103 protein-coding genes, 1 tRNA gene and 1 riboswitch (2 of these 105 only partly in view) are annotated in these 111,056 nt (G+C 71.0%); of the genes, 42 read left to right on the top strand and 62 right to left on the bottom strand.

The features are described from left to right. Together P1K89_RS05240 and P1K89_RS05235 are read right to left on the bottom strand one after the other, a co-directional pair. Positions 1-427 carry the 5' portion of a hypothetical protein gene (locus P1K89_RS05240; protein WP_284615313.1) on the bottom strand. Its footprint begins 320 nt before the window's first position, so 427 of the gene's 747 nt are visible here — the first part of the coding sequence; its start codon is at positions 425-427; its stop codon lies beyond the left edge, outside the window. Positions 428-507: 80 nt separating this feature from the next. Beyond that, complete coding sequence (locus tag P1K89_RS05235; RefSeq protein WP_284615312.1) at positions 508-1,305, bottom strand: gamma-glutamylcyclotransferase family protein; 798 nt, start codon at positions 1,303-1,305, stop codon at positions 508-510. Between the two features lie 91 nt (positions 1,306-1,396). On the opposite strand from P1K89_RS05235, the gene P1K89_RS05230 reads away from it, so the two are divergent. Together P1K89_RS05230 and P1K89_RS05225 are read left to right on the top strand one after the other, a co-directional pair. Beyond that, the gene (locus tag P1K89_RS05230; RefSeq protein WP_284615311.1) at positions 1,397-3,850 is read left to right on the top strand and encodes an alkaline phosphatase family protein; all 2,454 of its coding nucleotides are present in this window, start codon (positions 1,397-1,399) and stop codon (positions 3,848-3,850) included. A gap of 16 nt (positions 3,851-3,866) precedes the next feature. Beyond that, the gene (locus P1K89_RS05225; RefSeq protein WP_284615310.1) at positions 3,867-5,237 is read left to right on the top strand and encodes a hypothetical protein; all 1,371 of its coding nucleotides are present in this window, start codon (positions 3,867-3,869) and stop codon (positions 5,235-5,237) included. A gap of 24 nt (positions 5,238-5,261) precedes the next feature. Here the strand turns inward: P1K89_RS05225 and P1K89_RS05220 are convergent, their stop codons facing one another. The 3 genes from P1K89_RS05220 to P1K89_RS05210 form a co-directional block, all read right to left on the bottom strand. Then, a complete protein-coding gene (locus tag P1K89_RS05220; protein ID WP_284615309.1) occupies positions 5,262-6,215 on the bottom strand; it encodes an OmpA family protein in 954 nt (317 codons plus the stop codon). Between the two features lie 53 nt (positions 6,216-6,268). Then, the gene (locus tag P1K89_RS05215) at positions 6,269-6,649 is read right to left on the bottom strand and encodes a DUF4398 domain-containing protein (RefSeq protein WP_284615308.1); all 381 of its coding nucleotides are present in this window, start codon (positions 6,647-6,649) and stop codon (positions 6,269-6,271) included. A gap of 135 nt (positions 6,650-6,784) precedes the next feature. Continuing rightward, positions 6,785-7,711, bottom strand: a complete 927-nt coding sequence (locus tag P1K89_RS05210) for a sensor histidine kinase (RefSeq protein ID WP_284615307.1) — start codon at positions 7,709-7,711, stop codon at positions 6,785-6,787. 143 nt (positions 7,712-7,854) lie between these two features. On the opposite strand from P1K89_RS05210, the gene P1K89_RS05205 reads away from it, so the two are divergent. Further along, positions 7,855-8,664 carry a beta/gamma crystallin-related protein gene (locus P1K89_RS05205; RefSeq protein ID WP_284615306.1) on the top strand — a complete coding sequence of 270 codons (810 nt, stop codon included), beginning with the start codon at positions 7,855-7,857 and terminating at the stop codon, positions 8,662-8,664. Between the two features lie 190 nt (positions 8,665-8,854). Next, positions 8,855-9,142, top strand: coding sequence for a DUF1488 family protein (locus P1K89_RS05200; protein ID WP_284615305.1), 288 nt, complete (start codon positions 8,855-8,857; stop codon positions 9,140-9,142). On the opposite strand, the gene P1K89_RS05195 is transcribed toward P1K89_RS05200, so the two are convergent. From P1K89_RS05195 to P1K89_RS05175, 5 genes are all read right to left on the bottom strand, one after another. Further along, positions 9,123-9,569 (bottom strand): (2Fe-2S)-binding protein, encoded by a 447-nt coding sequence (locus P1K89_RS05195; protein WP_284615304.1) that lies wholly within the window; start codon positions 9,567-9,569, stop codon positions 9,123-9,125. The two genes, P1K89_RS05200 and P1K89_RS05195, sit on opposite strands and share 20 nt — an antisense overlap. A 21-nt stretch (positions 9,570-9,590) precedes the next feature. Further along, complete coding sequence (locus P1K89_RS05190) at positions 9,591-11,867, bottom strand: xanthine dehydrogenase family protein molybdopterin-binding subunit (RefSeq protein ID WP_284615303.1); 2,277 nt, start codon at positions 11,865-11,867, stop codon at positions 9,591-9,593. Then, on the bottom strand, positions 11,864-12,331 hold the full coding sequence (locus P1K89_RS05185) for a MerR family transcriptional regulator (RefSeq protein WP_284615302.1): 468 nt from the start codon (positions 12,329-12,331) through the stop codon (positions 11,864-11,866). The genes P1K89_RS05190 and P1K89_RS05185 overlap by 4 nt, the downstream gene beginning before the upstream one ends. 84 nt (positions 12,332-12,415) lie before the next feature. Continuing rightward, positions 12,416-13,564: an NAD(P)/FAD-dependent oxidoreductase gene (locus P1K89_RS05180; protein ID WP_284615301.1), complete on the bottom strand. Its 1,149-nt coding sequence runs from the start codon at positions 13,562-13,564 to the stop codon at positions 12,416-12,418. Next, entirely contained in the window at positions 13,561-15,048 is a 1,488-nt protein-coding gene (locus tag P1K89_RS05175; protein WP_284615300.1) for an amidase, read from the bottom strand. Before P1K89_RS05175 ends, P1K89_RS05180 begins: the two co-directional genes overlap by 4 nt. A gap of 92 nt (positions 15,049-15,140) precedes the next feature. Here P1K89_RS05175 and P1K89_RS05170 point away from each other — a divergent pair, with 92 nt between their 5' ends. Then, positions 15,141-15,485, top strand: coding sequence for an H-NS histone family protein (locus P1K89_RS05170; protein ID WP_284615299.1), 345 nt, complete (start codon positions 15,141-15,143; stop codon positions 15,483-15,485). A gap of 6 nt (positions 15,486-15,491) precedes the next feature. Here the strand turns inward: P1K89_RS05170 and P1K89_RS05165 are convergent, their stop codons facing one another. After that, complete coding sequence (locus P1K89_RS05165) at positions 15,492-15,995, bottom strand: retropepsin-like aspartic protease family protein (protein WP_284615298.1); 504 nt, start codon at positions 15,993-15,995, stop codon at positions 15,492-15,494. 82 nt (positions 15,996-16,077) lie between these two features. On the opposite strand from P1K89_RS05165, the gene P1K89_RS05160 reads away from it, so the two are divergent. Further along, positions 16,078-16,938, top strand: coding sequence for an aldo/keto reductase (locus P1K89_RS05160; RefSeq protein WP_284615297.1), 861 nt, complete (start codon positions 16,078-16,080; stop codon positions 16,936-16,938). A gap of 64 nt (positions 16,939-17,002) precedes the next feature. Further along, positions 17,003-17,818 (top strand): arylamine N-acetyltransferase family protein, encoded by an 816-nt coding sequence (locus tag P1K89_RS05155; protein ID WP_284615296.1) that lies wholly within the window; start codon positions 17,003-17,005, stop codon positions 17,816-17,818. A 41-nt stretch (positions 17,819-17,859) separates the two neighbouring features. On the opposite strand, the gene P1K89_RS05150 is transcribed toward P1K89_RS05155, so the two are convergent. Continuing rightward, complete coding sequence (locus P1K89_RS05150; RefSeq protein WP_284615295.1) at positions 17,860-22,677, bottom strand: NAD-glutamate dehydrogenase; 4,818 nt, start codon at positions 22,675-22,677, stop codon at positions 17,860-17,862. 102 nt (positions 22,678-22,779) lie between these two features. Between P1K89_RS05150 and P1K89_RS05145 the strand changes: the two genes are divergently transcribed. Continuing rightward, entirely contained in the window at positions 22,780-23,304 is a 525-nt protein-coding gene (locus P1K89_RS05145) for a Crp/Fnr family transcriptional regulator (protein ID WP_284615294.1), read from the top strand. Here P1K89_RS05145 and P1K89_RS05140 read toward each other — a convergent pair. Then, positions 23,273-23,722: a hypothetical protein gene (locus P1K89_RS05140; protein WP_284615293.1), complete on the bottom strand. Its 450-nt coding sequence runs from the start codon at positions 23,720-23,722 to the stop codon at positions 23,273-23,275. The two genes, P1K89_RS05145 and P1K89_RS05140, sit on opposite strands and share 32 nt — an antisense overlap. Before the next feature lie 116 nt (positions 23,723-23,838). On the opposite strand from P1K89_RS05140, the gene P1K89_RS05135 reads away from it, so the two are divergent. Then, a complete protein-coding gene (locus tag P1K89_RS05135; RefSeq protein WP_284615292.1) occupies positions 23,839-25,176 on the top strand; it encodes a patatin-like phospholipase family protein in 1,338 nt (445 codons plus the stop codon). A gap of 8 nt (positions 25,177-25,184) precedes the next feature. On the opposite strand, the gene P1K89_RS05130 is transcribed toward P1K89_RS05135, so the two are convergent. The 8 genes from P1K89_RS05130 to P1K89_RS05095 form a co-directional block, all read right to left on the bottom strand. Further along, the gene (locus tag P1K89_RS05130; RefSeq protein ID WP_284615291.1) at positions 25,185-28,514 is read right to left on the bottom strand and encodes an AAA family ATPase; all 3,330 of its coding nucleotides are present in this window, start codon (positions 28,512-28,514) and stop codon (positions 25,185-25,187) included. Between the two features lie 52 nt (positions 28,515-28,566). After that, complete coding sequence (nudC, locus tag P1K89_RS05125) at positions 28,567-29,385, bottom strand: NAD(+) diphosphatase (protein ID WP_284615290.1); 819 nt, start codon at positions 29,383-29,385, stop codon at positions 28,567-28,569. Between the two features lie 14 nt (positions 29,386-29,399). Continuing rightward, complete coding sequence (gene fumC, locus P1K89_RS05120) at positions 29,400-30,794, bottom strand: class II fumarate hydratase (RefSeq protein ID WP_284615289.1); 1,395 nt, start codon at positions 30,792-30,794, stop codon at positions 29,400-29,402. Positions 30,795-30,818: 24 nt separating this feature from the next. After that, entirely contained in the window at positions 30,819-31,520 is a 702-nt protein-coding gene (locus P1K89_RS05115) for a hypothetical protein (RefSeq protein ID WP_284615288.1), read from the bottom strand. A gap of 37 nt (positions 31,521-31,557) precedes the next feature. Beyond that, entirely contained in the window at positions 31,558-32,187 is a 630-nt protein-coding gene (locus P1K89_RS05110) for a hypothetical protein (RefSeq protein ID WP_284615286.1), read from the bottom strand. Positions 32,188-32,330: 143 nt separating this feature from the next. Then, positions 32,331-32,879, bottom strand: coding sequence for a carboxymuconolactone decarboxylase family protein (locus P1K89_RS05105; protein ID WP_284615285.1), 549 nt, complete (start codon positions 32,877-32,879; stop codon positions 32,331-32,333). A 124-nt stretch (positions 32,880-33,003) separates the two neighbouring features. Continuing rightward, positions 33,004-33,912, bottom strand: a complete 909-nt coding sequence (locus P1K89_RS05100) for a TolB-like translocation protein (protein WP_284615284.1) — start codon at positions 33,910-33,912, stop codon at positions 33,004-33,006. Continuing rightward, entirely contained in the window at positions 33,909-34,379 is a 471-nt protein-coding gene (locus P1K89_RS05095; RefSeq protein WP_284615283.1) for a RidA family protein, read from the bottom strand. The genes P1K89_RS05100 and P1K89_RS05095 overlap by 4 nt, the downstream gene beginning before the upstream one ends. Before the next feature lie 110 nt (positions 34,380-34,489). On the opposite strand from P1K89_RS05095, the gene P1K89_RS05090 reads away from it, so the two are divergent. Further along, positions 34,490-34,912, top strand: coding sequence for an Lrp/AsnC family transcriptional regulator (locus P1K89_RS05090; RefSeq protein WP_284615282.1), 423 nt, complete (start codon positions 34,490-34,492; stop codon positions 34,910-34,912). A gap of 20 nt (positions 34,913-34,932) precedes the next feature. Here P1K89_RS05090 and rocF read toward each other — a convergent pair whose 3' ends face one another. The 3 genes from rocF to P1K89_RS05075 all read right to left on the bottom strand — a co-directional run bounded on the left by rocF (position 34,933) and on the right by P1K89_RS05075 (position 37,712). Beyond that, entirely contained in the window at positions 34,933-35,847 is a 915-nt protein-coding gene (gene rocF, locus P1K89_RS05085; protein ID WP_284615281.1) for an arginase, read from the bottom strand. Between the two features lie 107 nt (positions 35,848-35,954). After that, on the bottom strand, positions 35,955-37,202 hold the full coding sequence (locus tag P1K89_RS05080; protein WP_284615280.1) for a cytochrome c biogenesis protein/redoxin: 1,248 nt from the start codon (positions 37,200-37,202) through the stop codon (positions 35,955-35,957). 15 nt (positions 37,203-37,217) lie between these two features. Then, positions 37,218-37,712 carry a DUF2147 domain-containing protein gene (locus P1K89_RS05075; protein ID WP_284615279.1) on the bottom strand — a complete coding sequence of 165 codons (495 nt, stop codon included), beginning with the start codon at positions 37,710-37,712 and terminating at the stop codon, positions 37,218-37,220. A 171-nt stretch (positions 37,713-37,883) separates the two neighbouring features. Here P1K89_RS05075 and P1K89_RS05070 point away from each other — a divergent pair, with 171 nt between their 5' ends. Next, positions 37,884-38,624 carry a response regulator gene (locus P1K89_RS05070; RefSeq protein WP_284615278.1) on the top strand — a complete coding sequence of 247 codons (741 nt, stop codon included), beginning with the start codon at positions 37,884-37,886 and terminating at the stop codon, positions 38,622-38,624. After that, entirely contained in the window at positions 38,624-39,619 is a 996-nt protein-coding gene (locus P1K89_RS05065; protein WP_284615277.1) for an ATP-binding protein, read from the top strand. The genes P1K89_RS05070 and P1K89_RS05065 overlap by 1 nt, the downstream gene beginning before the upstream one ends. Here P1K89_RS05065 and P1K89_RS05060 read toward each other — a convergent pair. Further along, entirely contained in the window at positions 39,601-40,485 is an 885-nt protein-coding gene (locus P1K89_RS05060; protein WP_284616312.1) for an LOG family protein, read from the bottom strand. The genes P1K89_RS05065 and P1K89_RS05060 overlap by 19 nt on opposite strands. 178 nt (positions 40,486-40,663) lie before the next feature. Here P1K89_RS05060 and P1K89_RS05055 point away from each other — a divergent pair, with 178 nt between their 5' ends. Beyond that, positions 40,664-41,344 (top strand): HAD family hydrolase, encoded by a 681-nt coding sequence (locus P1K89_RS05055; protein WP_284616311.1) that lies wholly within the window; start codon positions 40,664-40,666, stop codon positions 41,342-41,344. On the opposite strand, the gene P1K89_RS05050 is transcribed toward P1K89_RS05055, so the two are convergent. After that, entirely contained in the window at positions 41,329-42,102 is a 774-nt protein-coding gene (locus tag P1K89_RS05050) for a HesA/MoeB/ThiF family protein (RefSeq protein ID WP_284615276.1), read from the bottom strand. The genes P1K89_RS05055 and P1K89_RS05050 overlap by 16 nt on opposite strands. 173 nt (positions 42,103-42,275) lie before the next feature. Here P1K89_RS05050 and ctlX point away from each other — a divergent pair, with 173 nt between their 5' ends. The 6 genes from ctlX to P1K89_RS05020 all read left to right on the top strand — a co-directional run bounded on the left by ctlX (position 42,276) and on the right by P1K89_RS05020 (position 50,034). Beyond that, the gene (gene ctlX / locus P1K89_RS05045; RefSeq protein WP_284615275.1) at positions 42,276-43,205 is read left to right on the top strand and encodes a citrulline utilization hydrolase CtlX; all 930 of its coding nucleotides are present in this window, start codon (positions 42,276-42,278) and stop codon (positions 43,203-43,205) included. 86 nt (positions 43,206-43,291) lie between these two features. Beyond that, positions 43,292-44,428 (top strand): hypothetical protein, encoded by a 1,137-nt coding sequence (locus P1K89_RS05040; protein ID WP_284615274.1) that lies wholly within the window; start codon positions 43,292-43,294, stop codon positions 44,426-44,428. Further along, positions 44,425-46,101 (top strand): vWA domain-containing protein, encoded by a 1,677-nt coding sequence (locus P1K89_RS05035; RefSeq protein ID WP_284615273.1) that lies wholly within the window; start codon positions 44,425-44,427, stop codon positions 46,099-46,101. The genes P1K89_RS05040 and P1K89_RS05035 overlap by 4 nt, the downstream gene beginning before the upstream one ends. A 45-nt stretch (positions 46,102-46,146) precedes the next feature. After that, positions 46,147-46,842 (top strand): hypothetical protein, encoded by a 696-nt coding sequence (locus tag P1K89_RS05030; protein ID WP_284615272.1) that lies wholly within the window; start codon positions 46,147-46,149, stop codon positions 46,840-46,842. Continuing rightward, positions 46,839-48,062 carry a toxic anion resistance protein gene (locus P1K89_RS05025; protein WP_284615271.1) on the top strand — a complete coding sequence of 408 codons (1,224 nt, stop codon included), beginning with the start codon at positions 46,839-46,841 and terminating at the stop codon, positions 48,060-48,062. The genes P1K89_RS05030 and P1K89_RS05025 overlap by 4 nt, the downstream gene beginning before the upstream one ends. Before the next feature lie 37 nt (positions 48,063-48,099). Continuing rightward, entirely contained in the window at positions 48,100-50,034 is a 1,935-nt protein-coding gene (locus tag P1K89_RS05020) for a hypothetical protein (RefSeq protein WP_284615270.1), read from the top strand. 185 nt (positions 50,035-50,219) lie between these two features. Here P1K89_RS05020 and P1K89_RS05015 read toward each other — a convergent pair whose 3' ends face one another. From P1K89_RS05015 to P1K89_RS05005, 3 genes are all read right to left on the bottom strand, one after another. Continuing rightward, complete coding sequence (locus P1K89_RS05015) at positions 50,220-52,490, bottom strand: TonB-dependent receptor (RefSeq protein WP_284615269.1); 2,271 nt, start codon at positions 52,488-52,490, stop codon at positions 50,220-50,222. Between the two features lie 166 nt (positions 52,491-52,656). Further along, on the bottom strand, positions 52,657-53,634 hold the full coding sequence (locus P1K89_RS05010) for a GMP reductase (RefSeq protein WP_284615268.1): 978 nt from the start codon (positions 53,632-53,634) through the stop codon (positions 52,657-52,659). 240 nt (positions 53,635-53,874) lie between these two features. Beyond that, positions 53,875-54,546: a hypothetical protein gene (locus P1K89_RS05005; protein ID WP_284615267.1), complete on the bottom strand. Its 672-nt coding sequence runs from the start codon at positions 54,544-54,546 to the stop codon at positions 53,875-53,877. On the opposite strand from P1K89_RS05005, the gene P1K89_RS05000 reads away from it, so the two are divergent. Beyond that, complete coding sequence (locus tag P1K89_RS05000) at positions 54,541-56,970, top strand: UvrD-helicase domain-containing protein (protein ID WP_439897951.1); 2,430 nt, start codon at positions 54,541-54,543, stop codon at positions 56,968-56,970. The two genes, P1K89_RS05005 and P1K89_RS05000, sit on opposite strands and share 6 nt — an antisense overlap. A 34-nt stretch (positions 56,971-57,004) precedes the next feature. Here the strand turns inward: P1K89_RS05000 and P1K89_RS04995 are convergent, their stop codons facing one another. Both P1K89_RS04995 and P1K89_RS04990 read right to left on the bottom strand, forming a co-directional pair. Next, positions 57,005-57,820, bottom strand: a complete 816-nt coding sequence (locus P1K89_RS04995) for a BPSS1780 family membrane protein (protein ID WP_284615265.1) — start codon at positions 57,818-57,820, stop codon at positions 57,005-57,007. A gap of 33 nt (positions 57,821-57,853) precedes the next feature. Beyond that, positions 57,854-58,822, bottom strand: a complete 969-nt coding sequence (locus P1K89_RS04990) for a homoserine kinase (protein ID WP_284615264.1) — start codon at positions 58,820-58,822, stop codon at positions 57,854-57,856. A 174-nt stretch (positions 58,823-58,996) separates the two neighbouring features. Between P1K89_RS04990 and polA the strand changes: the two genes are divergently transcribed. Next, positions 58,997-61,801, top strand: a complete 2,805-nt coding sequence (polA, locus tag P1K89_RS04985; protein ID WP_284615263.1) for a DNA polymerase I — start codon at positions 58,997-58,999, stop codon at positions 61,799-61,801. 16 nt (positions 61,802-61,817) lie between these two features. On the opposite strand, the gene P1K89_RS04980 is transcribed toward polA, so the two are convergent. Beyond that, positions 61,818-62,174: an EF-hand domain-containing protein gene (locus P1K89_RS04980; protein ID WP_284615262.1), complete on the bottom strand. Its 357-nt coding sequence runs from the start codon at positions 62,172-62,174 to the stop codon at positions 61,818-61,820. After that, positions 62,171-63,760 carry a S10 family serine carboxypeptidase-like protein gene (locus P1K89_RS04975; protein ID WP_284615261.1) on the bottom strand — a complete coding sequence of 530 codons (1,590 nt, stop codon included), beginning with the start codon at positions 63,758-63,760 and terminating at the stop codon, positions 62,171-62,173. The genes P1K89_RS04980 and P1K89_RS04975 overlap by 4 nt, the downstream gene beginning before the upstream one ends. A 179-nt stretch (positions 63,761-63,939) precedes the next feature. Between P1K89_RS04975 and sixA the strand changes: the two genes are divergently transcribed. Next, the gene (gene sixA / locus P1K89_RS04970; protein WP_284615260.1) at positions 63,940-64,413 is read left to right on the top strand and encodes a phosphohistidine phosphatase SixA; all 474 of its coding nucleotides are present in this window, start codon (positions 63,940-63,942) and stop codon (positions 64,411-64,413) included. Between the two features lie 12 nt (positions 64,414-64,425). Here sixA and ppx read toward each other — a convergent pair whose 3' ends face one another. Beyond that, a complete protein-coding gene (gene ppx / locus P1K89_RS04965) occupies positions 64,426-65,943 on the bottom strand; it encodes an exopolyphosphatase (RefSeq protein ID WP_284615259.1) in 1,518 nt (505 codons plus the stop codon). Between the two features lie 87 nt (positions 65,944-66,030). Between ppx and P1K89_RS04960 the strand changes: the two genes are divergently transcribed. The 3 genes from P1K89_RS04960 to P1K89_RS04950 are packed head-to-tail and all read left to right on the top strand — an operon-like array spanning position 66,031 to position 68,897. Continuing rightward, positions 66,031-66,906 (top strand): dienelactone hydrolase family protein, encoded by an 876-nt coding sequence (locus tag P1K89_RS04960; protein WP_284615258.1) that lies wholly within the window; start codon positions 66,031-66,033, stop codon positions 66,904-66,906. Positions 66,907-66,920: 14 nt separating this feature from the next. Beyond that, positions 66,921-67,697, top strand: a complete 777-nt coding sequence (locus P1K89_RS04955; protein WP_284615257.1) for a ZIP family metal transporter — start codon at positions 66,921-66,923, stop codon at positions 67,695-67,697. A gap of 45 nt (positions 67,698-67,742) precedes the next feature. Further along, a complete protein-coding gene (locus P1K89_RS04950; protein ID WP_284615256.1) occupies positions 67,743-68,897 on the top strand; it encodes an HD-GYP domain-containing protein in 1,155 nt (384 codons plus the stop codon). Here the strand turns inward: P1K89_RS04950 and P1K89_RS04945 are convergent. Then, a complete protein-coding gene (locus P1K89_RS04945) occupies positions 68,890-69,324 on the bottom strand; it encodes a universal stress protein (RefSeq protein ID WP_284615255.1) in 435 nt (144 codons plus the stop codon). The genes P1K89_RS04950 and P1K89_RS04945 overlap by 8 nt on opposite strands. Positions 69,325-69,464: 140 nt before the next feature. Then, positions 69,465-70,352, bottom strand: a complete 888-nt coding sequence (locus tag P1K89_RS04940; protein WP_284615254.1) for a DMT family transporter — start codon at positions 70,350-70,352, stop codon at positions 69,465-69,467. A 117-nt stretch (positions 70,353-70,469) separates the two neighbouring features. Here P1K89_RS04940 and P1K89_RS04935 point away from each other — a divergent pair. Continuing rightward, positions 70,470-70,546: transfer RNA gene (locus P1K89_RS04935), tRNA-Asp, on the top strand. A 293-nt stretch (positions 70,547-70,839) separates the two neighbouring features. Continuing rightward, complete coding sequence (locus P1K89_RS04930) at positions 70,840-71,058, top strand: hypothetical protein (RefSeq protein WP_284615253.1); 219 nt, start codon at positions 70,840-70,842, stop codon at positions 71,056-71,058. Between the two features lie 19 nt (positions 71,059-71,077). Here P1K89_RS04930 and P1K89_RS04925 read toward each other — a convergent pair whose 3' ends face one another. From P1K89_RS04925 to P1K89_RS04885, 9 genes are all read right to left on the bottom strand, one after another. Further along, positions 71,078-72,541, bottom strand: a complete 1,464-nt coding sequence (locus P1K89_RS04925; protein WP_284615252.1) for a prepilin-type N-terminal cleavage/methylation domain-containing protein — start codon at positions 72,539-72,541, stop codon at positions 71,078-71,080. Next, positions 72,538-73,902: a PilX N-terminal domain-containing pilus assembly protein gene (locus P1K89_RS04920; RefSeq protein WP_284615251.1), complete on the bottom strand. Its 1,365-nt coding sequence runs from the start codon at positions 73,900-73,902 to the stop codon at positions 72,538-72,540. Before P1K89_RS04920 ends, P1K89_RS04925 begins: the two co-directional genes overlap by 4 nt. Continuing rightward, positions 73,899-74,618 (bottom strand): PilW family protein, encoded by a 720-nt coding sequence (locus P1K89_RS04915; protein ID WP_284615250.1) that lies wholly within the window; start codon positions 74,616-74,618, stop codon positions 73,899-73,901. The genes P1K89_RS04920 and P1K89_RS04915 overlap by 4 nt, the downstream gene beginning before the upstream one ends. Beyond that, entirely contained in the window at positions 74,612-75,184 is a 573-nt protein-coding gene (locus P1K89_RS04910; RefSeq protein WP_284615249.1) for a GspH/FimT family pseudopilin, read from the bottom strand. Before P1K89_RS04910 ends, P1K89_RS04915 begins: the two co-directional genes overlap by 7 nt. Then, a complete protein-coding gene (locus tag P1K89_RS04905) occupies positions 75,169-75,648 on the bottom strand; it encodes a type IV pilin protein (RefSeq protein WP_284615248.1) in 480 nt (159 codons plus the stop codon). Before P1K89_RS04905 ends, P1K89_RS04910 begins: the two co-directional genes overlap by 16 nt. Positions 75,649-75,742: 94 nt before the next feature. Continuing rightward, positions 75,743-76,306: a GspH/FimT family pseudopilin gene (locus P1K89_RS04900; RefSeq protein WP_284615247.1), complete on the bottom strand. Its 564-nt coding sequence runs from the start codon at positions 76,304-76,306 to the stop codon at positions 75,743-75,745. Positions 76,307-76,409: 103 nt separating this feature from the next. Beyond that, entirely contained in the window at positions 76,410-76,853 is a 444-nt protein-coding gene (gene nrdR / locus P1K89_RS04895) for a transcriptional regulator NrdR (protein ID WP_284615246.1), read from the bottom strand. A gap of 39 nt (positions 76,854-76,892) precedes the next feature. Next, the gene (glyA, locus tag P1K89_RS04890; RefSeq protein WP_284615245.1) at positions 76,893-78,140 is read right to left on the bottom strand and encodes a serine hydroxymethyltransferase; all 1,248 of its coding nucleotides are present in this window, start codon (positions 78,138-78,140) and stop codon (positions 76,893-76,895) included. Positions 78,141-78,202: 62 nt separating this feature from the next. Beyond that, positions 78,203-78,322: riboswitch (ZMP/ZTP riboswitch) on the bottom strand. A 44-nt stretch (positions 78,323-78,366) separates the two neighbouring features. Then, entirely contained in the window at positions 78,367-79,236 is an 870-nt protein-coding gene (locus P1K89_RS04885; RefSeq protein WP_284615244.1) for a lytic transglycosylase domain-containing protein, read from the bottom strand. Between the two features lie 253 nt (positions 79,237-79,489). Here P1K89_RS04885 and P1K89_RS04880 point away from each other — a divergent pair, with 253 nt between their 5' ends. Then, entirely contained in the window at positions 79,490-81,058 is a 1,569-nt protein-coding gene (locus tag P1K89_RS04880) for a UbiD family decarboxylase domain-containing protein (protein WP_284615243.1), read from the top strand. 255 nt (positions 81,059-81,313) lie between these two features. On the opposite strand, the gene P1K89_RS04875 is transcribed toward P1K89_RS04880, so the two are convergent. Then, complete coding sequence (locus P1K89_RS04875) at positions 81,314-82,120, bottom strand: YdcF family protein (protein WP_284615242.1); 807 nt, start codon at positions 82,118-82,120, stop codon at positions 81,314-81,316. Positions 82,121-82,230: 110 nt separating this feature from the next. Between P1K89_RS04875 and msrA the strand changes: the two genes are divergently transcribed. Together msrA and P1K89_RS04865 are read left to right on the top strand one after the other, a co-directional pair. Further along, complete coding sequence (gene msrA / locus P1K89_RS04870) at positions 82,231-82,761, top strand: peptide-methionine (S)-S-oxide reductase MsrA (RefSeq protein WP_284615241.1); 531 nt, start codon at positions 82,231-82,233, stop codon at positions 82,759-82,761. Between the two features lie 90 nt (positions 82,762-82,851). After that, positions 82,852-85,509 carry an ATP-binding protein gene (locus P1K89_RS04865; RefSeq protein ID WP_284615240.1) on the top strand — a complete coding sequence of 886 codons (2,658 nt, stop codon included), beginning with the start codon at positions 82,852-82,854 and terminating at the stop codon, positions 85,507-85,509. A 21-nt stretch (positions 85,510-85,530) separates the two neighbouring features. Here P1K89_RS04865 and pdxH read toward each other — a convergent pair whose 3' ends face one another. Further along, the gene (gene pdxH / locus P1K89_RS04860; protein WP_284615239.1) at positions 85,531-86,169 is read right to left on the bottom strand and encodes a pyridoxamine 5'-phosphate oxidase; all 639 of its coding nucleotides are present in this window, start codon (positions 86,167-86,169) and stop codon (positions 85,531-85,533) included. Between the two features lie 124 nt (positions 86,170-86,293). Between pdxH and P1K89_RS04855 the strand changes: the two genes are divergently transcribed. After that, positions 86,294-86,914: a nucleotidyltransferase family protein gene (locus tag P1K89_RS04855; protein WP_284615238.1), complete on the top strand. Its 621-nt coding sequence runs from the start codon at positions 86,294-86,296 to the stop codon at positions 86,912-86,914. Positions 86,915-86,921: 7 nt separating this feature from the next. Here the strand turns inward: P1K89_RS04855 and P1K89_RS04850 are convergent, their stop codons facing one another. Continuing rightward, complete coding sequence (locus tag P1K89_RS04850) at positions 86,922-87,512, bottom strand: gamma-glutamylcyclotransferase (protein ID WP_284615237.1); 591 nt, start codon at positions 87,510-87,512, stop codon at positions 86,922-86,924. Between the two features lie 101 nt (positions 87,513-87,613). On the opposite strand from P1K89_RS04850, the gene edd reads away from it, so the two are divergent. Together edd and eda are read left to right on the top strand one after the other, a co-directional pair. Then, positions 87,614-89,449 (top strand): phosphogluconate dehydratase, encoded by a 1,836-nt coding sequence (gene edd, locus P1K89_RS04845; protein WP_284615236.1) that lies wholly within the window; start codon positions 87,614-87,616, stop codon positions 89,447-89,449. A gap of 8 nt (positions 89,450-89,457) precedes the next feature. Further along, positions 89,458-90,084, top strand: coding sequence for a bifunctional 4-hydroxy-2-oxoglutarate aldolase/2-dehydro-3-deoxy-phosphogluconate aldolase (eda, locus tag P1K89_RS04840; protein WP_284615235.1), 627 nt, complete (start codon positions 89,458-89,460; stop codon positions 90,082-90,084). Positions 90,085-90,121: 37 nt separating this feature from the next. On the opposite strand, the gene P1K89_RS04835 is transcribed toward eda, so the two are convergent. Then, positions 90,122-90,676, bottom strand: a complete 555-nt coding sequence (locus tag P1K89_RS04835; protein WP_284615234.1) for a PaaI family thioesterase — start codon at positions 90,674-90,676, stop codon at positions 90,122-90,124. 54 nt (positions 90,677-90,730) lie between these two features. Between P1K89_RS04835 and P1K89_RS04830 the strand changes: the two genes are divergently transcribed. Next, entirely contained in the window at positions 90,731-91,207 is a 477-nt protein-coding gene (locus P1K89_RS04830) for a MarR family winged helix-turn-helix transcriptional regulator (RefSeq protein WP_284615233.1), read from the top strand. Between the two features lie 63 nt (positions 91,208-91,270). Here the strand turns inward: P1K89_RS04830 and P1K89_RS04825 are convergent, their stop codons facing one another. From P1K89_RS04825 to P1K89_RS04795, 7 genes are all read right to left on the bottom strand, one after another. Beyond that, positions 91,271-92,224: an MBL fold metallo-hydrolase gene (locus P1K89_RS04825; protein ID WP_284615232.1), complete on the bottom strand. Its 954-nt coding sequence runs from the start codon at positions 92,222-92,224 to the stop codon at positions 91,271-91,273. A gap of 34 nt (positions 92,225-92,258) precedes the next feature. After that, on the bottom strand, positions 92,259-93,470 hold the full coding sequence (locus P1K89_RS04820; RefSeq protein WP_284615231.1) for a hypothetical protein: 1,212 nt from the start codon (positions 93,468-93,470) through the stop codon (positions 92,259-92,261). A 37-nt stretch (positions 93,471-93,507) separates the two neighbouring features. Next, positions 93,508-93,930 (bottom strand): ExbD/TolR family protein, encoded by a 423-nt coding sequence (locus tag P1K89_RS04815; RefSeq protein ID WP_284615230.1) that lies wholly within the window; start codon positions 93,928-93,930, stop codon positions 93,508-93,510. 12 nt (positions 93,931-93,942) lie between these two features. Further along, positions 93,943-94,374: an ExbD/TolR family protein gene (locus P1K89_RS04810; protein ID WP_284615229.1), complete on the bottom strand. Its 432-nt coding sequence runs from the start codon at positions 94,372-94,374 to the stop codon at positions 93,943-93,945. Positions 94,375-94,552: 178 nt separating this feature from the next. Next, on the bottom strand, positions 94,553-95,386 hold the full coding sequence (locus P1K89_RS04805; RefSeq protein ID WP_284615228.1) for a MotA/TolQ/ExbB proton channel family protein: 834 nt from the start codon (positions 95,384-95,386) through the stop codon (positions 94,553-94,555). Between the two features lie 99 nt (positions 95,387-95,485). Beyond that, entirely contained in the window at positions 95,486-96,160 is a 675-nt protein-coding gene (locus P1K89_RS04800) for an energy transducer TonB (RefSeq protein WP_284615227.1), read from the bottom strand. A 326-nt stretch (positions 96,161-96,486) separates the two neighbouring features. Further along, positions 96,487-98,037: a class I adenylate-forming enzyme family protein gene (locus P1K89_RS04795; RefSeq protein WP_284615226.1), complete on the bottom strand. Its 1,551-nt coding sequence runs from the start codon at positions 98,035-98,037 to the stop codon at positions 96,487-96,489. A 123-nt stretch (positions 98,038-98,160) separates the two neighbouring features. Between P1K89_RS04795 and apbC the strand changes: the two genes are divergently transcribed. After that, positions 98,161-99,255, top strand: a complete 1,095-nt coding sequence (apbC, locus tag P1K89_RS04790) for an iron-sulfur cluster carrier protein ApbC (protein WP_284615225.1) — start codon at positions 98,161-98,163, stop codon at positions 99,253-99,255. Between the two features lie 37 nt (positions 99,256-99,292). Here the strand turns inward: apbC and P1K89_RS04785 are convergent, their stop codons facing one another. Next, positions 99,293-100,324 (bottom strand): recombination-associated protein RdgC, encoded by a 1,032-nt coding sequence (locus P1K89_RS04785; protein WP_284615224.1) that lies wholly within the window; start codon positions 100,322-100,324, stop codon positions 99,293-99,295. A gap of 184 nt (positions 100,325-100,508) precedes the next feature. On the opposite strand from P1K89_RS04785, the gene P1K89_RS04780 reads away from it, so the two are divergent. Together P1K89_RS04780 and P1K89_RS04775 are read left to right on the top strand one after the other, a co-directional pair. Continuing rightward, complete coding sequence (locus tag P1K89_RS04780; protein WP_284615223.1) at positions 100,509-100,709, top strand: hypothetical protein; 201 nt, start codon at positions 100,509-100,511, stop codon at positions 100,707-100,709. Positions 100,710-100,839: 130 nt separating this feature from the next. Further along, positions 100,840-101,280 (top strand): response regulator transcription factor, encoded by a 441-nt coding sequence (locus tag P1K89_RS04775; RefSeq protein WP_284615222.1) that lies wholly within the window; start codon positions 100,840-100,842, stop codon positions 101,278-101,280. A 35-nt stretch (positions 101,281-101,315) separates the two neighbouring features. Here the strand turns inward: P1K89_RS04775 and P1K89_RS04770 are convergent, their stop codons facing one another. Beyond that, a complete protein-coding gene (locus tag P1K89_RS04770) occupies positions 101,316-101,948 on the bottom strand; it encodes a response regulator (protein ID WP_284615221.1) in 633 nt (210 codons plus the stop codon). A gap of 56 nt (positions 101,949-102,004) precedes the next feature. On the opposite strand from P1K89_RS04770, the gene P1K89_RS04765 reads away from it, so the two are divergent. Continuing rightward, positions 102,005-103,423, top strand: a complete 1,419-nt coding sequence (locus tag P1K89_RS04765; protein ID WP_284615219.1) for a CHASE3 domain-containing protein — start codon at positions 102,005-102,007, stop codon at positions 103,421-103,423. Between the two features lies 1 nt (position 103,424). Here P1K89_RS04765 and P1K89_RS04760 read toward each other — a convergent pair whose 3' ends face one another. The 4 genes from P1K89_RS04760 to P1K89_RS04745 all read right to left on the bottom strand — a co-directional run bounded on the left by P1K89_RS04760 (position 103,425) and on the right by P1K89_RS04745 (position 106,942). Further along, complete coding sequence (locus P1K89_RS04760; protein ID WP_284615218.1) at positions 103,425-104,054, bottom strand: ATP-binding cassette domain-containing protein; 630 nt, start codon at positions 104,052-104,054, stop codon at positions 103,425-103,427. Between the two features lie 18 nt (positions 104,055-104,072). Further along, on the bottom strand, positions 104,073-104,783 hold the full coding sequence (locus P1K89_RS04755; protein WP_284615217.1) for an ABC transporter ATP-binding protein: 711 nt from the start codon (positions 104,781-104,783) through the stop codon (positions 104,073-104,075). Next, complete coding sequence (locus tag P1K89_RS04750; RefSeq protein WP_284615216.1) at positions 104,780-105,529, bottom strand: ABC transporter ATP-binding protein; 750 nt, start codon at positions 105,527-105,529, stop codon at positions 104,780-104,782. Before P1K89_RS04750 ends, P1K89_RS04755 begins: the two co-directional genes overlap by 4 nt. A gap of 438 nt (positions 105,530-105,967) precedes the next feature. Then, positions 105,968-106,942 (bottom strand): branched-chain amino acid ABC transporter permease, encoded by a 975-nt coding sequence (locus tag P1K89_RS04745; protein ID WP_284615215.1) that lies wholly within the window; start codon positions 106,940-106,942, stop codon positions 105,968-105,970. Between the two features lie 164 nt (positions 106,943-107,106). On the opposite strand from P1K89_RS04745, the gene P1K89_RS04740 reads away from it, so the two are divergent. The 4 genes in view from P1K89_RS04740 to P1K89_RS04725 are tightly spaced (at most 17 nt apart) and all read left to right on the top strand, a layout consistent with a single transcriptional unit that may run on beyond the window. Next, entirely contained in the window at positions 107,107-107,982 is an 876-nt protein-coding gene (locus P1K89_RS04740; protein WP_284615214.1) for a MurR/RpiR family transcriptional regulator, read from the top strand. Continuing rightward, positions 107,979-109,895 carry a bifunctional 5-dehydro-2-deoxygluconokinase/5-dehydro-2-deoxyphosphogluconate aldolase gene (locus tag P1K89_RS04735; RefSeq protein WP_284615213.1) on the top strand — a complete coding sequence of 639 codons (1,917 nt, stop codon included), beginning with the start codon at positions 107,979-107,981 and terminating at the stop codon, positions 109,893-109,895. The genes P1K89_RS04740 and P1K89_RS04735 overlap by 4 nt, the downstream gene beginning before the upstream one ends. After that, the gene (locus P1K89_RS04730) at positions 109,892-110,806 is read left to right on the top strand and encodes an NAD(P)-dependent oxidoreductase (protein WP_284615212.1); all 915 of its coding nucleotides are present in this window, start codon (positions 109,892-109,894) and stop codon (positions 110,804-110,806) included. Before P1K89_RS04735 ends, P1K89_RS04730 begins: the two co-directional genes overlap by 4 nt. 17 nt (positions 110,807-110,823) lie before the next feature. Further along, positions 110,824-111,056: the 5' portion of an ABC transporter substrate-binding protein gene (locus P1K89_RS04725; protein ID WP_284615211.1), read on the top strand. It continues 1,081 nt past the right edge of the window; only the first 233 of its 1,314 coding nucleotides appear in the window; it begins with the start codon at positions 110,824-110,826; the stop codon falls past the right edge of the window.

Here is a 111,056-nt window from a genome sequence, read left to right as displayed (position 1 = left end):
GGAACAGGAACACCGAGGCATCGGGCAGCGGCGCGGCGCCGTCGTCGACCAGCGGCCGGTCGGCCTCGATGCCGGGGGCGGGAGGCACGCCGGCCGTCGCCCAGTAGGTGGCCTTCGGATGGCGGTGCTTGTAGAACGCATCGTCCTGGCCGTGCAGCGCCCCGAGGCGCACGATGTTCGTCACGGTGCCCAGCGCGTCGAGCGCGGCGAGCCCCGCGTCGTCGAGCCGCACGGTGTTGACGAGCGTCAATTCGCGGCCGCTCGAGATCACCGTCATGTTGCGGCTGAAGTGCCAGTGCGCGCCCATCAGCACCGTCTTCATCGTGCCGGTCACCAGGTGCACGCCGGGGAAGACCGGCTGCAGCTCACCGTGGGGCAGCGCGGGCGCGAAATCGGGCGTGGCGGACGTGGTGGACATGGCGGACATGGAACCCTCCTCGCTCGACCGGTCGAGCAAGCCGAGGTTACGCCGCGCGCCGCAGCGCGGCAATGCGATTGCGGCGCAGGTCACACAGGGCTTGACCGCTCGCGCCGGAAGCGGCCGACGTAGCGGTACTCCGCGGCATAGCCGTGCAGATAGTCGTCCAGGTACTGGCGCTGCGCGGGGCTCGGCGCGTCGAGCACGTCCAGGTCCTCGATGCCGCTGGCGCCGTCGAGCCGGCGCAAGTGGTGCAGCGTCATGTCGCGGCCGCCGTAGTGCGGCCACAACAGACGGTGCTGCCAGCGCGCGTCGGCCATGTCGAAGACCGCGTCGTCCAGCGCGGTCCAGGTCGGCTGGCCCGCCAGCGCCGCCGCGTCGATCAGCGGCCATTCGCCCGGCGGATGCACGAAGCGCGGCGCCGGCGTCCGCGCGAGCACTGGCTGCGCCGCGAGGCGCTGCACATAGTCGGCATCGAGCCCGGCGGCCTGCGCGCCCTGCAGCAGGATGTTCAGGTAGCGCCGCGTCGGCAGGCAGGTCTCGTCGACGAAGGCCGGCGTGCCGACGTAGGCCAGCGCGCGCCGCGGGCCATCGGCGGTGAGCACGTCGAGCTCGATGCGGTCGTAGCCCTGCGGGTAGGCCTCGGCGATGTCCAGCAGCGCCAGCGAGTCGCGCGGGCAGCGGTGCAGCACGCCGCAGACGCGATCTGCCGCCGCACCCGGCACGATGTTGCCGACGCCGCCTTCGTGCGCGAAGAAGTGCCGCACGTTGAAGCGCAGGCGCCAGCCGGCCAGTTGCGCCGGGCAGGACGCGAGCGGCTGCACGCCCTTGGCGAGCAGCGAACGCGCGTCCATGTTCGAGCCGTAGCCGAAGTAGAGGAAGTCCATCGCGGGCGCACCGAAGCGAGTGCATTTATTCTCCTCGCGCTTGTGCCGTCCCGCGAGTAGCATCGCGCCGGGCTGTACGAGGAGGTGCTTCATGGCGACCGTTCCCGTCTCGCGTCACGAGTTCGTGCTGAGCCGACGGACCGACAGCGACGAGTACGCCGTGTGGCGCTTCGATCCCGATGCGCCCGAGCTGCTCACCGCACTCGGCAGCACACCGGCCGGCAGCGGCCCGCGCCCGAGCTTCGACCGCACGCACCAGATCGTGCAGATCGGCGCCTACCTGCTCGAATGGGGGCCGCAGACGCTGAAGGCGTATCAGCCGTGCTTCCCGTTCCGGCTGCTGCGCTTCGATGCCAGCGCGGCCGATCCGTTGAACCTGCCGTCGGCCAGCGTGCAGAAGGGCCTGTGGACCAAGACCAAGTTCTGGGCCTACCGCCCGGATTTCGGCAACCCGCAGGGTGCGCACGAGGGCTTCGATTCCGGCGAGCAGCTGATGCTGCTGCCGCTGGGTGGCTTCGTGCTCAACGTGATACCCACCGAAGGACGCGGCACCTACCAGCTGTGGAACTTCGATCCCGGCTCGCAGCAGCCGCGCCAGGGCCGGCCGCCCTCGTGCGGCGGCCTCGATCCGCTGCCGGCGCCGTACACGCCGCAGGGCAGCTTCGACCAGATCGAGTTCGGCCACGAGCTGCTGCCGATGAACAATTACGTGCTCGACCGCGAGCGCGCGAGCGGGCAATGGGCGCTCTACAGCTTCGATCCGCAGGGCCAGCCGCCGCTGGCCCTGCCGGCGGTGCAGTCGGGGCGCTGGACCGACGGCGACGCCGGCATCGACGCCACCCACGAGCTGGTGCCCATCGGCGACCTGGTGCTCGACTGGACCCCCGCCGACCGGCGCTACCGCCTGTGGCGCTTCGACCCGCACGACCCGGCGGTGCTTGTCGGCGCGAAGAACGGCCCGAAGGGCGTGCCGCTGCGCAGCGGCACGCTGCCCGCGGGCTTCGACGCGCAGACCACGCTGCTGGGCATCCAGCCGCCTATCCCGGTGGACACGGCGCGCGCGGCCCAGCCCGGCACGGTGGACTTCATGCGCAGCCGCATCAAGCATGTCGTCTACCTGATGCTGGAGAACCGCTCGTTCGACCACCTGCTCGGCTGGCTGCACGCGAAGGGCGATGCCGGCCTGCGCTTCATCGGCGACGACCGGCCCTTCGACGGCGCGTCGACGGCGATGTTCAACGTCGACCCGAGCACCAACGACCGCGCGGTGCACCTGAAGCAATTCCTCGACGGCCAGCCGTTCGACGGCGAGCGCACCAGCGACTTCCTGCCGCAGGACCCGTACCACGACAAGAGCGACGTGCTGCGGCAGTGCTTCTTCACCAACCGGCAGGGCTACTCGCAGCGTGCGAAGCCGGACATGGGCGGCTTCGTCTGGAACAACGGCGTCGACCAGGTGATGTGGACCTACACGCCCGAGCAGCTGAGCGTCATCAACGGGCTGGCGAAGAGCTTCGCGGTCAGCGACGAGTGGTTCTGCTCGATGCCCGGCGCCACCGACCCGAACCGCGCGTTCGCGTTCAGCGGCTCGGCGATGATGAAGCTGAACAACTGGCAGAACGGCAACGACTACCTCTACTGGCCGGACTACCCGCACCGCCAGTCGATCTGGAAGGTGCTGTGGAGCCAGGGCATCGGCGACTGGAAGATCTACCACTCGGTGGAGTGGATGAACTTCGTGCACACCTACCACCTGTACCTGCAGGGGCAGATCCCCACCGTCGACAAGACGCCGTCGAACTGGATCTCGACCATCGACCAGTTCAAGGCCGATGCGCGCACCGGCAACCTGCCGGCCTTCAGCTTCCTCGAGCCGGCATGGATCGCGCCGGTGGGCACCACCAGCTACCACCCGGGCGCGGACCTCGTGCCCGGCGAGCAGGCGCTCAACGAGATCTACGAAGCGCTGCGCGGCGGCCCGCACTGGGAACAGACCCTCTTCGTGATCACCTTCGACGAGCACGGCGGCATCTACGACCATGTGCCACCGCCGTATGCGCGCAACCCGTGGCCGAACGACGTCAACGACGGCTTCGCCTACGACATGATGGGCGTGCGCGTGCCGGCGATCGTGGTTTCGCCGTGGATCGACGAGAAGACCGTGTTCCGCTCCGGGCAGCCGACCCCGTTCGACCACACGTCGATCCTCGCGACGCTGCTGCAGTGGTTCGGCGTACCGCGCGCGCGCTGGGCGCTGGGCGACCGCACGGACGAGGCGCCCGGCTTCGAGGCGGTGCTGTCGCGCAAGACGGCGCGCACCGATGCGCCGGTGAGCTTCCCGGTTCCGCACGATGCCAGCTTCGCGGCCCAGGCCACGCCGCCGCGCATCAGCGACCTGCAGAAGCTGATGCTGCCGCGCATCGTCGCCGCGCTGCGGCCGTCGGCCGACGCGCAGGAGGCCACGCGCATCGCCGACGAGCTGCTGGCCACCAGCGGCGATGCCACCGAGCTGCACGACGCGCTGCAGCGGCTGGCCCGGTCCTGATCCGAAGGGAGACGCCATGAAGAGCTTGCTGTGCCGCGGGTTGGCGGCGATCGCGGCCTGGCTGCCGCTGGTACTGCCCGCGCATGCCGCGCCGGCAGCGCCAAAGGCGGACGCGTCCTCGGTGAGTTATCAGCTCGGCACGCTGGACACCGTGCGCAGCCTGTACCCCGATGCCTCGTGGCTGCCGGCGCCGTACCAGCCCTACTACAAGGACCTCGCGGAGACGATCCGCAAGTACACGCTGCAGTCGCTGCAGCGCGACGGCGTCGAGAATCCGACGGTCGACGTGCAGGTCCAGGGCACCGGCGCAGCGGCGAAGGTCAGCGTGACGATCCGCCCGCGCAACGCGGTGACGCAGCGCTACGCGACGGTGCATCCGGCCTTCCTGGCGCGCGGCCAGGCGGCACGCACCGGGGTCGCGGCCTGCGAGAAGGACAAGGCGTGCTGGAAGGACGACTCGGCGACCCGGCCGCATCCGCACGGCGGACCGCAGCCGTGGGCGCTGTACCTGCCTTTCGGCATGGCGATGGCCAAGGCGCAGGGCGTGATGTTCATGGACTACCCGCCGGCGGTCTCGCTGCAGCAGGCCGACTACCTGAGCAACTTCACGATGTGCCGCTGGAACCAGGTGATGGGTGCGGCCGGCAGCCCCAATCCGCTGGAGAACGCGGTGATCATCGACGCGCGGCCGATCGCCGCGCCGGGGGCGGGCGAGGACGCGCTGATGCCCAATCCCGCGACCTGGTTCAACAGCAAGACCGGCGCGGAGTACCTGACGCCGATGCTGCAGCTGCGCACCGCGCGCGCCGGCACGAAGGCGGCGACCACCTTGCCGGTCACCGTGTTCGGCGCGACGCCGCGCGCCGCCTGGGGCGAGCTGGTCGGCCAGAAGAACCTGCATGTCGGCAGCGTCGGCAGCACCGCGCTCGGCGGGCAGAAGGCGAAGACACCGTGGCTGGCCACCAACCATCCCGACGTCACGACCTACAACTGCTGCCCGGGCGACGGCAGTGCGTCGTGCAAGGGCAGCACCCGGCTGGTGGAGAGCGCGCAGACCGACTTCATCGCCGCCTGCTGGACGCTGGCGATGAGCGGCGCGAAGCCACCGGCGCCGGATGCCGCCCACCAGCAGTGCACCGCCGCGTGGAAGGACCAGCCGACACCGGCGAACAAGCAGGCGCTGTGCGTGCAGGCGAAGTTCGACAACCAGAACAAGGCCGCGCGCTGCAGCACCTACGAGGAGGCCTGGAACTACTGCGCCGCGCACGGCGGCAACCCGTGCGCGACGCTGGACTGCCAGGTCGATGCCAAGGCCGAGCCGAACCCGCCACTGCCCCCGCCGGACAAGCGCCCGTGGGGCTCGGCGAAGGCCTGCGCGATGTTCTAGCAGCCTGCGCGATGTTCTCGCCGGCTAGCGGCGCGCGCGCACCGGCTGGTCGTTCTCGGCGATGTAGATCTCGACGCGGCGGTTCATCGCCCGGTTGCTGTCGGTGAGGTTGTCGGCGACCGGATAGGCCTCGCCATAACCGACGGTGGTCACGCGCTGGCCGGACACGCCCATCGCGCCGAGCATCGTATTGACGGCGTCGGCGCGCCGGCGCGACAGCGCTTCGTTGCTCGCGGCCGAGCCGATGTTGTCGGTGTGGCCCTCGATCAGGATCACGCGGCCCGGGTAGACCTGCAGGAACTCGGCCAGCTTGCGCAGCGAGACGCTGGCGGCCGGCTTGACCGTGGCCTGGTTGGTTTCGAACAGCACGTCCCCCAAGGTCACCAGCAGGCCGCGTTCGGTCTGCGTGGCCTGCAGGGCGTTCAGGCGCTGCTGCAGCTCGGCGGTCTGCTGCTGCGCGTCGGCGGCCTGGGCCTGGGCCGTCGCGCTGCGCTGGTCGGCGCTGTCGGCGCGCTGCGCGGAGATGTCGGCCCGCTGCGCGGAGAGGGCGGCCTGCTCGCGCGCCATCCCGGCCTGGGCCTGCGCGACGCCGGTCTGCGCGCGGGCGCGCTGTGCCTCGGCGGTGCGCATGTCGGCGCGCATGCGTTCACGCTCGACCTGGGTGCCGGCGATCGCCGCCTCGTTGCCCTTGGCCTGCGCCGCGGCCATCGCGGTGCGTGCCTGCTGACCCGCAATGTACGCGGCACTGTCGATGGCGCTCGACGAGCGGTCCTCGGCGAACAGCGTGTTCGCGCGCTGCAGCGCATCGACGGCCTTCTTCAGTTCGAGCGGCGCGAGCGAGGCGACCGCGGGATCGGCTTCGGCCTGTCGCAGCGCGGAACGCGCTTCGACCAGCGCCGGGGGCGGCATCGGGGTGCTGGCGCAGGCGCCGAGCAGCAGGCTGCCCAGCAGCGCGCCGGTGGTGAGGGTGTGGTTCATGCTTCGGTTCTCCGGGATTCGGGGGGCGGCCACGGGGCCGCGGAAGGTGGTGTTCACTTGCGGCCGGCTTCGTCGCGCAGCTGGCGCAGCCCGTCGCGCACTTCGGCCAGCGCGCGCTGCGAGCGCAGCGCCCGCGCCTGGGCCTCGGCCAGCGTGGCGTCGGCCTCGGCCTGCTCGGCCAGCTCGCGTGCCAGCACGTGGTCGCCGGCGGTGCGGGCGGCGTCGGCGCGTGCGATCTTGCTGCGCGCCGCGGCCAGCAGCAGCGGCGCGTCGGCGGCGGCGGACGAGTTCGCGCGTTCGACGGCGGCCTGGCCGACGGCCAGTTGTTCGTTCGGCGGCGGCGTGCTGGCACAGGCCGACAGCAGCAGCACGGCCCCCGCGGCGGTCAGGGCGATGAGGGACAGCGGTCGGTGGTTCGGGGCGGTGCGGGGCATGGAGGCTCCCTCTCGGGTTCGCACCGCGGACGGGTTGGCGGGCGAAGGCCCGGTTCGCTGAGGTGGTGGATCACTCTGGGTGGACGCGCCTCGGCGGTCCATCGGACAAGCCGACGACCGGCTGTGGGACAGGCACTACACCGCCGCGGCGCCCCCGGCCGGGGCCAGCGTCGACGGCGGCAGGGTCACCAGGATCAACGCGCCGTGCCCCGGCGAGGACTCGATGGCCAACGTGCCGCCTTCGGCCGCGACGCGATAGCGCATGCCGACCAGGCCATAGGCGGCGCGCGTGGCGGTGTGCGTGTCGAAGCCGATGCCGTCGTCGCGCACCGAGGCCAGGACGGCGCCCTCGTGCAGCGCCAGGCTGATCCACACGTTGCGGGCTTGCGCGTACTTGCTGATGTTGGTCAGGGCCTCCTGCACCAGCCGGTAGACCACCAGCTCGGCATTCGGCCGCAGGCGCAGCGGCTCGATCGTGCGGTGCACGTCGATGCCCGAGGCGTCGGCGAACTCGCGGCACAGGATCTCCAGCGTCGTCGGCAGCCCCAGCATCGTCAGCGCCGAGGGGCGCAGGTTCTCGATGATGCGGGCCTTCATCGCGGCGATGCTGTTGAGCGTTTCGACCAGGTGGGCGAGGCGCTCCTGGGCCTCGGGCGCGGCGCCGCCCAGCCGCGACTTGATGCGGGCTGCATCGAGCCGCGCCGAGGTGAGCAGCGAGCCGAGCTCGTCGTGCAGCTCGCGCGCCAGGCGGTTGCGCTCGTCCTCGCGCGCCGTCTGCAGGTGGTGCGTCAGGTCGGTCAGCTGCGCGGTGCGCTGCAGCACCTCGAGCTGCAGCCGGTCGTTCGCCGACGCCATCTGCTGCTGCGCCTCGTGCTCCCGCCGCGTGAGCGCGGCGGTCTGCCGCAGGAACAGCACCAGCGCGATCAGGCTGGCCGCGCTCAGCGCCGCCAGGCTGTACGAGCCCCCGCCGGCGAACTGGAACAGCAGCAGCACCGCCGCCGCGACCGCCACGGGCACGGTGACCGGGCGGCGCTGCAGCACCGTCAGCAGGCTCGAGACCATGGCAGTCCTAGGACAACGACTACGCCGGCTCGCGCCGACCTCCGATGGCCGCGCCCGGCCGGGCTTTCCAGACTCGGACAGTCCCACGAACACCGCGGTTGCCGATCGGCTTCGGTGCACTTCACAGCCCACCGGAGAACACCATGAAGGTCCGCTCGACAATCGTCCTGGCGCTGGTCGCCCTGACGGCCACCGCGCAGGTCGCGGCGCAGGTCACGTTCTATGAGAGCGAGGGCTACGAAGGCCGCTCGTTCACCACGCAGGAGCAGGTGCGCAACTTCGAGCGCCGCTTCAACGACCGCGCGTCCTCGGCGGTGGTCACCAGCAACCGCTGGGAGGTCTGCGAGGACGCCGACTTCGGCGGCCGCTGCGTGGTGCTGCGCCGGGGCAACTACCCGTCGCTGGCCGCGATGGGGCTGGACGACCGCATCTCCTCGGTGCGCGCGGTGCGCATGCAGCAGCGCGTCGACGACGAGCGCTACGCGCCCTCGCCGCGCATCGATCGCGACTTCCGCCGGCGCGGCGGCGAACGGCTGTACCAGGCCGACGTGATCTCGGTGCGCGCGGTGATGGGCCCGCCGGAGACCCGCTGCTGGGCCGAACGCGAACAGCTGCCCGAGCAAAGCCGCAGCAACGTGCCGGCGGCGATCGCCGGCGCGGTGATCGGCGGCATCCTCGGCCACCAGGTCGGCGGCGGCAGCGGCAAGCAGATCGCCACGGTCGGCGGCGCCGTCGCCGGCGGTGCGATCGGAGCCCGCGTCGGCCGCGACGACAACGGCCGGCCCGGCTCGTTCCGCGACTTCCAGCGCTGCGACGACGCGGCGGTCAGCCAGCAGCCCGACCACTGGGAGGTGACCTACCGCTTCCGGGGCCAGGAGCACCGCGTGCAGATGACCGCCCCGCCGCAGGGGTCGACCGTCACCGTCAACCGGGACGGCGAGCCGCGGGCCTGAGCGCCGCGCAGCGGCGGTCTGCGCCGGGGGGAGGGTGGCGAAGGCAGGCATTGGGGGAGCGGGGCGCAGCAGGGGTGGATGATCCCGCCTTGTCCTCCAGTACCGCCGACTTGTCCGTGCGCGAGCGCACGGACGCCGCCGGGCCTGCCGGTCACCATCGAACCTCCACCAGAACGACTCGAGCCAGCCCATGTCCCCGGATCCCATCTACGACCAGCCCTCCGGCACGGTGCGCTTCTGGGTCGAGATCGACGGCGTGGCGATCGGCGCCAGCATCGGCAGGCAGACGCTGCACTACCGCTACCGGCCGACCCACAGCGACGACGATCCGATTGCGACCTACACGGCCCATGCCGCCGAGATCGAGGCCGCGGTGCGGCGCCGCGTGGCCAACGGTGCGCGCCACCCGGTGATGCTGCGCGACCACGACATGCAGCCGCCCGAGCCGCCCCAGCCGATCAGCCCGCCGCCTGCTTGATGGCCGCTCTGATCCGGGGATAGGTGCCGCAGCGGCACAGGTTGCCGCTCATCGCCTGCGCGATCTGCGCGTCGTCGGGCTTCGGCGTCGACTTCAGCAGCGCACACGCGCTCATCAGCTGGCCGCTCTGGCAGTAGCCGCACTGCACGACGTCGAGCTCGGTCCAGGCGCGGCGCAGCGCGGCGATCTCCGGGCCCTGCACGCCCTCGATCGTGGTCACCGCCTTGCCGGCGCAGGCCGCCAGCGGCGTCGAGCAGCTGCGGATCGGCACCCCGTCGAGGTGCACGGTGCAGGCGCCGCACAGCGCCATGCCGCAGCCGAACTTGGTGCCGGTGAGCTGCAGCTCGCCGCGCAGCACCCACAGCAGCGGAGTGTCGCCTTCCGCCTTCGCGGTGACGGGTTGGCCGTTGATGGTCAGCGATGTCATGTCTTTAAGCCGTTAGGGTGTTCAGGCGAGCTTCAGCGGCAGGCTGCGCAGCCGCTGCCCGGTCAGCGCGAACAGCGCGTTGGCCACCGCCGGCGCCACCGGCGGCGTGCCGGGCTCGCCAACGCCTTCGGGGTGCGCGGTGCTGGCGATGATGTCGGTCTCGATCACCGGGCATTCGTCGTAGCGCAGCATCGGCTGCTGGTGGAAGTTGGTCTGCTGCACCTGGCCCTTGTCGAGCGTGATCTCGCCGTGCAGCGCGGCCGACAGGCCGAAGACGATCGCGCTCTCCAGCTGCTGACGGATGCCGTTCGGGTTGACCGGGAAGCCGCAGTCGATCACCGCGACGATGCGGTGCACGCGGATCGCCTTGTCGGTGCCGACGGATACCTCGGCCACCTGCGCCACCACCGAGCCGAAGGATTCGTGCAGCGCCAGGCCGCGCGCGCGCCTCGTGCCGTCCGGCAAGGCCTCGAGCGGCGTGCCCCAGCCCGCCAAGGTCGCGGCGCGTTCGAGCACCGCGCGGTGCCGCGGGTGCCGCTGCAGCAGCGCGACGCGGAAGGCCAGCGGGTCCTGCTTGGCGGCCGCGGCCATCTCGTCGACGAAGCTCTCCTTGAAGAATGCGTTGTGCGAATGGCCCACCGAACGCCACATGCCCACCGGCATCGGCAGCTCGACGATGGCGTGCGCGATTCGCGCGGCCGGCCATTCGTAGGGCTGGTCGAAGGCGCCCTCGGCGGTGGTCTTGTCCGGCCCCGCGCCGGGCAGGCCGAACTGACGCTCGACCACCTGGTGCACGATCGACGGCGCGGCCGATCGTGCACTGAGGCCGACGAGGCGGCCCTGCGCATCGAAGCCGGCGCGGTAGCGCGCGACCGCCGGCGGCCGGTAGAAGTCGTGCGTCATGTCCTCTTCGCGCGACCAGAATGTCTGCACCGGCTGGTCGGGCAAGGCGCGCGCGATCGCCGCTGCCTGGGCGATGAAGTCGACCTCCAGCCGGCGGCCGAAGCCGCCGCCGAGCAGCGGGATCTCGAGCCGGATGCGCTCGGCCGGGATCTGCAACGCCTCGGCCGCCGCGGCGAGCGCGAAGTCCGGCACCTGCGTCGGCGCCCACACCGTCGCGCTGCCGTCGTTGCGCAGCAGCACGGTGCAGTTCTGCGGTTCCATCGTCGAGTGCGCGAGCGGTGGTGCGCGGTATTCGGCCTCGATGGTCCTGGCGGCCGACTGCAGCGCGGCAGCGGCGTCACCCTGGCTGAAGTACACGCTGCCGCTCGCTTCGGACGTCAGCGCGTCGGCCAGCTGCTGCATCATCGCCGCGCTCGACAGCGACGCCGCGGGGCCCGCGTCCCATTGCACGTCGAGCGCCTTCACGGCCTGCATCGCATGCCAGGGCGAATCGGCGATCACCGCGACACCGCCGGTGCCGCCGCGTTGGCCCGGCACGCGCAGCGCGTGTTTGAAGCCGGGCAGCTGGCGCGCCGCGTCGTCCTTGAAGCCGATGGCGCTGCCGCCGAGCGTCGGGCACATGCGCACGCTGGCGTACAGCAGGCCCGGCGGCCGCTGGTCGATGCCGAAGCGTGCGCTGCCGTCGAGCTTGGCGGCGTTCTCCAGCCGCCGCTGCGGCCTGCCGATCAGCGTGAAGCGCGCCGGGTCCTTCAGCGCCGGCGCGCCCGGCAGCGGCTGCTGCGCCGCCCGCTCGGCAAAGGCGCCGAAGCGCGACGAGCGGCCGCTGCCGCCATGGCGGAGGACGCCGGCGCGCACGTCGATCTCGGCCGCGGGCACGCCCCAGGCCGCCGCGGCGGCGCCCACCAGCATCCCGCGGGCCGACGCACCGGCCTCGCGCATCGGCCCCCACAGGTCCTTCACGCTCGACGAGCCGCCGGTGACCATCACGCCGATCTCGCGCATCGACTTCGCGGTCAGCCAACCGGCGAGCCGCTTGATCCGGCCCTGGTCATCGGGATGGAAGGGCAGCGCGTCGACGACGGTGGCGAGGTTGTTGTAGATCGCATCGACCGGCGCCATCTCGATGCCCACGGTGGCCCAGTCGGCGTCGAGCTCCTCGGCCACCAGCATCGCCAGCGCGGTGTGGATGCCCTGGCCCATCTCGCTCTTGGCCATCATCACCGTCACGCGGTCGTCGCGGCCGATCTTGAGCCAGCCGTTCAGGGCCGGGCGGTCGGGCGTGGTCGGCAGCGGCGTCGACGTGAGCAGCCGCTGGCGCACCGGCAGCAGCGACCAGCCGATCGCCAGCGCGCCAGCGGCGCCCAGCGTGCCCAGCAGGACGTGGCGGCGCTTCATGCGGCGGCCTGTGCCGGTGCGGTCGCCGCCGGGGCGGCGGTGCCCGCGGCGAGGAAGTCGATCAGGAAGCGGCACTCGGGATCGGTGATGCGGTCCATGCGGCCCTCGGCCGCATCGACGAGCACGGCGCGCAGCAGTTGCAGCCGCGCGAGCCGGGCATCGACCTGCGCGAGCTGCGTGCGCGCCATCGACTGCAGCGACACGGCGTCGATCGGACCCCCGTCGTGCACCGCGAGCACCAGCGCGATCTCGCGCAGCGTCAGGCCCAGGTCCTTCAGCAGCCGGATCGCCTGCAGGCGATCGACCGTGTCCGGCGGGTAGTGGCGGTAGCCGCTGTCGCTGCGCCGCGGCGGCGGCAGCAGGCCTTCTTCTTCGTACAGGCGCAGCAGGCCACGCGTCACGCCGGCGGCGGTGCACAGGCGCGCGGTGGTCAGCGCAGCGGGAACGGGCAGGGGGTCGGACATCGGCCGGCGCAGGAATTGGGAAGCTGTCCGCAGGATAAAGCCGGCACCTTGGTGCCGGGTCAAGTGCGGGTTTGCCCCGACGGCTCAGCCGAAGCGGCGCGGCGACAGGCGGTCCGGCTCGACGCGCTGCGCCTGCAGTGGCGGCGGCAGCGGCACGCCGCGCCACAGGGCCGCGGCCAGCGCGCCGGCGGCCCACGCGGTCTGGATGCCGACGCCGCCCTGGCCGGCGAGCCAGAAGAAGCCGTCGACGATGCCGTCCCAGCCGATGACCAGCTCGCCGTCCGGCGCGAAGGTGCGCAGGCCGGCCCAGCTGCGCTGCGGACGCCGGATCCGCAGCGTCGTGTCCTGCTCGATGCGGTGGATGCCGGTGGCGATGTCCAGCTCCTCGGGCTGCACGTCGTGCGGCGGCACCGGGTCGACGTTGGCCGGGCTGCCGAGCAGTCGGCCGGCATCGGGCTTGAAGTACCAGCTGTCGTCGACGCGGTCGACCGTCGGCCAGCGCCGCACGTCGAGGCCCTCTGGCGCGGCGAAGGCGAATGCGCTGCGGCGCTTGGGCTGCAGCCCGAGCGGCCGGGCGCCGGCGAGCTGCGCTACCGGGTCGGCCCAGGCGCCGGCGGCGTTCACAAGCGTGCGCGCGGTGACGTGCCTGCCATCCTGCAAAGTGAGCGTCCAATGCCCGCCGGCGCGCTCGGCCTGCACCAGCCCCGCATCGCAGCGCAGCGTCGCGCCCGGGCCGCTCGGCGGATGGCGCGCCCCGCGCAGGAAGCCCTGGTGCAGCGCGTGCACGTCGATGTCCATCGCGTCGGCTTCCCACAGACCGCCGAGCAGGCCCTCGGGCCGCAGCACCGGGCACAGCGCGAGCGCGACGGCGGCGTCGATGCGCTCGATCACGCTGCCGGTGGCGCGCAAGCCGGCCTCGACCTCGTCGAGGCGCGCTTCGTCGCCGGCCCAGCCGACGTAGAGTGCGCCGCGCGGCGCCAGCAGCGGCCCCTCGGCGAAGCCGGGCCGTGGCGCGGTGTAGAAGGCGCGGCTCGCGCGCGTCAGCGCCCGGCCCTGCGGCGGGCCGTAGCTCTCCATGAACATCGCCGCGCTGCGGCCGGTGGTGTGGTAGCCGGGCTGCGATTCCCGTTCGAGCAGCAGCACGCGGGCATGCGGCGCGAGGTGCCAGGCCAGCGACGCGCCGGCGATGCCGGCGCCGACGATGGCCACGTCGAAGGAGTCGGGAGACGTCATGTCGGCGGGTCGGTGACGATGGACTTCAGCGCCGGCTGCGGCGTGCGCAGCGCGGCGACATCGGGGCGCGGGCGCGCCAGCGTGGGGTCGTCGGCGAACAGCGCCTCCAGCGCGCGGGCGGCGGCCAGCAGCGGCGCATCGCCGTGCAGCCGGCCGATCAGCTGCAGGCCGAAGGGCAGGCCGCTTTGGTCGCGGCCGCAGGGCAGCGCGAGCGCCGGGTGCGCGGTCAAGGTGATCACATAGGTCAGCGCCAGCCAGTGGTAGTAGTTGCGCATCGGCCGGCCCTGCACTTGCTCGGCGTACCAGGTCGACCAGGGGAAGGGCGACACCGGCGTCACCGGCGCGAGGATCAGGTGGTGGCGCTGCAGCAGCGCGGCGAGCGCGCGCGCGAGCCGTGCCTGCTCGGCGCCGGCGGCGGCGCCGTCGGCCAGCGTGAACTGCGCGGCGAGCGCCATGTTGGCGCGTACATTGGGCGATAGGGTCTGCGGCCGCTCGCGCCACGCGTCGAGGTGGTTCGCCAGGTAGCTCTCGGCGCGCAGCACGTCGAAGGCGCGGTCGGCGTCGCCGTACGGGAAGTCCACCGGCTCGAGCCGGCCGACCCGGTTGGCCAGCGCATCGATGCGGTCGCGGAAGCTGCGGCGGATGTCCTCGTCCACCGCGCAGCCGCCGAAGTCCTCGGTGTAGCCGATCGACAGGCGCGACAGGTCCGGCATCGGCTGCGGCTCGAAGCGCGGCCCGTGCGACCACGGGTCGCGCGCATCGGCGCCGCTGATCGCCTGCAGCATCAGCTCGAGGTCGCCGACCGAGCGCGCCATCGGCCCGGTGATCGACAGCGGGCTGAAGGCCACCGCGCGGGTCTCGTTCGGCACCAGCCCGGGCGACGGCCGGAAGCCGACGACGCCGCACAGCGCCGCCGGGATGCGCAGCGAGCCGCCGAGGTCCGAGCCGGTGGCCAGCGGCAGGTAGTCCAGCGCCAGCGCGACCGCCGAGCCGCCGGACGAGCCGCCGGCATTGAGCCTCGGGTCGAAGGGATTGCCGGTGGCGCCCCAGACGGCGTTGCGCGTGTTCGCGCCGGCGCCGCCGTCCGGCGTATTGGTCTTCGCCAGCACGATCGCGCCGGCCGCCTTCAGGCGCTCGACGATCAGCGCGTCGGCCGCCGGCACATGGTTGCGGAACGCGATGTTGCCGTAGGTGGTGCGCAGGCCGGCGGTGTCCTCGAGGTCCTTGATGCCGACGGGCAGGCCGTGCAGCGGGCCCAGCGGCTCGTTGCGCATCAGCGCGGCCTCGGCGGCACGGGCGGCCTCGCGGGCGCGCTGGAAGTCGGTGGCGCACAGCGCGTTGACCGCCGGCTCGAAGGCCTCGATGCGCGCGATGCAGGCCTCGAGCAGCTCGACCGGCGACAGCTGCCGCGTGCCGATCAGCCGGCGCTGGGTGATGGCCGGCAGCGCTGCCGGCGACGACGAATCTTCGAACGGGGTGCCCATGGGCCGATCTTGCATCAGCGACAGGCGCCGGAATACGGGCGGCGGGCGGCTCGCTTATGCTCCCGGCCTGTCCTCACCCACCGGAGCCCCAGTTGGCATCGTCATCACTGGCTGATATCCGAAAGCGCATCGAGTCGCTGCAACGCGAAGCGGAGGCGCTGAAGGCCAGGGAGAAATCGAGCGTCGTAGAACGCATCAAGCAGGCGATCGCGCTGTACGCGATCAGTGCCGAGGAGCTCGGCTTCGGCCGCAGCCTACGCGGCAAGCCGGGCCCCCAGGCCCGGGTCGGCGCCACGGCCGCGCCGAAGAAGAAGGCCAAGGGGCGCCGCGGCTTCAGCGACGGCGCCGGCAACCATTGGTCGGGCCGCGGCCCGCGGCCCGGCTGGTTCAAGGCGGCGCTGGCGGCCGGCCGCAGCGTCGACGAGCTGCGCGCCTGACGGCGTTCAGGAGCGCGGCGCGCCCGGCGCGCCGCCCTCGATGCGCAGCACGCCGTCGCGCTGCTGCCAGCGCAACTGGCCGAGCACGTTCATGCCCAGCAGCGGCTGCATGCCGAGCCCGGGCAGCGCGGTGATGCGCAGGCGCTCGGCCAGCACGCCGCCCTGGAGCTTCACGTCGGCCCGCACTTCCTGCCCGCGCGCCGGGCCGTTGGCGGTCATCGACGTGACCTCGCGTTCCACCGGCAGCCCGAGCTCGGCGGCCAGCGCGGTCGAGATCGCCGTGCCGGTGGCGCCTGTGTCGATCAGGAAGACGACGCGCCGGCCGTTGATCTCGCCCGGCCAGTGGTAGTGGCCGTCGTCGGCGCGGCGGATCTCGATCACGCCGTCGTTGGCGGTGAAGCGGCTGGCGCGCGCCTCGCGCTGCCAGGCCTGCACGCCGAGGAAGACGGCCAGGCCGACCAGCATCCAGATGGTCGCGACCTTCAGCGTCGAGGGGAGTTCGTGCTGCATCGGCCGACAGTGTCGCCCAGGCCGGCGCGCGCTGCCGTCCGCATGCCAAACTGCCCTGTCAGCAGCTGCAGCGGAGGCCGCGATGAAGACCCTCGAACTGCCCGGTGGTGCCCGGATGCCCGCCTTCGGGCTCGGCACCTGGCGCTACGGGGAATCGGCGGGCCGCCGGCGCGCCGAGATCGCCGCGATCCGCGACGCGATCGCGCTCGGCTACCGGCTCTTCGACACCGCCGAGATGTACGGCGAAGGCGGTGCCGAGACGGTGCTCGGGCAGGCCATCGCCGATGCGCTGCGCGCGGGCGACGTCAGCCGCGACCAGCTCTTCGTCGTCAGCAAGGTCTATCCGCACAACGCCAGCCGTCGCGGCGTGCCGGCGGCCTGCGCGCGCAGCCTGCAGCGGCTGCAGCTCGAGCGCATCGACCTGTACCTGCTGCACTGGCGCGGGTCGCATCCGCTGGCCGAGACCGCCGAGGCGATGCAGGCGCTGGTGGCCGAGGGACACCTGCTGCACTGGGGCGTCAGCAACCTCGACGTCGACGACCTCGAGGAGCTGGCCGCCGTGACCGGGCCGTCCGGCGCGCCGTGCGCGGTCAACCAGGTCTACTACTCGCTGAGCGAACGCGGCCCCGAGGCGGCGCTGCTGCCGTGGCAGCGCGCGCGGGGCCTGCCGCTGATGGCCTACAGCCCGATCGACGAAGGCGCGCTCGCGCGCGCCGATGCGCTGGCCGCGCTCGGCGCGCCGCTCGGGCTGTCGGCCGCGCAGCTGGCCCTGGCCTGGGTGCAGGCGCAGCCGGGCGTCGTCGGCATCCCGAAGGCGGTGAACCGCCAGCACCTGCAGGACAACCTCGCCGCCGCCGGCACGACGCTGCCGGCCGACGTGCTGGCGGCGCTCGACCGCCACTTTCCGCCGCCGAAACAGAAACGCCCGCTCGCGATGCGCTGAACCGGCCCCCTCCATCCCCACTTCGTGGGGGGACGGCGCCGGTCGCGATGCGATGATGGTGGCCATGTCCGACTTGTCCCTCGACCACTACCTGCACCGCATCGGCTACGCCGGCGAACGCAGCAACACCCTGGCCGTGCTCGCCGCCGTGCAACGCGCGCACGCCCAGGCCATTCCCTTCGAGAACCTCGATCCCTGGCTCGGCCGGCCGCTGGCGCTCGACGTGCCGTCGCTCGAACGCAAGCTGGTGCACCAGCGCCGCGGCGGCTTCTGCTTCGAGCACAACCTGCTGCTTGCCGCCGCGCTGCGCGCGTTGGGCTTCACCGTGCTGGAGCTCGCCGCACGGGTGCGCTGGAACGCGCCCGACGACACGCCGCGGCCGCGCACCCACATGCTGCTGCTGGTGACCATCGGCGTCACCCGCTACCTGGCCGATGTCGGCTTCGGCGGCCACACGCTGACCGCGCCGCTGCGGCTCGACCGCCGCTCGCCGCAGACCACGCCGCACGGCCCGGCGCGCCTGAACCACGCCGATGGCCTGTACACGGCCCAGGTCGAAGTGCATGGCGAATGGCGCGACCTCTACCGCTTCGACCAGCAGCCGCAGCTGCGCGTCGACTACGAGATGGCCTGCTTCTACCTGTGCCAGCACCCGCAGTCGATGTTTCGCAGCACGCTGGTCGCCGCCCGCGCGCTGCCCGACGGGCGGCTGGCGCTGCGCGACCGGCAACTCACCTTCTACGGGCTCGACGGCCGCGTCGAGTCGCAGGAACTGGACAGCGCCGACGCGCTGCGCGAGGTGCTCGCGAAGCGCTTCGGCGTGCAGCTCGAGGGCGTGGAGGGCCTGGACGAGGCGCTCGCGCAGCGCCTCTTCGCGTGACGCGGGTCCTGGCCCGGCGCCCCGTCCGCCGGGCCGCCTGATCAGCCCAGCGCCCGCAGCTCCCGCAGCGCCACCGACAGCATGGCCGCATCCGGCGCCGGGGCGGCGCGCAGCTCGGTCATCAGCTGCGAGGCGCGTTCCAGCGCACGCTGGTTGTCGGCGACCCAGTGGCCGACCAATGCCGCGGGCTCCGCATCACCCGCTCCGCCGCCAAGCACCGCGCCGGTGATGCCGCGCTGCAGGCTCTGCAGGTCGTCGAGCATCGCGCCCTTGGCCAGCATCTGCCAGTGCTGGTCGCCGGGCAGCGCGGCGATGCGGTCGCGCAGCCACGAGATGCCCAGCCGCGCGGTGATGTCGAAGTAGACCGCGGCCACCGGCTCCACCGGCCGCTTGGCGTTGCCGGCGACTTCGGCGATGTCCAAGGTCGAGAACAGCGCCGCGAAGTTGACGACGCGCTCGGCCAGCTCGCGCGGCACGCCCTGGTCGACGTAGTTCGCGATCGCCTTGTCGACGCGCGCGCGCTCGTCGGCCTCCAGCAGCTGCGGCAGCCGCGCGCGGATGCCTTCGACGCCGGGCGTGAAGTGGCCGATCGTCGCCGCCATGTCCTCGCCAAGCCGCTTCGAGCGCAGGAACCACTTGGTGCCGCGCTCGAGCTGGCGCGACAGGTCGATCAGCATGTGCGACTGCACCGCGTCGGCCACCTTGTTGTCCAGCGCCTCGATCGCCACCCACAGGCCGACGATGCCGAAGATCTCGCGGCTGATCAGGTAGGCACGCACGATCTCGAAGGGCCGCGCGCCGGTGGTTTCGCCGAGCCGGTGCACGAAGGTGCTGCCGACGCGGTTGAGCATGCTGTTGATGACGTGCGTGGCGATGATCTCGCGCTTGAGCGGATGGCGCGGCATCCAGTGCGCGAAGCCGTTCTTCAGCCGCTGCGGGAAATAGCGCTCGAGGGCCGTGGCCACCCACGGATCGTCGGGCAGCGGCGAGGCCACCAGCTCGTCGTACAGCCACATCTTGCTGTAGGCCAGCAGCACCGCGCGCTCGGGCGAGGTCAGCCCCAGTCCCGCGGCGCGGCGCTCGGCGATCGCGTCGTCGTCGGGCAGGTACTCGATCGCGCGGTTCAGCCGGCCGGCCTTCTCGAGGAACTGCATGAAGCGCGCCTGCGCGTCGAGCAGCTGCGGCGCGATGTGGCCGGTGACCGACAGCACCTGCGTCTGGAAGACGTTGTCGCGCAGCACCAGCGCAGCGACCTCGTCGGTCATCTCCGGCAGCAGCGCATTGCGCTGCTTCTCGGTGAGCTCGCCGTCGGCGACCGGCAGCCCGAGCAGGATCTTGATGTTGACCTCGTGGTCCGAGGTGTCGACGCCGGCGGAGTTGTCGATCGCGTCGGTGTTGATGCGCACGCCGGCCATCGCGGCCTCGATGCGGCCGAGCTGCGTGCAGCCGAGGTTGCCGCCTTCGGCGACCACCTTGCAGCGCAGCTCGTGGCCGTTGACGCGCAGCGCGTCGTTGGCGCGGTCGCCGACCTGCGCATGCGTCTCGCTCTCGGCCTTCACGTAGGTGCCGATGCCGCCGTTGTAGAGCAGGTCGACCGGCGCCTTCAGGATCGCGTTGACCAGCTCGGTCGGCGTCATCGATTCGGTGTCCGCAGCGAGGCCGAGCACGGCACGTACTTCGGGCGTTATCGCGATCGACTTCGCGCTGCGCGCGAACACGCCGCCGCCGGGCGAGATCAGCTTGGCGTCGTAGTCGGCCCACGACGAGCGCGGCAAGGTGAACAGGCGCTGGCGCTCGGCGAAGCCGATCGCGGCGTTCGGGTTCGGGTCGAGGAACACATGGCGGTGGTCGAAGGCGGCGACCAGCCGGATGTGCGGCGACAGCAGCATGCCGTTGCCGAACACGTCGCCCGACATGTCGCCGATGCCGACGACGGTGAAGTCCTGCGACTGCGTGTCCACGCCCATCTCGCGGAAGTGGCGCTTGACCGATTCCCACGCGCCGCGCGCGGTGATGCCCATCGCCTTGTGGTCGTAGCCGATCGAGCCGCCGGAGGCGAAGGCATCGCCGAGCCAGTGGCCGTACTCCTTGCTGATCGCGTTGGCGTAGTCGCTGAAGGTGGCGGTGCCCTTGTCGGCGGCGACGACGAGGTAGGGGTCGTCCGGATCGTGGCGGCGCACGTCGGGCGGCGGCACGATCTTGCCGCCGACGAGGTTGTCGGTGACGTCGAGCAGGCCGCGCAGGTAGTCCTGGTAGCAGGCGATGCCTTCCTTCATGTACGCGTCGCGGTCGCTCGGCGGCGGCGCCTTCTTCAGCACGAAGCCGCCCTTGGAGCCCACCGGCACGATGACGGTGTTCTTGACCATCTGCGCCTTCACCAGGCCCAGCACCTCGGTGCGGAAGTCTTCCGGCCTATCCGACCAGCGCAGCCCGCCGCGCGCGACCTTGCCGCCGCGCAGGTGCACGCCCTCGAAGCGCGTCGAGTAGACGAAGATCTCGAACATCGGCTTGGGCGCCGGCAGCCCGGGCACCTTCGACGAATCGAACTTGAAGGACAGGAAGCCGCGGCGCTGGCCGGCGCTGTTGCGGCGCCAGCAGTTGGTGCGGGTGGTCGCGAGCATCAGCCCGAGCAGCTGGCGCAGCACGCGGTCTTCGGACAGGTTCGCCACCTGCTCGAGCGCCTTCTCGATCGCCTGCTGGTGGGCCTTCGCGCGGGCGTCGTTCTCGGCGCCGCCGGCCGGATCGAAGCGCGCCTTGAACAGCGCCAGCAGCTCGCGCGCGATGCCGGCATGGGCGACCAGCGTCTGCTCGACGAAGGCCTGCGACAGCGCGAAGCCGATCTGCCGCATGTAGCGCGCATACGCGCGCAGCACGACGATCTCGTAGGCCGGCAGCTGCGCGGCGACGACGAGGCGGTTGAAGTCGTCGTTCTCGACCTCGCCGCGCAGCACCGCGGCGAAGGCCTCCTCGAAGACGGCATGCAGATCGTCGACCTCGACCTCGCCGCCGGCTTCGGCGCGCAGCCCGAAGTCGTGGATCCACACCGGCGCGGCATCCTTGGGCGCGACGTGGTACGGGTGCTCGTCGAGCACCTTCATGCCCATGTGCTCGAGCATCGGCAGGCTGGCCGACAGGGTCAGCGGCTCGCCGAGGCGCAAGAGCTTGAAGCGCAGCGTGCCCGGTGCGGCCTCGAGCGGGCGGTACAGGCTCATCGCCACCGGCTCGGCATCGGTCAGGCGGGCCATCATCTCGATGTCCGGCACGGCGGCGCGGGCGCTGAAATCCTCGCGGTAGCCCGCCGGGAAGGCGGCGCCGTACTGGCGCAGCAGCGCGACGCCGCGCGCTTCGCCCGCCGATTCGAGCAGCGCGGTCTTCAGGTCGTCTTCCCAGCGCCGGGCGGCGGCGACGAGGCGCTGCTCGATCTCGCGCACGTCGAAGGCCGGGATGTGCCCGGGCTGTGTGCGCACCGTGATGTGGATGCGCCCGAGCACCGATTCGCTGAGCGCGACGTTGAACTCCGAGCCCAGGCCGTTGAAGGCCTGCACCAGGATCGATTGCCACTTCTGGCGCAGCTCGGTGGTGTAGTTCTCGCGCGGCGCGTAGATCATGCAGGACAGGAAGCGCTCGAACGGATCGCGGCGAACGAAGACGCGGAAGCGCTGCCGGTCGCCGAGGTGCAGGATGCCCATCGCGATGTGCAGCAGCTCGTCGGTCGGCGTCTGGAACAGCTCGTCGCGCGGGTAGGTGTTGAGGATGTTCAGCAGCGCCTTGCCGGCGTGGCTGCCCGCGGTCAGGCCCGCCCGCTCGACGATCTCGCCGACCTTGCGGCGCAGCAGCGGGATGTCCACCGGGCTCGCGCTGTAGGCCGTCGAGGTGAAGACGCCGAGGAAGCGGTCCTCGCCGACCACCTCGCCGTCGGCACCGAAGCGCTTGACGGCGATGTAGTCGAGGTAGCCCGGCCGGTGCACGGTGGAGCGCGCGGTCGACTTGGTGACCACCAGCAGCTCGGGCCGGCGCGCGAAGGCGCGCACCTCGGGCGGCAGCGCGGTGTAGGTGGGCACGACGTCCAGCGCCGCCTCGTCGCGCAGGATGCCGAGGCCCGAGCCGGCGACGACGCCGACGACGTCCTGGCCGTCGTGCAGTCCCAGCGTGTGGCTGCGGCAGCCGAGGAAGGTGAAGTGGTTGTCGGCCAGCCAGCGCAGGAAGGCCTGGCCCTCGCTGACCTCGTCGCGCGGCAGCGGTGGCGGGCTGACGTCGATCTGCTGCACCAGCGCCGTCACGCGGTCGCGCATCGCCTGCCAGTCGGTGACGGCGGCGCGGACGTCGCCCAGCACGCGCTCGATGTCGGCCACCAGCGTCTCCAGCCGCTGCGGCTCGGGCACGCGGTCGACCTCGACATGCATGAAGGATTCGCGCGTGCCGCCACCCAGGCCCTGCAGCACGCCGTTGGCGTCGCGCTGCACGTCGAGGATCGGGTGCACGATCAGGTGCAGGGTCAGCCCGTCGCGATTGACCTCCATCGTCACCGAATCGACGAGGAAGGGCATGTCGTCGTTGACGATCTCGATGATCGTGTGCGTCGACTGCCAGCCGTGCTCGGAGATCGTCGGGTTGAAGGCGCGCACCTTCGCGCGGCCGGGCTCGCGCTTGCGCGCGAAATGCCAGTGCGACAGCGCCGCGCCGTACAGGTCGCCGGTGTCGCGCTCGGCGAGGTCCTCGGGGTCGACCTGGCCGAAGTACTGGTCGACGAAGGCGGCGAGCGTCTCGCGCTGCTCGGCCGGCAGCTTGGCCTGCACCAGCGTCTTGACCGGGGCCAGGAGATCGTCCTTGCGGGCGGCGCTGGTGCTTGTGATCGCCATGAAAGTCTCCTCGGTAACCGTTTTCGCCGACTCTAGCGCGCGCCGTGTCGGGCGGCTATGCTGGGTTCGCCGCTTCCGGTTCGCCACTCTCGAGGGGCCGACATGCACACCGTGCGCATCGAGCTGCTGCAGCAGATGCCGATCTTCGGCGCGATCCGCGAGGACGCGCTGGCCTACCTGCTGGAGCCGGCGCCGTCGGTGCACGTGGCGGCCGGGGCCTATTTCTTCCGCGAAGGCGAGCCCGCGCAGTCGATGTACGTGCTCGAGTCGGGCCGGGTCTCGATCCTGAAGCAGTGGGAAGGGCGCGAGTTGCTGCTGCGCGAGCTCGGTGCCGGCGACTGCATCGGCGAGATGGCACTGCTCGACCTGTTCCCGCGCAGTGCCAGCGTGCGCGCCGTGTTCGACTGCACGGCGATCGAGCTGACCCCCGCGCACCTGATGCGCCTGTACGAGAAAGACCTGGAGCAGTTCGCGCTGGTCCAGATGAACATCGCGCGCGAGATGAGCCGCCGCCTCCGGGTGACCGACGAGCTGCTGTTCCGCGCCCGCATGGGCGACCTGCCGAGCTCGCAGGCGAACCCGGAGTTCGACACGGTCAGCCTGCGGATCGGCCCCAGGCCCGCCTGATCTCGCGCAAGGTCTCGCCGTAGCGCGACGCGTCGAGCTCGCGCGGTTCGTCGAAGGCGTATGCCAGCAGGAAATACACCGCGCGCGGCCGCAGGCTGTTGAAGTACACCGTCTCGACGCCGGCTGCCTTCGCCAGCGCGTCGCCGATCTTCAGGGCCACCGCCGGCGAGATCGTGTTCTCGAAGCTGACCTGGATCCACGGGTAGCCGACGTCCTCGTAGCAGTGCACCGAGAGGATGTCGAGGTCGAGCGCGCGCAGCTGCGACTCGATGGCGGCGCCATCGGCCGGGACCGCCGCAGCCGACACCGCGCCTGCGGCCTGGCCCTGGGGTCGTTTCGCGGCGCCCGGCGACACCGCCGCGGCAGCGGGCGGCACGCGCTTGCGGCCGCGCCAGTCGTCGATCAGCTCGAAGGCCATGGCCGGTCGCTCCTCCAGTCGATGGACGGCCGGGCTGCACCGGCCGCGCTGCGGACCATACACTCGGCCGCGGCGTGCCGCCAGGGGCAGCGTCCATCGACTGGAGGAGGGCTGACATGGCCAGACCGACGACCGGAGAACGCGACAAGAAGCGCGCGATCGCCCTGGCCGGCGGCGGCCCGGCCGCCGGGCTGCACATCGGCGCGCTCGACGCGCTGCGCCGCCAGGGCATCCAGTTCGATGTCTGGTCGCTGTCGTGCATCGGCGCCTGGGTCGGCATCCACTACCACCAGTGCCTCGATGCGGACCCGGCCGCGAAGACCTATGCGTTCTTCGAGGAGCATGCCTTCCGCGACACCGCGTCGTACAACGGTTTCCCGGTCAACAAGGCCTTTGCGCCGAACTTCGAGGCCTACGCGCAGGCGTGGGCGCAGCACGCGACGAGTCCGCAGACCTGGGCCGATGTGTTCAACGTGGTCACCGAACTGCCCGGCGCGGGCGAGCGCTGGCTGCAGTTCCTGTCGTCGCCGCAGAAGTGGTTGCGCGCCGGCGACCGCAACGCGCACCTGCTGAACAACGTGCTCGCGCTGCACCCGGCGAGCCGCTTCATGACCTCGATGGCCTACCTGTCGGGCATCAACGGGCTGAGCAACATCTACTACCCCGACAGCTCGCTGCTCGAGATGATCGACATCCGCTCGCTCGACCTCGTCGGTGTGCCGGGCATCGACGAGATGTCGCGCGCCGAGCTCGACGAGATGGTGGCGCACTTCCGCGCGCACGGCTGGGCGGGCCTGCCGCTCAACGACCGCGCGGTGCCCGAGATCTACCACAACGCCTACCGCCTGCGCGACGACCAGCGGCCGGGCCACGCGGCCCGGCTGCAGCTGTTCAACAACAAGTGGATCGAGTACCGCAGCGGCACGCGCCTGCGCGGCGGCAAGCCCGGCCCCCGGCGCGACTACCTGCCGATCAGCGCGCCCAGCCTGTGCGCCTGCTCGGCGCTGCCCTACATCGAGCAGACGGTGAAGATCCCGAACGACGACGGCTGCGAGTACAGCGAAGGCGCGCTGATCGACACGGTGAGCTTCCGCAACCTGGTCGAGGACCACCCGGACCTCGACGAGATCTGGGTCTGCCGCATCGTCGACTACCAGCAGGTGCGGCTGCAGCGCAACCTGCACGACAGCCTGGGCAACCTGTGCCAGCAGTTCGCGGCCGAGGTCGGCCAGAACGACATCGCGCTGTTCAAGAGCCACCTGCGCAAGAGTGCGGGCCGCGTGCCGCGTGTCGTCGAGATCCCGCTCGACGTCGCGACCATGGTCGACTACCGCTGGGACCACGAGAACCTGAAGGTCGGCTTCAACGAAGGCCGCAAGGCGGTCGAGCTGCTGCTGGCGCGCCAGCCGGAGCTGCTGTCAGCGACGACGCCGGCCCCCGCCTGGCACGACTGACCAGCGCGTCACAGCAGCGCAGCGGCGCCGTGCTCGCAGTGCGCCAGCGTGAAGCCGTGGCGCTTCGCGAGGCTCGTCGCCTGGTCGATCCACGGCCGCGCGCGCGCGGCATGGCCGGCCGTGACCAGCGCCTGCGCCCACACCAGCGACGAGAACGCGCGCTCGGCCTGCGCATCACCTTCGTCGTGGCGCGCCATCGCGCGGTCCAGGCAGGCCTGGGCGGCGCCGACGTCGCCGCCGTGCTGCAGCAAGCCGATCGCCTTCGCGCGCCATGCGATGGCTTCGGCGAAGTGCCCGCCGATCGGCGTGGCGATGGCGATGGCTTCGTCGGCGGCGGCGATCGCGCGTGCCGGATCGCCGGCGTGCGCGGCGATCTCGGCCTCGATCGCCGGCAGGTAGTCCAGCAGCGACCAGCAGCCGTCCTCCACCTGCGCCAGCAGCCCGCGCGCCTTCTGCAGCGAGGCGCTGGCGCCGGGGTAGTCGCCCTGGCGGCACTGGCACAGCGCGAGGAAGACGAGGCCGTGCCAGCCGAGGTAGGGCACCGCATGCTGCTCGGCCAGCGTGACGCACTGCGTCGCGTCGGCCACCGCATCGTCGAGGCGGCGCAGGGCCATCATCGCGTGGCTGCGCCAGATGTGGGCGCCGGCCAGGTAGATCTGCGACTGCACGCCCGTCGCCTCCTGCACCGACAGGTCGCCGCAGCGCAGGCCGCGCTCGATCGCGCCGGTCTGGCAGCTGGCATAGGCGATCCAGCCGAGGCCGGAGATGTAGTCGATGAAGCTGCCCGAGGCCTTGTAGTAGCCGATGCCGTCCTCGTTGACGAAGTCCAGCATCTCGCTGAAGCGACCCTGGCAGCACAGCGCCATCGCGAAGGCCGAGGCCGGCTTGCGCTCGATCGCCGGTGCCCCGTGTTCGGTGCCCAGCCGCCGCATGTCGCGGAAGATCTCGCAGGCCTCGGCGTAGCGGCTGGAGTAGAGCCGCGCGCGCGCGTCCTGGAACAGGATCGAGGCCATCACCGCGTCGTCGCAGGTCACGCCGTCCAGCTGCGCCAGCGTGCGCGCGCGGGCGCTCAGCGCGCGCAGCTTGCTGGGCAGGATCGCGAAGCGGCCGACTTCCATCATGCCGAGGATCACCGCGATGTGGCGCATCGCGTTGCGGGCGTTGGGCTCCAGCCGCTCCAGCGCGGCATCGGCGCGCCGGAAGTACGACAGCGCCTCGGGGATCGCGACGATGCGTGTCGACGCGACGCCGGCGGCCTGCAGGTAGTCGACTTCGCGGTCGGTCAGGCCGGCCAGCTCGCAGTGGTGGGCCATCAGGCCGGGCTCGAGCCGCGCGGTCTCGGGCTGGTGGGCCTCGATCGCGCGCACGATGCGCGCATGCAGCGCCTGGCGGTCGCTGCGCAGCTGGCTGTCGTAGGCCGCCTGCTGCACCAGCGAGTGCTTGAAGACGTAGTCGGCCTCGGGCGGGTCGCCGTTCTGGAACAGCAGCTGCGCCTCGACCAGGCGGTCAAGCGCGGCGATCAGCCGGTTCACCGGCTTCTCGCTGACCTGCGCCAGCAGCGCGAAGCTGAACTCGCGGCCGATCGCGCTGGCGACGCGCGCGACGTCCTTGATGTCGCTGAGCCTGTCCAGCCGCGCCATCAGGCTGTCGCGCAAGGTCGACGGGATGTCCAGCGCCGGCAGCGGGCGGTCCATCACCAGCGCATCGCCCTGTTGCTGCAGCAGGCCGGACTCGAGCACGGTGGCCGTCAGTTCCTCGATGAACAGCGGCACGCCGTCGGTCTTCGCGAGGATCTCGTCCATCACCTGCGGCGGCAGGCGCTGGCCGCGGCAGGCGGCCTGCACCAGGCGCTGTGCCTCGGCCGGCGGCAGCGGCTCGAGCGTGAAGGTGCTGGCCATCGGCAGATCGAGCCAGCGCCTCGGATAACCGGGGCGCACGGTGATCATGGCCATCAGCGCGCGGCTGCGCAGCGCGTTGAACAGCGCGACCAGGAAGTCCTCGGTCGCGCCGTCCATCCAGTGCGCGTCCTCGACGATCAGCAGCGCCGGCGCTGTCGCGAGGTGGCGCTCGAAGTGGCGCAGCACGACGTCGCGCGTCAGCTGGCGCTTGCGCTCGGGCGGCAGCGCGGGCGGCGCCTGGCCGTCGTCCAGCGGCACCGCAAGCAGCTCGGCCACCAGCGGCAGGTCGGTCGGCCTGGCATCGGCGCCGAGCCAGGCCTGCAGGCGCGCGCGGTTGTCGGGCGCCGACTGTTGCGGCGTGATGCCGCTGTCGCGGCGCAGCCAGTCGATCAGCGGATGCAGCGGCGTCGTCGCCTGGCTCGGGGAGCACTGCATGAAGACGGCCAGCGTGCCCGGCGCGGCGAGGCGCTCGCTGGCCGCACGCAACAGGCGCGACTTGCCGATGCCGGCCTCGCCGAGCAGCGTGACGATGCGGCAGCCGCTGCTGCGGATATCGCTCCACGCGCGCTGCAGCGCATCGAGCTGGGCATCGCGGCCGATGCAATCGGTGTGCGGCGCGTGCTGCGCGTCGAAGCGCGCGCCGGCGCGCGCTTCGCCGATCACCCGCCACACCTGCACCGGCTGCTCGATGCCCTTGACGACGTGCTGGCCGTGGTCGGCATAGACGAAGAAGCCGCCGGCCAGGCGCCGCGTCTCGTCGGCGATGCCCACCGTGTTCGGCGGCATCAGCGACTGCACGCGCGAGGCCAGGTTGGGGGCCTGGCCCATCACCGCGTGCAGCTCGGAGAAGCCGATGCCCACCATGTCGCTGATCACCGACAGGCCGGTGGCCAGGCCGATGCGCACGTCGATGCGGCCGACGCCGTGCACGTGCTCCTGCGCCACCCGCTCGACGATGCGCAGGCCCGCGCGCACCGCGCATTCGGCCGCGTCCTCGCGCGCCGCGGGGTAGCCGAAGTAGGCCAGGATGCCGTCGCCGATCACCCGCGCGATGAAGCCGCCGGAGTCCTCGATCAGCTTGCAGCAGGACGAGTAGTAGGCATGGATCAGGCTGCGCAGGTCTTCCGGATCGAGCCGCGAGGACATCTCGGTGGAGCCGACGAGGTCGCAGAACATCACGGTGATCTGGCGCCGCTCGCCGCGGCCGTCGGGCGCCGCTGCGGCCGGCGCGATGCTGCCGCCGCTGCGGCGTGGCAGCTGCTCGACCGCATGCTGCAGCAGGCGCCGGTGGCCCAGCGACAGCCCGAGCTCCTTCAGGTCGGCATCGGACAGGTGCGGCAGCGCATCGAAGCCGACGTCGTTCTGCGCGAACGCGGCCGTGTACTGCGCGAGGCCCAGCCCTTCCAGCCAGCTCCGGAATCGATCCTGCTCGGCGCTCACCTGTCTTGTTCTCCCTTGGGGTCCGCCGCGGCGATTGTCCGTCAGCGCAAGGTCAGCGCAAGGCCTCCAAGGTGTCCCGGATCAGGTGCCCGGCGATCGAGAAGCGCGGCGGGATCGGCGGCAGCGCGTCGGGCGCGAACCAGCGCGCGTCGGCGATCTCGTCGGCCTGCGGCACGATGTCGCCGCCCGCCCATTCGGCGGTGTAGGCGACCATCAGGCTGTGCGGGAAGGGCCAGCTCTGGCTGCCGAAGTAGCGCAGGTTCTTCACCTGCAGGCCGACCTCCTCGGCGACCTCGCGGTGCACGCAGTCCTCCAGCGATTCGCCGGCCTCGACGAAGCCGGCCAGCGCGCTGTAGAAGCCGGTGACGGAATTGACCGCCCGCGCCAGCAGCAGCTCGCGGCCGCGGGTGACGAGGCACATCATCGCCGGCGACAGGCGCGGGTAGGCGGTGTGGCCGCAGGCCGGGCAGCGGCGCGCGCGTTCGCTGGCCTGGCCTTCGGTGGGCGTGCCGCAGACGCCGCAGTAGCGGTGCGTGCGCTCCCATTCCAGCACCTGCGCGGCGCGGCTGGCCACCAGCAGCAGCGGCTCGCTCATCGCCATCATCGCCGCGCGCAGCGGCACGCTGCGCCAGCCCTCGGGCACCGCGTCGATGCGCGCGGCCCAGCAGTCCAGGCCGTCGAGGCGGCCGAGGTAGTGGCGGCTCGAGGCCGGCCAGGTCTCGAGCAGTGCGCCGTCCTGCGGCGCGAAGGCCGAGCCTTCCGGCTGCGGCAGCAGCAGTCGGCCGTCGACGAAGGCATAACACCAGATGTGGGCGGTGGCGGGCTGCAGCGGCTGCACCGCGGGGGCGAAGTCCAGGGGCACGGTTCTCATCGTCATCGGTTGGGTCATCGCGTGGTATTGGCCATGGCCGAGGCGTCGACCCACTGGTCGAATTGTTCGGCGCTGACATGGCCGGACGCAAGCGCCGCGTCGCGCAGCGTCGTGCCCTCGCGGTGCGCCTTCTTGGCGATCGCCGCGGCCTTGTCGTAGCCGATGTGCGGGTTCAGCGCGGTCACCAGCATCAGCGAGCGCTGCACCAGCTCGGCGATGCGCTCGCGGTCCGGCTCGATGCCCTGCGCGCAGTGGGTGTCGAAGCTGCGCAGGCCGTCGGCCAGCAGCCGCGCGCTCTGCAGCAGGTTGTGGATGATCACCGGCTTGTAGACGTTGAGCTCGAAGTTGCCGGACGCGCCGGCCATCGCCACGGCGGTGTCGTTGCCGATGACCTGGCAGCACAGCATCGTCAGCGCCTCGCACTGCGTCGGGTTCACCTTGCCGGGCATGATCGACGAGCCGGGCTCGTTCTCCGGGATGGTGATCTCGCCGAGCCCCGAACGCGGGCCGGAGGCCAGCCAGCGCACGTCGTTGGCGATCTTGTTCAGCGCCGCGGCCAGCGTCTTGAACGCGCCGTGCGCGAACACCAGCGCGTCGTGCGCGGCCAGCGCCTCGAACTTGTTCGGCGCGGTGACGAACGGGTGGCCGGTCAGGCGCGCGATCTCCTGCGCGACGCGGCGCGCGAATTCCGGATGCGCGTTGAGCCCGGTGCCGACCGCGGTGCCGCCGAGCGCCAGCTCCGACAGGTGCGGCAGCGCGGCGCGCAGGTGGCCTGCGGCATGGTCGAGCTGCGCGACCCAGCCGGAGATCTCCTGGCCCAGCGTCAGCGGCGTTGCGTCCTGCAGGTGCGTGCGGCCGATCTTCACGATGTCGGCGAACGCGGCCGCCTTCGCCGCCAGCGTCGCGCGCAGGCCGGCTAGCGCCGGCAGCACGCGCTCGACGATGGCCTGCAGCGCGGCGACGTTCATCGCCGTCGGGAAGACGTCGTTCGACGACTGTCCGCGGTTGACCTCGTCGTTCGGATGCACGAGCCGGCCTTCGCCGACCGCACCGCCGAGCCGCTGCGACGCGCGGTTCGCCAGCACCTCGTTCATGTTCATGTTGCTCTGCGTGCCCGAGCCGGTCTGCCAGACCGACAGCGGGAACTCGTCCCAGTGCTGGCCGGCGATGACCTCGTCGGCCGCGGCGACGATCGCATCGGCGGTCTCGGGCTTCAGCTGCCCGAGTGCGCGGTTGACCACCGCGGCCGAGCGCTTGACCTGCGCCAGCGCCGTCAGCAGCTCGCGCGGCATGCGCTCCTCGGAGATCGCGAAGTGGTGCAGCGAGCGCTGCGTCTGCGCGCCCCACAGGCGCTGCGCGGGCACGGCGATGTCGCCGAAGGTGTCGTGTTCGATGCGGTGCTCGGCCATGGCGGGGGGTTCCCAGTCGGTGGTTCAGAACGAGGCTGCCACACGCAGCGTGACCATGCGGCCATGCTGGCCGAAGGTGGCGCCGCGCAGCACGGCGGCGTCCAGCTGCAGCGTGGTGCCGCCGGCCAGCGGCAGCGTGCCGAAGACCGCCGGCCCGGCCCGGTGCGATTGTCGGTCGCGCGGCAGCCAGTGGTTCCAGTCGCCGAGCTCGCTGAAGCCGCTGAGACCGACGTGCAGCGCCGGCTGCCAGCGGTGGCGCAGCTGCCACTGCACCTTCAGCTCGGTCGGCCGGTGTTCTTCGGCGCCGAGGCGGCGCTCGAACAGCAGGTTGAGGTTCCAGCGCGTGCGGCCGAGGTCGCCCTGCAGCAGCGGCCCCGCTTCCAGCAGGTGGCCGTCGGCGCGCTCGGCCGGGCGCACCAGCGCCCCGAGCAGCGCGACGTCGACCGGCCACTCGCCCTGCGTCAGCTGCACGATGTTCTGCCAGCGCCACAGGTCGAGCCGCGTGCGCAGGTTCGACGGGCCGACGAAGCTGGCCAGCAGCTGCGTGTGCCAGCGGCTGTTGAGGCCGTGGCCGATCGCCAGCTCGGGCCAGACGCGCTCGCCGCGTCCGCGGGCCTTCGTGGTCCAGTGGCGCAGTTCCAGCGTCGTCACGCCGGCGAGGTCGTACGGGGCGTGCACGTAGTAGCCGGGTTCGGCCCGCGCGGTGCCTGCCAAGGTGGCCAGCACGGCGGCGCAGAGCGGGTATCCGGCGGCGCGCACGCGTTCAGCGCCGCACCGGCGCGGCCGCGCGCCGGATCTGCAGCTTCAGCTGCCAGCGCGACGGTGCATCGTCGGCCGGCATCAGGCTGGCGTGCGCGAACTCGTGGCCGAGCGTGGTGCTGAGCAGGCCTTGCGTCGCGGCCAGCGGCAGGCGCCAGCCGCGCGAGGCTTCGACCCACTCGGCGCCGCGCGTGAAGCGGCCGCGCTCGTCAGCCCACCACGCGCCGGCGGTCGAGTGCACGCCGGTCGAGCGGTCGGCGAACCAGTCGAGCTCGGTGGTGTAGAGGCAGGGCGTGCCGAGGAAGGGCAGCTCGACGCCGACCTGGATCCAGTCGACCCGTTGCGGCAGCGACAGCAGCGTGTCGACGTAGTTGCTGACCCAGCGCTTGATGCGCGTCTCGCGCGGCACGGTGCCGGTCCAGCCGGCGCGGCCCTGCGCATCGGTGCGCAGCGGATAGCCGGCGCCCGGTGCACGCCAGTCGCCGCCGTTGCCGAGCACCACGCGCAAGGCCTCGCCGGCGAGCGGGCGGCGCTCGTGGTCTTCCAGCTGCAGCTGCAGCTCGAGCGCGCGGTCCTCCGCACGGGCGAAGCCCGGCCACAGCGCGGCGAGCAGCAGCGCGGCGCGGCGCGTCATCACGGGCGGGCGACCGGCGGCGCGGCCGTGGGGGGCGGGGCCGGCCATTCGGCCGGGTGGGCGTCGGGCATGCGGGCGGTGAAGTGATCCGGAGCCCCGCATGCTAGCGGCGCGGCGCCCGCACCGGCCGCGCCGCTCGTCCGTCAGCCCTTCGCGCGGCGCAGCGCCACCGCCGGGAAATCCACCGGCACCGCGAAGGCGACGTTGACGTAGTTCGTGAACAGGTTCAGCGCCACGTGCGCGAGGATCTCGACGATCTCGGGGTCGCCGAAGCCGGCGGCGCGCAAGGCCGGCACATCGCCGTCGGCCAGCTGGCCGCGCTGCTCGACCAGCTTCAGAGCGAAGCGCAGCGCGGCGTTGGTCTTCGCATCGGCCGACTCGCCGGCCTGCGCGGCGGCCATCTCGGCGGCGCTGGCGCCGGCCTTGCGCCCGAGCGCGGTGTGCGCGGCCAGGCAGTATTCGCAGGCATTGCGATCGGCCACCGCGACGGCGATCTGCTCGCCCAGCTTCGCCGGGATCGTGCCGCCGCCGAGCGCGCCGAACGCGCTCCACATCATCTGCAGCGCGGCCGGCGATTGCGCGACGGTGCGGAACATCGCCGGCGTGGCGCCGAAGGCCTGGTGGATCTGCTGCAGCAGCGCGGCGCGGTCGGGCGTCGTGGCGGCGGGGTCGACGAGGGGGATGCGGGACATGGAGGCTCTCCGTGGATGTCTGGCGTGCAACAGCGCACGGGAGCCAGTGTGGGTCGCGCAGGTCGACGAAAGGTGCCGTTCAGTCCATCGAACGAGACTGATCGTCCAATGTTCGACGGTCGGATCAGGACCCGCAGCGCGGCGGCCAGTCCTCGGTGGCGTTCGGCACCAGGTCGATCAGGAACAGCTCGCCGGACCGCGTGGGTTGCGCGCCGTCGGCCTGCGCGAACAGCAGGCGCTCGGCGCGCGGCGACAGCAGCGGGCCGACCTGGAACACGTCGGGGCGCGCCGGCACGCGGCCTTTGTCGACCCAGCGGCCCGCTGCATCGAGCGTGAAGCGCACCAGGTGCGAGCGGTCGCCGCGGTCGACCACCAGCACCAGCGTGCGGCCGTCGCGGGACAGCTCGGCCTCGTACTCGTTGGCCGCGCTGCTGATCGGCGCGCCGAGGTTGGCGACCGACCAGCGGCTGCCGTCCTTGCTCTGCGGCTTCGCGCGCCAGATGTCGCCCTGGCCGAAGCCGCCGGGGCGATGGGAACCGAACAGCAAGTGGCCTTGCGCGTCTTCGCGCGGCAGCAGTTCGGAGGCGTTCGAGTTCACCGGCGCCGGCAGGCGCTGCGGCGTGCCCCAGGCGCCGTCGGGCTGCCGGTGCACACGCCAGATGTCGAAGTCGTCGCGGCCGGGCGGGCGCTCAGGCGGGTCAGGACGGGTCGAGATGAAGTACAGCCGCCGGCCGTCGGCGCTGATGAAGGGGTCGCCTTCGTTCACCGGCCTGACCGACGAAGGGGCGGCGAAGGGCGGTGGCTCGGGGGCGGTCCAGCGGCCGTCGACGCAGCGCGACAGCAGCAGGCGGTAGCGTCTGAAGCTCGGGTCGGCGCGCATGAAGATCAGCTCGCGGCCGTCGGGCGAGAAAGTGGGCGACGATTCGTACTCGTCGCTGGCGATCGCCTCGGGTGTCCAGCGGCGCGGCTGCGGCGGTTCGGCGGCGATCACGGCCGCGGCCAGCAGCGCCAGTGCGATGCCGACCGGCTTCATGCCGCCGCCACCGCCTCGATCTCCAGCAGCCAGGCCTCGTCGTAGATGCCCGCGATGAGGATCGTCAGCGCCGGCGTGCGGCCGCCGAGCACCTCGTGGCGCACCTCGTAGTTCTGCTGGCGCCACTTTCTGTCGGCGAGGTACACGGTGACCTTAACCAGGTCGTCGAAGCCCATGCCGGCGGCCTTCAGCTGCGCCTCGACGTTGGCCCACGCGAGGCGCGCCTGGCTGCGGAAGTCGGCGGGCACCCGGCCCTCGGCATCGGCGGGCACCTGGCCGCTCACGTACAGCCAGCGCGTCGCGCCGCGCACCTCGTGGGCCTGGCAGTACGAGACCGCGGTGGGGTGGTGCGCGCGGTGCGTGGCACGCGGCGGCGTTGCGGCGTCGGCAGGGACGCTGGCGCCGGCGCTGGCACCGGCGCTGGCACCGGCGCTGACACCGGCGGAGGAGGCGGCAAGAAGGCCCATGGCGGCTGCTCTACGATGCATCGGTGCATCGTGTCACGGCGCCGCGCGTGGCGCGGCCGCCGTTTGAACGGCCTGCACCGCCACTTTCATCGCCGAACCGCCACCCCCGCATGGACGACAAGGACCGCCAGCTGCTGAACCTGCTGACCCGCGACGCGCGTCTGCCGCTGAAGACGATCGCGGCCGAGGTCGGCCTGGCGCGCAGCTCGGTGCGCGAGCGCATCGCCAAGCTCGAGGCCGCCGGCGTGATCCGCGGTTATCGGGCCGAGCTGGCCGACGACCTGGCGCCGGCCGGCGTGCGCGCCTTCCTGCTGCTGCGGCTGCTGCGCACACCCCTGCCGGACACGATCCGGCGCATCAATGCGATGACGGGCACGCGGCGCTGCTACTCGGTGTCGGGCGAGATCGACCTGGTGGTCGAGCTGGCGGTGGCTTCGATGAGCGAGCTCAACGCCCACCGCGACGCGGTGGCGCGGCTCGACGGCGTGGCGGACGTGACGACGATGCCGGTGCTGCGGGTGGAGCGGGAATAACGGGCCCGCGTGGCGGGCCCTCAGGCCCGCATCAAGGTGCTCTTGCCGAACAGGCTCTCGATCAGGTCGACGGCCACATGCGCCGTCGCATTGCGCACATCCAGGGCCGGATTCAGCTCCATGACATCGAGCGAGGCCATCGCGCCCGAGTCGGCGATCATCTCCATGCACAGCTGCGCCTCGCGGTAGGTCGGCCCGCCCTTGACGGTGGTGCCGACACCGGGCGCCACGTCCGGGTCGAGGAAGTCGACGTCGAAGCTCACGTGCAGGTGGGTGTTGGCGTCCATCGTCGCCAGCGCCAGCTCCATCGTGTGCCGCATGCCCATCTCGTCGATGTAGCGCATGTCGAAGACCTCGAGGCCCACCTGGTGCACGAAGCGCTTCTCGCCGGCATCGACCGAGCGGATGCCGATCTGCCGGATCCACTTCGGATTCACCGCGGGCACCTGGCCGCCGATCTCGATCAGTTCCTTGGGGCCGTAGCCGCACAGGCAGGCCACCGGCATGCCGTGCACGTTGCCGCTGGGCGTCAGCTCGCTGGTATTGAAGTCGGCATGCGCGTCCAGCCACAGCACGCGCAGCTTCTTGCCGGCTTCGCGGCAATGGCGCGCCACCGCGCTGATCGAGCCCAGGCCCAGGCAATGGTCGCCGCCGAGCAGGATCGGCAGCCGGCCGAGCTTGAGCTCCGCATGCACCGCCTCGTGCACCAGGCGGTTCCACTCGACCACCTCGGCGAGGTGGCGGTAGCCCTCGACCGGCGTCTGCCAGGGGTTGGCCGGGCCGATCAGGTTGCCGCGGTCCACCACCTCGAGGCCGTGGCTCTCGAGGATCGGGCCGATGTTGGCGACGCGCAGCGCCTCCGGGCCCATGCTGGCGCCGCGGCTGCCTGCGCCGATGTCGGTCGGCGCGCCGATCAGGGTGACTCGCTTGTTCATGGGGCCGCATTCTTGCCGCAGCCCCGCCGAACTTCCAACGGTCGCGGGTAACCCAGGCCGCAGAATGTGCTGCCGCCTGCCGCCGCGCCGGTGCGCGGCCGAAGGAGTCACGGCGCGGGGGGTGGCTCGGCCAGCAGGTCCTCGATGCGGCGCTCGATCAGCGCCTCGTCGCCCTCGCCGATGTGGCGCAGCGCGATGCGGCCGCGGCGGTCGATCAGGATCTGCGTCGGCCAGGCCGTCACGCCGTGGGCGTTCCAGGTCCTGAAGCCGTTGTCCTGCGCGACGGGATAGGCCAGCGCGTGGCGGCGCACGGCGGCCTGCAGCGCAGCCAGCGGCCGTTCGTGCGCGAACTCCGGGGTGTGCACGCCGACGATCACCAGGCCGCGGTCGGCGTAGCGCCGGTGCCATTCGCGCAGCTGGGGCAGCGTGCGCACGCAGTTGATGCAGCCGAAGGTCCAGAAGTCCAGCAGCACGACCTTGCCGCGCAGCCCTGGCATCGTCAGCGGCGCGTCGGTGTTCAGCCAGGCCTCGATGCCGGTGAAGTCCGGGGCCGGGCTGCCGAGGCCGGCCCCGCGCCCGGATGCGGCTTCGGCATCGGGCAGCGCGATCGTCGTGGCCAGGCGTTCGCTCACGGATGAGAGGGACGAGAGTCGCTGCGCGAGCCACGCGGTGGCCTGGGCATCGACCTGCGCGAGCATCGCGGCCGCCGTCGCGACCACCAGCGCGCCGAGCGCGCGCCGCACCGCCACGGCGTGGCGCGCCACCGGCTTCAGCCGCGCCAGCATCCAGCCGGCGCCGCCGCTGATCGCCAGCATCGGCACACCGGCGCCGATCGCATAGGCGGTGAGCAGCGGCGCGGCTTCGGCGCGCTGCGCACCGGCCAGCAGGCCGAGGATCGCGGCCAGCACCGGGCCGGCGCAGGGCGCCCAGACGACGCCGAGCGCCAGGCCCAGCAAGGCCGCACCGGTCAGGCCCTGGGGCGCGATCGGCAGCCGCCGCTGCAGCGCTTCGGCCAGCCGTTCGGCCGGTGCGAAGAGGCGCGCGCCCAGCGCCGGCCAGGCCATCGCCAGGCCGGCCAGCATCAGCAGCAGCGCGCCGCCCTGGCGCACATGTTCGGCCGGCACGCCCAGCACCTGCGCCGAGGCGCCGAAGGCCAGCGCCAGGGCGACGAAGCCGAGCACGAAGCCGGCGACCAGCGCCAGCGGCCGCCAGCGTCGGGCGCGCGCCGCCGCCGGCCCGCCGCTGCCGGCCCCCAGCAGCAGCGGCAGCACCGGCAGCACGCAGGGGCTGGCGATCGTCGCGACGCCGGCCGCGGCGGCCAGCGCGAGGTTCCACGCGGGAAGGGTGTCGGTCATGGTTGGCGCCCGCCTTCAGCGCGTCGCGGTGGCCGAGGCGGCCACCCGTGTCCACAGTTGCGTCTTGCCGAACAGCGGCAGCACGACGTAGGGGCGCAGCACGAGGTCGCCGCGTTCGTCCAGCGACATCAGGGCGCTGTAGTGCTTGCCGTTCTCGCGGTTGTAGATCTCGCCGCGCCACTGTGTCGGCTGCGGCGTGCCGTCCGCGGCGGGGGCGTCGAACGCGGTCGGCACGAAGTCCTTCAGGACGCCCAAGCCCATCGGGTCGCGGCCGTCGGCGGCCTGCATCGCGCCGCTGCCGCTCATCGAGCGGTTCGCCAGCACGCGGGTGACGGTGCCGCACCAGGCCTCCCCGCAGGGCGCGACCTCGACCTCGAGGTTGCCGCTGGCGGTGATGTAGCGGCCACGCGGGTCGGCGGCGTGCGCGGCGCTGAACGCGGTCAGCGCGGCCAGCGACAGCAGCAAGGTCGCGGCGGCGCGCATCGTGAGGTTGGAAGAGGTCTTGGTCATTGCAGGGCTCCGGAAAGGGATCGACGAGCCCGCATTGCAGCGGCCGGCCGTATCGCCGATGTGTTCGGCGACCCCCGCGCCGGTCGCAGCGCGTGTCGTGCGGCGGTACAGACAAACTGCGATACAAACGGCCGCGCCGCCGGGGTTCCGGCGGCCTACGCTCACGGCCCGATGTCCACCCCCGATCACCTGCTGCTGGTCGACGACGACCGCGCCCTGCTCGGGCTGCTGGGCGACTACCTGCGCGCGGCGGGCTACCGCATCAGCACCGCCGGCAACGGCCGCGAGATGCGGCGCGTGCTCGCGCAGCAGCCGGTCGACCTGGTCGTGCTGGACCTGATGCTGCCGGGCGACGACGGCCTCGCGCTGTGCCGCGAGCTGCGCAGCCGCGATGCGCCGCAGATCCCGGTGCTGATGCTGAGCGCGCGCGGCGACGAGGCCGACCGCGTGCTGGGCCTCGAGATGGGCGCCGACGACTACCTGGCCAAGCCCTTCGCCAGCCGCGAGCTGCTGGCGCGCATCCGCTCGGTGCTGCGGCGCACGCGCGCGCTGCCGCCGAACCTGCAGAAGGGGCACGATGCGCGGCGCCTGGTCTTCGCCGGCTGGACTCTGGACACGACCGCGCGCCATCTGCTCGATGGTGACGGCGCGCTGGTGGCGCTGACCGGCGGCGAGTACCGCCTGCTGCGCGTGCTGCTCGACCACGCGAACCGCGTATTGACCCGCGACCAGCTGCTGACCCTGACGCAGGGCCGCGATGCCGACCCCTTCGACCGCTCGATCGATCTGCTGGTCAGCCGGCTGCGGCGGCGCCTGCGCGACGATGCGCGCGAGCCGCGGCTGATCAAGACCGTGCGCAACGAGGGCTACGTGTTCTGCGCCGAGGTGCAGGCGGCGGGGACGCTGGGGTGATGGCCTGGCCGCGTACTTTGCGGGGCAGGGTGGCGCTGGTGCTGGTGACCGGCCTGCTGGCGGCGTACGGGCTGTCGGGCTGGCTGGTGATGCGCGAAGCGGCCATCCGCCTCGACGCCGATGCGCGCTGGCGCTGGCTGCTGCAGGCACTGGTGATCGGCGCCGCGGTGGCGGTGGCCGCGCGGCTCGTCACCCGCCCGCTCGCGACATTGGCCGACGCGGCACGCCGCCTCGGCGACGACCCGGCCGCGCCGCCGCTGCCCGAGACGGGCCCGAGCGAGCTGCGCGCCGCCGCGACCGCGTTCAACACCATGCAGCAGCGCCTGGCCGAGCAGACCGCGGAGCGCATCGCCGAACGGGTGCAGATCCTCGCCGCGATCTCGCATGACCTGCAGACGCCGATCACCCGCATGCGCCTGCGCTGCGAGCAGCTGGCGGACGAACCGCTGCGCGACAGGCTGCAGGCCGACCTCGACCAGATGCAGCGCCTCGTCGAAGCGGGCCTGGCCTATGCGCGCAGCGCGCATGCGGCCACGGAAGTGCTGCAGCCGGTCGACATCGCCGGGCTGCTCGATGCGCTGGCCTGCGAGCGCGCCGATGCCGGCCAGGCGATCGCCTGGCAGCCGCCGGACGAGGCGCTGGTCTGGCCGACGCGGCCGCTGGCGCTGAAGCGCATCGTCGACAACCTGCTCGACAACGCGCTGAAGTTCGGCGGTGGGGACGCCGAACTGGCGCTGGAACCGTCCGCCGATGAGGTGGTGATCGCCGTGCGCGACCGCGGCCCCGGCATTCCCGAGGCGCAGCTCGCCGACGTGCTGCGGCCCTTCGTGCGGATCGATGCGTCGCGCGATCCGGCCCGCGGCGGCTCGGGCCTGGGGTTGGCGATCGTGCAGCGGCTGGCCGACGCGCTGGGCGCACGGCTGGTGCTGCGCAAGCGCGAGGGCGGCGGGCTGGAAGCGATCCTGACGCTGCGCCGTCAGACGTCTTCGGCGTAGGCGCCGGTGATCGTCGGCGTCGCGTCGAAGCCGTAGTGCTCGGCCAGGCGCGACCACGCGTCCTCGGCGGTCTCGACGAAGTGGAAGAGTTGCAGGTCGCCCGGGCTGATCATCCCGGTGTCGACGAGGTGCTGCCAGTTGATCAGCTTCTCCCAGAACGCGCGTCCGAACATCAGGATCGGCCGGCGCCGGCTCTTTCCGGTCTGGATCAGCGTCATCACCTCGAACAGTTCGTCCAGCGTGCCGAAGCCGCCGGGAAAGCACACCAGCGCGATGCTGCGCATCACGAAGTGCATCTTGCGCAGAGCAAAGTAATGGAACTGGAAGCACAGCTCCGGGGTGATGTAGGCGTTGGGTTCCTGTTCGTGCGGCAAGACGATGTTCAGGCCGATGCTTTTCCCGCCGACGTCGAACGCACCGCGGTTGCCCGCTTCCATGATGCCGGGGCCGCCGCCGGTGACGACGTAGATCGGCGTGTCCAGCGTGCGCGAGCGCTCGGTGACCAGCGCCGCGAAGCGCCGCGCCTCCTCGTAGTACAGGCTCATCGCGACGGCGGCCTCGGCGCGGCGTTCGTTCTGCTCGATGCCGGTCGCGCGCGCCTGGTCCAGGCGCTGCTGGGCGACCTCCGGCGGCAGGATGCGCGCGGAGCCGAAGATCACGATCGTCGACTCGATGCCGTGCTCGTGCTGCACGACCTCGGGCTTCAGCAGCTCCAGCTGCATGCGCACCGGCCGCAGCTCTTCGCGCAGCAGGAACTCGGTGTCCGTGAAGGCCAGCTTGTAGCTGCTTTCCGGGCCGCCGTAGCGGCTCTTCTCGTGCACGAGGTGCGCGTCCTCCTCGGCCGTCGGAAAGTTGCGCACGTTCATCGGTGCGCCGGCACCGGCGCCGGTGGCGCCGCCCGCTGCCGCCTGGGGATCCGCCGCCGGGGCGGTGCCGCGTGTGCCGGGGTCTTGTTCGAGGCTGTCCATCGGCGCGAGCTTACGCCACTACGATGCCGGCTTGATCAACCGGCCCGACCCGGCCCGAACGACGAATCCCGTGACGATGATTGCCGCGCTGACGCTGGACCTCGACGACACCCTGTGGCCGATCTGGCCGGCCATCGCGCGCGCCGAGGACGTGCTGCTGCGCTGGCTGGCCGAGCACGCGCCGGCCACCGCCGCGGGCCACGACGCGGCCTCGCTGCGCGTGCTGCGCAACCTGGTCGCCGCCGAGCAGCCGGACTGGTCGCACGACCTGTCGCGCATCCGGCTCGAATCGATCCGCCGCGCGCTGCAGCAGCATGGCGACGACCCGGCGCTGGCCGAGCCCGCGTTCGACGTCTTCTTCGAGGAGCGCCAGCGGGTGGAGCTGTTCGCCGACGTGATCCCGGCGCTGGACCGGCTGGCCGCGCGCTGGCCGATCGTCGCGCTGTCGAACGGCAATGCGGATGTCGCGAAGGTCGGGCTGGGCCGCTACTTCCGCGGTGCGATCAGCGCGCGCGAGTTCGGCCGCGGCAAGCCGGAGGCGGCCATCTTCCACCACGCCTGCTCGCTGGCCCGCGCGTCGCACGGCGCGGTGCTGCACATCGGTGACGACGGCCAGCTGGACGTCGACGGCGCGCTCGGCGCGGGCCTGCGTGCCGCGTGGCTGGAGCGTGCCGACCTGAAGCCGGTGACGCCGCAGGGCACGCCGCACCACCGCGTCGCCGACCTGCTGCGGCTGGCCGATCAGCTCGGCGCCTGAACCCTCGGTCTGCGCCCGGCGCAGACGGGGCAGTCCGCCTGGCGCGCCAGCTTGATCTCGGTCCACTCCATCGTGCGCGCGTCCAGCATCTGCAGCCGGCCGGCCAGCGACGAGCCGATGCCGGCCAGCAGCTTCAGTGCCTCGGCCGCCTGGATGGTGCCGATGATGCCGACCAGCGGCGCGAACACGCCCATCGTCGCGCAGCGCACTTCCTCGGTGGTGGCGTCGGGCGGGAACAGGCAGGCGTAGCAGGGCGCATCGGCGCGGCGCACGTCGTAGACCGACACCTGGCCGTCGAAGCCGACCGCGGCACCCGAGACCAGCGGCCTGGCATGCGCGACGCAGGCGGCGTTGACCGCCTGGCGCGTGCCGAAGTTGTCGCTGCAGTCGACCACGACGTCGGCGCGCGCGACGGCGGCGTCCAGCCACGCCGCGTCGGCGCGCTGGATCACCGGCAGCACCTGCACGTCGGGGTTGATGGCGGCGATGCTGTCGCGTGCCGACTCGGCCTTGGGCCGCCCGATGCGCGCCGCGTTGTGCGCGATCTGGCGCTGCAGGTTGGTCAGGTCCACCGTGTCGTGGTCGACCAGCGTCAGCGTGCCGACGCCCGCGGTGCCCAGGTACAGCGCGACCGGCGAGCCCAGGCCGCCGGCGCCGATCACCAGCGCGTGCGACTGCAGGAAACGCTGCTGGCCCTCGACGCCGATCTCGTCGAGCAGCACATGGCGCGAATAGCGCAGCAGCTGGGTGTCGTCCATGCGGGGCTTTCGGGGCGGCTTTCGGGGCGGCTTTCGCCCGGGCTTTCGTTTTGTGCGACGGCCCTGCGCAAACTGCGCGCGGGCACCGGGATTCCGGTCATTGTGCAAGCTGTTCGCTGGCGCGGCGGTTTTCGAGAATCCAGCCCCATCGCCCTTGCCGGAGTCTGAGCCGCATGCCCCCGACGTCGATCCAGGCGCCCGCCGCCGTCGTGATGATCCGCCCGCACCGTTTCCATCCGAACACCGAGACGGCGGCCGACAACGCCTTCCAGCAGCCCGCCGGCGACCGCGTGCCGCGTCAGATCGCCGCGGCCGCGCGCGACGAGGTGACGGCCGCGGCCGAGACGCTGCGCGAAGCCGGTGTCACCGTGCACCTGTTCGACGACGAGGGCGAGCGCGACACGCCCGACGCGGTGTTCCCGAACAACTGGTTCTCGACCCATGCCGGCGGCCATGTCGCGATCTACCCGATGTTCGCGCCGAACCGCCGCCGCGAACGCCGCGCCGACGTGATCGAGCTGCTGAAGCAGCGCTACCGCGTGCAGGACGTCATCGACTACTCGGGGCTGGAACCCGACGGGCTGTTCCTCGAGGGCACCGGCGCGATGGTGCTGGACCACCTGCACCGCGTGGCCTACGTCGCGCGCTCGAACCGGGCGAATGAGGTGGCGCTGGAGCGCTTCTGCACCCACTTCAACTACGAGCCGATGCTGTTCGATGCCCGGGGCAGCGACGGCCGACCCGTCTACCACACCAACGTGATGATGTGCCTGGGCAGCGAGGTCGCGCTGGTGGCGCTGGACCTGATCGGCGACGAACGCCGCCGCGACGAGGTGCACCGGCGCCTCGTCGACTCGGGCCGCGAGGTCATTGCGCTCAGTGCGGCGCAGATCGCCGAGTTCGCCGGCAACGCGCTGGAGCTCACCGGCCGCGGCGGCCGGGTGCTGGCGCTGTCGGCCCGCGCGGCGGCCGCCCTGAACGGGCTGCAGCGGCGCCGCATCGAGCGCAGCGCGCGGCTGCTGCCGCTGTCGGTGCCGACGATCGAGCTCGCCGGTGGCTCGGTGCGCTGCATGCTGGCCGGCGTGCATCTCGCGCCCCGATGATGCAGGCCGTCGCATAGCGCGGGCGCCGCCCGGCCCGCGCCGTATCATGCCGGCGCCACCAATCAGGTGGCTTGCAAGGCAGGTTCATGGCGGCACTCTCCAAGACGGGGCGCACGGTCATCACGCTGGTTTTGCTGGCGGGCTTCGGCGCGGCCCTGTTCTTCGCGCTGCGCGGCCAGCAGCGCGACGAAACCCAGCGCATCGAGCAGCAGGCGATCGCCAACGCGGTCGAGCTGAAAGGCGTGATCGCGCTCGACGTCGAGCCCTTCTTCAAGGACCCGCGGGTCCTCAAGGTGCTGGCGGCGAACAAGCTGCCGGTGGCGGTGACGCGCGTCGGCAGCCGCGACATGGCGGCCAAGGTGGTGGCCGGCGCGGCACCCGACTTCCTGTTCCCGTCCGGCGTGGTCGCGGCGAACCAGATCGTCGACGCGGCGCGCAAGGCCAACCTGGCTGCCGCGCAGTCGGCGCCGTTCTTCACGCCGATGGTCATCGCGTCGTGGGAGCCGATCGCGAAGATCCTGGTCGCCAACGGCATCGCCAAGCCCCTGAGCCCGAAGGTCTACGGCCTCGACATGGCGAAACTCACGCAGGCGATGCTGGCGAAGAAGAAGTGGCGCGACTTCAAGGACGCGTCGGCCTACGACGTCAGCCGCAGCGTGCTGGTCTCGACCACCGACGTGCGGCGCAGCAACTCCGCGGCGATGTACCTCGCGCTGACCAGCCACGCGCTCAACGGCGACGTGGTCACCGACCGCGCCACCGCGCAGGCCAGCGCGCTGAAGCTGGCCGAGCTGTTCAAGCGCCAGGGCTACCAGGAGAACTACGTCAACGGCAACTTCGACGACTACGTCGCGATCGGCATCGGCAAGACGCCGCTGGCTTTCATCTACGAGAACCAGCTGGTGCACTACGCGCTGCAGAAGAAGGGCATCGGCGCCGACATGGTGCTGCTGTACCCGCAGCCCACGATCATCAACAAGGTGGTCTTCATCGGCATGAACGAGCGCGCGAAGGCGCTGTCCGAGCTGCTGGCCAACAACGCCGAGCTGCAGAGCATCGCGGTCGAGTACGGCTTCCGCGTCGCCGACACGCAGCGCTTCATTCAGGCGGTGCAGCCGACCGGGCTGGCGGTCGAGCCGCGGGTGACGCAGGTGGTCGATCCGCCGTCCTTCGAGCTGATGGCGGAGATGATCGACACGGTGGCCAAGGAGATGACGCAATGACGTTCGCGAAGCGCGGTTTCCTGCTGACGGCGGCGGTCGCGCTGATCGGTCTCGCCGGCTGCGGCAAGGACGAGACACCGCCGGCGTCGAAGCCCTCGACGCCGGCCGTCAGTGCCGAGACGGCGGAATTCAAGATCCTCGCCACCAGCGACCTGCGCGACGTGCAGCCGCTGGAGGAAATGGTCGCCAAGGCCACCGGCGTCAAGCTGAAGTTCCAGTTCGGCGGCACGATGGAAAGCACAGAAGCCGTGCTGACCGGCGCCACCAAGGCCGACGCCGCGTGGTTCGCGAACGCCAAGTACCTGCTGTCCGATGCGCAGGGCCAGTCGCGCGTCAAGCTGCAGGAGAAGATCATGCTGTCGCCGATCGCCGTCGGCATCAGCGAGAGCGACGCCAGGCGCATCGGTTGGGCCGACCCGGCGGTGGCCGCCAAGCTGACCTGGAAGCAGATCGCCACCGCCGCCAAGGCCGGCAAGCTCAACTACGCGTTGTCGAATCCGGCGACCTCGAACCAGGGCTTCATGGCGCTGATGGGCGTGGTGGCGTCGGCCAGCGGCAAGACCGAGGCGCTGAACGCGGCCGACGTCGACCGCGGCGCGATCGCCGACTTCCTGAAGGGCTACAAGCTGCCGGGCGACAACTCGACCTACCTCTCCGAGCAGTTCATCCTGCAGCAGGGCACGCGGGTCAATGCCTTCATCAACTACGAGAGCTGGCTGCTGAGCCTGAACGCCTCGGGCAAGCTGCGCGAGAAGCTGCAGCTGATCTACCCCTACGAAGGGGTGGCCACCGCCGACTATCCGCTGATGCTGCTGAACGACGCGCGGCGGGCGGACTACCAGAAGGTCGTCGACTACCTGAAGGGCGAGGCCGCGCAGCTGTGGCTGGCGCGCCAGACGCTGCGGCGGCCGATCAAGCCCGAGTTCGCGTCGCGCGTCGAGGACCTGCTGCCGAAGCAGGGGCTGCAGGTCGAGCTGCCGTTCTCGCCCGATCGCGCGCTGGCCGACGGCCTGATCGCCGCCTACCTCAACGAGTTCCGCACGCCGATCGCGTCGACCTTCGTGCTCGATACCAGCGGCAGCATGCAGGGCGGTGGCCGCCGGCAGCAGCTGGTGCAGGCGATCCACTACATCGCCGGCGCCGATGCCTCGCTGACCGGCCGCATCGCCCGCCTGACCGACCGCGAGAAGCTGTGGATGCAGCCCTTTTCCGAGCAGCCCTACGGCCTGACCAAGTTCGAGCTGCCCGCGCCGGTCACCGGCGCGAAGGGCGTGCAGCTGCAGCAGGACAGCGAAGCCAAGCAGCAGGCGCTGGGCCAGGTGCGCGACTTCGCCGACAAGCTGGTCTTCACTGGCGGCACAGCGCTTTACGACGCGGTCTACGAATCGCTGCGCAACATGCTGGCCGAGAAGCAGAAGAACCCGCGCTACCAGTACTCGGTGGTGGCTTTCACCGACGGCGAGAACAACAAGGGCCGCTCGCTCGAGCAGTTCAAGCGCGACTACGCCGCGCTGCCCGAGGACGTCAAGGGCATCCCGGTGTTCATGGTGCTGTTCGGCGAGGCCAACGAGGCGGCGCTGAAGGACCTGGTGCAGACCACCGGCGGGCGTGTGTTCGATGCGCGCAAGACGCCGCTGTACGGCGTGTTCAAGGACATTCGTGCATATCAATGACCACCCCCGGAGCGGCTTCGCAGGGTTAGTCCGGCTCGTTCGTTCATGATCGCCCGCTGGTTCCTCTCCCCCGCCAACTGGGTCGGCCTCGGGCTGGCCAGCATCGTGCTGGTGCTGAAGGCGCTCGGCCTGCTCGGCACGCTGGGGCTCGGTGTCGCGGTGATCGGCTACCTCGCCGGCTTCGCCGTCGGCGGGCTGTGGCTCGGCTTCCCGTGGCAGAAGGAGCCCGAGTGGGAGGCGCTGGAGTTCAAGGACGAGGGTGACGCGCGCGAGGCGATGGAGCGGGCGCTGTCGGGCGTGCGGCGGCTCACCGAGCACAACCCGGACAACCGCATCCCCGCCAGCCTGCAGGCCCGCGTGCTGGAGCTGTGCAAGGGGCTGGAGGCGCTGCTGCAGCAATGGGAGCGCTCGCGCGGCAACCTGTCGCTGCAGGACAGCTTCCACGCGCGCCACATCGCGATCAGCTACCTGCCCGATGCGCTGAACACCTACCTGTCGATTCCGGCGTCGTACGCAACGACCAAGGTGCTGGCCAACGGCAAGACCGCGCAGGACACCTTCAAGGACACCATCGCCGAGCTCGAATCGAAGGTGCGCCAGCTCGGCGACGACCTCGCGTCGCAGGACGCGCATGCCTTCCTCGTGCATTCGAAGTTCCTCAGCGAGAAATTCAGCCCCGCCGGCCTGCCCGGCGCGGATGCCCCGTCATTGAACGCTCCGAGCAAGGAGAACCCGCGATGAGCGCCACGCCCCCGACCACCACCGCCACCAAGACCACGCCCGCCTTCACGCTCGAGCCGCCGGAGGTGATCCAGGCGGTGCCTGCCGAAGCCGCGCGCGAGGCGGTGCCGCTGAAGCCCGAGGTGCAGACGCAGGTCGACGAGCAGGTCATGCGCTTCATCGACGCGCTGGCCACCGAGGACGTGCAGTCCGATTCGTTCCGCTCGCGCCTGGACAGCGCGTTCAAGCTCGGCAAGGAGGAGGTGTCGAACGCCTCGTCGCTGATGCAGGGCCGCTTCATGCAGCGCAACTTCGCCGGCATCGAGGACACGCCGGCGTACAAGGCGATCGCCGAGATCCGCTCGCAGCTCGACGAGCTGAACCCCGGCAACGACGGCGACCTGATGCAGCCGCGCAAGCTGCTGGGGCTGATCCCGTTCGGCAACAAGCTCGAGGCCTACTTCCGCAAGTACCAGAGCGCGGCCGAGCAGCTGAAGGGTTCGATGTCGCAGCTCTACGCCGCGCGCGACGACATGGAGAAGGACGTCCAGGACATCGAGCTGACGCGCAAGACGCTGTGGGACGCGATGCAGAAGCTCGCCGCCGCGTCGCGCTTCGCGACCACGCTGGACGCCAAGCTCGAGGAGAAGGTCAAGTCGCTCGAATCCAGCGACCCGCAGCGCGCGCAGGCGCTGCGCCAGGAAGTGCTGTTCTACGCCCGCCAGAACCTGCAGGACATCCAGACGCAGCAGGCGGTGTGCGTCAACGGCTACCTCGCGCTCGACGTGCTGAAGAAGACCGGCCGCGAGATGATCAACGGCTGCACGCGCGTGGCCACCACCGGCATGAGCGCGCTGGCGGTGGCGCAGACGGTGGCCCGCGCCACCGGCAACCAGATCCGCGTGATGGAGATGCTGCAGGGGGTCAACGCGACCATCGGCAACCTGATCAGCGAGACCGGCCGCGCGCTGAACCAGCACGTCGACCAGACCACGCAGTTCGCGCAGAACCCGATGCTCGGCATCGAGAAGATGAAGGAAATGTTCGACCAGACCTTCCAGGCCATGGACGCGATGGACAACTTCCGCACCAAGGCGATCGAGGTCATGGGCCAGAACAACACCATGATCCGCGAGCAGCTGGCGCGCGCCGACAACTATGCCGACCGCACGCGCCAGCAGCAGGCCCGCGAAGCCGCGCAGACGGTGGCGCCGTCGCTGGACGGACCGGTGAAGCTGTAAGGTACGCGGTGCAGAGGCGGTCGGTCGGGAGCGCGCGATGAACACGACACGGTGGTGGGGCTGGATCGCGGCGGCGCTGCTGCTCGCGGGTTGCGGGGGCGGCCGCGAGGCGGCCGAGGCCTCGCGCGGGCGGCTCGACGCGCCGGCCGCGGCGCGGGCGCCGGCGTCGGCCTGCGATGCGTCGACTGGTGCGGCCACCGAGGCAGCGGGCCTCGTCGGCCATCGGCGCGTCGGCAGCGAGTGCCTGCACAGCTTCGCCGGCTTGCGGCAGGCGGCCGCCACCGATGGCCGCCGCCGTGCCCAGAGCGCGGCCGCTGCAGCGAACGTCATCAAGCCGAACGCGCCGCCGCTGACCGCCACCGAGCTCTTCGACTGGGCCGAGCAGAACTACGCGCACTTCTTCCCGGGGCACGAAAGCAACCGCACGCTGGTGCCCTACGTCTACCGCTACTACCCGACGACGCAGAACCACGTCGCCGTCGCCAACGGGCTGGTCTACGTGCAGGGGCCGCTGTCGGGCGGCACGCTGCTGTTCATCGACGAGCTGGTGGACTTCACCTGCACCGTGTTCCCCGACCGCTGCGAACCGGCGCCGACCGGCAAGCCCTGCACTGCGCCGAACTCCTGGCTGGTCGGCTTCAACGTCTGCACGCCGAACGCCGACCAGACGGGCTCCGTGCCCTCGGGCACGACGGTCGCGTACCTCGACTCGAGCGGCCCGACGCGCGGCAGCGCCAGCTACACCTGCAACGACGGCACCCTGACGCAGAAGGGCGGCCTGGCCTGCGACCTGGCCGAGCCGCTGGCCTGCAATACCAGCGGCCTGAGCTGGACGGTCGGCGGGCGCACCTGCGTCGCCAATGCCGGCGAGCCGACGCAGCTGGCTTCGGGCGCGAGCCATGTGTTCAAGGCCTCGTCGGGCACGGTCGGCAGCGCCGACTACAGCTGCTTCAACGGCAGCCTGAGCCCGGTCGGCACGCCGAGCTGCAATCCGCCGCCGGCGGTCTCCTGCCAGCCGGCGAGCGTCAGCTGGACGGTCGGCGCCAACACCTGCGACGCCGACAGCGTGCCGGCGCAGATCGCCGATGGCGGCAGCTTCCTGTTCGGCGACATCACCGGCGCGACCACCGGCAACGCCACCTTCCAGTGCAGCGCCGGCAACCTGGTGCAGCTGCAGGGCGTCTGCGAGTCGATCCCGCACATCCTCGACAGCTTCGGCGGCGACGGCGGGGCGGCCGATGGCGGTGCCAACGGCGACGGCACCGCCGGCGACGGCGCACCGATCGTCGGCGGGCTGGTGCAGGTGGTCGACCGCAACGGCAAGCGCACCAGCGCGACCACCGACGCGCAGGGCTACTTCCGCGTCAAGCTGACCGGCTTCCAGCCGCCGCTGCTGGTGCGGGTGACGCGGCCGGACGGCGTCGTGCGCGTCTCGCTGTCGGTGCAGCCGCTGAAGACCAACGGCTACATCTTCATCAGCGTGACCGGGCTGACGACGAAGATCGCTGCCGAGATCGCCAAGGCGGCCGACCTGGGCGGCGCGGCCAGCCTGACACCGGCGATCATCGAGGCGAATCCGAATGCCCTGATCGCCGCGATCAATGCGATCCGCAACCATCCGGTGGTCAACCCGCTGCTGATCGAATCGGGCTTGGATCCGTCGACCTTCGACCCGCTCACCATCCCGTTCCGGCCCAATGGCAGCGGCCACGACCGCGTGCTCGACCACATCGTCGTGACGACCGACAGCAATGGCGACACGCAGATCCAGAGCGCCGACTGCCCGGCGCCGACCTCGTGGACCGTCGGTGGCGTGACCTGCACGCCGGACGTCGGCGAGGAAACGGTGGTGCCGCACGGCCGGACCGTGGTGCACAAGGACACCGTCGGGCCGACCACCGGCACGGTGGGCTACACCTGCCTGCGCGCGGTGCTGCAGCCGCCGATCCTGCCGTCCTGCAAGGCGGGCTGAGTGGGCCCCCACGTCGCTTCGCTCCTGCCCCCCGAGGGGGGTGAGCCCGGACGAGGACAGTCCAGCGGACTGTTCTCGCCTGGCGAACGGCTGGTCCGCAAGGACCAGCGCGGCCTGCAAGGCTCAGCCGCCTTGGGGCGGCCCGGCGGCGGCTGAAGGCCCCGCTTGCGGACGGACGATCGGGATCAGAACGTCATCTTGAACTGCGCCCCCCAGGTGCGCGGGTCGTTGATGAAGCCGGTCAGGTTGTTGAAGTCGATGCCGCCGACCGCACGCACCTGGTCGGTGATGTTGCGGCCGAAGACCGCGGCCTCGTACTTGCCGTTGCCCCAGATGTAGCCCACGCGCAGGCCGCCTTCGGTCAGCGGCTTGCCGGTGAATTCCACCGCTTCGTAGAGGAAGAAGTTGATCTTCGAGCGGTACGACCAGTCGGTGTAGACATACCACTCGCCGTCGGCGGTCGGCATGGCCCAGCGCGCGTTGACGTTGACCACCGTCTTCGGCGCCTGCGGCAGCGGGTTGCCGTCGATCGACACGGTGGGCGAGAACTTGCCGATGGCGGGGTTCGCCGGCGCGGTGATCGGATCGAGGATCGTGCAGTTGGCGTTGATGCTGCAGGCGTCGACGCGCAGGTTCTTGTCGCGGATCTTCGTGTCGTTGTAGCTCGCGCTGATGCCGAGCAGCAGGTTGTCGGTGGCCAGCAGCTTGAAGTCGACCTCGAAGCCCTTGCCGACGGTCTTCTCGGCATTGACCAGCTGGTTGAAGTTGGCCGCGCCGCCGACGGCGGTGAGCTGCTGGTCCTTGATCGTGTAGTGGAAGGCGCCGGCCGAGATGCGCGCGCGGCCGTTCATGAAGTCGCTCTTCACGCCGGCCTCGTACGAGGTGACCTTCTCGGAGCTGGCCACTGACACGATGTCGCCGAACAGCAGGCGGCCCTGGATCGACGGCGCGCGGAAGCCGGTGGCCACGCGGCCGTAGACGTTGGTCGTCTTGTCGAGCGCGTAGGTCAGGCTCAGGTCGCCGCTGGTGTTCGACGCGTCGGTGGACTTCGGGATGCGGCCGATGAAGGTCGGGCTGAAGGGCGGGGCCTGCAGGCGGTCGGCGTAGAAGTCCTTCTTGTCCTTCGTGTAGCGCAGGCCGGCGCGCAGCTCGAGCGCGTCGGTGGCCTTGAAGTTCACCGAGCCGAACACGGCCCAGGCCTTGTTGTCCTGGTGCTGCGTCGCGTAGCCGTTCTGCGCATTGCCGCCGATCGACGAGTAGTTGAAGCTGTCGATGCCGATCTCTTCGTTGAAGTAGTAGACGCCGCCCTGCCACTTCAGCGGGCCGGTGGCGTTCGACTCGACGCGGAACTCCTGCGAGACCTGGCGGTGCTTGGGCAGGCCGTCGGCCGACTCGGCATCGAAGGGGATGAAGCCGGGGCCCGACGACGGCAGGAACACCGCGCCGAAGCCGCCGTCGATGTCGCCGCGGCTGAACACCTTGACGTGCTCGTAGCCGGTGATCGAGTGCAGCGTGACGTCGCCGAGGTTCCAGCGCACGCGCAGGTTCGCACCGTCGCTGCTCAGGTCCTGCTGGTTGATGCCGTCCTGCGAGACCTTCTTCGGATCGAAGCCGTCGACGAAGTCGCTGGTGCCGCGCTTGAAGACGTTGGCGCGGAAGACGCGCGCCGAGCCGTCGAGCTTGCGGCCGTGCACGTTGAACAGCGCGCTGAAGTCCTTGCTCGGCTGGTACAGGAACTGCACCCGGCCGGCGGTGTCGTCGTAGCCTTCCATCTCCTTGGTCGGGCCGGCGGCATGGGTGTTCTTGACCCAGTCGTCGCGGTGCTGCGTCTGCAGCGAGACGCGCGCGGCGAGCACGTCGGACATCGGGATGTTGAACGCGCCCTCGGCATTCAGCGTGCTGAAGGTGCCCGCTCCGATCGTGAAGTAGCCCTCGGTCTTCTTCAGCACCGGCTTGACCGACTCGAACTTGACGACGCCGGCGGTGGTGTTGCGGCCGAAGAGCGTGCCCTGCGGGCCGCGCAGCACTTCGATCTGCGCGACGTCGAAGATCGGGAAGCCCTTCAGGATCGGGTTCTCCTGCACCACCTCGTCGAACACCAGCGACACCGGCTGCGAGGCGTTGAGGTCGAAGTCGGTGTTGCCGAGGCCGCGGATGTAGAAGCGCGGGAAGGCGCGGCCGAAGGACGACTCGATGTTCAGGCTCGGCACGCGCGCGGCCAGCATGCGGATGTCCTGGCCGCTGGAGTTCAGCACGTCCAGCGCCTCGCCCGACAGCGTGGAGATCGAGCTCGGCACGTCGCGGATGTTCTCGACGCGGCGCTCGGCGGTCACCGTCACGGTTTGCAGTTGCTGGGCAGCCTGCTGTTGTGCGAACGCGGGGGCCGCGATCAGCAGGGCGGCCGCTGCGGCGAGGGGATGGAGGGTGAAGCTGCGCCGGACGGACGTTTCGGGCATGGTGGCATTCCTCGGTGGGTGAAAGTCGCCGGGGCAATGCAAGCGGCGTGCAGACCGGCATCGGTCGGCACGCCGCATGGGTGCGCCCCCGCTGGACAGGAGCGTTTCATTCTGCAGCCCTGCTGACGGGCCGAGATGTCAGCGATCGTCGGCTGTTGCGTTCAGGTCACATGAAGAGATGCTCGCCGGCGTTCTCGCCGCCGAGGACCACGTAGTTGACCTTGCGCAGGTCGCCCAGCGTGCGGCCGCCGGCGTACGAGATCGAGCTCTGCAGGTCCTCGCGCATCTCGCGCAGCGTGTCGTCGAGCCGGCCCTTCACCGGCTCGAGGATGCGCTTGCCCTCGACGTGCTTGTACTCGCCCTTGTTGAAGTCGCTGGCCGAGCCGTAGTACTCCTTGAACAGCTTGCCGTCGACCTCGACCGTCTGGCCGGGCGACTCCTCGTGGCCGGCGAACAGCGAGCCGACCATCACCATCGCGGCGCCGAAACGCACGCTCTTGGCGATGTCGCCATGGTGGCGGATGCCGCCGTCGGCAATGATGGGCTTGGTGGCCACCCGGGCGCACCATTTCAGCGCGGACAGCTGCCATCCCCCGGTGCCGAAACCGGTCTTCAGGCGCGTGATGCACACCTTGCCGGGGCCGATGCCGACCTTGGTGGCGTCGGCGCCCCAGTTCTCGAGGTCGATCACGCCTTCGGGCGTGCCGACGTTGCCGGCGATCACGAAGGTGCGCGGCAGCTTCTGCTTGATGTGCTCGATCGTGCGCCGCACGCTCTCGGCATGGCCGTGGGCGATGTCGATGGTGATGTAGTCGGCACCGACGCCCTCGGCCGCGAGGCGGTCGATCACCGCGATGTCGGCCGGCTTCACGCCCGAGCTCAGCGAGACGAACAGGCCCTTGTCGCGCATCTGCTTCGCATAGGCCACGTTGTCGAGGTCGAAGCGGTGCATCACATAGAAGTGGCCGCTCCTGGCCAGCGTCTCGGTGATCGATTCGTCCACCACCGTCTTCATGTTGGCGGGCACCACCGGCAGCTTGAAGCGGCGGCCGCCGAACTCGACCGAGGTGTCGCACTCGGCGCGGCTGTCGACGCGGCACTTGCGCGGCAGCAGCAGGATGTTGTCGTAGTCGAAGATTTCCATGGCTGAAGTCTCGTCAGGCGTGGCGGCGTTGAACGCAGTGCCGTCACTGGGGCTGCGAGCGCTTGACCTGAGACCCGGTCCGGGCCGCGAACGCCGTCGGCGAAGGACGGTGCGACCCCAAAAGGAAACCGGGCGCCAGAATTTGGGCCCGGTGGCTGATTCTACGCGGGCGGCACGCCCCGGCGCGGTGCGGCGCGAGAGAGCCGCACCCGCCCGGGGAGATGGCGCGGCGGCGCGGCCTCAGCGCGCCGGGCAGCGGTCGGCGGCGATGGCCAGCAGCCGACCATCCGGGGCTTCGACCCAGCCACGTGCCTGCAGGCGCGTCGGCTGGGCGCTCTCGGGCCAGCGCAGTGCACGCAGGTGGGAGATCGGCCGCTTCGCGCCGTCCAGCGGCAGCGGGCCGGCGACCGCGCGCACCAGCTGGCGTTCGACGGTCGAGCCTTCGCTGCCGGCCGGCAACAGCTCGACCAGCGCGAGCCAGCCGCTGCTGCCCCTGGGCACCGCGCCGCGCAATTCCAGCTGCAGGCCGAAATAGCCGTTCCATGCCGGTCCGGACAGCACGCGCAGCGCCGGCACGCCGGACGGCAGCGCCGAGCGCACCGTCAGCATCTGCTGCGCGACCGGCGACGGGCCGCCGGCGCGCTGCGCACGTTCGGCGGCTTCGGCCGGCGCGGCCGCGGCGAGCGGCGCATCGCCGGCGGCCGGCGTTGGCGTGATCCAGTCGAACAGCCAGCCGGCCGGCGCCGCCGCGCCGTCCTTCGCCGCCCAGCACTCGGGGCAGTCGGCGGAGACGAAACGTTCGGTGACCGCCGCGCCGGCGCGGGGGCAACCCGCCGCCGGCGCCGCCGTGTCCGCTGCGTGCGCCGCCGCGCCGAGCAGCACGAGCCCGGCTCCTAAAATCCATGGATGCATGACCAGCATTCTGACCGCGCGCCCGAACCACGGAATGGCACGGGTGGCGACGTGCCCGGCACCGGCACCTTGCTGCGCAACCTGAACCCCGAGCAGTACGCGGCCGTGACGCTGGGCGCGGAGCCCTCGCTGATCCTCGCCGGCGCCGGCTCCGGCAAGACGCGCGTGCTGACCACGCGCATCGCGTGGCTCTTGTCGACCGGGCAGCTGTCGCCGGGTGGGCTGCTTGCCGTGACCTTCACGAACAAGGCCGCCAAGGAGATGCTGACGCGCCTGTCGGCGATGCTGCCGATCGCCGTGCGCGGCATGTGGATCGGCACCTTCCACGGCCTGTGCAACCGCTTCCTGCGCGCCCACTGGAAGCTGGCCGGGCTGCCGCAGTCGTTCCAGATCCTCGACTCGGGCGACCAGCAGTCGGCGGTCAAGCGCATCATCAAGGCGATGGGCCTCGACGAGCAGCGCTTCGTGCCCAAGCAGGTGACCTGGTTCATCGCCGGCGCGAAGGAAGAGGGCCAACGTCCGAAGGACGTGGACGCGCGCGATCCGCAGACGCGCAAGATGGTCGAGATCTACGAGGCCTACGAGGCGCAGTGCCAGCGCGAAGGCGTGGTCGATTTCGCCGAGCTGATGCTGCGCACCTACGAGCTGATGCGCGACAACGCCGCGCTGCGCGAGCACTACCAGCGCCGCTTCCGACACGTGCTGGTCGACGAGTTCCAGGACACCAACCGGCTGCAGTACCGCTGGCTGAAGATGTTCGCGCCTCCGGGCGGCGTGCCCGGCCTCGGCCCGCAGGGCGTGTTCGCCGTCGGCGACGACGACCAGAGCATCTACGCCTTCCGCGGCGCGCAGGTCGGCAACATGGCCGACTTCGAGCGCGAGTACCGCGTGCGCCAGGTCATCAAGCTCGAGCGCAACTACCGCTCGTTCGGCAACATCCTCGACAGCGCCAATGCGCTGATCGCGCACAACGCGCACCGCCTCGGCAAGAACCTGCGCACCGAAGCGGGACCGGGCGAGCCGGTGCGCATCGGCGAACATCCCAGCGACTATGCCGAGGCGCAATGGCTGCTCGACGAAGCGCAGGCGCTGCATCGCGGCGGCATCGCGCGCAGCGAGATCGCCATCCTCTACCGCAGCAACGCGCAGAGCCGCGTGCTCGAAAGTGCGCTGTTCAACGCCGGCATCCCGTACCGCGTCTACGGCGGCCTGCGCTTCTTCGAGCGCGCCGAGGTCAAGCACGCGCTGGCCTACCTGCGGCTGATCGAGAACCCGCACGACGACACCTCGTACCTGCGCGTCGTCAACTTCCCCGCGCGCGGCATCGGTGCACGCACGATGGAACTGCTGCAGGACGCAGCGAGGGCGGCATCGCAAAGCCTGTACCAGAGCATCGGCGCGGTCGCCGGCAAGGGCGGCGGCAACCTGGCGGCCTTCAACGCGCTGATCGACGGCCTGCGCGAGCGCACGCGCGGCCTGACGCTGCGCGAGATCATCGGCGAGGTGCTCGCGACCTCGGGGCTGGTGGAGTTCTACCGCACCGAGAAGGAAGGCACCGACCGCATCGAGAACCTGGAGGAACTGGTCAACGCCGCCGAGTCCTTCGTCACGCAGGAAGGTTTCGGCAAGGATGCGGTCGCGCTGCCGGTCGACGAGACCGCGCCGGGCGCGATTGCCGGGGCCGAGGCATCGGCCACCGCACCGCCGGCGCCGGATGCCGAGACCGGCGAGATCCAGTCGCCGCTGGCCGCGTTCCTGACGCACGCCGCGCTCGAAGCGGGCGACAACCAGGCGCAGGCCGGGCAGGACGCGCTGCAACTGATGACGGTGCACTCGGCCAAGGGCCTGGAGTTCGACTGCGTCTTCATCACCGGCCTGGAAGAGGGCCTGTTCCCCCACGAGAACTCGCTGTCCGATGCCGACGGGCTGGAGGAAGAGCGGCGGCTGATGTACGTCGCGATCACGCGCGCGCGCCAGCGCCTGTACCTGAGCTTCAGCCAGACGCGCCTGCTGCACGGGCAGACCCGCTACAACGTCAAGAGCCGCTTCGTCGACGAGCTGCCCGAGGGCGCGCTGAAGTGGCTGACGCCGAAGCACCAGGGCTTCGGCTCGGGTTATGCGCGGGAGTACCAGAGCGCGTGGTCACGCGGCTCGGGCCTGGGCTCCGTCGTCGGCATGGGCCGCGTCGCCGGCCGGCCTGCGTATGCGACACCGCCGCCGCCGGCGCCCGTGATGCTGCAGAAGGCCAGGGAAGCCGAGGCCGGCCTGCGGGTCGGCCAGACCGTGTTCCACAACAAGTTCGGCGAAGGCGTGATCATGACGCTCGAAGGCAGTGGCAGCGATGCGCGCGCGCAGGTGAACTTCGGCCGCCATGGCGCGAAGTGGCTCGCGCTGGGCATCGCCAAGCTGACGCCGGTGAACTGAAGGCGCGGCGGGTGGGAAGAGCGGCCGGCGCCGCTCACGCGGCGGGCGGCGCGTCGATCTCGAAGCTGTCTTCGAACATGAACCACAGCGAGACATAGAAGGCCGCGCTCAAGGCGGTGACCAGCAGCGCCGCGAAGGCCATCACGATCGCCGCGCTGCCGAGCAGCGCCGACAGCATGCCCACCACCAGGCCGCCGAGCAGGCTGCCGATCGCCACGCAGCCCAGCCAGCCGAGCCCGAAGAGCAGGAACGCCCCCTTGGCGCGCCACAGCGCCAGCGTGCTGGAGAACAGCGCCTGCGCCGCCGATTGCCCGCCCCAGTGCACCAGCGCGAGCGCGTGCCAGTAGGGCACCGACAGCAGCGCGCTCAGCACGAGGATGGTGTGCGAGAAGCGGGTGACGGCCGGGTGCGTCAGCGCGGTCATGAAGTCCTGTGCGCTGCGGTTCGTCGCCGACAGCGGCTTCAGCGCCTCGACCAGCTCCTGGCCGCCGGCCCACGCGGCGAGCTCGACGATCAGCGTCACCAGGAGGCCGAAGCCGATGCACAGCAGCAGCATCGCGCGGCGCGCGGCGGGCGGTTCGTTGCGCAGCGCGAACAGGTGCTTCAGCCGCACCCGCTGGCCGGCCAGCGCATCGCGCGTGGCCAGCATGAAGGCCAGCGACAGCAGCGGCAGCGTCGCCAGCGACAGCGGCGCGCCCAGCAGCGGGATCCAGCCGATCACGCTGAACAGCAGCAGGTAGGCCAGGAACAGCACGCAGTAGCCCAGTGGCTGGCGGAAGAAGGTCGCGAGCGCGCTGCGCAGCCAGAAGCTGCCGCGCTGCGGGGCGACTTGACGGAGTCGGAGGCCCATCGGGAGAGGTGTCGGTCGACGGCGGCGCGCGTGCTAACGCGGCGGATGCCAGGGTTCGGCGATGCGCGCGCGCAGCACGCGTTCGAAATGCGCCGGGTCTTTCGGCTCCAGCAGCGCGGCTTCGCGCGGCAGGTGCCAGTCGGCCGCGCGCGACAGCCAGAAGCGCAGCGCCGCGGCGCGCAGCAGGCCGGGCAGCAGGCGCAGCTCGCTGCTGGTCATCGGCCGCTCCTGCTCGTAGGCGTCGATCAGCGCCAGCGCGCGCGGCTCGTCGAGGCGGCCGGAGTCGGCATCGATGCACCAGTCGTTGAGCGCGACCGCGAGGTCGTACCCGAAGGCATCGGTGCCGGCGAAATAGAAGTCGTAGGCGCCGGTCAGTTTTTCGTGGCCGGGCAGGCCGTCGAACAGCACGTTGTCGCGGAACAGGTCGGCGTGCACCGCGCCGCGCGGCAGGCCCTGGTAGGCCGGCGCGGCGGCGAGCTGCTGCTGGAACTGCAGTTCCTCGGACAGCAGCGCCTGCTGCGGCGCGGCCAGGTGCGGCATCACCTGCGGTGCGGTCGCCAGCCACCACGGCAGGCCGCGCAGGTTCGGCTGCGCGAGCGGGAAATCGGCCACCGCCAGATGCAGGCGCGCGAGCAAGTGGCCCAGCTGCGCGCAGTGGTGCAGGTCCGGCGCCAGCTGGTGCGCCCCGGGCAGCGCGTTGACCAGCGCGGCGGGCTTGCCGGCCACGCGGTGCAGGATCTCGCCGGCGGCATCGGCGCGGGGTTCGGGCACCGGCAGGCCGCGCTGCGCGAGGTGCTGCATCAGCCGCAGGTAGTAGGGCAGCTGCTCGAAGGACAGGCGCTCGAAGAGTGTGAGCACCCAGCGGCCGCGGTCGGTATCGATGAAGAAGTTGGAGTTCTCGATGCCGCTCGCGATGCCTTCGATCGAACGGAGCGATCCGGCACCGAGGCGCTCGGCGAGCGCCGCCGCTTCGTCGCGGCCGACCTGCGTGAATACCGCCATGACGAAGGCTCTAGGGTTGCGGGGCGACGAAAGGCGGGCAAGGGCGCGCGGACATCCGCGGGATTCTACGCAGCGGGTCCACGCTGCTGACAGGGCCGGTCGGAGGCCGAAGCACAATCGCCCGCTTGAGCCCGCCGGCCACCCGGCAGGCGCCGCCCTCGAAGGCCCCCGCCGATGACCGACTCCCCCACGCCCGACGCGCCGCTGCTGCTGCTCGTCGATGGCTCCAGCTACCTGTACCGCGCCTACCACGCGCTGCCCGACCTGCGCAGCGCCGACGGCTTCCCGACCGGTGCGATCCACGGCTTCATCGCGATGCTGAAGAAGCTGCGCGACGACGTCGGCGCCGGCCACGCGGTGTGCGTGTTCGACGCGCCCGGCCCGACCTTCCGCGACCACTGGTACGACCAGTACAAGGCCCACCGCTCGCCGATGCCCGACGACCTGCGCCAGCAGATCGCGCCGATCCACGAGGTGGTGAAGCTGCTCGGCTGGCCGGTGCTGGAGGTGCCCGGCATCGAGGCCGACGACGCGATCGGCACGCTGGCCTGCCAGGGCGTGACCAGCGGCCACCGCGTGCTGATCTCCACCGGCGACAAGGACCTCGCGCAACTGGTCAACGAGCACGTCACGCTGATCAACACGATGAGCAACGAGCGGCTCGACGTCGAGGGCGTGAAGGCCAAGTTTGGCGTGCCGCCGGAGCGCATCGTCGACTACCTGACGTTGATCGGCGACGCGGTCGACAACATCCCCGGCGTCGAGAAGGTGGGGCCGAAGACCGCGGCGAAGTGGATCGCCGAGCACGGCTCGCTCGATGGCGTGATCGCTGCGGCGGCCAGCATCAAGGGCGTGGCCGGCGAGAACCTGCGCAAGGCGCTGGACTGGCTGCCGCAGGGCCGGCGCCTGGTCACCGTGAAGTGCGATTGCGAGCTGGCCGAGCACATCCCCGGCTGGCCGGCGGTGGAGAGCCTGCAGCTGCGCGAGCCGGACCGCGAGGCGATGCTCGACTTCTACCAGCGCTACGGCTTCAAGGCCTGGAAGCGCGAGCTCGAGGGTGCGCTGGGCCGGGCGCCGGCCGAGCCGCAGCGGCCGACCGTCGCGCGCTTCGACAACGCGGCGCCGGCGGCGTCCGCCGCGCCGGCCGTGCCGCTGCCGGACCTCTCCGGGTTGAAGCGCCACTACGAGACCGTGCTGACGATGGAGCGGCTCGAACACTGGATCGGCGTGCTGCGCGGCGCCGAGCTCGTCGCGCTGGACACCGAGACCGATTCGCTCGACCCGATGGCAGCACGCATCGTCGGGCTGTCGTTCGCGGTGACGCCGGGCGAAGCCGCCTACGTGCCGCTGGCGCACAACTATCCCGGCGCGCCGGACCAGCTGGAGGCCGATGCGGTGCTGGGCGCGCTGAAGCCCTGGCTCGAGGATGCGGCGGCCGCCAAGATCGGCCAGAACACCAAGTACGACAGCCACGTGCTCGCCAACCACGGCATCACGCTGCGCGGCTGGCGCCACGACACGCTGCTGGAGAGCTACGTCTTCGAGGCCCACCTGGGCCACGGGCTGGAGAAGCTGGCCGAGCGCCACCTCGGCCGCAAGGGCCTGAGCTACGAGGACGTCTGCGGCAAGGGCGCGAGCCAGATCCCGTTCTCCCAGGTCGATCTCGAGCGGGCCACCGAGTACAGCGGCGAGGACAGCGAGATGACCTTGCACATCCATCAGGTGCTGTACCCGCGCCTGGCCGCGCTGCCGGGCATGAAGTACGTCTACGAGCAGATCGAGCTGCCGGTGTCGGCGCTGCTCGCGCGCATCGAGCGCCACGGCGTGCTGATCGACGGCGCGCTGCTGCAGCGCCAGAGCAAGGAGCTCGCCGAGCGCATGCTGGGGCTGGAGCGCGAGGCCTACGAGATCGCCGGCGGTCCGTTCAACCTCGGCTCGCCGAAGCAGATCGGCGAGGTGCTGTTCAACCGGCTCGGGCTGCCGGTGCGCAAGAAGACCGCGTCCGGCGCACCGTCGACCGACGAGGACGTGCTGCAGGAGCTGGCCGCCGACTACCCGCTGCCGGCGAAGATCCTCGAGCACCGCAGCCTGTCGAAGCTGAAGGGCACCTACACCGACAAGCTGCCGCAGATGGTCAACGTGCGCACCGGCCGCGTGCACACGACCTATGCGCAGGCGGTCGCGGTGACCGGGCGGCTGTCGAGCAACGAGCCGAACCTGCAGAACATCCCCATCCGCACGCCCGAGGGCCGGCGCGTGCGCGAGGCCTTCGTCGCGCCGCCGGGGCACGTGATCGTGTCGGCCGACTACTCGCAGATCGAGCTGCGCATCATGGCCCACATCTCCGGCGACCCGGGCCTGACGCGCGCGTTCTCCGAGGGCATGGACGTGCACCGCGCGACCGCGTCCGAGGTCTTCAATGTCGCGCCTGAAAACGTGACGTCCGAGCAGCGGCGCTACGCGAAGACCATCAACTTCGGCCTGATCTACGGCATGGGCGCGTTCGGCCTGGCGCAGGCGCTGGGCATCGAGCAGAAGGCCGCGCGCGCGTACATCGAGCGTTATTTCGCGCGCTTCGAAGGCGTCAAGCGTTACATGGACGACACCCGGCGCTCGGCCGCCGAGCTCGGCTACGTCGAGACCCTGTTCGGCCGCCGCATCGAGCTGCCCGACATCCGCGGCGGCAACGGCCCGCGCCGTTCGGGCGCCGAGCGCCAGGCGATCAATGCGCCGATGCAGGGCACCGCGGCCGACCTGATCAAGCTGGCGATGCTGGCGGTGCAGCGTGCGCTCGACGAGGGCGCCAAGCGCACCGCGATGGTCATGCAGGTGCACGACGAGCTGGTCTTCGAGGTGCCCGAGGACGAGCTCGACTGGGTGCGCACGCAGGTGCCGGCGCTGATGGCCGGCGTGGCCCCGCTGAAGGTGCCGCTATTGGCCGAAGTGGGCGTCGGCGCGAACTGGGACGAGGCGCACTGAGCGCGCCCGGCCGGGGTCAGCGCGCCCGTTCGCGCTCGGCGAGGTAGCGCTTCAGGTCGTCGAAGCTGACTGCGCCTCGGCCGCTGCGGTCGATCTGCTCGAAGTGGCGCGCGACGAAGCCGAGGCCGGCGCGCTCGGCCTGCGCGCGGGTCAGCGCGCCGCTGCGCTGCGCGTCGGCGGCGTCGAAGCGGCGCTTGAGCTTCGCCAGCGCCTGCGCGTCGAGCGCGGCGCCGGCGGCCGGTGCATCGGGGCTGCGGATGCGCGCTTCGGGCGCCACCCAGGGGTCCATGCGGCGCAGGCGCGGTTCGTCCGCCGTCTGCGCGGCCGCGGCCGTCGCGGCGATCAGCAGCCACCAGGGCAGCAGGCGCTTCATGGCGTGGTCCTCAGCGCGCGGTAGAACGTGCCGAGCGCGTCGCGCTGCGCGCGCCGGCCGGCATCGTCCAGGTAGGTCATGTGGCCGCCGGCGACATGCTGCACGGCGATCGTCGGCCGGTTGCCGAAGCGGCGCAGGTCGAGCACGGTCTGGTGGAAGGGTGTCGCGAGGTCGTGCCGGCCGTTCAGCGACAGCACGCGCAGCCGCGGGTTCAGCAGCATCGCGGCGGCGAGGTCGGGCACGCCGTCGGGCAGCGCCTTGCCGTCGTGCTGCCACTGCCAGACGTTGATCGCGGCGTCGGTGAAACTGACGTAGGGCGACGGGCTGCGGTAGTTCAGCGTCTGCGGCAGCAACTCGTTCATCGCGGTGACGAACGGTGCCTCGATCACCGTCAGCGACGGGTCGCCGTCGCGCGCCAGCGGGCTGCCGAGCGCGCCGATGATGCGCGAGTCGTAGCGGCCGATCAGCTGCCCGGCGCGGAAGCGTTCGCGGTAGCGGTCGGGCCGCAGGCTGAACTGCTGCTGCCAGGTGGCGGCGCTGGCGCCGGTCAGCGCGACCAGCTCGCTGACCAGCGTGGCGTCGGATTGGGGCTGACCGGTGCCGGCGATGAAGGCGGCGACCGCCGGGCCGTAGCGCTGGTCGGCGAAGTTCATGGAGCCGAGCACGAAGGCGTCGACGTCCGCCGGCGGCGGCGACGCGACGCTGTAGTGTGCCGCCGTGGCCGCGTAACTCGGCAGATAGCCCGCGCAGTTGACGCGGCCGGGCTCGAACACCGCGCAGTTGCTGTTGTAGTCGAGGATCGACGACAGCAGCACGACGCCGTCGAGGCCGACGCCGGCGGCTTCGAGCTCCTCGGCCAGCAGCGCCGCGCGCAGCGTGCCGTAGGACTCGCCGAACACCACGCGCGGCGAATCGCGGCGGCCGTTGGCGTCGAGCCAGCGGGCGATGAAGTCGCGGAAGACACGCGCGTCGGCGTCGACGCCCCAGAAGGTGCGGTTGTTCGCCGGCGCGATCGCCTGCGACTGGCCGGTGCCCACCGCGTCGACGAAGACGAGATCGCTGACGTCGAGCAGCGTCTCGGCGTTGTCGACCAGCGCGAAGTGTTCGGCGATCTGGTTGCTCGGCATGTTGGCGACCAGCCGCTTCGGCCCGAACGAGCCGAGGTGCAGCCACATCGACGCCGAGCCGGGGCCGCCGTTGAAGAAGAAGGTGACCGGCCGCGTGGCCGGGGCCGCGCCGTCGAGCGTGTAGGCGACGTGGAAGAACGAGGCCTGCGGTGCGCCGCTGCGCACCTCGGTGGCGGTGAGGTGGCCGGCGCTCGCGGTGTAGGCCAGCGTGCGCGTGCCGCTGACCCACTGGTGGCGCGTCACCGCACGCGCTTCGCTGGGCGTGGCGAGCGACGCGGTCGCGGCGTTCGAGTAGACCGTGCTGTCGGTGAAGCTCGGCTCGACCGGGGGTGGGGCGGGCGCGGGCGCCCCCCCGCCTCCGCCGCCACCGCCTCCGCAACCGGCCAGGGCCGCCGCGATGCCGAGCAGCCTGGCGCAGGCCGCGAGTCGGCGCACGGCGCGCAACGCATCGTTGGTCATGGCGGGCGAGCGTAGCGCGGTTTTCATGGCCCTGTCATCGGCGGTCGCCAGCATGCGGGGCGACCGTCGCGCGCCGTTGTGGCGAACAGGCCCGACGTCGTCATCCTCCTGTTGCACGAATGTCATGAATGGGTTTCGATATCGGCCGATGCGTTGGATCGGCACGGAAGAGGACTTGCATGGACCTGATCCTGTGGCGGCATGCGGAAGCGCGCGAGGCCGCCGACGGTGAAGCCGACCTCGAGCGTCCGCTGACCGGGCGCGGCCTCAAGCAGGCGCACCGCATGGCCGACTGGCTCAACCGCTTCCTGCCGGAAAGCACGCGCGTGCTGGTCAGCCCGGCCCTGCGCGCCCGCCAGACCGCCGAGGCGCTGGGCCGCAAGCTGCGCATCAACGACGGCCTGGCGCCCGGGGCCGGCGTCAACCAGCTGCTGGAAGCGGTGCGCTGGCCCGACGCGCGCGAGCCGGTGCTGGTGATCGGCCACCAGCCGACGCTGGGGCAGGTGGCCGCCTACCTGATGGCCGGCGCCGATGCGGTACAGCAGCCGGCGTGGACCGTGCGCAAGGGTGCGGTCTGGTGGCTGCGCCACCGCGAGCGCGAAGGCGTGCCGGAGGTGGTGCTGGTGTCGGTGCGCACGCCGGAAAAGCTGTAGCCGGCCTGGACGTCAGTGCGTCTGCAGGCGCAGCCGCGGCGCGTCGAGCTTCTGCCAGCTGTCGGCCTCTTCCTGCAGCAGGTGCAGCGTGCGTGGATGCGTCGCGGCCCAGGCGGCGTCGAAGCCGAGCACCGCATGGCGGCCGTCGCGCGCCAGGCGCAGCACCTTCGTGCTGACCGGCGCGCGTGCATGGCACTTGATCGCCGCCAGCCGCAGCGCGAGCACCTGCCATGCGAACAGCTCGCTCGCCAGCTGGGCCTCGATCTTGCGCAGGCCACCGCGCTGGCCGAGCACGAGGTCGGCGATGCGGCGCTGCTGGCTCTGCGAGAAGCCGGCGGCATCGACATGCGCCATCAGGTAGGCGCTGTGGCGGTGGTGGTCGTGGTGCGACACCATCAGGCCGATCTCGTGCAGGTCGCACGCCCAGCCGAGCTCGCGCTGCGCCTCGTCGTCGGCCTCGGGTCGTGCCGCGGCAAACAGCGTCGTGGCGATGGACCGCACGCGCGCGGCCTGCGTGCGGTCGGCGCCGAAGCGCGCCTGCAGCTCGGCGACGCTGGCATCGCGCACGTCGCCGGCACCGGCGCCGGCGCGGTGGCGCTGCGCGGCGTGGCGCTCGTGCAGGTCGACGATCACCCCCTGGCGCAGCGCCCCCTTGGCCGGCTGCAGCGCTTCGATGCCGAAGTGCGTGACCAGCGTGTACAGCAGCGACAGCCCGCCGGCGATGATCGGACGCCGGTCGGCGGCCAGCGAGGGCAGGTCGAGCCGGTCGACATGGCCGGCGGCGATGCAGCGGGCGATGCACCAGCGCAGGCCCTCGGGCGTGATGCGGCCGTCGGACAAACCGGCGGCGGCCAGGATCTGCGATACCGCGCCGGCCGTGCCCGACGAGCCCAGCGCCTCGCGCCAGTGGCGCGGCGAGAAGGGTTCCAGCGCTTCCTCGAGTTCCGCGCCGGCGGCGACCTGCGCGTTGCGGAAACCTTCTTCGGTCAGGCGCCCGTCCGGAAACCAGCGCATCGACAGGCTGACGCTGCCGACCTTGAACGACTCGGCGACCTTGGGCACCACGCCGCTGCCGAGGATCATCTCGGTGCTGCGCCCGCCGATGTCGATGACCAGGCGCGGCGCTTCCGAGGGCTGCAGGTGCGCGACGCCGGCGTAGATCAGGCGCGCTTCCTCGCGGCCGGAGATCACCTCGATCGGGAAGCCCAGCGCGGCCTGCGCACGCACGAGGAAGGCATCGCGGTTGCGCGCCTCGCGCAGCGTCTGCGTCGCGACCGCCCGCACCTGCGACAGCTCGAAGCCCTGCAGGCGCTCGGCGAAGCGCTGCAGGCAGGCCAGGCCGCGCTGTGCGGCGTCTTCAGTCAGGTAGCCGTCGGCGTCGAGCCCGGCGCCCAGGCGCACCGTGTCCTTCAGGTAGGCGATGCGGCGGTAGCGGCCATGTTGCAGCTGGCCGATCTCGAGGCGGAAGCTGTTGGAGCCGATATCGATGGCGGCGAGCGGGGCGCTGGCGGAAGGCGGGCGGGAAGGCATGGGGCGGCATGCTAGCGGCAACGGCTCTCTAGAATCTCGCCTTTCGTCCGCCGGACCGGTCCTTCCTTCGAGAGGAGCTTCTCCACCATGCTGCAGCAGGACCTCGACAGCCTGACCCCCACCCGCGACTTCAGCCGCCGCGACTTCGTGCGTGGCAGCGTCGGCGCCGGCTTCGCCGCCGCGGTGCTGCCGGTGTCGGCGCAGACAGTGGTCAAGACCGACGTTGACGGCCTGACCGTCGGCGAGGTGACCATCCCCGTGGGCGACTTCCGCATGCCGGCCTACCGTGCGCAGCCCGCCGGCAAGACCGGCGCGCCGCTGGTGCTGGTGGTCAGCGAGATCTTCGGCGTGCACGAATACATCGCCGACGTGGCACGGCGCTTCGCGAAGCAGGGCTACTGCGCGGTCGCGCCGGAGCTCTTCGTGCGCCAGGGCGACGCCGGTTCGTACGGCGAGATCGCCAAGCTGCTGGCCGAGGTGGTCAACAAGGTGCCCGATGCGCAGGTGATGGGCGACCTCGACGCGACGGTGGCCTGGGCCAAGGCGCAGGGCGCCGATGCCTCGAAGCTGGCGATCACCGGCTTCTGCTGGGGCGGGCGCATCACCTGGCTCTATGCGGCGCACAACCCGGCGCTGAAGGCCGCGGCCGCGTGGTACGGCCGGCTGACCGGGCCGGCGTCGCCGCTGACGCCGGCGCACCCGGTCGACCTCGTCGGCAAGCTGCACGCGCCGGTGCTGGGCCTGTACGGCGAGAAGGACGGCGGCATCCCGCTGGCCGACGTCGAGAAGATGAAGGGGGCGCTGGCCGGCGGCAGCGCCGCCGCGAAGCGCTCGGCGTTCGTGGTCTACCCGGAGGCGCCGCATGCCTTCCACGCGGACTACCGGCCCAGCTATCGCCGGGAAGCCGCCGACGACGGCTGGAAACGCTGCCTCGCCTGGTTCAGGCAGCACGGGGTCGCCTGACGCGCCGCTGATCGATGACCCTGCTCTACATCGTGCTGGCGACCACCGCCGGCGGGCTGCTGTCGGTGCTGATCGCCGCGTCGGTCACGCAGGCGCTGCTCGGCGTGCTGGTGCGCCAGCTGGTGAGCCTGTCGGTGGGCGTGCTGCTGGGCACCGCGCTGCTGCACGTGATGCCGGAGGCTTTCGAGAGCCATGTCGAGCCGCAGCGGCTGTTCCTCACGCTGCTGGCCGGGCTGCTGTTCTTCTTCCTGCTGGAGAAGGCCGAGCTCTACCGCCATGGACACCATCACGAGGGTGACGGGCACCACCACCACCACCATTTCGATGCCGAGCAGGCCGGACGTGGCGGCTGGAGCGTGCTGCTGGGCGACAGCATCCACAACTTCTGCGACGGCATCATCATCGCCGCGGCCTTCCTCGCCGATCCGAAGCTCGGCGTGGTGACCTCCGCGGCCATCATCGCGCACGAGATCCCGCAGGAAGTCGGCGACTACATCGTGCTTCTCAACGCCGGCTTCAGCCGGGCCAAGGCGCTGCTGTACAACGCGCTGTCGGGCCTGGCCGCGGTGGTCGGCGGCGTGCTCGGCTACTTCGTCGTCGGCGCCTGGGAAGCGCTGTTTCCGTATCTGCTGGTGATCGCGAGCTCCAGCTTCATCTACGTCGCCGTGGCCGACCTGCTGCCGCAGCTGCAGCGCCGGCTGCCGCTGCGCGACACCGCGACGCAGCTCGGGCTCATCGGCGCCGGCTTGGCCCTGGTCTGGCTCGCTCGCAGTTTGTTGCACAGTCACTGACGCGAACCCTCAAGGCGGCCGTCGCCGGGGCCGAAGAACGACGGCATGAAACTGCTGCCCTTGGCCGACCTGCGCGATCGCCTCGCCCCCGGCCAGCCGCTGCCGTGGGGCGTGCGCGACGAGCGCGGCAACCTGCTGCTCGGCAAGGGGCACCTCGTCGACAGCGAGGTGATGCTGGAGGCGCTGTTCGCGCGCGGCGTCTTCGTCGAAGCCGCCGAAGCGGCCGCCGATGCCGTCGCCCAGCCCGCGGCGCCGGCCCCAGCGCCGGCACCGGAACTGGCTGCCGGCACGCCGTTCGAGCGCTGGGACAGGCTGTGCAGCAACCTGGCGCAGGTGCTCGCCAACCCGCTCGAGAAGCTCTTCCTGCAGCGCGTGCGCGACGCCGCGCTGCATGTGCAGGCGCTGTCGGCGATGAACACCGACCTGCTGCTGTTCCTGATCCTGCGCCAGGACCACGGCCGCTTCGAGACCTACGGCATCACGCATGCGCTGCATGTCGCCTGCGTCTGCAACCTGATGGCGCAGCGCCTGGGCTGGGACCGCGCCGACCAGCAGCGCATCATCGGCGCGGCGCTGACGATGAACCTCGCGATGATCGAGCTGCAGGGCGTGCTGGCGCGCCAGCCGACCCCGCCGACCAGGCGCCAGCGCGAGCTGATCGTCGAACACCCGACGCAGTCCGCACGCCTGCTGCGCAACGCCGGGCTCGACGACGAGCCCTGGCTGGCCGCCGTCGAGGATCACCACGAGCGCCGCGGCGGTGGTGGTTATCCGCGCAGCCGCGCCGAACCCGGCACGATGGCGCAGCTGCTGCGGCTGACCGACCAGTTCACCGCCAAGCACAGCGCCCGCGCGACACGGCCGGCGCTGCCGGCGCAGATCGCCGCGCGGCAGCTGTTCATGGACAACCCGGGCGATCCGCTCGCGGCGCTGCTGATCAAGGAATTCGGCATCTACCCGCCCGGCTGCCTGGTGCGGCTGGTATCGGGCGAGCTGGCGATCGTCGTGCGGCGCGGCCGCAGCGCGAATGCGCCGTGGGTGTCGACCTTGACGACATCGCAGGGCCGGGCGGTGATCGCGCCGGCGCTGCGCGACACTTCGCGCAGCGAGTTCGCGATCACCAGCAGCGTGCCCGAGCCAGTGGCGCGCCCGCGGCTGGCGCCGCAGGCCTTCTATCCGGAAGCCGCCGTGGCTACTTGACGACCAGCACCGGCAGGTGGCTGTGCGTCAGCACGCGGTTGGTCTCGCTGCCCAGCAGCATCGCGGCGACGCCGCGGCGGCCGTGCGAGGCCATCACGATCAGGTCGCAACCGAGCTGCTTGGCCTGGTCGAGGATCGCTTCCCATGGGTGCAGCGCCTCGACGGTGTAGGCCTCGCAGGGCAGGCCGGCCGCCTGGGCGGCGTCGACCACCGATTTCACGCGGGAGGCCGCGATACGTTCCTGCGCGTCGTAGAACTCCTGCGGCGGCACCGGCTGCATCTCGGAAATCGCGCTGTACGGGAAGGGCTCCTTGACGCTGACGGTGGCCAGCGTCGCACCGACGGCCTTGGCCAGCGTCAGCGCGGTTTGCACCGCCTTGGCGGTGATCTCGGAACCATCGGTCGGAACGAGGATGCGCTTGTACATGGTCAACCTCCTGGTGGGAACCGGGGCGAGGCCCGTGTGCTGCACGCCGCCAGATCCGCCCCGTGGCCAGTGTGCCGCCGCAGGTGCGACCGCGCATGACATGCCGCAAGCGGATGCAAGCGGGCTGGCCGCGCAGCGCCTCAGGACTCGCTCGTCGGCCTATTGGACTGCGGCGCGGCCTGGCTGCGCAAGCGGCTCGCCCCGATGCCGGCGGCGACGATCAGCGCCATGCCGGCCAGTGCCATCCAGGTCACCGGGTCGCCGAAGATCCAGACGCCGAGGAAGAACGAGAACACGATGCCCAGGTATTGCAGGCTGGCGTTGACCAGCGGCCGACCGATCGAATAGGCCCGCGTCATCATGAGCTGCGCGACCGTCGCCAGCAGCCCCGTGGCCAGCAGCAGCATTGCCCCGCGCCAGCTGTGCGCGTGGAAACCCTCGAAGACCGCGGTGACGGCGCCGGCGATCGCGCTGCCGAGCGAGAAATACAGCACCACGCGCAGTTCGGGCTCGCCGGCGCGGCCGAGTGCGGTGACCTGCAGGTAGGCCATCGCGGCGAGCATGCCCGACAGCACGCCCGCCATGCCGTGCCACAGCTGGTTCTGCGCCATCGTCGGCCGCAGGATCAACGCGACGCCCGCAAAGCCCACCATCACCGCGAGCAGCAGTCGCCAGTCGACCCGCGAGGCGCCCAGCAGCACCGCGCCACCGAGCAGGAACAGCGCCATCCACACCGACGACATGTAGTTCAGCGTGACCGCGGTCGCCAGCGGCAGGTTGCCGATCGCGTAGAACCACAGCATCAGCGCCGCGACGCCGCTGGTGCTGCGCCAGAAGTGCATCGCCGGCACCGGCGTGCGCAGGGGCACCCCGCGCCAGCGCGAGATCGCCGCGATCATCAGCGTGCCGATCAGGCCACGGTAGAAGACGATCTCGCCGGTGCCGTACAGCGCCGACGCGAGCTTCACGGCCACGCCCATCGTCGCGAAGAGAAAGGCGGCAACGATCATCAGCAGCGCGGCTTGCATGCGGACGATTCTCGCCAGCGCGACGCGCGATGCAGGCGCTGCACGAAGATTTGCCTCGCAATGTTGCCAACGCCTTTTGCTCCATGCTATAGTGCAAGACTTGCTTGAGCCGACAGCGGAGTGGTAGTTCAGTCGGTTAGAATACCGGCCTGTCACGCCGGGGGTCGCGGGTTCGAGTCCCGTCCACTCCGCCAAACTTCAAGCAGCCGCGCCACCGTCAGGTGGCGTTTGTTTTTGTGCCGTACGTCTTGTGCCGTACGCACTCCGTGTCCTCGTGGCTTCGGTCGGCTCCCGCCGAATGTCTCCCGCTCGATCGTGAACTGCTGCCGGCGCCGTCTCCATCCGCCGGCTGCCTTGTCGGGCGGATTCCTACACGCAGCGCACCGTCGCGCCGACCTCACGCTCAGTCACTGACCGAGCGCGCCGCCGCGACGCCTTGTCTATGCTTTGGTTCATCCGAAACGCAAAGCACTGCACCGAGGACACCATGTCGCACAGCGCCCGCAGCCACGACGCCAGCAGCTACGAACTGCGCTTCGACTCGCTGTTCATCGAAGGCCGCGGCATGTCCTTCCCGTGTGATGCGGCGGGTCAAGTAGACCTTGACGCGTTGAGCGAACGGGCCCGCTGCAACTACCTCTACGCGCGGGCGGTGGTCGGCCGCGAGTTCAGCACGCCGGCGGTGCGGGTCAGCGGCCTGCACTGACCCCTGCTCATCCACGCGCTCAAGGGGGCGTGGGCTGGTGCTGGAGCGTATTGCTGTTGACCATGTCACCCGTGACCGGATTGGCCGCACTGTCGCTCGGGCAGGCTTTCAGCGCGCTGATCACGAGGAAGTTCTGGTTGATCAGGTTGCCCACCACACTCGTGTAGTCCAGCGGATGGTCAGCGTTCGTCGTGACCGGCAGGGTCGACTGGGTGTATCGGCACACCTTGTATTCGTAGGCGGCGTTGCCGATGGCCCACTTGGGCGACGATAGACCCCCGTACCCCACGGGACGAAGCTCGGAGCGGCCGGACCACGAAGTGACGCCCGTGCCGCTGATGACGCAGAAATACTCCGCCGACATCTGGACGGGTGCTGTCGCCACGGCAGTCTTGAGCAAGCTCGCGGCCGAGCTGAAGCAGGTCCAGGGCTGCCCGGTCGACAACACGCCGCCCGCGCCCATTCGCACCTCGACCGGCAGCACGGGCCAGCGCGGGTTCTCCGAGTCGGCTGCGGTGAGCACATAAGCGGCGTCGGTGACGGCGAAGGGCGCGATCGCCGCGTTCGCCAGGGGACAGCCGGCCACCAGGGTATCGGTCAAGGACGAAGTCGGCGTACCGGTGCCGATCGAGGTGCAGTTCTTGACGATCTTCGACGTCGCGTGATCGATCACCCACGCCACCGTGTCGGTCGGCACCGGCTTCATCGCACTGGTGCCGTTCCCCAGGTCCTGGGCGATGTCGCGCAGGTTGAAGCGGATTTCGCCGGCCAGCAGCTGCCCGCCATAGCTCAGCGCGGTGCAGGTCGCCGGCGCGACGACGAAGGAGCTCGACGTGCTGGCCGCGCTAACGACGCAGATGTGCGTGATCACGCCGGTGGTGTTGTTGAACATCCAGGCCGTCGTGCCCGTTTCGATCGGCTTGAAGACGCTCGTGCCGTCGCCGAGGTCGTGCGCGCGCGGCGGAATGGTCGGGTGGCGGTTGTCGCGGCGGCCGATCGGCGTCAGGGTCTTCGGCGCGATGACCATGCCCGAGAGCACCGGATCGACGCGGGAAATGGTGTCGCGCAGCGTGACCGCCTGGGCCAGGCCTTGGCGGTCGGTCCAGGTCACCGTCGCGGCGATGATCACCGCGGCCCGCCGCACGCCCGCCGCGGGGTCGGGCGTCACGTTCCGCACGACGGTATAGGTCGTGTTGTATTCGGGCCCGCTCACGGTGGCCGGTGCGAGGTCGGCGATGGCGTCGAACTCCGCGTCGGTGGCGCCGGCCGTGCCCACGAGGTTGAACCCCCGCGCCGCTTCGATGACCTGCTCGGCCAGGCGCGTGGCTTCGGCCCGCTGCTTGGCCATGTCGGAATTGAACCGCAGCGTGCTTTGCACGCCGACCACGGCCAGCATCCCGAAGGCCATGACGGCCATCGCAACCAGCGCTTCGACGAGCGAGACGCCGCGCCGACGAGAGAAGGGAAGGCGTGTCATCTTCATGTGCCCGCTCGTGTGCTCCAGCTGCCCGGGACGCGGACGAACGAACCGTAGCCGTCTCGAATCTGCTGGACCATGGCCCGGTCGTAGGAAACCGCCGCCGTGCCGGAGCCTGCGTAGTTGCCCCGAACCAGCAGCGCCCCTCGCACGATGCCGTCGGCTGCCGCCGCGTTCCAGGTCACGTCGCCTTCGACGTAGATCAGCCCGTTGAATGCCACCTGCTGGTTGAAGGTGAGGTTCCCGTTCACCACCAGCATGGTCGGCAGCGCGGCGGTTCCGATGGTTACCGGGCCCGGCAGGCCGGCGAAGGTCAGGTTGCCGTTGACGTAGATGATGCGCGTCGGATTCTGCGCAGCCAGCGTTGTGAGCGGCAACGTGACGCCGTTGTACAAGACCGCGCTGGCATCGCATCCGAGCGGGCAACTGACGAAGACCGCTGCCGGCTGCTCGCCGTAACGCGTCGCCGGCAGGTTGAAGCTGCGGCGGAAGAAGTCGCTGGCCGGCACGTCGGTCAGCGTAGTGTCGCCGGCCTTGGTGACCTCGCCGGTGCCGCCGGCCGGGCCGGCTGCCTTGACGGCGAGCGGATCGACGATCGCGCCGCCGACGCGGAGCGCGACGCCGGTCGAGCTGTCGGGATTGATCACCCGGAGTTCGCCGGCACTCTGATCGACGGTGCCACGAACCGTCATCGCGGCCGAAGGAAACACTGGCATCGCCGGCACCAGTGCGACGGCCACCCGCAAGGTCGCCATCGAGTCGACCTTGACCGCGCCGGAGCCACCCAGGTTGAGGTTGATCGGCTCGATGTGGCAACTGCCCGCGCTGTTGACGTTGCCACCGTTGATCGCACCGCTGCGCGCGGCATCACAACCGCGGGTGTTGAGCACGATGACGCCCGGCAGGTTGTTCATGGGATCGAATCGGGTCGTGAAGACCGGGCGCGTGACCTCGGCGCCCAGCGTCAGGTTGCCGGGCGGTCCGACCGGGCAGGTGCAGTTCCATCCGGTGTCGGTGGCGATGCAGGCTGGCTGGGCCTGCAATCCCCCCCAGACTTTCGCCTCGAACGTTCCGTCGGCCTTCAGCGTCAGGTAGCGGTTGCGGAAGTCGTCGGTGGCACCGATCGACGTGCAGCTGGGGCCGACGATGCCCCCATTGAGCATCGACAAGGTCCAGTCGAGACCGGCCTCGGCGGCGCTCATCGATTGCGCGGCGCGGAAGCTGTTGGACGACGTGCGCTGCTCGAAGATCATGTTGCGGTTCGTGTATGCCGCGACCATGGCGAGGATGAAGAACAGCACCATCACCACGGCGAGCGTGGCGGCGCCCCGTTGGCGAAGGAAGGCTCGGGAGAGTGACGGCTTCACAGGCACACCTCGTCGTTGCGGACGCGCACGGTGGCCCGGATCTGGCGCCGGACGCTGGCGTCATGCACGGCCTGTCCGTTCATCGTCAGCACGAGGTGGCGCGTCGCGACGTACTGGCCGTTCGGCAGCGGGCAGGCGGCCGTCGCGCAAGGCGTTGTTTCGCAGGTCGGCAGCGGCATCGGGGCGCTGACCTGCTGGGTGATGTCGAACGACGTGATCGTGACGACGTTGGGATCGGTCAGCGCCTGGTAGCCGCCGGCACCGAGCAGGGCCTCGATCTTTCCGCTTGTCAGGCGAAAGCCGTGCATGTCGTCGGCCTCGATAGTGTTCTTCGCGGCGTTGTCCGGTTCGCTCGAATAGCTGTAGGTGATGGAACTGCCCAGCGTCGCAGAGAAGTTGTTGTAGCCGGCCGGGCGATAGGCCACCGCCGCCTTCGCTGGCGCGTTGACAGGCTGCACGAGGCTGTCGGCAAACTTTGTGTAGCCGCTGCGCCGGATGTCGCGCACGATGATGTCCATCGCGGCGCGCATGTCCTGCTGTACCTGTGTCTCGAGCAGCAGCCGCTTGTTGTCAGAGATTTGGTTGGAAACCACCATCGTCGCGCCCGCCAGCACGAACATGCCGACGGCGATACCGACCAGCAATTCGACGATGGACAAACCCTGCACCGGGCCTGTTCGGCGCGCGCGAATGACGAAACGCGGTGTGACTAGCATGGCTTGAACCCGGGGATCTTGGAACCGGTGGGCGCACAGATCTTCGGCTGGCTGACGCCGTACGTGGGAATGACCGACAACTGGCGGGACGGGCTGCCGCCGTTGATCGTCACGGTGGCGGAGAGATTCGTGTCCAGACTGAGCGAACTGCCGGTCTCGTACGCCAGTTGCGACATCGGGGTCGTGAGGCGGACATCACCCGGGTCCGGCAGGATGACCGTCTTCAGCTCGGTCCATTGAGCCTGGCACTTCGGCGTGGCCGCACAGTCGCAGGCCTCGCCGCGATTGGGGGGACCGCGGAAGACGATGTAGCAGCCGTTGCCGATGTTGTAGAAAGCGATGAAGGCCTGCACGTTCGCGCTGATCGCCTCCGCACGCGCGTAGCGCATGTCGGTGACCAGTTCGGTGGCCACCGAGGAGACGCGTTGCGCGACCATCCAGTTGCGCAGCGACGGCACGCCGAGCGCGAGGATGATGGCCACGATGGCGACGCCGACGAAGAGCTCGATCATCGTGAAGCCGCGCCGTGCCCGGCGAGGCGCTTGCACGGTCACTTGGCCCAGCATGCGTTGACCCCCGCGGAATTCCAGGCGCTGCCGTCGGCGGAAGAGCTGTAGGTCATGTTTCCGCCCACCATCGCCACGCGCAGGTACTTGCAGGCCGTGTCGCTGACCTGCGAGCCCTGCGCCTGGGCGGTGATGGTGTACTGCGAGCCCGCATCGGCGCCGGCCCCGACGGCCAGCGTATAGGTGTAGTACCCGTTCGGCGACACGTTGCCGCTGGGCAGGCCCAGGTCGGCGAAGCTGGTCGTGTAGGCCGCGTTCCGGCCGCGCCAGCGTTCCTGCGCCTGTTGAAGCCTGGTCATGCCCTCGACGGCGTCGGCGCGTCGGCCCTTGCGCACAGAACCCATGAAGTTCGGGTACGCGATGGAGGCCAGGATGCCGATGATGGCGATCGTTATCAGCAGCTCGATCAGCGTGAAGCCTTGCCGGCAAAGACGTGGCGGAATCGATTGACGCATGGCCCGCATGGTGGCATTGATCGTCCGCGTGGTCGCCGGTCGACGCGCCTTTTGTCCGCCATGACCAGCCGCTCGTCGTCTCCCCCCACGTCCTTGGGGGACTTCAGCACGGTTTGACGCCATGCACCGCTCCGTCGGGCGAGCAGGTGCGCGTGCGGCCCATGATGTTGACCACCTGGTGCAGCGCCCGGCCCTTGGGATCCGCCAGCTTGAAGGTGGCGGTCGGCGTCACCGTGCCGTGGTCCGGCGCGAATGCGATCGACAGCTTGCCGTTGACCAGCTGCGCCGGACCGCCGGCCCGGTGCTCGACCAGCCGCAGCACCTCGGACTGACCTTCGCACTGGACCTGGCCAGCGCCCTGGCAGACGCAGGCGTGCGCCTCGCCGGTGTGGATGGCGTAGCAGCTGCCACCGCCGTCGAGCGGGCGTGCCGACAGGCGCACCGGGGCGTTGCGGGCAACGGCCAGCGAGCGGGCGTACTGGATGTCGGTCTCGAGCTCGGCGGCGGCCGATTGCAGCGCCTGGATGCGCTGCCAGTCGGTGAAGTTCGGTACCGCGACGCCCAGGGCCGTCGCGACGATCGAGGTCGCGCAGAGCGTCTCGACGAGCGTCATGCCGCGCGCGGCGGCGCGGCGGAAGGTGGGCTGGAAGTGGCTGGCGGTGTTCATGTGGACGCTCCCTGTGTTCGGTATGCGTCCACTGTAGGAATCGCCGCGCCGGCGCGCGTCGCCCCGAGGTGGGGATCGGCCACCCCCGGAGGGGGGAGGGGAATCAGATGTCCCGGATCAGCTGGCGGAAGGCGTCGACGTCCTCGAAGCTTCGATACACCGACGCGAAGCGCACGTAGGCCACCTTGTCCATGCGCTTGAGCTCGCGCATCACCAGCTCGCCGATGCGCGAGCTCGGCACCTCACGGGCGCCGGTGGCCAGCAGCTTGTCCTGGATGCGTTCGAGCGCGGCGTCGACCTGCTCGACGCTGACCGGCCGCTTGCGCAGCGCCAGCATCATCGACGAGCGAGGCTTGGCGGGGTCGTAGTCGACGCGCGCGCCGTCCTTCTTGACGACCGCCGGCATCGCGATCTCCGCGCGCTCGTAGGTCGTGAAGCGCTTGTCGCACTTCAGGCAGCGGCGACGCCGACGGATGACGTCGCCTTCGTCGGATTCGCGGGTCTCGACGACCTGGGTCTCGTGGTGGGCGCAGTAGGGGCAGCGCATCGATGGGTCGTGGAGGGCTGCCCCGGCTGTTGCCGCCGATCAGCGGTAGACCGGGAAGTCGCGCGTCAGCGCGGCCACCTTCGCGCGTACCGCGGCGATGTTCGCCTCGTCGTGCGGGTTGTCGAGCACGTCGGCGATCAGGTTCGCGGTGGCGCGGGCCTGGGCCTCGCCGAAGCCGCGCGTCGTCATCGCCGGAGAACCGAGGCGGATGCCGCTGGTCACCATCGGCTTCTGCGGGTCGTTCGGGATCGCGTTCTTGTTGCAGGTGATGTGTGCCTGCCCCAGCACGTTCTCGGCTTCCTTGCCGGTGATGCCCTTGGCGCGCAGGTCGACCAGCATCACGTGGCTCTCGGTGCGACCCGAGACGATGCGCAGGCCGCGCTGCACCAGCGTCTCGGCCATCGCGGCCGCGTTTTTCACCACCTGCTGCTGGTAGGCCTCGAAGTCGGGCGACAGCGCTTCCTTGAAGGCCACCGCCTTGGCGGCGATCACGTGCATCAGCGGGCCGCCCTGGATGCCGGGGAAGATGGCGCTGTTGATCTGCTTGGCGACCGCATCCTTCATCAGGATCAGGCCGCCGCGCGGGCCGCGCAGCGTCTTGTGCGTCGTCGACGTGACGACGTCGGCATGCGGCACCGGGTTCGGGTAGACGCCCGCGGCGATCAGCCCGGCGTAGTGCGCCATGTCGACCATGAAATACGCGCCGACCGCCTTGGCCACCTTGGCGAAGCGCTCGAAGTCGATGCGCAGCGAGTAGGCCGAAGCGCCGGCGATGATCAGCTTGGGCTTCTGCTCGTGCGCCAGGCGCTCCATCGCGTCGTAGTCGATCGCCTCGTTGGCGTCGAGGCCGTAGCTGACGACCTTGAACCACTTGCCGCTCATGTTCAGCGGCATGCCGTGCGTCAGGTGGCCGCCTTCGGCGAGGCTCATGCCCATGATGGTGTCGCCGGGCTGCAGCAGGCCGAAGAACACGGCCTGGTTGGCCTGCGAGCCGGAGTTCGGCTGCACGTTGGCGTTCTCGGCGCCGAACAAGGCTTTCAGCCGATCGATCGCCAACTGCTCGACGACGTCGACGTGCTCGCAGCCGCCGTAGTAGCGCTTGCCGGGATAGCCCTCGGCGTACTTGTTGGTCAGCTGGGAGCCCTGCGCCGCCATCACCGCGGGCGAGGCGTAGTTCTCCGAGGCGATCAGCTCGATGTGCTCTTCCTGGCGGCGGTTCTCGGCCAGGATGGTGTTCCAGAGCTCGGGGTCGACGTTGGCGACGGTGGATTGGTTGCGGTCGAACATGGAGGGCAGTCCTCGTCGAAGGTTGGTCCCGCGCGGGCCTCCGCTCGGTCGGGAGGGCTCGGGCGGGCTGCCCAGGCGAACGGCTACGAAAGCCGGCGGCGCATCGACGCCCGCCGGTCGCGCTCCATGGTGGTGATCCACCTCGGGCCGGGACGGCCCTATCGCCAGTCGCGCGAGGCTTGCAGTGTAGCGGAGCAGGGCGTCTGAAGCGCCCCGCGCCTGGGCGTCAGCGCGCCAGCGCGACGCGCTCGATGCCGGCGGCCGGCTGCGACGGCGCAGCGTCGATCGACAGGGCCGGCGTCGCGGCAGGCAGCGGGCTGACCAGCGGCGCGGTGACCGACACCGTCTTGCCTTCGACGACGCGGCGCAGGTGCAGCTGCTCGGCGAGCACCTTGCCGACGTAACCGCCGTCCTCGCCGAGGTTGGCCGCACCGACGTAGTGGCGCAAGCCCGCCTCGAGGCCGCCGGCGCGGGCGATGCACTCCTTGAGCACCTGCACGCCGACCCGCAGGTTGGTCACCGGGTCGAAGGCCGCGCGCGTCCCGCCGAAGGCTTCGTACTTGTCATCGTGGATGCGGGTCATCACCTGCATCAGGCCTTGCGCGCCGACCGGGCTCTGCGCAAACGGGTTGAAGCTGGACTCGACGGCCATCACCGCGAGGATCAGCGTCGGGTCCATGCCGACGCGCTGGCCGACGTGCCATGCTTCCTGCACCAGCCTGCCCACCGGCTCGGGCGCGACGCGGTAGCGCCGGGACAGCCAGTGCGCGACGGCCGCCTGCTGGCGCGGCAGGTCCTTGGGATCGAGCGCGGTGGCGCGGGCGATGGCGTCCGGCTCGCTGAATTCGGCAGGCAGCGGGGCCGGCTCGCGGGCTTCCTGGCGCGCCAGCAGCCAGTCGAGCGCACGCTGCTCGATGCTCAGCCGCATGTCGTCCCGGCCGCCGGCGAACAGGGTCGCGGCCACCACGCACAGGCCGAGCAGCGCCAGCGAGTTGTGGCACACCTCGAGCAGGCCGGCACCGATGTCGCGCACGAAGACGTTGCACGATCGTGCGCAGGCCTCGAGGGCAGCGCGCACGTTGGCGATCGCTGTCATGTCCTTCCTTTCCACGTCGCCGCTTCCACGGCCGGCCGACAGGCGGCACGGCGAAGGCGACAACGATAATGACTGCTCGCTGTAAAGCCGCTCGCGGCGGTTGCCGGGCGGCCTTGTTCCAAGCTTCCGGAGCCCTTGCCTCCCAACGAGGAAGGACACCGTGTAAACCCTGACGAGATCAGGTTGGCGGGATTCTGGAAGACATCTAATAACCGGTCAAGCATAAGGGCTCGACCTCTAATATCACCAAGGCATGAAGTACCGTGATTTGCGGGACTTTTGCGCTCAGCTGGAGCGCCAGGGGGAGCTGAAACGCATCACCCCCCCTGTTTCGACGGTGCTGGAGATGACGGCGCTGGCCGACCGGGTGCTTCGGAGCGGCGGTCCGGCGCTGTGGTTCGAGCGGCCGCAGGGCTTCGACGTGCCGGTGCTCGCGAACCTGTTCGGCACGCCGCGCCGGGTGGCGCTGGGCATGGGCGCCGACAGCACGGCGGAGCTGCGGGAGATCGGGGCGCTGCTGGCGCGGCTGAAGGAACCCGAGCCGCCGCAAGGCCTGAAGGACGCCGGCCGGCTGATGCAGCTGGCCAAGGCGGTGTGGGCCATGAAGCCGACCCGCCGCGGCGACGGGCCTTGCCGCGAGGTCGAGCTCGAAGGGGATGACGTGGATCTCGGGCGCTGGCCGGTGCAGACCTGCTGGCCGGGCGACGCCGCACCGCTGCTCACCTGGGGGCTGGTGGTCACCCGGGGGCCGCAGCAGGGCGTGGACAAGCCACGGCTGCGCCAGAACATCGGCATCTACCGGCAGCAGGTCATCGGGCGGCGCGAGGTCATCATGCGCTGGCTCGCCCACCGCGGCGGCGCACTCGATTTCCGCGACTTCGCGCGGGTGCAGCCGGGACGCCCGTTCCCGGTGGCGGTGGCGCTGGGCGCCGATCCGGCGACGATCCTCGGCGCCGTCACGCCGGTCCCGGACAGCCTGTCGGAATACCAGTTCGCCGGCCTGCTGCGCGGAAGCGCGACGGAACTGGTCGACTGCCGCGTCGGCGAGCCCGGCCGCCCGCTGCAGGTGCCGGCCCACGCCGAGATCGTGCTCGAAGGTCACCTGCCGCCGGCCCCGCCGGGCTTCGAAGGCCGCAGCGAACGCGGCGTGCCGCTGCGCGAGATCGGCGGCTACCTGCATGCGCTCGAAGGGCCTTACGGCGACCACACCGGCTATTACAACGAGCAGGACTGGTTCCCCGTCTTCCGCATCGACCGGCTGACGCACCGGCGCGATCCGGTCTACCACTCGACCTACACCGGCAAGCCGCCCGACGAGCCCGCCGTGCTCGGCGTCGCGCTGAACGAGGTCTTCGTGCCGATCCTGCAGCGGCAGTTTCCGGAGATCGTCGACTTCTACCTGCCGCCCGAGGGCTGCAGCTACCGGCTGGCGGTGATCTCGATCCGCAAGAGCTACCCCGGCCATGCGAAGCGGCTGATGTTCGGCCTGTGGAGCTTCCTGCGCCAGTTCATGTACACGAAGTTCATCGTCGTGACCGACGACGACGTGAACATCCGCGACTGGCAGGACGTGATCTGGGCGATCACCACGCGCATGGACCCGGTGCGCGACACCACGCTGGTGCCCGAGACGCCGATCGACTACCTCGACTTCGCGTCGCCGGTCAGCGGCCTGGGCGGCAAGATGGGCCTCGATGCGACCAACAAGTGGCCCGGCGAGACGAGCCGCGAATGGGGCCGCCCGATCACGATGCCCCAGGACGTGCAGGACCGGATCGCCCCGCTGTTCGATGCGCTGATGAAGACGGACGGCGCCGCCTGAAGGCGCACAAGCCGAGCGCTTGATCGAGCGCAACCCGGGTCTCCCCGGGGCTTGAAAGCCCTCCGGTGCTCGCCTATTGTTGGGTTGCCTTGAATGAACAAGGCATCAACCGTTGCGCAGTCTCTGCGCTGCAGGGGCCCTGGACCAATTTCCTCTGGAGCTCCATATGGTGGCTGGTTGCCACCCACCCCTCCGTGCCTCAGGGTCCGGGGGGGTTTGACTTTGTGGGTCACGCGTTTTCACGCGCTGCCGCGTTCAAGCCCCCATCAGCAGGCCGAGCGCCTCGCGCAGCACCAGCCGCACCTGCACGAAGCCCTCGCTCGAGGGCAGCCAGCGCAGCACCATCCGATCGTCGGCCGCGGCCAGGCCCATCGGTGCGGCCGTCACCTGCATCGGGCTGCGGCTGCGCTGCGCCGCTTCGACGAAGGCCCGCTGCGCGCGCCGCATGTGCCAGTCGTGCGTGACCAGCACGACCTCGGTCACGCCGGAGCCGGCCAGCATCGCCAAGCCCGACGCCGCGTTCTCGCGCGTGTCTCGCGAGCCGTTCTCGACCCAGCGCAGCTTGCGGCCGTAGTCGCGTTCGGCGATGCGGGCGGCGATGTCGGCTTCGGCCGGGCCCTCGTCCTGCGCCAGGCCGATCCCGCCGGCGAACATCAGCGGCGCGTCGAGCCGGCGCGCGAGCCAGATGCCGTAGTGCAGCCGCTGCATCGAGCGCGGCGCGAGGTGCGATTCGCCGTATTCCGGCGCCAGCCGCTCACGCCCACCGCCGAGCACGACCACGGCGATGCGCCGTGCCGCCGTCGGCTTCATCGCGGCGATGCGCGCTTCGCTCAACGCCGGCGGCGGCGACAGCAGCCACTGCTCGAGTGCGTTCCCGAGCACCGTCGTGCAACTGAACCACAGGCCGAGCAGGGAGGCGATCACCACCACCCGCCGCGTGCGGCCGCGCCCGCGCAGCAGCGCGAACAGGATCAGCAGCATCCACGGCACCGGCGGCAGCGCCAACGCTGTCAACACCGGTTTCACATGCACCCAGTCGAGGGTGGCGAGCAGGCTGTCCAATGGTTTCTCCCGGGCGGCCGATCCCGGCGCCCGCGGCGCGCATTGTGCGGGCTGTAAGGCCTTGCGCCGCGCCTCGACAATGCGTCATCGAACACAACAAGGACGATCCGATGGACCTCGAGACGATCACCCTGGGCGGCGGCTGCTTCTGGTGCCTGGAGGCGGTGTACGAGCAAGTCGACGGCGTCACCGCGGTCGAGTCCGGCTACAGCAACGGGCAGGTCATCGCGCCGACCTACGAGCAGATCTGCGGCGGCGACACCGGCCACGCCGAGGTCGTGCGCGTGCAGTTCGACCCGCACCGCATCACGCTGCGCGAGGTGCTCGAGATCTTCTTCGTGATCCACGACCCGACGACCCTCAACCGCCAGGGCAACGATGTCGGTCCGCAGTACCGCTCCGGCATCTACTGGCATGAGCCGTCGCAGCAGGCCGTGATCGACGAGGTGCTGGTGGAGGTGAACCGGGCGAACAAGGACCGCGTGGTCACCGAGGTCGCGCCCGAGCGCAACTACTCGCGTGCGGAGGACTACCACCAGCACTACTTCGCGCGCAATCCGGGTCAGGGTTATTGCGCGTTCGTGGTCGCGCCGAAGGTGGACAAGTTCCGGCGCACCTTCGCCGCGCGCGTGCGCCGCTGACGGCGACGGCTTTCCCGCGCCGGACCCGGCGCTACACTGACCCGGGGCGTGGTTGCCGCAGCGAACGGCGAACTTCAACACGGGTGTTCGATGGACCAGCTCTGGCGCCAGGCACCGTTGCCGGCCGTTCGCGTGCGCGAAGGCGGCGACGAGCCGGGATGGGAAATGAACGATGCGGCCCGCCAGTGGCTCGCCGGCAGCGGGCTGTCACCGGTCGCCTTCGAACACTGGATCGACGGACTGCGCGTGCCCGGCGACGCCGACCGCCTGTTCGGTCATCCGATCGCGCAGCGCGTCCGCAGTCGCACCATCGCCCTGCCCGACGGCCGCCTGATCTGGCTGCTGCCCGATGCCGCCCCGCGCGTGGGGCCCGAGGACGACCGCGAGCTGATCGAGCGCGCGCTGTACCTGTCGGACGTGTCGGTCTGGTGGATCGACGCCGAGCTCAGCCACATCCACTTCATCCGGCGCGGCGCGATGGCGCTGGGCAACAGCGGCGACGTCTTCAAGGTGCCGCTGGCGGAGCACCGCGCGCACATGCACCCGGACGACGTGGCGGGCGCCGCCCGCGCGATGCAGCAGGCGCTGGGCAGCGACCGCGTGGCCGATGCGATGGTGCGTTATTCGCTGCCCGAGGGCGGCTTTCGCACGCTGCTGACGCGGCGCGTCGCGCAGCGTGACGCACAAGGTCGGCTGCTGGGGCTGCTGGGCATCTCGATCGACCTGAGCGAGCTGGCCGCCGAGCGCGAGCGCAGCCTGCGGCTGTCCGATCGCATGCGGCTCGCTGCGGAGACGATCGGCCTCGCGTTCTGGTCGCGGCCCGTCGACACCGGCCCGGTCGAGTGGGACGACCAGATGTACCGGATGCACCACCGGGCCGCTGCCGAAGGGCCGCCGTCGATCGACGAGTACATCGAGCGCCATGTGCATGCGCTGGACCGCGACTGGATGCGCGAGCGCCAGCGCCAATCGCAGGCCCAGTGGCCGCAGGTCGACGACCTGGTGTTCCGCATCCCGGTCCCCGGCAGCGACGAGGTGCGCTGGATCCATGCGCGCACGCGCCGCGTCGTGCGCGACGGCCGGCGGGTGTCCTTCGGGGTGCACGTCGACGTCACCGAGCAGGAGATGGCCCGCCTGGCGCTGGCGCGCGAGCGCGAGCGGCTGGGCTTCGTGCTGGAAGCCGCCGGTGTCGGCGTGTGGGAGCGTCGCCTCGATGGCCGGCCCTCCTACCTCAGCGACGTCGGCTACCGCCTGCGCGGCCGCGTGCCGTCGCCGCTGCCGGTCGAGGACGTCATCGCGGAATCCACCGACCCGGGTGACTTCGCGACCGGCGAAGCCGCGTTGCGCCGCGACATCGAGCGCGGCGAGACCTACCGCCACGAGAGCCGCGTGCGCTGGCCCGACGGCGAACTGCGTTGGCTCGCGTCCTTCGGCCGGGCGGTGCGCGATTCGGCCGGCCGTGCGCTCTATGTCGCCGGCATCGACATCGACATCACCGAACGGCGCCATGCCGAAGCGGTGGCCCGCGAGCGCCTGCAGGCCGAGCAGGCCAGCCGCGCGAAGACCGAGTTCCTCGCTCGCATGAGCCACGAGCTGCGCACGCCGCTGAACGCGGTGCTCGGCTTCGCGACCTTGCTGATGCACGACCGCGACGAACCGCCGAGCACGCGCCAGCAGGAACGCCTGGCGCGCATCGAGACCGCCGGCCGCAAGCTGCTGCTGATGATCGACGAAGTGCTCGATCTGGCCGGCGACGACAGCAGTGCCGCGCCGCTGGTGTTCGAGCCGCTGGCGGTGGACGAGCTGGCGACCGAGGCCGTGCAGCGCGCGCAGGCCGCGGCGCGCGAGGCCGGTGTCGAACTGCACGTGTTGTCGCGGCCGCTGCCCGGATGGGTGTTGAGCGACCGCCTGCGCCTGTCGCGTGTGCTCGACCAGCTGATCGACAACGCGATCCGCTTCAACTGGCCCGGCGGCATCGTCGAGCTGCGCAGCTTTGCGCGCGAGCGCGACGACGCGCCGGGCTGGGTACTGGCGCTGCGCGACACCGGGCGCGGCATGAGCGCGGAGCAGCTGCAGGCGGCCTTCGAACCTTTCCAGCGCCTGGGCGCCGAGCACGAGGCGATCGATGGGCCCGGCATCGGCCTGGCCATCGTGCGCCGCTACGTCGAGCGCTTGCGCGGCCGCATCGATGTGGACAGCCGGCCCGGCCGCGGCAGCGAGTTCCACATCTGGCTGCCCAGTGCGCCGGAGCCGGCCGCCTCGTCGTCGGCGGCCGGCGTGCCGGGGACCGTGGTGACCGCTCCCGCGGCGCCCGTGTCGGCAGCCGCGAAGCCTGCGCCCACATCCGCCGGCGGTTCGCCGCTGCTGCGCGTGCTCGCCGTGGAAGACAACCCGGTCAACCTGCTGCTGCTGCGCGAAGTGTTCGGCATGCGCCCCGCGCTGGCGGTCGAGCTCTGCGAGGACGGCACCAGTGCGATCGAGCGCGCCGCGGCCTTCGAGCCGGACGTCGTGCTGCTGGACCTGCAGCTGCCGGACATGTCGGGGGTCGAAGTGATGCAGCGCCTGCGCGCCGATCCGCGCCACGCCCGCCGCCGCTACATCGCGTTGTCGGCCAACGCGATGCCCGACGACGTGCAGGCCGCGCGCGACGCAGGCTTCGACGACTACTGGACCAAGCCGATCGACGTGCGACGCTTCCTCGCCGCGATCGACCAGCTCGTGCAGGCGGTGGCGATCACGCCGGACTGAAGGGCTGAGGGACCCGGGCGATCAGGGCGCGAGACGCTCGCGCAGCCACTGGCCGCCGTCGAGCCGGTAGCGCAGGCGGTCGTGCAGGCGGCTCTTGCGCCCCTGCCAGAACTCCCACGCGTCCGGCACGAGGCGGTAGCCGCCCCAGTGCGGCGGCCGCGGTGGCGACAGCGCGAACTGCGCGGCGTAACGCGCGGCGTTGGCCACCAGCACCGCGCGCGAGCCGATCACCTGGCTCTGCGGCGAGGCCCAGGCGCCGAGGCGCGAATCGAGCGGGCGCGACGCGAAGTAGGCGTCGGATTCGTCCGCGCTCACCTTCTCGACCGTGCCCTCGATGCGCACGACACGTTCGAGCTCGACCCAGTGAAACTGCAGCGCGGCGGCCGGATGGACGGCGAGCTCGCGGCCCTTGCGGCTGTCGTAGTTCGTGTACCAGACGATGCCGCGCTCGTCGCAGCCCTTGATCAGCACGATGCGCGTTGACGGCCGGCCATCGGCGCCGACGGTGGCCAGCGTCATCGCGTTCGGCTCCGGCAGCTCGGCCTCCAGTGCCTGCTGCAGCCACAGCTGGAACTGGCGCAACGGTTGCGGATCGGCGGCCGACTCGTCGAGCTCGGCCCGCTCGTAGCTCTTGCGCAGGTCGGCGAGGCGGCGGTCCATGAGGGTGCAGTATGCCGCCCCCTCCCGCTTGGGGCGGAACCCCTACGTGGAACGCCTTAAGTGATGCTCCCACTGTCGATCGGCGCCGGGCGCCCCCATGCTTGGCCCATCGATGCAACGCAGCATGAAACCGCAACCGGTCATCGTCGTGTTGGCCGCGGGCCGCGGAAGCCGTTTTCGCGGGCGTGACCACAAGCTGGTGCAGCAGCTCGGCAGCCAGAGCGTGCTGGGCCGCACCATCGGGCAGGCGATCGCCAGCGGGTTGCCCGTGGTGGTGGTGACCACCGAGCCGCTGGCGACCGAATCGTCGCGCTGGGTCGCGCGGCGCGATGTCGTCGTGCTGCCCGAGGTCGGCACCGGCCCGTCCGGGCTCGGCATGGGTTATTCGATCGCTGCCGGCGTCGCGGCCCGGCCGGAAGCGGCGGGCTGGCTGGTGCTGCCGGGCGACATGCCGATGGTGAAGCCGGGCTCGCTGCAGGCGGTGGCTGCGGCGCTGGACCAGCACCCGGTGGTCTTCGCGCAGCACCGCGGCCGCCGTGGGCACCCGGTGGGCTTTTCGTCCGAGCTGTTCTCCGACCTCGTGCAGTTGAGCGGCGACGAGGGTGCTCGCCGCGTTGTCGCGCGCTACCCGTCGATCGGGCTCGAGCTCGAGGACCCGGGCGTGCTGATCGACGTCGATACCGAGGACGATCTCGCGGCGCTTCGGGCCTCGAGCCCACCGCCGCCCGCTTACCCGGCAAGTTAGCGGCGGATCAGACCAGTCCCTGGCCGCGCGCCAGCGCGACCAGGCGCTCGATTTCCCGGTCGCGCACCGCGCAGTCGCGCAAGGCATGGGCGGTCTGCAGCAGGTAGTCCAGCGTCGTGCCGTAGCGGCCCTCGGCATGGCGCAGGATGTGCAGCAGCTGCTCGTCGTCGAGCCGGCCGGTGTAGTTCGGGCTGCGGCGGCTCAAGGTGAAGGCCAGCGCATGCAGCACGCCGCCCGGGGTCTGGCAGGCGAGCCAGCGCGGGTCGTACACGCCGGTGGGCATCTCGCGCTGCCACAGCCGCACCAGCTCGTCGTCGGCGCGCTCGCGCGGGATGCGGTAGACACGGCCGCGGCACATGCCGCCCGACATCAGCGCGAAGACCAGGCCCGGTTGGTCCGGCGAACCGCGGTTGACGCGCGAGCGCATGCGGAACGAACGGTGCCAGCCGCGCACCAGCGCCGGCCGCCATTCGACGGCCTCGAATTCCGGCCGCCAGATCAGCGACGCGTAGCCGAAGACCCAGAGGTCGCCGTGGTCGGGCCAGTCGGCACGGGTGCGCTCGAGCAGCGCCAGCGGGTCGCGGAGCGGGGTCAGCATGGGCGAGGCACGCAGCATGCCAGAACTGCCGAATACCCCGCCCGGGTACTCGGTCTGTAACCAAGTTACCTGATTTTCGACTCATCGATTACCATCGTGCCATGAAGACCCGCATCGCCGAGATCACCGCGCGCATCCGCGAGCGCAGCGCCGCCGGCCGGCGCGCCTACCTGGCCCGCATCGACGCGCTGTCGAACCGCCCGCCGGGCGCCGAGCGCATGGGCTGCGCGAACGTCGCCCACGCCTTCGCCGGCATGCCGGGCGACCAGCGCTTCAAGGTCGTCGCCGAGCGCGCGCCCAACATCGGCATCGTCACCGCGTACAACGACATGCTGTCGGCGCACCAGCCGTACGAACGCTACCCGGCGCTGCTGCGCGACGAGGCGCAACGCCTGGGCGCGACCGCGCAGGTGGCCGGCGGCGTGCCGGCGATGTGCGACGGCGTGACGCAGGGTCTGCCGGGCATGGAGCTGTCGCTGTTCTCGCGCGACACGATCGCGATGGGCACCGCGATCGCGCTGACGCACGACGTCTTCGACGGTGCGCTGCTGCTGGGCATCTGCGACAAGATCGTGCCCGGCCTGCTGATCGGCGCGCTGCATTTCGGCCACCTGCCGTGTGTGTTCGTGCCGGCGGGTCCGATGGCCAGCGGCCTGTCGAACAGCGACAAGGCCAAGGTGCGCGAGCAGCACGCACAAGGCCTCGTCGGCCGCGACAAGCTGATGGAAGCCGAGCAGGCCGCCTACCACGGCGCCGGCACCTGCACCTTCTACGGCACCGCGAACAGCAACCAGATGCTGCTCGAGGCGATGGGCCTGCACGTGCCGGGTGCCGCCTTCGTGCACCCCCATGCGCCGCTGCGCGAGGCGCTGACGCGCGAGGCGGTGTGCACCTTGCTGGGCATCACCAAGCGCCAGCGCTACACGCCGATCGGCCGCCTCGTCGACGAGCGCGTGATCGTCAACGCGATGGTCGCGCTGCTGGCCACCGGCGGCTCGACCAACCACCTGATCCACTGGGTGGCCGTGGCGCGCGCGGCGGCGATCCGCATCGACTGGACCGACTTCGCCGAGCTGTCGGCCGAGGTGCCGCTGCTGGCGCGCGTCTACCCGAACGGTCAGGCCGACGTGAACCAGTTCCAGGCCGCCGGCGGCACCGGCTTTGTTCTGCGCGAGCTGCTCGACGCCGGCTGCCTGCACGGCGATGTCGAGACCGTCGCGGGCGGCGGCCTCGCGGCCTACGGGCAGGCGCCGGTGCTCGACGAGCGCACGTCCGGCGCCCCCCGGGTTGCCGTGCGCTGGCAGCCGGCGCCGGCCGAATCGCTCGATGCCACGGTGGTACGGCCGCACGCGGCGCCGTTCTCGGCGTCCGGCGGGCTCAAGCTGCTGACCGGCAACCTCGGCCGCGCGGTGATCAAGGTCTCCGCGGTGCCGGAAGACCGCCACGTGGTCGAGGCGCCGGCGCTGGTCTTCGACAGCCAGGAAGCGCTGCTGAAGGCCTTCGCGGCCGGGCAGCTGGAGCGCGACTTCATCGCCGTCGTGCGTTTCCAGGGCCCGCGTGCGAACGGCATGCCTGAACTGCACAAGCTGACGCCGCCGCTGGCGGTGCTTCAGAACAAGGGCTTCAAGGTCGCGCTGGTCACCGACGGGCGCATGAGCGGTGCGTCGGGCAAGGTGCCGGCGGCGATCCACGTGTCGCCCGAGGCGCTGGCCGGCGGCGCGCTGGCCAGGGTGCGCGACGGCGACCGCCTGCGGCTCGATGCCGTCAACGGCCAGCTCGACGTGCTGATCGACGACGCCGCATGGGCCGCCCGGGCCACGCACACGATCGACCCGACGCAGTCCGAGGTCAATGCGCACGGCCTAGGCCGCGAGCTCTTCGGCGGCATGCGCCGCCATGTCACCAGCGCCGAAGAAGGCGCGATCACCTGGTTGTGAGGATGAACATGATCGACCCCCTGAGCCTGGCCGCGCACGGCCCCGTGATCCCGGTGATCGTGCTGCAGCGCGTGGCCGACGCCGTGCCGCTGGCCGAGGCGCTGCTGGCCGGCGGCGTCAAGGTGCTGGAGGTGACGCTGCGCAGCGACGTCGCGCTGCAGTGCATCGAGGCCATCGCCAAGGCGGTGCCGGAGGCGCTGGTCGGCGCCGGCACGATCCGTTCGGCGGCCGATGCGCGCGCCGCGCGCGATGCCGGCAGCACCTTCGCCGTCAGCCCGGGCTACACGCCGGAGGTCGGCCGCGCCTGCCGCGAGCTCGGCCTGCCGCTGCTGCCGGGCGTCGCCACTGCCAGCGAAGTGATGGGCGCGCACGGCGACGGCCACAGTTTCCTGAAGTTCTTCCCGGCGCAGCAGGCCGGCGGCGTGGGCATGCTGAAGGCCTTCGCCGGCCCGTTCCCGGATATCGTCTTCTGTCCCACCGGCGGCATCACGCCGGAGACGGCGCCGCAGTTCCTCGCGCTGCCCAACGTCAAGGTCTGCGGCGGCTCGTGGCTGACGCCGGCCGACGCGGTGGAGCAGGGCGACTGGGCGCGCATCACGCGGCTCGCGCGCGAAGCGGGCGCGCTGCGCCGCTGAGGCCTGCGCGTGCGCCAGCAGCTGCTGACGCGCGAAGTCAGCGGCCGTTGCCGCCGCCGTTCATCTCGAAGATCAGGCAGGTCGTCGTGGCGTGCGCGTACAGCGTGCCGTCGGGGCCGACCAGCCGCCCCTCGGCCGTGCCGACGCGATTGCCGACGCTGATGACGTCGCCGATCGCGCGCACCAGCGGCACGCGCTCGGTCAGCGCCTTCACGTAGTTCACCTTGAGCTCCAGCGTCGTGTAGGCCTTGCCGGGCGCCAGCGTCGAATGCACCGCGCAGGCCACCGCCGAGTCGAGCAGGGTCGCGATCCAGCCGCCGTGCACGGTGCCCAGCGGGTTGTAGTGCGCGAACTGCGGTCGGCCCTGGAACTCGGCATGGCCGTGGCGCGCCTCGATCAGCAGGTAGTCCAGCGTGTGCGCGATTGGCGCGGTCGGCAGCTCGCCGGAGAACATGGCCTCGAAGATCTGCGTGCCGGTCCTGCCGGCGAACTGCTCCGGACGGCTGACGCCCGGCGCGTGCATGCGCGCGCGCAGCTCGGCTTCGCGCGCCTGCCAGGCGGCCAGGGTCTCTTCAGGGGTGGGGCTGGACATCGCTTTGCGGCTCCAAACGGTTGTACCTGCAACCATTGTATATACAATCATCTGATGAGCCGATCAACCAGCGCGTCCACCGAACCGGGCACCGCCGCCGCCCCGCGCGGCTGCACCAACCTGAAGCTGCGCCAGCTGAGCCGCGCGGTGACGCGCCACTACGACGCCTACGTCGCGCCGACCGGGCTGAAGAACACGCAGTACGCGCTGCTGTCGCAGGTCGTGCTCTTCGGCCCGCTCAAGCCCTCGGCGCTGGCGCAGCGCATGCGGCTGGATGCGTCGACCTTGACGCGCAACCTGCAGCCGCTGCTGGCGCTGGGCTGGATCGAACAGGGGCCGGGGGAAGATGCGCGCAGCCGCTCGGTGGTGGCCACCGAGGCGGGCCGCGCGAAACGCGCCGAAGGCCAGCGCGCATGGAAACAGGCGCAGCTGGCGCTGAATGCGCGGCTGGGCGATCAGCGCGTGGCCGCGCTGCATGCGCTGCTCGACGACTGCCTCGCACAGCTGGACGCCGACGACGAGCTTGCCTGAAGGACGCGGCGACGCACGTCGCCGCCGGTGCGGATCAGGCCCGCACCCTGCATCAGGCCCGCATCAGGCCTGCTTGTCGCGGTCGAGCCAGACCGCAAGCCCTTGCGCGTTCAGCTCGATGTCCAGCGCCAGCTGCTCGACCGCCGCGGCCGGATCCTGCACGCCGTGGCGTGCGAGCTGCGAGCGGTAGATGTCGGCCAGGCCGGCCTTCAGCCGCGCGTGGCGCTCGGGTGCATCGCGCAGCGACAGCCCGAGCGCGACCATCGCGTCGAGCTGTTCGTGCAGCAGGCCGGCCAGTCGGGGCGCGTCGCCGACGCGGCTGTAGTGCGTGAGGTACATCGCGCGCGGCGATCGGGCCAGCAGGCGATCCATCGAACGGCGCAGTGCATCGGGATCGAACTGCACCGGCGTCGAGGTCGGCAGGATCCAGGCGCCGCGCGCGGTGTCGTGCTCGCGGTAGGACAGGCCGAAGGTGTCGCCGGTGAACCAGCCGCCGGAGGCTTCGTCCCAGATGCAGTGGTGGTGGCGCGCGTGGCCAGGCGTGTCGATGAAGCGCAGCGGCCGGCCGGCGAGCTCGATCACGTCGTCGTCGGCCGGGCTGCGAACCCGGTCGGCGGGCACGGCGTGCAGCGTGCCATAGGAGCGCTGCATCTCGTCTTCGCCGTAGACCGCCTGCGCGCCCATGTACAGCGCGAGCGGGTCGATCATGTGGCGCGCGCCGCGCGGATGCACCAGCATCGTCGCGCGCGGCAGCGACTTCATCAGCAGCCCGGCGCCGCCCGCGTGGTCGAGGTGCACGTGCGTCGGGATCACGAAGTCGACATCGGCAGGCGCCAGGCCCAGCGCCTCGAGGGCGGCCAGCAGCCGCGGCACCGCGTGGTTGGTGCCGGTGTCGACGAACGCGGCGCGGCCGCGTTCGACGAGCAGGTAGGCCGCATCGAAGCGCGGCCGGTGGAAGCCGGTGTCGACGGCGTAGAGGCCATCGCCGAGCGGCTCGACGAAGTCGGGCAGCGACACGGGACCGGCGCGCGAGACGAGGTCGTTTGGCCGATCAGCCGGCCTGGTTCGCGTGCAGCGCCCACAGCCGGCCGAGGTCGGCCGCACCGTCGTTGCCCTGCACGCTGCGCAGCGTCTGCACCGCCTTGGCCTTGCCGCCCTTGCCCGACTGCAGCATCGCCATGCCCAGGCGCAGCTTGGCGTCCTCGGGACGCTTCAGCCCGCCCTTGGCGATGCCCTGCTCGATCATCGGGATGCCCTTGTCGGCCTGGCCCATCGTGACGTAGGCGTAGCCGACCTGCACCAGGTCGTTGCCATCCTTCTGCGCGGCGGCTTCGGTGGCACGCTGCTCGATCGAGGCCTTGGCGTCGGCCTCGCGCTGCGCGGCGAGGTCGCGCAGGCGCTTGTGGCGGTCGGCCTCGGCGCCGGAGCCCAGCGCGCCGGCGGCGAAGCCCTTGTCGACGATCGCCTTGCCTTCGGTCGGGTAGCCCGCCTGGATGGCGAGCTGCGCCATCTCCATGAAGTCTTCGGTCTTCGTCAGGTTGCCGGTGGCGAGCTTCAGCCGCATCACGTCGAGCGCGAAACGATCCGAGAAGCCGCTCTTGCGCTGCACGCGGGCGAGGTAGATGCCCCAGTAGTCCTTCTTGGGGTAGTGGGTCAGCAGCTTCTCGAGCGTGGCGGTCTGGCCGGCGGTGTTGTTCGTCCTGGCCTGCGCGTCCTGCAGGCGCAGCAGATCGCCCTCGTCGGGGCGGCGGCCGGCCTGCTCGGCGGCGGCCACGGCGGCCGCGGCCTCCTTGGCGATCGCGCCGTAGTCGCCGCTCTGGCCCTGCACGTAGGCCTGCAGTTGCTTGAGCTGGGCGCTGTTGCTGCCGGCGGCCTGCGCCTTGGCAATCCACTGGCCGGTCTTGCCCCAGTCCTTGGCCTGCGAATAAGCGAAGGCCAGTTGCTCGGCGACCTGCGCGGCGTCGTTGCCGGAGACCTTCGGGTACAGCGACTCGAGGGCCTGGATCGCACTGCCGGTGTCGCCCGCGCGCTGCGCGGCGGCGGCCCGCATGCGGTCGATCATGATCTGCTCGGCGCCGGTCTTGCCGCCGACGGCATCGGCCTCGCGCACCTTGGCGAGCGCTTCCTTGGCTTTGCCGGCGCGCAGCAGCTCGTTGGCCTGCTGCAGCGGCTTGCCGACTTCGGGCCGCACGGACTGCGCCTGGGCGGTCCCCAGCGCGCAGGCCAGCACCGCGGCGGCGGCGAGGGCGTGCAAGGTCTTCATCGTCTGTCTCGAATCGGAGGAATGGATGACGGTGCGATCAGTTCAGGAACTGCTCGTTCCCGATGATGCCGATCTTGGTGACGCCCAGTCGCTGCGCATTGGCCATCACCATCGCCACCACCTTGTAGCTAACGAGCTTGTTCGGACGCAGGTGCACCTCGGGCTGGTCCGGCAAGGCCGCGGTTTGTGCCAAGTTGTTGATCAGTTCATCCTTCGAAACGATGGTGCCGTTCCAGCCGATCGTGCCGTCGAAGTCGACGTCGATGCGCACGATCTCCGGCGGCTTCGGCGGTGCCGAGCTCGGCCCCACCGGCATGTTCATCTTCACCGCGTGCGTCTGGATCGGGATCGTGATGATCAGCATGATGATCAGCACCAGCATCACGTCGATCAGCGGCGTGGTGTTGATGTCCATCATCACGTCGCCTTCGCCCTCGCCCGAGCCTACTGACATGGCCATGATCGGCTCCTCTTACTGGTTGAGCGCCGGCGGTTCGGTGATGAACCCGACCTTCGCGATGCCTGCACGCTGGCAGGCGACGACGAGCCGGCCGACGCTTTCGTAGCGCGCGTCCTGGTCGCCGCGGATGTGCACTTCCGGTTGCGGATCCTTGACCGCTTCCTTCTTCAGCTCTTCGACGAGCTTCTCCATGTCCGGCATGCGACGCGTGCTCCAGTACACGTCGCCATCCTTGCTGACGGCCAGCAGGATGTTCTCCGGCTTGGTCTGCGTCGGGACGTTCTTTTCCTTCGGCAGCTCGAGCTTCACGCTCTGCGTGATCACCGGCGTGGTGATCAGGAAGATGATCAGCAGCACCAACATGATGTCCACGAGGGGCGTCGTGTTGATGTCCTTGTTCATCGCGTCTTCATCGCCGTCGGGCGATCCGACTGCCATGGCCATGATTCAGGTCCTCAATCTGTGTTCCCTTGCGGGAAGTCCGCAACGCGGCTGGTAGTCCCCGTCGGGGACCGGCCGCGTTGCGACCAGGGGGCGGTGTCGACCGAAGCGCGAAACCGGATCGGGTGGACCGGTCCGGTTTCGACAACCCCCTCGGGGCGGCCGCCGGGCGGCCGCGGGTTCAACGCTTGCCGGCCAGCAGCACGTTGTGGATGTCGGCCGAGAAGGCGCGCACGCGCTCCATCACGGTCTTGTTGCGGCGGATCAGCCAGTTGTAGCCCATCACCGCGGGCACCGCGACCGCCAGGCCGAAGGCCGTCATGATCAGCGCTTCACCCACCGGGCCGGCCACCTTGTCGATCGACGCCTGACCCGAGATGCCGATGGCCGTCAGCGCGTGGTAGATGCCCCACACGGTGCCGAACAGGCCGACGAACGGGGCGGTGGAACCGACCGTCGCCAGGAAGGCCAGGCCGTCCTGCAGGCGGCTGTTGATGTTGTCGACGGCGCGCTGCACGCTCATGCCGATCCAGGTGTGGCGGTCGATCTGCTCGGTCAGCGTGCCTTCATGGTGCTCGTCGGCTTTGATGCCCGACTCGGCGATGAAGCGGAAGGCGCTGCCTTCGTCCAGCGTCGAGGCGCCCTTGGCGACCGAGCCGGACTTCCAGAAGCCTTCGCTGACGGCGTCGGCCGCCTTCAGCAGCTTGCGCTGCTCCCACAGCTTCGTGAACATGATGTACCAGCTGCCCATCGACATGATGATCATGATGATCAGCGTGCCGCGGGCAACGAAGTCACCCTGCGTCCACAGCGCTTCGAGGCCGTAGGGGTTCGCGACTTCCGCCTTCTCGACCTTCACGGCCGGCTCGGTGGCGATGGCCGGTGCCGGGGCGGCGTTGGCCGGGGCCGAGGCGGCCTGAGCGAGCGCGGGGGTCGGGGCGGCGGTGGTGGCCAGGGCGGCGATCGCCAACAGAGCGGCCGCCAGCGGCGCGCGCAAGAGTTTGTTCAGGAACATGGGGTGACTCCAGGCAGGGACAGTCGCGCAGTTCTCGTTCGGATGTCGTGCTGCGCGGGGTGAAAGGAAAGACGGGCGAGGCGAAAGCGGGTCGACCGCTTATTCGAGCTTCCAGACGTAGTCGACCTCGGCGGTCGCACCGACGGGCTTGCCGTTCTCGTCCGTACCAGGCTTGAACGGGCACTTGCTCAACGCATCTGCAGCGGCGCGGTCGAGCAGGCGATGCTCGCGCGAAGCGCCGGACTGACGCAGGATCTCGGCCTTGGAGACCTTGCCCTGGGCATCTACGGTGAAGCGGATGCGCGTGGTGCCGGTGGCTTCGGCGCGCGTGGCCGCGGCCGGGTACTCGGGCTTGTCGCAGCCGGCGACGTTGATCTGCGCGGCGACGGCCTGGCGCGGCGCGGCCGGGGCCGGCGGAGCGGCCGGTGCCGGCGGCGGCGCCAGCGCCACCGGCGGTGCCGGCGGCGGTGCTTCACGCGTCACGGTGATCGAAGGCGCCGGCGGCGGGTTCGCGATCTGCACTTCCGGCGGCGGCACGAAGGACGGCGGCGGTGGTGCCATCTTCGGCGGCGGCGGCAGGTTCTCCGGCGGCGGCGGCGGGGGCGGCTTGACCTCTTCGATGATCTTGGTTTCGATCGGCGCCTTGATCACTTCGACGATCTTGCGGCCGAGGCCGGCGACGAGCGCGTAACCCAGGATGATGTGCAGGACGACGACTATCGAGAACCCGGTCAGGTGCTTGCCAGGGTTGCGTTGCTGTTGAGCGTAATCCACTCGTTGACCTCCAGAAGGCCCGACGCGCGAGTGCATCGGGTCTCTGCGACTTGGGTGTGTATTGATATCAGGGGCCAGACCCGGCCCATGGCAGCTCGCCCGGCTGCGAAGGGCGTGAATATAGCTTGAATGAATCTCGTGTTCGCTCGGTGCAACACCTTAAAGCGTCAACGCGGTTACGGGCCGTCATGTGCTTGAAGTTTCATCGCCGTTGAGGTAGGCAAATCGGTCGTTTCCAGGGGGATCGACACGTTTGCATGCACGTGACGTGCCAGCGCGGACGTCCCTCAGCGGACGCCGGACGGCCTCGCGATGAACCTGCGCCGTTACTTTGCGAAGCGCTCGCGCAGATCCCGCTTGAGCACCTTGCCGATCGCGCTGCGCGGCAGTTCGTCGAGCACGCGCACGGCAGCCAGGCGCTGCGTCTTGCCGACCTGATCATTGACCCATTGGCGGATGGCGTCGGCGTCGGCAGGCGCGCGCAGCACTACGCAGGCCACCGGCGTCTCGCCCCACTCCGCCGACGGGATGCCGATGACCGCGGCATCGGCGACGGCGGGATGGCGGCGCAGCACCGCCTCGAGGTCGCTCGGGTAGATGTTGAAGCCGCCGCTGATGATCATGTCCTTGCGGCGGTCGTGCAGGACCAGGAAGCCGTCGGCATCGAAGCGGCCGACATCGCCGGTGCGGATGTAGCGCCGGCCTTCGGCGTCGAACCACTCGGCTTCGGCGGTCTTCGCAGGCTGCTTGTGGTAGCCGCTCATCATCCCGGGCGAGCGGCCGACGACCTCGCCGCTCTCGCCGGGCGGCACCTCGCGGCCGTCTTCGTCGATCAGCCGGATGTCGTGGCCCTCGGCCGGCTGGCCGACCGTGTGCAGCTTGTCCGGATGCAGATGGGCCTGCAGGATGCAGGTGCCGCCGCCTTCGGTCATGCCGTAGTACTCCACCAGCGCGCCGGGCCAGCGCGCGAGCACGTCCGCCTTCAGCTCGGCATGGAAGGGTGCGCTGGTGCAGAACTTGAAGCGGAAGGCCGACAGGTCGAAGCGGTCGAAGTCCGGCCGCGCCATCAGCCGCTGGTACTGCACCGGCACCAGCATCGTGTGCGTCGCGCGGTGGCGCTCGGCGAGCGCCAGGTACTGGCCGGCCTCGAACTTCGGCATCAGCACGACGCAGCCGCCGTAGGCGAGCGTGGGGATCACCGAGACCAGCGTGGTATTGGAATAGAGCGGCGTCGCGGTCAGCGTGACCGTGTCCGGCCCGTAGCCCGACATCGCCGCACGCTGGATGTGCGCCCAGCGCATCGCATGCGGCTGCACGATGCCCTTGGGCGTGCCGGTGGTGCCGGACGAGTAGATCAGGTTGAAGGCCCAGTCGGGATCGATGGCCACCGGCGCGGGGGCGGTGCCCGCGGGCGCCAGCCAGTCGCCGAAGCGCAGGTCGCCGGCGCTGTCGTCGAGCCGCACGCTTCGCGCGCCCGGCGGCAGCGTGGCGCCCGCGGCGGCCAGCGAGTCTGCGACGGCAGCATCGACGAAGAACAGGCGCGCATCGGCATCGCCCACCATCGCGACCAGCTGCGCCGCGGTCGAGCTCGGCGCGAGCGGCGCGACGGCGACGCCGGCGCGCAGCGCACCGATGAAGAGCGCGAGGTAGTCGATGCTGGACGGCGCGCAGATCGCGATCGTGTCGCGCGGCTGCAGGCCGTCGCGCTGCAGCGAGGCGGCGATGCGGTCGGCGCGGGCGTCGAAGCGCCGGTAGTCCATGCCCTCGTCGCCGCAGACGACCGCCGGCGCCGTCGGCCGGGCGTCGGCATGCGCGCGCACCAGCGCGGCGAGGTCGCGGAAATCGGCCGGTGCGGCCGTCGTCGAGGCAATGGTCATGGCGTGCGGTCGCGGCCTGGGGCAGCCAGGGGTCGATTCATTCTAGGCAGCACCCCCGCCGGCAGCGCTGTCGCCCGCGGGACGGCGGGAGGGGATGGGTGCAGGGCGATAGACTGCCTGCCTATGGCCACCGTCACCGAAGCCGCGCTGCTCGAAGCGCTCAAGACCGTCACCGATCCCCACACCGGCAAGGACTACGTGTCCGGCCGCCAGCTGAAGAACCTGCAGATCCGCGGCGGCGACGTCTCGTTCGAGGTCACGCTGGGCTACCCGGCGAAGAGCCTGATCCCGCAGCTGCACGCGCAGCTGGTCGATGCGGCGCGCAGCGTGGCCGGCGTCGACAAGGTCAACGCGATCGTGCAGAGCCGGGTGATTGCGCACGTCGTGCAGCGCGGCGTGCAGCTGCTGCCGTCGGTGAAGAACATCATCGCGGTCGCCTCGGGCAAAGGCGGCGTCGGCAAGAGCACGACGGCGGCCAACCTCGCGCTGGCGCTGGCGGCCGAAGGCGCGTCGGTCGGCGTGCTCGATGCCGACATCTACGGCCCGAGCCAGCCGATGATGCTGGGCGTCGCCGGCCGGCCCGAGAGCGCCGACGGCAAGACCATGGAGCCGCTGGTCGGCCACGGCGTGCAGGTGATGTCGATCGGCTTCCTCGTCGAACCCGACCAGGCGATGATCTGGCGCGGCCCGATGGCCACGCAGGCCCTGGAGCAGCTGCTGCGGCAGACCAACTGGCGCGACATCGACTACCTGATCGTCGACCTGCCGCCGGGCACCGGCGACATCCAGCTGACGCTGTCGCAGCGCGTGCCGCTGACCGGCGCGGTGATCGTCACGACGCCGCAGGACATCGCGCTGCTCGATGCGAAGAAGGGCGTCGCGATGTTCGAGAAGGTCGGCGTGCCGATCCTCGGGCTGATCGAGAACATGGCCGTCTACAGCTGCCCGAACTGCGGCCACACCGAGCACATCTTCGGCGCCGACGGCGGCAAGCGCATGGCCGCCGAATACAACATGGACTACCTCGGCGCGCTGCCGCTGACGCGCGCGATCCGCGAGCAGGCCGACTCGGGCGCGCCGACGGTGGTCGCCGCACCTGACAGCGAGGTCGCCGCGACCTACCGCGCGATCGCCCGCCAGGTGGCGGTGAAGATCGCCGAGAGGGCCAAGGACTTCAGCGCGAAGTTCCCGACCATCACGCTGAGCAAGAACACCTGATCCTGCAGCGCCGCGAAGCGCGGCGCCGCCAGACACGTCAGCTGGCGGCGGCCTCCGCCGTCTCCCAGGGCGGCAGGTCGGTGGTGCCGGTCGCTCGTGCCGCCGCTTGTGTCGTCGCTTGTGCCGCCGCCGGGGCCGTCGCCGCGGGCGCCGGCGCCGGTGCGCCGCCGCCGCCGCCGATCGCCTGCTCGCCGCCGAGCGCGTCGATCAGGTCGCCCAGCAGCGGCGCGAGCTCGCCGGTGGCGATCGCGGCGTCGGCGTCGAAGCCGTCATCCTTGCTCGCCTTGCGGCCCTCGAACACGCCGTCCAGGAAGGCCAGCTTCTTGATCTGCCCGGACTCGGTCAGCATGAACGAGACACGGCCGTTCCAGGTCAGCGCCAGGCGCGTGGGCTGCTTGCCGGCGGTGATGTGGCCGCGGATCTCGTCGATGTCGAGCGCGTGGCGGGCGTAGCGCACGGCGGGTTTTTCGCCGTCGCTGGCCTTGAGCTCGCAGTCGCGGTCGACGGTGAATCCCGACGGCGCTTCGCCGCTCACCAGCCAGTCGGCCATCGCCGCGGCCGGTGACAGCGCTGTCTGCACCGCCGGCGCGGCGAAGCCGGGCAGCGACTTCGTCAGCAGCGTGATCACCTCGTCGGCCACCTTGGTGCTGCCGGCGTCGATCAGCAGCAGGCGTTCGGCCGGCGCGATCCACAGCTTGACGTGCACGCGCTTGGTGAAGGCCTGCGGCAGCAGCGCCAGCTGCACCTGTTCCTTCAGCTCGCGCAGCTGCTTCTTGCCGGGCTTGCGGCCGCTGTCGCGCTCGATGCGTTCGGCCAGCGCCTCGACCTGGCGGCGCACGACGGCGCCGGGCAGCACCTTCTGCTCGATCAGCAACTGCAGCAGCCACTGGCCGTCGACCACCTCGACCAGCGGGCCGTGGGCCACGCCGCGGGGTTCGACCCAGCCGGCCGAGCGCGGCTGCGTCGCGCCGCATTCGAGGAAACGCGCCGCGTCGAGGGCGGCTTCGAGGTCCGCCGGGGTCGCCGACCAGCCGGGCGCGAGGCGATGAACGATCAGATTCTTGAACACGGAAGAGGGGACCGGAAGGGGTGAACCGAGGGAGCGCGATTGTGCCTGCCGGGTCCGGGCGCCTCGGCTCCGGCGCTGCGCACGAAACGGCGTATAGGCGTTGTCCTACACGCGAAACGGTGCTGCGCCGATTCGGCGGCCAGCGCTCGCTGCCTAGAGTGGGCGCGGTACCAGGAGACAGCCGATGAAGCTCAGCCGCCGCCCCCGGCCCCGCGAGATCGACAGCAAGATCGATGACACGCTGCTGGGCTACGAAGCGGCGACGCCGCACCTGACTCTGCCTGCCGGCACCCTGCCCGGTGCGTCGCGCCGGCGCAGCGGCCGCAGCGGCGCCCGTTCGCTTCTGGCGGCTGTCGCGGCGGCGATGCTGGCGCTGCCGGGCTGAGCGCCGGGCGAGCCGGCTGCCGCACAGCAGGACGACTGCGAATGCACGACTGCTTGGGTTTCAGCCCGGGACTTCGATAATGCACGACCCCGGAAAGCATCCGATTCCCGCAACACGCCTGCAGCCTGTCGTGCGCGAACCCGATTCCCACCTCTCCCAGCGCGCTTCGGTCGCCGGCGCAGCGCGCCGGCTGCGCTGCTTCATCGTCGAGGACAGCGCGGTGATCCGCCAGAACCTCGTCGCGATGCTCGAGGACCTGCTGCCCGTCGACGTGGTGGGCTACGCCGAGGACGAGAAGCGCGCGCTGGAATGGCTGGACTCGGCCGAAGGCTACTGCGACCTGCTGCTGATCGACGTCTTCCTGAAGGTCGGCTCCGGGCTGCCGGTGCTGGCTGCCGCGCAGGCCAGCGGACGCGCCGGCAAGCTGGTGGTGCTGAGCAACTATGCGACGCCCGACATCCGCCGCCGCTGCGCCGCGCTGGGCGCCGACCGCGTCTTCGACAAGTCCAGCGAGCTCGACGAGCTGATCGCCTTCTGCGCCGAGCTCGGCGCCGGCGAGCAGCGGTCATGAACCGGCCGACGGGCTCGTCGGCCGAGGGACGGACCTCACTGGATCAGGCCGTTCTTCAGCGCGTAGTAGGTCAGGTCGCTGTTGGTCGACAGCTTCATCTTCTCCATGACGCGCGTGCGGTAGGTGCTGACGGTCTTCACCGACAGCGACATGCTGTCGGCCATATGACCGATCGTCTCCCCCCTGGCCAGGCGCAGGAAGACCTGGAACTCGCGCTCGGACAGCAGCTCGTGCGGCGGCTTGTCGGCGTCGCCGGCCAGGCTGTCGGCCAGCCGCTCGGCGACCGACGGGGTGATGTACTTGCGGCCGCGCACGACGGTGCGGATCGCGCGCAGGATGTCCTCGGGATCGCAGTCCTTGGTCAGGTAGCCGCTGGCGCCCTGCTTCAGCAGGGCGGTGGCGTAGTGTTCCTCGGGCAGGCCGGACAGGATCAGCACCGGCAGGTCGGGCGCGCGCGCCTTGATCGCCGCCAGCGCGTCGACGCCGCCCTGGCCCGGCATCGACAGGTCCATCAGCATCACGTCGATCTCGCCGGCGCGCAGCAGGTCGAGCGCCTCGCGGCCGTTGGCCGCCTCGCCGGTGACGCGCAGGTCGACCTGGTCGGAGAAGAACTGCCGCAGCCCGGCGCGCACCACGGCATGGTCGTCGACGATCGCGATGCGGATCATGCGCGGGCAGCCTCCTGGCGATGCTCGCGCGAGTGTAGGCCTGGGGAGGGCGCACGGTGAAACTTCCGGACTGGCTGCGCCGGTTCCGCGACAGCGCATTCGCGCTGCCGCTGGCGGTGCTGGCGGGCGGGCTGATCATCGCGGTCAGCGAAGGCGGCTACCAGCAGGCGCGCACCACGCTGGACCGGCTGGTCGAGGTCGGCCAGGCGCGGCTGGCGGTCTACGCGGTGATGCGGCGCACGGTCGACGTCGAATCGAGCCAGCGCGGCTACCTGCTGACCCTGCGCGACGAGTACCTCGCGCCCTTCGACAGCGCGGTGGCCGAGCTCGAGCAGAGCCTGCTGACCCTGCGCGACTACTACGAGCACCTGGGCGACCCGGCCGCGCAGCCGGTGGCGCGCCAGCTCGCCGAGACGGTGACGCTGCGTGTCAGCGAAGCGAAGGAGACCATACGCCTCGCGCGCGAAGGCCGCATCGACACCGCGCGCGAGGTGGTGATGACCAACATCGGCCGCGACCAGATGGAGTTCATCCGCGTGCGCAGCGAGCAGCTGATGGCGCTGGAGAACCGGCGTGCCGAGCAGAGCCTGAAGCGCATCTTCGGCACGCTGCTGCTGAACCGCATCGGCGTCGCGACGCTGACCGGGGCGAGCCTGCTGGCGCTGATCCTCTTCCTGCGCCAGCGCCAGTCGATGGAAACGCAGCGCCGCAGCCAGCAGCAGGCACTGCAGGCCGAGCGCGACCGGCTCGAAGTGCAGGTGCGCCGCCGCACCACCGACCTCACCGAGCTCGCGCGCCACCTGCAGACCGCACGCGAGGACGAACGCCAGCGCCTGGCGCGCGAGCTGCACGACGAGCTCGGCGCGCTGCTGACCGCCGCCAAGCTCGACGCCGCGCGCATCAAGCCACGGCTGGCCAATGCCGCCCCCGAGGCGCTGGAGCGCCTGGACCACCTGACGGCCACGCTCAACAGCGGCATCGCGCTGAAGCGCCGCATCATCGAGGACCTGCGCCCGTCGTCGCTGAGCACGCTGGGCCTCGTGGCCGCGCTGGAGATCCAGTGCCGCGAGTTCGGCGAACGCATCGGGCTGGACGTCGACGCGTCGTTCGCGCCGGTGCGCCTGACGCCCGAGGCCGAGCTGACGGTCTTCCGCCTCGTGCAGGAGGCCTTCACCAACATCGCCAAGTACGCGAAGGCGCGCAGCGTCAAGGTGACGTTGACCGACGATGACGACGGCATGGCGAGCATCGAGGTCGACGACGACGGGCGCGGCTTCGACGTCAGCGCCGAGGCGCAGGGGCGCCACGGGTTGCGCGGCATGCGCTACCGCGTCGAGTCAGACGGCGGCGAATTCGAAGTCACGTCGGCGCCCGGCCGGGGCACACGGGTGCGCGCGCGCATTCCGCAGATGCCGGCAGCGGCGGCCGACGCCCCGGCCGAGGCCGAAGCCGCCATCGCGCCGCCATCAACCTGACTCACGGCGCCAGCGCGCCCAAGTATTGCCGCACGCGCGGCTCGGCCGCCAGCGTTTCGAAGTCCGGCAGGCGCGTCACGCTGCCGGTCTGCACGAACAGGAAGCCCTCGCAGATCTCGCGCAGGATCTGCACGTGGAAGGGTTCGTTCGGGTGCAGGCACAGCAGCACCAGCCGGCCCTCGCCGCGCAGGCGGCGGAAGAAGTCGAGCATGAAGCCGATGTAGCCGTCCTGCGTATTGAACTGCGGCTCGTCGAAGAGGTGCACCCAGGGCGCGTCCGACCGGGCCGGCGCCAGCATCCAGTCGGGCCGGCGGCGGCGGAAGCGCCGCAGCTGGTAGGACTGGTGGTAGTGGATGGCCAGCCGGTCGCGTTCGCGGGTGCGCACCGCGTGGATGTCCTGGCCGCGCACCAGCACGCGCCCGGCGTCGGGCCGGTTGCTGCCGGTGATGAGCTCGAAGAGCGTCGTCTTGCCCGAGCCGTTCGGCCCCAGCACGCCGATCACGGCCGGCGCGTCGATGCGGAAATCGGCGGCCAGCGAGAAGGTCGTGCGCCGCGCGAGCGGCAGGCCGCGGCGGTAGTGGCGCGCGAGTCCGTCGACCTGCAACAGCGGGGTGTCTGTCGGTGACGGCATGGCCGCGTCCTTCATGGCCTAGACTCCCAGCAGCTGCCGGCGCAGTGCCGCATCGCCGCGCAGCACGTCCGCCGGCCCGTCGTGCACGATGCGGCCGCTGCTCATCACGCAGATGCGGTCGGCCACCGCCAGGGCGCTCGACACGTTCTGCTCGACGACGATCGCCGCGACGCCTTCATGCTTCAGACGGCCGATGATCGCCATCACGTCCTGCACCACCTTCGGCGCGAGGCCCTGGCTCGGTTCGTCGAACAGCACCAGGCCCGGCGCACCGAGCAGCGCGCGCGAGATCGCCACCATCTGCATCTCGCCGCCTGACAGGTTCTCGCATTCACGTGGCATCAGGTGCTCCAGCGCGCTGAAGAGGCCGAAGCAGTCGGCCAGGGTCCAGCGCTTGAAGCGCGTGGCCTTGCGCGCGATGGCCAGGTTGCGCGCGACGGTCAGCGTCGGGAAGATGCGGCGGTCGTCCGGAACCCAGCCGATGCCGGCGCGCGCGATGGCATGCGTCGGCGCGCGGCTGATGTCGCGGCCGTCGAACCGGATCGCACCGCGCCGCGGCGGCGTCAGGCCGAGGATCGATCGCAAGGTCGTCGTCTTGCCGGCGCCGCTGGCCCCCAGCAGTGCCAGCACCTCGCCGGCGCGCACCTGCAGCGACACACCGAACAGCACCTGCGTCTCGCCGTAGAAGGTGTCGATGCGGTCGACGGCCAGCATCGGATCGCCGCTCACTGCAAGGCCCCCAGGTTCGAGCGCCGCACCCACTCGTTGCTGCGCAGCGCATCGGGCGTGCCTTCGGCGATCACCTGGCCCCAGTGGATCACCGTGATGCGGTCGGCCAGGCCGAACAGGAAGCGCATGTCGTGCTCGATGACCACGATGGTCAGCCGGCGCTTCAACTCCTGGATCAGCTCGATGAGGCGTGCCGTGCCGTCGGCCCCGAGGCCGGCGGTCGGCTCGTCGAGGAACAGCAGCCGCGGCGCCGCGGCCAGCGCGACGCCGATCTCCAGCGCCCGCCGGTCGCCGTAGGACAGGCGCTTCGCGCTCACGTGTTCCTTGCCCTTCAGCCCCACGCGCGCCAGCACCGCGGCCGCCGCGTCCTGCGCCGCGCCGTCGCGCCCGAGATCGCGCCACGCATCGAAGCCGCGCGCGCGCACCGCCGGCAGCGCGACCAGCACGTTGTCGAGCGCACTGTCGGCGTCGAACAGGTTCATCGCCTGGAACGACCGCGCGATGCCCTTGCGCGCGATCTCGCGCGGCGCCAGCCCGGTGATGTCCTCGCCGGCGAAATGCACGCGGCCGCGGTCGGGCTTGTAGCGGCCGGTCAGCAGGTGGAAAGTCGTCGTCTTGCCGGCGCCGTTCGGACCCATGATGCCGGCCAGCTGGCCCTCGTCGACCCGCAGCGAGACGTTCTGCAGCACGACCTGGTCGCCAAAGCGCTTGGCGAGGCCCTTGGCTTCGAAGAGGGGCATGTTCATTCCGCGCCGCCGTGGGGACCGGCCGCTGGCGGTCCGTTGAAGTCATGCATGCGGTCACCGAGCGCGCCAAGGCCACTGGGTGCCCGGCTCCGCTCATGTCCCCCGGGCCGTGCGCCGCTGATACGCCTCAGGCTGGATCCCGGCCGGCCCTCCTCCTTGACTTCGCTACGCCGGGCACCCAGCGCCCTTGGCTCATGCGACACCGTGGCGTGCGATCCCTTGCCAGGGCGGTGCGGATCAGGACGGCGGGGCGCTCTGTGGAGCGAAGTCAAGGAGGAGGGCCGGCCGAGCACCACCCGGGGCGTATCTACGCAGCCCGGCCCGGGGGACATGAGCGGAACAGAGCGCCCCGTCGGCCTGATCTTGTGCAGACCTCCGCACGCGACGGCGAACGTCCGCAACAGGCCGTCAGCCGCCGTCGCGCAGCGTGTCCTCACGTCAAGCCTCCCGGTGCTCGATGCGCGCCGATGGCAGCCCGCGTCGCCGCTGCCACCATGCGGCCCCGTCCTGCCACAGCCCCGCTAGCCCCTCCGGCTTCACCAGCACCATCGCGATGAAGACCAGGCCGTACCACAGCAGCCAGGTCTCGGTGTAGGCGCCCAGCAGGTCGCGCGCGAGGATGAAGAAGGCCGCGCCTGCCAGCGGCCCCCAGAAGCTGACGAGCCCGCCGCCGATCAGCACCATCATCACGACGAAGCCCGAGTTGTGCAGGCTCATCACGTTCGGATAGGCCGATTGCTGGGCCATCGCGAACAGCGCACCGGCAAGGCCGGCGATTGCCGCCGACAGCGTGAATACGAGTGCCTTGCACAGCCAGACGTGGTGGCCGATGAAGGCCGCGCGCAGCTCGTTCTGGCGGATGGCCGACAGCACATGGCCGAAGGGCGAATGCAGCAGGCGCCACAGCGCCGCCATCACGATCGCCAGCACGCCGAGGCAGAAGAAGAACAGCGCCTCGTTGCTGTGCAGCGGCAGCGTCGCGAAGCCCAGCTCGATCGGCAGGCGCCGGATGTTCAGCAGCCCGTCCTCGCCGCCGGTGACCGAGTGCCACTTGATCGCGATGAACCACGCCACCTGGCCGAAGGCGATGGTCAGCAGCGCGTAGTAGATGCCGCGCCGGTGCGAGATGAAGAGGGCGACCAGGGCGCCTGCCATCGCCGCGGCGAGCACTGCGCCGGCCAGGTCCAGCCACAGGTTGGCGACCAGGCGCTGCTGCAGCAGGCCGAAGGCATAGGCGCCGATGCCGAAGTAGGCGCCGTGGCCGAAGGAGGGCAGGCCGCTGATGCCCAGCAGCAGGTTGTGCCCGAGCGCGAACAGCATCCAGATCGCGACCTCGAGCGCCAGGTACTGGTACAGGCCGACCTGCTTGAGCCACAGCGGTGTCGACAGCAGCAGGCCGAGCGTGAGCAGCATGGGCCACGGCAACAGGCTCGCGGGACCGCTCGATCGGCGCATGCTGGAAAACCCTTTCGCAACAAGACTGGACAAGGCCGTGATTGGAATGTACGTTCTCATCATTCCACATGCAAGAACGTTTGTTCTGATGTCGTTCTGATCCGAACGAGGACTTTCCCGAGATGACCCCGGCCGCAAGCTACGAGGAACTGAAGGGCGTGATCGCCGCCGCGTTCCCGACGCTGTCGAAGCAGCAGCAGCGCATCGCGCGCTACGCGCTGGAGAAGCCGCACGAGCTGGCGCTGGGCACGGTGGCGGCGCTGGCCGAGGCCAACGAGGTGCAGCCCTCGGCGATGGTGCGTTTCGCCAATGCGCTGGGCTACCGCGGCTTCTCGGAGATGCAGCAGGTCTTCCGCGGCCACCTCGTTGAACGCTCCGGCGGCAGCTACCGCGACCGCATCGCGCAGCTGCGGCGCACGCCGGTCAATGGCCGGGGCACGCCTGGCGGCGTGCTGCACGAGCTGGTCGGCGATGCGGTGGCCGACCTCGGGCAGTTGGAAGAGGGCATCCACGCCGCCGACCTGCAGGCGGCGGTCCGGCGCATCGCCCAGGCCGAGCGCATCCACGTGCTCGCCCAGCGGCGCGCGTTCCCGGTGGCCTGCTACCTGGCCTACGCGCTCGGCCGGCTGGAGTTGCGCGCGCAGCTGCTCGACGGCGTCGGCGGCATGCTGCGCGACGGCCTGCGGCTGATCGGCAAGAACGACCTGCTGATCGTCGCCAGCTTCCGGCCCTATTCGCCCGAGGTGCTCGAGGCCGCGCAGGCCTGCCGCGAGCGCCGCGTGCCGGTGATCGCACTGACCGATGCGCCGCTGTCGCCGCTGCAGGCGCAGGCCGAGGTGTGCTTCGAGATCGCCGACGACTCGTCGCGGCCCTTCCGCTCGCTTGTCGCGCCGCTGTGCCTCGCGCAGGCGCTGGTGGTCGGAACCGGGCACCGGCTGGCGGAGCTGGCGGCGGCGAAGGCGGCGAAGCCGCGCGGGACGACGAGGCGGGTCTCATGAGTCGTCGCTTCGACCTGATCTGCCTCGGCCGTGCCGCGGTCGACCTCTACGGCGACCAGGTCGGCGGTCGCCTCGAGGACATGCGCAGCTTCAGCAAGTACCTCGGCGGCTCGCCGGCGAACACCGCGGTGGGCCTGGCGCGCCTGGGGCTTCGGGCCGCGATGCTCACCCGCGTCGGCGACGAGCACAACGGCCGCTTCGTGCGCGAATCGCTGGCCGCCGAAGGGGTGGACGTCAGCCAGGTGCGCACCGATCCGGCCCGGCTGACCGCGCTGGTCTTCCTCGGCATCCAGGACCGCGACACCTTTCCGCTGATCTTCTACCGCGCAAACTGCGCGGACATGGGCTTGTGCGCCGGCGACATCGATCCCGCGGTCATTGCCGACGCCGGCGCGCTGCTGGTCTCCGGCACGCACCTGTCGCAGCCCGGCACACGCGCGGCCTGCGACGCGGCCATCGCCGCGGCGCGCGCGGCCGGCACGCGCATCGTGCTGGACATCGACTACCGGCCGGTGCTGTGGAACCTGACCGCGCCGGGCCTGGGCGAGCAGCGCTACGTCGAGAGCGCCGAGGTCAGCGCGGTGCTGCAGGCGGTCGTGCCGCAGTGCGACCTGGTCGTCGGCACCGAGGAAGAGATCCACATCGCCGGTGGCAGCACGACAACGATCGACGCGCTGCGCCGCCTGCGCGCGCTGACCGACGCCACGCTTGTGATGAAGCGCGGCGCCGCGGGCTGTGTCGTCTTCGACGGCGCGATCCCCGGCGGCATCGACGACGGCCTGCAAGACGCGGGCTTCCCGATCGAGGTCTTCAACGTGCTCGGCGCGGGCGACGCGTTCATGGCCGGTTTCCTGCGCGGCTGGCTGGTCGGCGAGCCGCTGGAGCGCAGCAGCCGCTGGGGCAATGCCTGCGGCGCGCTGGTCGTCTCGCGCCACGGCTGCGCGCCGGCGATGCCCAGCTGGACCGAGCTGCAGCACTTCCTCACGCACGGCGTCACGACGCCGCGGCTGCGCGAGGATGAACAGCTCGAACACGTGCACCGCGCGACCACGCGCCGCGCCGATCCGCCCGAGCTGCTGGTGCTGGCGATCGATCACCGCGCACAGCTGGAACGGCTGGCGGGCAGTGGCGACGCGGCGGCCCGGCGCATCCGTCACTTCAAGCGCCTGGTCGATGCTGCCGCGCAGCAGGTGGCGGTGCAGCGGCCGGGCGCCGGCCTGATCGTCGACAGCGGTTATGGGGAAGCGCTGTTGCCGGCGCTGCACCGGCGCGGCTGGTGGATCGCGCGGGCTGTCGAACAGCCGGGATCGCGGCCCTTGCGTTTCGAGGCGCCCGACCTCGCGCTCGAGCTGCGGCAGTGGCCCACCGGGCAGGTCGCGAAGTGCCTGCTGCTGCACCATCCGGACGACGATGCCGCGCTGCGGGCGCAGCAGGTCGAGCGGTTGGCGGCGCTGCAGCGGGTCTGCATCGCCGAGGGCCGCGCCTGGCTGCTGGAGGTGATGGCGCCGCGCGACAGCGTGGTGGACGCGCTCACCACCGTGGCCTCGCTGGCGCAGCTCTACGACGCCGGCCTGCGCCCGGATTGGTGGAAGCTGCCGGCGCCATCGGCCGCCGCGTGGAGCGCGATCGTCGACCTGATCGGTCAACGCGATCCGTTCTGCCGCGGCGTGCTGCTGCTCGGCAACGAGGCCGACGAGGCCGCGCTCGCCCGCCAGTTCCACGAGGCCGCGCCGCATGCGCTGTGCCGCGGCTTCGCGATCGGCCGCTCGGTGTTCGGGCCGGCAGCCCGCGCCTGGTTCGCGGACGAGATGTCCGACGACGCGGTGGTCGACGACGTCGCACGCCGCTACGCACGGCTGATCTCTCACTGGGATGCCGCCCGGCACCCCGCCCCTGAAAGGAGCGTCGCATGACGACTGCAGCCCAACGCATCGGCCTGGTCGGCCTCGGCATGATGGGCCATGGCATCGCGCGCAACCTGCTCGCCAAGGGCTTCTCGCTGAAGTTCAAGGCGCACCGCAGCCGCGAGCGCATCGACGAGCTGACCGCCGCCGGCGCGGTCGAGGTTGACAGCCACGCGGCACTGGCGCGCGACTGCGACGTGGTGCTGGTCTGCGTCACCGGCTCGCCGCAGGTCGAGGAGGTGGTGCGCGGCCGCCAGGGCCTGCTCGAAGGCGCGCGGTCGGGGCTGCGCATCGTCGACTGCTCGACCGCCGAGCCGGCCTCGACGACCCAGCTGCGCGCCGAGCTCGCGACACGCGGCGCGGTCCTGATCGACGCACCGCTCGCGCGCACGCCGAAGGAGGCCGAGGAGGGCCGCCTGAACACGATGGTCGGGGCCGAAGCCGCCGACTTCGAAGCCATCGAGCCGGTGCTGCGCGCGTTCTGCGAAAACATCTTTCACGTCGGCCCGCCGGGCCACGGCCATGTGCTCAAGCTCGTCAACAACATGATGGCGATGAGCTTCGCCTGTGCGATCGCGGAGGCCTTCGCCGTCGCCGCGAAGGCCGGGCTCGACCTGAACCGGCTCTACGACGTGGTGTCGGTCGGCGGCGTCAACTGCGGCATCTTCCAGATGATGGCCACGCGCATGCTGAAGGAGGGCGCGGTCGACGGCTTCCGCTTCGGCATCGGCAATGCGCAGAAGGACCTGCGCTACTTCGCGCACCTGGCCGAGACGCTGCCGGTGGCCGCACCGATCGGCACCGCCGCGCACCAGGCGCTGGTGCAGGCGACGAACTTGGGGCTAGGCGGACGCCTGATCGCCTCGCTGTTCGAAGCGCAGGAGCAGCTCAACGACGTGCGCATCGTGCCGCGCGCCTGACCCCCGAGGAGATCAACATGAGCGAACTCGAGCATCCGAACCGCCGCGCGCTGCTGCGGCAATCGGGCCTGGCGCTGCTGGGCGCGGGGCTCTACGGCGTCGCGCCGTTCTACGGCCCGTGGAAGCACAACCATGCGTGGGCCCAGGCCGGGCAGAAAAAGCCGCTGGTGATCGGGCTGACGATGGACGCATCGGGCCAGTACGCGGCCTCCGGCGGCGAGGAGCGGCTGGGCGCGATGATGGCCATCAA

The organism is Aquabacterium humicola, from assembly GCF_030167915.1.
GTDB lineage: Bacteria > Pseudomonadota > Gammaproteobacteria > Burkholderiales > Burkholderiaceae_C > Pseudaquabacterium > Pseudaquabacterium humicola.
This window is presented reverse-complemented; position numbering and strand designations above follow the sequence as displayed.

What these genes read in the sequence shown, in the direction of transcription:
- ppx (WP_284615259.1), bottom strand. Translation starts at nt 65,943, where the DNA reads ATGCCTTCCCGCCCGCCTTCCGCCAGCGCCCCGCTCGCCGCCATCGAT.
- P1K89_RS04975 (WP_284615261.1), bottom strand. Translation starts at nt 63,760, where the DNA reads ATGACCAACGATGCGTTGCGCGCCGTGCGCCGACTCGCGGCCTGCGCC.
- P1K89_RS04960 (WP_284615258.1), top strand. Translation starts at nt 66,031, where the DNA reads ATGCTGCAGCAGGACCTCGACAGCCTGACCCCCACCCGCGACTTCAGC.
- P1K89_RS05105 (WP_284615285.1), bottom strand. Translation starts at nt 32,879, where the DNA reads ATGTCCCGCATCCCCCTCGTCGACCCCGCCGCCACGACGCCCGACCGC.
- P1K89_RS05150 (WP_284615295.1), bottom strand. Translation starts at nt 22,677, where the DNA reads ATGGCGATCACAAGCACCAGCGCCGCCCGCAAGGACGATCTCCTGGCC.
- P1K89_RS04795 (WP_284615226.1), bottom strand. Translation starts at nt 98,037, where the DNA reads ATGACCATTGCCTCGACGACGGCCGCACCGGCCGATTTCCGCGACCTC.
- nudC (WP_284615290.1), bottom strand. Translation starts at nt 29,385, where the DNA reads ATGAGAACCGTGCCCCTGGACTTCGCCCCCGCGGTGCAGCCGCTGCAG.
- P1K89_RS05235 (WP_284615312.1), bottom strand. Translation starts at nt 1,305, where the DNA reads ATGGACTTCCTCTACTTCGGCTACGGCTCGAACATGGACGCGCGTTCG.
- polA (WP_284615263.1), top strand. Translation starts at nt 58,997, where the DNA reads ATGACCGACTCCCCCACGCCCGACGCGCCGCTGCTGCTGCTCGTCGAT.
- P1K89_RS05135 (WP_284615292.1), top strand. Translation starts at nt 23,839, where the DNA reads ATGGCCAGACCGACGACCGGAGAACGCGACAAGAAGCGCGCGATCGCC.
- P1K89_RS04830 (WP_284615233.1), top strand. Translation starts at nt 90,731, where the DNA reads ATGAGCCGATCAACCAGCGCGTCCACCGAACCGGGCACCGCCGCCGCC.
- P1K89_RS04905 (WP_284615248.1), bottom strand. Translation starts at nt 75,648, where the DNA reads ATGCGGGCCATGCGTCAATCGATTCCGCCACGTCTTTGCCGGCAAGGC.
- P1K89_RS04885 (WP_284615244.1), bottom strand. Translation starts at nt 79,236, where the DNA reads ATGACAGCGATCGCCAACGTGCGCGCTGCCCTCGAGGCCTGCGCACGA.
- P1K89_RS05015 (WP_284615269.1), bottom strand. Translation starts at nt 52,490, where the DNA reads ATGCCCGAAACGTCCGTCCGGCGCAGCTTCACCCTCCATCCCCTCGCC.
- P1K89_RS04865 (WP_284615240.1), top strand. Translation starts at nt 82,852, where the DNA reads ATGGACCAGCTCTGGCGCCAGGCACCGTTGCCGGCCGTTCGCGTGCGC.
- P1K89_RS05195 (WP_284615304.1), bottom strand. Translation starts at nt 9,569, where the DNA reads ATGACATCGCTGACCATCAACGGCCAACCCGTCACCGCGAAGGCGGAA.
- ctlX (WP_284615275.1), top strand. Translation starts at nt 42,276, where the DNA reads ATGCCCCCGACGTCGATCCAGGCGCCCGCCGCCGTCGTGATGATCCGC.
- P1K89_RS05000 (WP_439897951.1), top strand. Translation starts at nt 54,541, where the DNA reads ATGCATGACCAGCATTCTGACCGCGCGCCCGAACCACGGAATGGCACG.
- P1K89_RS04735 (WP_284615213.1), top strand. Translation starts at nt 107,979, where the DNA reads ATGAGTCGTCGCTTCGACCTGATCTGCCTCGGCCGTGCCGCGGTCGAC.
- P1K89_RS05070 (WP_284615278.1), top strand. Translation starts at nt 37,884, where the DNA reads ATGTCCACCCCCGATCACCTGCTGCTGGTCGACGACGACCGCGCCCTG.
- P1K89_RS04745 (WP_284615215.1), bottom strand. Translation starts at nt 106,942, where the DNA reads ATGCTGCTCACGCTCGGCCTGCTGCTGTCGACACCGCTGTGGCTCAAG.
- P1K89_RS05080 (WP_284615280.1), bottom strand. Translation starts at nt 37,202, where the DNA reads ATGACCGACACCCTTCCCGCGTGGAACCTCGCGCTGGCCGCCGCGGCC.
- P1K89_RS05030 (WP_284615272.1), top strand. Translation starts at nt 46,147, where the DNA reads ATGATCGCCCGCTGGTTCCTCTCCCCCGCCAACTGGGTCGGCCTCGGG.
- P1K89_RS05165 (WP_284615298.1), bottom strand. Translation starts at nt 15,995, where the DNA reads ATGCAGCACGAACTCCCCTCGACGCTGAAGGTCGCGACCATCTGGATG.
- P1K89_RS05075 (WP_284615279.1), bottom strand. Translation starts at nt 37,712, where the DNA reads ATGACCAAGACCTCTTCCAACCTCACGATGCGCGCCGCCGCGACCTTG.
- P1K89_RS04810 (WP_284615229.1), bottom strand. Translation starts at nt 94,374, where the DNA reads ATGGCCATGGCAGTCGGATCGCCCGACGGCGATGAAGACGCGATGAAC.
- P1K89_RS04750 (WP_284615216.1), bottom strand. Translation starts at nt 105,529, where the DNA reads ATGAACATGCCCCTCTTCGAAGCCAAGGGCCTCGCCAAGCGCTTTGGC.
- P1K89_RS05110 (WP_284615286.1), bottom strand. Translation starts at nt 32,187, where the DNA reads ATGACGCGCCGCGCCGCGCTGCTGCTCGCCGCGCTGTGGCCGGGCTTC.
- P1K89_RS05180 (WP_284615301.1), bottom strand. Translation starts at nt 13,564, where the DNA reads ATGACGTCTCCCGACTCCTTCGACGTGGCCATCGTCGGCGCCGGCATC.
- P1K89_RS04990 (WP_284615264.1), bottom strand. Translation starts at nt 58,822, where the DNA reads ATGGCGGTATTCACGCAGGTCGGCCGCGACGAAGCGGCGGCGCTCGCC.
- P1K89_RS05230 (WP_284615311.1), top strand. Translation starts at nt 1,397, where the DNA reads ATGGCGACCGTTCCCGTCTCGCGTCACGAGTTCGTGCTGAGCCGACGG.
- P1K89_RS04805 (WP_284615228.1), bottom strand. Translation starts at nt 95,386, where the DNA reads ATGTTCCTGAACAAACTCTTGCGCGCGCCGCTGGCGGCCGCTCTGTTG.
- P1K89_RS05155 (WP_284615296.1), top strand. Translation starts at nt 17,003, where the DNA reads ATGTCCGACTTGTCCCTCGACCACTACCTGCACCGCATCGGCTACGCC.
- P1K89_RS04815 (WP_284615230.1), bottom strand. Translation starts at nt 93,930, where the DNA reads ATGGCCATGTCAGTAGGCTCGGGCGAGGGCGAAGGCGACGTGATGATG.
- P1K89_RS04925 (WP_284615252.1), bottom strand. Translation starts at nt 72,541, where the DNA reads ATGAAGATGACACGCCTTCCCTTCTCTCGTCGGCGCGGCGTCTCGCTC.
- P1K89_RS04915 (WP_284615250.1), bottom strand. Translation starts at nt 74,618, where the DNA reads ATGCTAGTCACACCGCGTTTCGTCATTCGCGCGCGCCGAACAGGCCCG.
- rocF (WP_284615281.1), bottom strand. Translation starts at nt 35,847, where the DNA reads ATGAACAAGCGAGTCACCCTGATCGGCGCGCCGACCGACATCGGCGCA.
- P1K89_RS04930 (WP_284615253.1), top strand. Translation starts at nt 70,840, where the DNA reads ATGTCGCACAGCGCCCGCAGCCACGACGCCAGCAGCTACGAACTGCGC.
- P1K89_RS05225 (WP_284615310.1), top strand. Translation starts at nt 3,867, where the DNA reads ATGAAGAGCTTGCTGTGCCGCGGGTTGGCGGCGATCGCGGCCTGGCTG.
- P1K89_RS04820 (WP_284615231.1), bottom strand. Translation starts at nt 93,470, where the DNA reads ATGAAGACCTTGCACGCCCTCGCCGCCGCCGCGGTGCTGGCCTGCGCG.
- P1K89_RS05025 (WP_284615271.1), top strand. Translation starts at nt 46,839, where the DNA reads ATGAGCGCCACGCCCCCGACCACCACCGCCACCAAGACCACGCCCGCC.
- P1K89_RS05100 (WP_284615284.1), bottom strand. Translation starts at nt 33,912, where the DNA reads ATGAAGCCGGTCGGCATCGCACTGGCGCTGCTGGCCGCGGCCGTGATC.
- P1K89_RS05200 (WP_284615305.1), top strand. Translation starts at nt 8,855, where the DNA reads ATGTCCCCGGATCCCATCTACGACCAGCCCTCCGGCACGGTGCGCTTC.
- P1K89_RS05035 (WP_284615273.1), top strand. Translation starts at nt 44,425, where the DNA reads ATGACGTTCGCGAAGCGCGGTTTCCTGCTGACGGCGGCGGTCGCGCTG.
- fumC (WP_284615289.1), bottom strand. Translation starts at nt 30,794, where the DNA reads ATGGCCGAGCACCGCATCGAACACGACACCTTCGGCGACATCGCCGTG.
- P1K89_RS04850 (WP_284615237.1), bottom strand. Translation starts at nt 87,512, where the DNA reads ATGCTGACCCCGCTCCGCGACCCGCTGGCGCTGCTCGAGCGCACCCGT.
- P1K89_RS05215 (WP_284615308.1), bottom strand. Translation starts at nt 6,649, where the DNA reads ATGCCCCGCACCGCCCCGAACCACCGACCGCTGTCCCTCATCGCCCTG.
- P1K89_RS05210 (WP_284615307.1), bottom strand. Translation starts at nt 7,711, where the DNA reads ATGGTCTCGAGCCTGCTGACGGTGCTGCAGCGCCGCCCGGTCACCGTG.
- P1K89_RS04995 (WP_284615265.1), bottom strand. Translation starts at nt 57,820, where the DNA reads ATGGGCCTCCGACTCCGTCAAGTCGCCCCGCAGCGCGGCAGCTTCTGG.
- P1K89_RS04740 (WP_284615214.1), top strand. Translation starts at nt 107,107, where the DNA reads ATGACCCCGGCCGCAAGCTACGAGGAACTGAAGGGCGTGATCGCCGCC.
- P1K89_RS04910 (WP_284615249.1), bottom strand. Translation starts at nt 75,184, where the DNA reads ATGCTGGGCCAAGTGACCGTGCAAGCGCCTCGCCGGGCACGGCGCGGC.
- P1K89_RS05220 (WP_284615309.1), bottom strand. Translation starts at nt 6,215, where the DNA reads ATGAACCACACCCTCACCACCGGCGCGCTGCTGGGCAGCCTGCTGCTC.
- P1K89_RS04955 (WP_284615257.1), top strand. Translation starts at nt 66,921, where the DNA reads ATGACCCTGCTCTACATCGTGCTGGCGACCACCGCCGGCGGGCTGCTG.
- P1K89_RS04760 (WP_284615218.1), bottom strand. Translation starts at nt 104,054, where the DNA reads ATGCCGTCACCGACAGACACCCCGCTGTTGCAGGTCGACGGACTCGCG.
- P1K89_RS04945 (WP_284615255.1), bottom strand. Translation starts at nt 69,324, where the DNA reads ATGTACAAGCGCATCCTCGTTCCGACCGATGGTTCCGAGATCACCGCC.
- P1K89_RS04770 (WP_284615221.1), bottom strand. Translation starts at nt 101,948, where the DNA reads ATGATCCGCATCGCGATCGTCGACGACCATGCCGTGGTGCGCGCCGGG.
- P1K89_RS04780 (WP_284615223.1), top strand. Translation starts at nt 100,509, where the DNA reads ATGAAGCTCAGCCGCCGCCCCCGGCCCCGCGAGATCGACAGCAAGATC.
- P1K89_RS05090 (WP_284615282.1), top strand. Translation starts at nt 34,490, where the DNA reads ATGGACGACAAGGACCGCCAGCTGCTGAACCTGCTGACCCGCGACGCG.
- apbC (WP_284615225.1), top strand. Translation starts at nt 98,161, where the DNA reads ATGGCCACCGTCACCGAAGCCGCGCTGCTCGAAGCGCTCAAGACCGTC.
- glyA (WP_284615245.1), bottom strand. Translation starts at nt 78,140, where the DNA reads ATGTTCGACCGCAACCAATCCACCGTCGCCAACGTCGACCCCGAGCTC.
- eda (WP_284615235.1), top strand. Translation starts at nt 89,458, where the DNA reads ATGATCGACCCCCTGAGCCTGGCCGCGCACGGCCCCGTGATCCCGGTG.
- P1K89_RS05190 (WP_284615303.1), bottom strand. Translation starts at nt 11,867, where the DNA reads ATGAAGCGCCGCCACGTCCTGCTGGGCACGCTGGGCGCCGCTGGCGCG.
- P1K89_RS04835 (WP_284615234.1), bottom strand. Translation starts at nt 90,676, where the DNA reads ATGTCCAGCCCCACCCCTGAAGAGACCCTGGCCGCCTGGCAGGCGCGC.
- P1K89_RS04940 (WP_284615254.1), bottom strand. Translation starts at nt 70,352, where the DNA reads ATGCAAGCCGCGCTGCTGATGATCGTTGCCGCCTTTCTCTTCGCGACG.
- P1K89_RS05020 (WP_284615270.1), top strand. Translation starts at nt 48,100, where the DNA reads ATGAACACGACACGGTGGTGGGGCTGGATCGCGGCGGCGCTGCTGCTC.
- P1K89_RS05005 (WP_284615267.1), bottom strand. Translation starts at nt 54,546, where the DNA reads ATGCATCCATGGATTTTAGGAGCCGGGCTCGTGCTGCTCGGCGCGGCG.
- P1K89_RS04900 (WP_284615247.1), bottom strand. Translation starts at nt 76,306, where the DNA reads ATGAACACCGCCAGCCACTTCCAGCCCACCTTCCGCCGCGCCGCCGCG.
- P1K89_RS05095 (WP_284615283.1), bottom strand. Translation starts at nt 34,379, where the DNA reads ATGGGCCTTCTTGCCGCCTCCTCCGCCGGTGTCAGCGCCGGTGCCAGC.
- P1K89_RS05160 (WP_284615297.1), top strand. Translation starts at nt 16,078, where the DNA reads ATGAAGACCCTCGAACTGCCCGGTGGTGCCCGGATGCCCGCCTTCGGG.
- P1K89_RS05140 (WP_284615293.1), bottom strand. Translation starts at nt 23,722, where the DNA reads ATGGCCTTCGAGCTGATCGACGACTGGCGCGGCCGCAAGCGCGTGCCG.
- P1K89_RS05205 (WP_284615306.1), top strand. Translation starts at nt 7,855, where the DNA reads ATGAAGGTCCGCTCGACAATCGTCCTGGCGCTGGTCGCCCTGACGGCC.
- P1K89_RS05145 (WP_284615294.1), top strand. Translation starts at nt 22,780, where the DNA reads ATGCACACCGTGCGCATCGAGCTGCTGCAGCAGATGCCGATCTTCGGC.
- P1K89_RS04950 (WP_284615256.1), top strand. Translation starts at nt 67,743, where the DNA reads ATGAAACTGCTGCCCTTGGCCGACCTGCGCGATCGCCTCGCCCCCGGC.
- P1K89_RS05040 (WP_284615274.1), top strand. Translation starts at nt 43,292, where the DNA reads ATGGCGGCACTCTCCAAGACGGGGCGCACGGTCATCACGCTGGTTTTG.
- P1K89_RS05055 (WP_284616311.1), top strand. Translation starts at nt 40,664, where the DNA reads ATGATTGCCGCGCTGACGCTGGACCTCGACGACACCCTGTGGCCGATC.
- P1K89_RS05010 (WP_284615268.1), bottom strand. Translation starts at nt 53,634, where the DNA reads ATGGAAATCTTCGACTACGACAACATCCTGCTGCTGCCGCGCAAGTGC.
- P1K89_RS05060 (WP_284616312.1), bottom strand. Translation starts at nt 40,485, where the DNA reads ATGAACGTGCGCAACTTTCCGACGGCCGAGGAGGACGCGCACCTCGTG.
- sixA (WP_284615260.1), top strand. Translation starts at nt 63,940, where the DNA reads ATGGACCTGATCCTGTGGCGGCATGCGGAAGCGCGCGAGGCCGCCGAC.
- nrdR (WP_284615246.1), bottom strand. Translation starts at nt 76,853, where the DNA reads ATGCGCTGCCCCTACTGCGCCCACCACGAGACCCAGGTCGTCGAGACC.
- P1K89_RS05065 (WP_284615277.1), top strand. Translation starts at nt 38,624, where the DNA reads ATGGCCTGGCCGCGTACTTTGCGGGGCAGGGTGGCGCTGGTGCTGGTG.
- P1K89_RS04855 (WP_284615238.1), top strand. Translation starts at nt 86,294, where the DNA reads ATGAAACCGCAACCGGTCATCGTCGTGTTGGCCGCGGGCCGCGGAAGC.
- pdxH (WP_284615239.1), bottom strand. Translation starts at nt 86,169, where the DNA reads ATGGACCGCCGCCTCGCCGACCTGCGCAAGAGCTACGAGCGGGCCGAG.
- msrA (WP_284615241.1), top strand. Translation starts at nt 82,231, where the DNA reads ATGGACCTCGAGACGATCACCCTGGGCGGCGGCTGCTTCTGGTGCCTG.
- P1K89_RS04880 (WP_284615243.1), top strand. Translation starts at nt 79,490, where the DNA reads ATGAAGTACCGTGATTTGCGGGACTTTTGCGCTCAGCTGGAGCGCCAG.
- P1K89_RS04730 (WP_284615212.1), top strand. Translation starts at nt 109,892, where the DNA reads ATGACGACTGCAGCCCAACGCATCGGCCTGGTCGGCCTCGGCATGATG.
- P1K89_RS05050 (WP_284615276.1), bottom strand. Translation starts at nt 42,102, where the DNA reads ATGGACGACACCCAGCTGCTGCGCTATTCGCGCCATGTGCTGCTCGAC.
- edd (WP_284615236.1), top strand. Translation starts at nt 87,614, where the DNA reads ATGAAGACCCGCATCGCCGAGATCACCGCGCGCATCCGCGAGCGCAGC.
- P1K89_RS05175 (WP_284615300.1), bottom strand. Translation starts at nt 15,048, where the DNA reads ATGGGCACCCCGTTCGAAGATTCGTCGTCGCCGGCAGCGCTGCCGGCC.
- P1K89_RS05185 (WP_284615302.1), bottom strand. Translation starts at nt 12,331, where the DNA reads ATGTCCGACCCCCTGCCCGTTCCCGCTGCGCTGACCACCGCGCGCCTG.
- P1K89_RS04980 (WP_284615262.1), bottom strand. Translation starts at nt 62,174, where the DNA reads ATGAAGCGCCTGCTGCCCTGGTGGCTGCTGATCGCCGCGACGGCCGCG.